General features: G+C 44.5%; 116 protein-coding genes and 1 pseudogene (1 of these 117 running past the window's edge). 23 read left to right on the top strand and 94 right to left on the bottom strand.

Annotation, left to right across the window (positions count from 1 at the left end; all coding sequences use genetic code 11):
• The 7 genes from BK127_RS03245 to BK127_RS03215 all read right to left on the bottom strand — a co-directional run.
• On the bottom strand, positions 1-342 hold the 5' portion of the coding sequence (locus BK127_RS03245) for a hypothetical protein (protein WP_076228567.1). 162 nt of this gene lie to the left of the window's left edge; 342 of the gene's 504 nt are visible here — the first part of the coding sequence; its start codon is at positions 340-342; its stop codon lies off the left edge, out of view.
• 89 nt (positions 343-431) lie between these two features.
• Positions 432-1,052 (bottom strand): trimeric intracellular cation channel family protein, encoded by a 621-nt coding sequence (locus BK127_RS03240; RefSeq protein WP_076228566.1) that lies wholly within the window; start codon positions 1,050-1,052, stop codon positions 432-434.
• 1 nt (position 1,053) lies between these two features.
• On the bottom strand, positions 1,054-1,707 hold the full coding sequence (locus BK127_RS03235) for a response regulator transcription factor (protein ID WP_076228565.1): 654 nt from the start codon (positions 1,705-1,707) through the stop codon (positions 1,054-1,056).
• Complete coding sequence (locus tag BK127_RS03230; protein ID WP_256711158.1) at positions 1,704-3,086, bottom strand: sensor histidine kinase; 1,383 nt, start codon at positions 3,084-3,086, stop codon at positions 1,704-1,706. The genes BK127_RS03235 and BK127_RS03230 overlap by 4 nt, the downstream gene beginning before the upstream one ends.
• Positions 3,087-3,097: 11 nt before the next feature.
• A complete protein-coding gene (kapB, locus tag BK127_RS03225) occupies positions 3,098-3,481 on the bottom strand; it encodes a sporulation phosphorelay system protein KapB (RefSeq protein WP_076228563.1) in 384 nt (127 codons plus the stop codon).
• Positions 3,482-3,495: 14 nt separating this feature from the next.
• On the bottom strand, positions 3,496-3,828 hold the full coding sequence (locus tag BK127_RS03220) for a thioredoxin family protein (protein WP_179097372.1): 333 nt from the start codon (positions 3,826-3,828) through the stop codon (positions 3,496-3,498).
• Between the two features lie 41 nt (positions 3,829-3,869).
• A complete protein-coding gene (locus tag BK127_RS03215; RefSeq protein ID WP_076228562.1) occupies positions 3,870-4,391 on the bottom strand; it encodes a hypothetical protein in 522 nt (173 codons plus the stop codon).
• Between the two features lie 98 nt (positions 4,392-4,489).
• Between BK127_RS03215 and BK127_RS03210 the strand changes: the two genes are divergently transcribed.
• Entirely contained in the window at positions 4,490-4,699 is a 210-nt protein-coding gene (locus BK127_RS03210; protein WP_076228561.1) for a hypothetical protein, read from the top strand.
• Between the two features lie 50 nt (positions 4,700-4,749).
• Here BK127_RS03210 and BK127_RS03205 read toward each other — a convergent pair whose 3' ends face one another.
• From BK127_RS03205 to BK127_RS03195, 3 genes are all read right to left on the bottom strand, one after another.
• Positions 4,750-6,363: an ABC-F family ATP-binding cassette domain-containing protein gene (locus tag BK127_RS03205; protein WP_076228560.1), complete on the bottom strand. Its 1,614-nt coding sequence runs from the start codon at positions 6,361-6,363 to the stop codon at positions 4,750-4,752.
• Positions 6,364-6,450: 87 nt separating this feature from the next.
• Positions 6,451-8,391 carry an ABC-F family ATP-binding cassette domain-containing protein gene (locus BK127_RS03200; RefSeq protein ID WP_076228559.1) on the bottom strand — a complete coding sequence of 647 codons (1,941 nt, stop codon included), beginning with the start codon at positions 8,389-8,391 and terminating at the stop codon, positions 6,451-6,453.
• 21 nt (positions 8,392-8,412) lie between these two features.
• Positions 8,413-9,462, bottom strand: coding sequence for a M42 family metallopeptidase (locus tag BK127_RS03195; RefSeq protein WP_076228558.1), 1,050 nt, complete (start codon positions 9,460-9,462; stop codon positions 8,413-8,415).
• Positions 9,463-9,559: 97 nt separating this feature from the next.
• Between BK127_RS03195 and BK127_RS03190 the strand changes: the two genes are divergently transcribed.
• Positions 9,560-9,889 carry an ASCH domain-containing protein gene (locus BK127_RS03190; RefSeq protein ID WP_076228557.1) on the top strand — a complete coding sequence of 110 codons (330 nt, stop codon included), beginning with the start codon at positions 9,560-9,562 and terminating at the stop codon, positions 9,887-9,889.
• 84 nt (positions 9,890-9,973) lie between these two features.
• Positions 9,974-10,408, top strand: coding sequence for a DUF2269 family protein (locus tag BK127_RS03185; protein ID WP_076228878.1), 435 nt, complete (start codon positions 9,974-9,976; stop codon positions 10,406-10,408).
• 28 nt (positions 10,409-10,436) lie between these two features.
• On the opposite strand, the gene BK127_RS03180 is transcribed toward BK127_RS03185, so the two are convergent.
• The 22 genes from BK127_RS03180 to BK127_RS03075 all read right to left on the bottom strand — a co-directional run bounded on the left by BK127_RS03180 (position 10,437) and on the right by BK127_RS03075 (position 32,984).
• Positions 10,437-10,727 carry a Dabb family protein gene (locus BK127_RS03180; protein ID WP_076228556.1) on the bottom strand — a complete coding sequence of 97 codons (291 nt, stop codon included), beginning with the start codon at positions 10,725-10,727 and terminating at the stop codon, positions 10,437-10,439.
• Positions 10,728-11,061: 334 nt separating this feature from the next.
• Positions 11,062-12,621, bottom strand: a complete 1,560-nt coding sequence (locus tag BK127_RS03175) for an ABC-F family ATP-binding cassette domain-containing protein (protein ID WP_076228555.1) — start codon at positions 12,619-12,621, stop codon at positions 11,062-11,064.
• A 52-nt stretch (positions 12,622-12,673) separates the two neighbouring features.
• Positions 12,674-13,546: a PP2C family protein-serine/threonine phosphatase gene (locus BK127_RS03170; protein WP_076228554.1), complete on the bottom strand. Its 873-nt coding sequence runs from the start codon at positions 13,544-13,546 to the stop codon at positions 12,674-12,676.
• A 3-nt stretch (positions 13,547-13,549) separates the two neighbouring features.
• Positions 13,550-15,244 (bottom strand): DUF6382 domain-containing protein, encoded by a 1,695-nt coding sequence (locus BK127_RS03165; protein WP_076228553.1) that lies wholly within the window; start codon positions 15,242-15,244, stop codon positions 13,550-13,552.
• Positions 15,245-15,263: 19 nt separating this feature from the next.
• Positions 15,264-15,776, bottom strand: coding sequence for an A24 family peptidase (locus BK127_RS03160; protein WP_083689025.1), 513 nt, complete (start codon positions 15,774-15,776; stop codon positions 15,264-15,266).
• Complete coding sequence (locus BK127_RS03155; RefSeq protein ID WP_076228552.1) at positions 15,776-16,447, bottom strand: hypothetical protein; 672 nt, start codon at positions 16,445-16,447, stop codon at positions 15,776-15,778. Before BK127_RS03155 ends, BK127_RS03160 begins: the two co-directional genes overlap by 1 nt.
• 55 nt (positions 16,448-16,502) lie before the next feature.
• Complete coding sequence (locus tag BK127_RS03150) at positions 16,503-18,785, bottom strand: hypothetical protein (protein WP_256711157.1); 2,283 nt, start codon at positions 18,783-18,785, stop codon at positions 16,503-16,505.
• A gap of 16 nt (positions 18,786-18,801) precedes the next feature.
• A complete protein-coding gene (locus BK127_RS03145) occupies positions 18,802-19,779 on the bottom strand; it encodes a hypothetical protein (RefSeq protein WP_256711156.1) in 978 nt (325 codons plus the stop codon).
• 75 nt (positions 19,780-19,854) lie between these two features.
• The gene (locus tag BK127_RS03140; protein WP_256711155.1) at positions 19,855-20,085 is read right to left on the bottom strand and encodes a Flp1 family type IVb pilin; all 231 of its coding nucleotides are present in this window, start codon (positions 20,083-20,085) and stop codon (positions 19,855-19,857) included.
• Positions 20,086-20,142: 57 nt separating this feature from the next.
• Entirely contained in the window at positions 20,143-20,958 is an 816-nt protein-coding gene (locus tag BK127_RS03135; RefSeq protein ID WP_256711154.1) for a type II secretion system protein, read from the bottom strand.
• Between the two features lie 63 nt (positions 20,959-21,021).
• On the bottom strand, positions 21,022-21,867 hold the full coding sequence (locus tag BK127_RS03130) for a type II secretion system F family protein (RefSeq protein ID WP_256711153.1): 846 nt from the start codon (positions 21,865-21,867) through the stop codon (positions 21,022-21,024).
• A 51-nt stretch (positions 21,868-21,918) separates the two neighbouring features.
• Positions 21,919-23,142 carry a TadA family conjugal transfer-associated ATPase gene (locus BK127_RS03125; protein WP_083689024.1) on the bottom strand — a complete coding sequence of 408 codons (1,224 nt, stop codon included), beginning with the start codon at positions 23,140-23,142 and terminating at the stop codon, positions 21,919-21,921.
• Complete coding sequence (locus BK127_RS03120; protein ID WP_076228549.1) at positions 23,129-24,265, bottom strand: AAA family ATPase; 1,137 nt, start codon at positions 24,263-24,265, stop codon at positions 23,129-23,131. The genes BK127_RS03125 and BK127_RS03120 overlap by 14 nt, the downstream gene beginning before the upstream one ends.
• A gap of 283 nt (positions 24,266-24,548) precedes the next feature.
• Entirely contained in the window at positions 24,549-24,950 is a 402-nt protein-coding gene (locus tag BK127_RS03115; protein WP_076228548.1) for a hypothetical protein, read from the bottom strand.
• Positions 24,951-24,998: 48 nt separating this feature from the next.
• Positions 24,999-25,373, bottom strand: coding sequence for a DUF1304 domain-containing protein (locus BK127_RS03110; protein ID WP_076228547.1), 375 nt, complete (start codon positions 25,371-25,373; stop codon positions 24,999-25,001).
• A gap of 44 nt (positions 25,374-25,417) precedes the next feature.
• A complete protein-coding gene (gene coaD / locus BK127_RS03105) occupies positions 25,418-25,924 on the bottom strand; it encodes a pantetheine-phosphate adenylyltransferase (protein ID WP_076228546.1) in 507 nt (168 codons plus the stop codon).
• 271 nt (positions 25,925-26,195) lie between these two features.
• Positions 26,196-26,846, bottom strand: coding sequence for a class I SAM-dependent methyltransferase (locus BK127_RS03100; protein WP_076228545.1), 651 nt, complete (start codon positions 26,844-26,846; stop codon positions 26,196-26,198).
• Between the two features lie 60 nt (positions 26,847-26,906).
• Entirely contained in the window at positions 26,907-27,980 is a 1,074-nt protein-coding gene (locus tag BK127_RS03095) for an SAM-dependent methyltransferase (protein ID WP_256711152.1), read from the bottom strand.
• Positions 27,938-28,717 carry an ABC transporter ATP-binding protein gene (locus BK127_RS03090; protein WP_076228543.1) on the bottom strand — a complete coding sequence of 260 codons (780 nt, stop codon included), beginning with the start codon at positions 28,715-28,717 and terminating at the stop codon, positions 27,938-27,940. Before BK127_RS03090 ends, BK127_RS03095 begins: the two co-directional genes overlap by 43 nt.
• A 9-nt stretch (positions 28,718-28,726) precedes the next feature.
• Positions 28,727-29,110 (bottom strand): cyclic-phosphate processing receiver domain-containing protein, encoded by a 384-nt coding sequence (locus BK127_RS03085; protein WP_256711151.1) that lies wholly within the window; start codon positions 29,108-29,110, stop codon positions 28,727-28,729.
• A gap of 158 nt (positions 29,111-29,268) precedes the next feature.
• Positions 29,269-30,702: a ribonuclease H-like domain-containing protein gene (locus BK127_RS03080; RefSeq protein ID WP_076228542.1), complete on the bottom strand. Its 1,434-nt coding sequence runs from the start codon at positions 30,700-30,702 to the stop codon at positions 29,269-29,271.
• Positions 30,699-32,984, bottom strand: coding sequence for a DEAD/DEAH box helicase (locus BK127_RS03075; protein WP_076228541.1), 2,286 nt, complete (start codon positions 32,982-32,984; stop codon positions 30,699-30,701). Before BK127_RS03075 ends, BK127_RS03080 begins: the two co-directional genes overlap by 4 nt.
• A 768-nt stretch (positions 32,985-33,752) precedes the next feature.
• On the opposite strand from BK127_RS03075, the gene BK127_RS03070 reads away from it, so the two are divergent.
• Positions 33,753-34,658, top strand: a complete 906-nt coding sequence (locus BK127_RS03070) for a tyrosine-type recombinase/integrase (RefSeq protein WP_076228540.1) — start codon at positions 33,753-33,755, stop codon at positions 34,656-34,658.
• 146 nt (positions 34,659-34,804) lie between these two features.
• On the opposite strand, the gene BK127_RS03065 is transcribed toward BK127_RS03070, so the two are convergent.
• The 8 genes from BK127_RS03065 to metH form a co-directional block, all read right to left on the bottom strand.
• On the bottom strand, positions 34,805-35,176 hold the full coding sequence (locus BK127_RS03065; RefSeq protein WP_076228539.1) for a hypothetical protein: 372 nt from the start codon (positions 35,174-35,176) through the stop codon (positions 34,805-34,807).
• Between the two features lie 531 nt (positions 35,177-35,707).
• Positions 35,708-35,923 (bottom strand): hypothetical protein, encoded by a 216-nt coding sequence (locus tag BK127_RS03060; protein ID WP_076228538.1) that lies wholly within the window; start codon positions 35,921-35,923, stop codon positions 35,708-35,710.
• Between the two features lie 72 nt (positions 35,924-35,995).
• On the bottom strand, positions 35,996-36,952 hold the full coding sequence (locus tag BK127_RS03055; protein WP_076228537.1) for a lysophospholipid acyltransferase family protein: 957 nt from the start codon (positions 36,950-36,952) through the stop codon (positions 35,996-35,998).
• A 26-nt stretch (positions 36,953-36,978) separates the two neighbouring features.
• Positions 36,979-37,749, bottom strand: a complete 771-nt coding sequence (locus BK127_RS03050; protein WP_144026351.1) for a GNAT family N-acetyltransferase — start codon at positions 37,747-37,749, stop codon at positions 36,979-36,981.
• A gap of 148 nt (positions 37,750-37,897) precedes the next feature.
• Positions 37,898-38,590: an LrgB family protein gene (locus BK127_RS03045; RefSeq protein WP_076228536.1), complete on the bottom strand. Its 693-nt coding sequence runs from the start codon at positions 38,588-38,590 to the stop codon at positions 37,898-37,900.
• Positions 38,577-38,930 carry a CidA/LrgA family protein gene (locus BK127_RS03040; RefSeq protein ID WP_076228535.1) on the bottom strand — a complete coding sequence of 118 codons (354 nt, stop codon included), beginning with the start codon at positions 38,928-38,930 and terminating at the stop codon, positions 38,577-38,579. The genes BK127_RS03045 and BK127_RS03040 overlap by 14 nt, the downstream gene beginning before the upstream one ends.
• A 73-nt stretch (positions 38,931-39,003) precedes the next feature.
• The gene (rnz, locus tag BK127_RS03035; RefSeq protein WP_076228870.1) at positions 39,004-39,951 is read right to left on the bottom strand and encodes a ribonuclease Z; all 948 of its coding nucleotides are present in this window, start codon (positions 39,949-39,951) and stop codon (positions 39,004-39,006) included.
• Positions 39,952-40,044: 93 nt separating this feature from the next.
• Positions 40,045-43,488, bottom strand: coding sequence for a methionine synthase (gene metH, locus BK127_RS03030; RefSeq protein ID WP_076228534.1), 3,444 nt, complete (start codon positions 43,486-43,488; stop codon positions 40,045-40,047).
• Positions 43,489-43,721: 233 nt separating this feature from the next.
• On the opposite strand from metH, the gene BK127_RS03025 reads away from it, so the two are divergent.
• Complete coding sequence (locus tag BK127_RS03025; RefSeq protein ID WP_076228533.1) at positions 43,722-44,264, top strand: 1,2-dihydroxy-3-keto-5-methylthiopentene dioxygenase; 543 nt, start codon at positions 43,722-43,724, stop codon at positions 44,262-44,264.
• Positions 44,265-44,357: 93 nt separating this feature from the next.
• On the opposite strand, the gene BK127_RS03020 is transcribed toward BK127_RS03025, so the two are convergent.
• The 5 genes from BK127_RS03020 to BK127_RS42900 all read right to left on the bottom strand — a co-directional run bounded on the left by BK127_RS03020 (position 44,358) and on the right by BK127_RS42900 (position 47,464).
• The gene (locus tag BK127_RS03020) at positions 44,358-45,155 is read right to left on the bottom strand and encodes an HAD-IA family hydrolase (RefSeq protein ID WP_076228532.1); all 798 of its coding nucleotides are present in this window, start codon (positions 45,153-45,155) and stop codon (positions 44,358-44,360) included.
• Between the two features lie 15 nt (positions 45,156-45,170).
• Entirely contained in the window at positions 45,171-45,683 is a 513-nt protein-coding gene (locus BK127_RS03015; protein ID WP_083689023.1) for a hypothetical protein, read from the bottom strand.
• A gap of 24 nt (positions 45,684-45,707) precedes the next feature.
• Positions 45,708-46,697 (bottom strand): aldo/keto reductase, encoded by a 990-nt coding sequence (locus tag BK127_RS03010; RefSeq protein ID WP_076228531.1) that lies wholly within the window; start codon positions 46,695-46,697, stop codon positions 45,708-45,710.
• Positions 46,698-46,715: 18 nt separating this feature from the next.
• Complete coding sequence (locus BK127_RS03005; RefSeq protein WP_076228530.1) at positions 46,716-46,928, bottom strand: DUF896 domain-containing protein; 213 nt, start codon at positions 46,926-46,928, stop codon at positions 46,716-46,718.
• Between the two features lie 155 nt (positions 46,929-47,083).
• Complete coding sequence (locus tag BK127_RS42900; protein WP_256711150.1) at positions 47,084-47,464, bottom strand: LysM peptidoglycan-binding domain-containing protein; 381 nt, start codon at positions 47,462-47,464, stop codon at positions 47,084-47,086.
• 146 nt (positions 47,465-47,610) lie between these two features.
• On the opposite strand from BK127_RS42900, the gene lexA reads away from it, so the two are divergent.
• The gene (gene lexA, locus BK127_RS02995; protein WP_076228529.1) at positions 47,611-48,234 is read left to right on the top strand and encodes a transcriptional repressor LexA; all 624 of its coding nucleotides are present in this window, start codon (positions 47,611-47,613) and stop codon (positions 48,232-48,234) included.
• Between the two features lie 185 nt (positions 48,235-48,419).
• Here the strand turns inward: lexA and glnA are convergent, their stop codons facing one another.
• The 6 genes from glnA to BK127_RS43560 all read right to left on the bottom strand — a co-directional run bounded on the left by glnA (position 48,420) and on the right by BK127_RS43560 (position 54,948).
• Complete coding sequence (gene glnA, locus BK127_RS02990) at positions 48,420-49,757, bottom strand: type I glutamate--ammonia ligase (protein ID WP_076228528.1); 1,338 nt, start codon at positions 49,755-49,757, stop codon at positions 48,420-48,422.
• Positions 49,758-49,834: 77 nt separating this feature from the next.
• The gene (locus BK127_RS02985) at positions 49,835-50,248 is read right to left on the bottom strand and encodes a MerR family transcriptional regulator (protein ID WP_076228527.1); all 414 of its coding nucleotides are present in this window, start codon (positions 50,246-50,248) and stop codon (positions 49,835-49,837) included.
• Between the two features lie 95 nt (positions 50,249-50,343).
• Positions 50,344-51,594: a methionine gamma-lyase family protein gene (locus BK127_RS02980; protein ID WP_076228526.1), complete on the bottom strand. Its 1,251-nt coding sequence runs from the start codon at positions 51,592-51,594 to the stop codon at positions 50,344-50,346.
• Complete coding sequence (gene hflX, locus BK127_RS02975; RefSeq protein ID WP_076228525.1) at positions 51,587-52,909, bottom strand: GTPase HflX; 1,323 nt, start codon at positions 52,907-52,909, stop codon at positions 51,587-51,589. The genes BK127_RS02980 and hflX overlap by 8 nt, the downstream gene beginning before the upstream one ends.
• Positions 52,906-53,901, bottom strand: coding sequence for an AAA family ATPase (locus tag BK127_RS02970; RefSeq protein ID WP_076228524.1), 996 nt, complete (start codon positions 53,899-53,901; stop codon positions 52,906-52,908). The genes hflX and BK127_RS02970 overlap by 4 nt, the downstream gene beginning before the upstream one ends.
• 120 nt (positions 53,902-54,021) lie before the next feature.
• Positions 54,022-54,948 carry a histidine phosphatase family protein gene (locus BK127_RS43560; protein WP_179097370.1) on the bottom strand — a complete coding sequence of 309 codons (927 nt, stop codon included), beginning with the start codon at positions 54,946-54,948 and terminating at the stop codon, positions 54,022-54,024.
• A gap of 226 nt (positions 54,949-55,174) precedes the next feature.
• Between BK127_RS43560 and BK127_RS02955 the strand changes: the two genes are divergently transcribed.
• A complete protein-coding gene (locus BK127_RS02955) occupies positions 55,175-55,963 on the top strand; it encodes a GNAT family N-acetyltransferase (protein WP_076228523.1) in 789 nt (262 codons plus the stop codon).
• Between the two features lie 108 nt (positions 55,964-56,071).
• On the opposite strand, the gene BK127_RS02950 is transcribed toward BK127_RS02955, so the two are convergent.
• The 12 genes from BK127_RS02950 to BK127_RS02895 all read right to left on the bottom strand — a co-directional run bounded on the left by BK127_RS02950 (position 56,072) and on the right by BK127_RS02895 (position 71,659).
• Positions 56,072-56,590 (bottom strand): YdcF family protein, encoded by a 519-nt coding sequence (locus BK127_RS02950; protein WP_179097369.1) that lies wholly within the window; start codon positions 56,588-56,590, stop codon positions 56,072-56,074.
• Positions 56,591-56,682: 92 nt separating this feature from the next.
• The gene (locus BK127_RS02945; RefSeq protein WP_256711149.1) at positions 56,683-57,342 is read right to left on the bottom strand and encodes an alpha/beta hydrolase; all 660 of its coding nucleotides are present in this window, start codon (positions 57,340-57,342) and stop codon (positions 56,683-56,685) included.
• A 36-nt stretch (positions 57,343-57,378) separates the two neighbouring features.
• Positions 57,379-58,089 (bottom strand): peptidylprolyl isomerase, encoded by a 711-nt coding sequence (locus BK127_RS02940; protein WP_076228521.1) that lies wholly within the window; start codon positions 58,087-58,089, stop codon positions 57,379-57,381.
• Positions 58,090-58,237: 148 nt separating this feature from the next.
• Positions 58,238-61,117, bottom strand: coding sequence for a transglycosylase domain-containing protein (locus BK127_RS02935; protein WP_076228520.1), 2,880 nt, complete (start codon positions 61,115-61,117; stop codon positions 58,238-58,240).
• 129 nt (positions 61,118-61,246) lie between these two features.
• Positions 61,247-61,492 carry an RNA chaperone Hfq gene (hfq, locus tag BK127_RS02930; RefSeq protein ID WP_076228519.1) on the bottom strand — a complete coding sequence of 82 codons (246 nt, stop codon included), beginning with the start codon at positions 61,490-61,492 and terminating at the stop codon, positions 61,247-61,249.
• Positions 61,493-61,511: 19 nt separating this feature from the next.
• Positions 61,512-62,474: a tRNA (adenosine(37)-N6)-dimethylallyltransferase MiaA gene (miaA, locus tag BK127_RS02925; protein WP_076228518.1), complete on the bottom strand. Its 963-nt coding sequence runs from the start codon at positions 62,472-62,474 to the stop codon at positions 61,512-61,514.
• On the bottom strand, positions 62,468-63,265 hold the full coding sequence (locus tag BK127_RS02920; protein WP_076228516.1) for a class I SAM-dependent methyltransferase: 798 nt from the start codon (positions 63,263-63,265) through the stop codon (positions 62,468-62,470). The genes miaA and BK127_RS02920 overlap by 7 nt, the downstream gene beginning before the upstream one ends.
• Entirely contained in the window at positions 63,266-65,206 is a 1,941-nt protein-coding gene (gene mutL / locus BK127_RS02915) for a DNA mismatch repair endonuclease MutL (RefSeq protein ID WP_076228514.1), read from the bottom strand.
• Between the two features lie 18 nt (positions 65,207-65,224).
• Complete coding sequence (locus tag BK127_RS02910; protein WP_076228512.1) at positions 65,225-66,676, bottom strand: S41 family peptidase; 1,452 nt, start codon at positions 66,674-66,676, stop codon at positions 65,225-65,227.
• Between the two features lie 72 nt (positions 66,677-66,748).
• The gene (mutS, locus tag BK127_RS02905) at positions 66,749-69,466 is read right to left on the bottom strand and encodes a DNA mismatch repair protein MutS (RefSeq protein ID WP_076228510.1); all 2,718 of its coding nucleotides are present in this window, start codon (positions 69,464-69,466) and stop codon (positions 66,749-66,751) included.
• Between the two features lie 69 nt (positions 69,467-69,535).
• Positions 69,536-70,972 carry a putative amidoligase domain-containing protein gene (locus BK127_RS02900; protein WP_076228508.1) on the bottom strand — a complete coding sequence of 479 codons (1,437 nt, stop codon included), beginning with the start codon at positions 70,970-70,972 and terminating at the stop codon, positions 69,536-69,538.
• A gap of 120 nt (positions 70,973-71,092) precedes the next feature.
• On the bottom strand, positions 71,093-71,659 hold the full coding sequence (locus BK127_RS02895; protein WP_076228506.1) for an outer spore coat protein CotE: 567 nt from the start codon (positions 71,657-71,659) through the stop codon (positions 71,093-71,095).
• A gap of 463 nt (positions 71,660-72,122) precedes the next feature.
• Here BK127_RS02895 and BK127_RS44455 point away from each other — a divergent pair, with 463 nt between their 5' ends.
• Together BK127_RS44455 and BK127_RS42895 are read left to right on the top strand one after the other, a co-directional pair.
• Positions 72,123-72,239 carry a YjcZ family sporulation protein gene (locus BK127_RS44455; protein WP_218638991.1) on the top strand — a complete coding sequence of 39 codons (117 nt, stop codon included), beginning with the start codon at positions 72,123-72,125 and terminating at the stop codon, positions 72,237-72,239.
• Between the two features lie 171 nt (positions 72,240-72,410).
• Entirely contained in the window at positions 72,411-72,557 is a 147-nt protein-coding gene (locus tag BK127_RS42895) for a lmo0937 family membrane protein (protein ID WP_144026350.1), read from the top strand.
• A 50-nt stretch (positions 72,558-72,607) separates the two neighbouring features.
• On the opposite strand, the gene BK127_RS02890 is transcribed toward BK127_RS42895, so the two are convergent.
• The 4 genes from BK127_RS02890 to BK127_RS02875 all read right to left on the bottom strand — a co-directional run bounded on the left by BK127_RS02890 (position 72,608) and on the right by BK127_RS02875 (position 76,410).
• Positions 72,608-73,564: an aromatic acid exporter family protein gene (locus BK127_RS02890; RefSeq protein WP_076228503.1), complete on the bottom strand. Its 957-nt coding sequence runs from the start codon at positions 73,562-73,564 to the stop codon at positions 72,608-72,610.
• A 170-nt stretch (positions 73,565-73,734) separates the two neighbouring features.
• Entirely contained in the window at positions 73,735-74,586 is an 852-nt protein-coding gene (locus BK127_RS02885; protein WP_076228501.1) for an ABC transporter permease, read from the bottom strand.
• A complete protein-coding gene (locus tag BK127_RS02880; RefSeq protein ID WP_076228499.1) occupies positions 74,576-75,367 on the bottom strand; it encodes an ABC transporter ATP-binding protein in 792 nt (263 codons plus the stop codon). The genes BK127_RS02885 and BK127_RS02880 overlap by 11 nt, the downstream gene beginning before the upstream one ends.
• Before the next feature lie 29 nt (positions 75,368-75,396).
• Complete coding sequence (locus BK127_RS02875; RefSeq protein ID WP_076228497.1) at positions 75,397-76,410, bottom strand: ABC transporter substrate-binding protein; 1,014 nt, start codon at positions 76,408-76,410, stop codon at positions 75,397-75,399.
• Positions 76,411-76,601: 191 nt separating this feature from the next.
• Here BK127_RS02875 and BK127_RS02870 point away from each other — a divergent pair, with 191 nt between their 5' ends.
• The 4 genes from BK127_RS02870 to BK127_RS02855 all read left to right on the top strand — a co-directional run bounded on the left by BK127_RS02870 (position 76,602) and on the right by BK127_RS02855 (position 81,952).
• A complete protein-coding gene (locus BK127_RS02870; RefSeq protein ID WP_076228495.1) occupies positions 76,602-77,663 on the top strand; it encodes an FUSC family protein in 1,062 nt (353 codons plus the stop codon).
• Positions 77,664-77,743: 80 nt separating this feature from the next.
• Entirely contained in the window at positions 77,744-78,223 is a 480-nt protein-coding gene (locus tag BK127_RS02865) for a MarR family winged helix-turn-helix transcriptional regulator (RefSeq protein ID WP_076228493.1), read from the top strand.
• A 77-nt stretch (positions 78,224-78,300) separates the two neighbouring features.
• Complete coding sequence (locus BK127_RS02860; RefSeq protein WP_076228491.1) at positions 78,301-80,067, top strand: ABC transporter ATP-binding protein; 1,767 nt, start codon at positions 78,301-78,303, stop codon at positions 80,065-80,067.
• A 76-nt stretch (positions 80,068-80,143) separates the two neighbouring features.
• Positions 80,144-81,952: an ABC transporter ATP-binding protein gene (locus BK127_RS02855; RefSeq protein WP_076228865.1), complete on the top strand. Its 1,809-nt coding sequence runs from the start codon at positions 80,144-80,146 to the stop codon at positions 81,950-81,952.
• 99 nt (positions 81,953-82,051) lie between these two features.
• On the opposite strand, the gene BK127_RS02850 is transcribed toward BK127_RS02855, so the two are convergent.
• Positions 82,052-83,059, bottom strand: a complete 1,008-nt coding sequence (locus BK127_RS02850; protein ID WP_144026349.1) for an ABC transporter substrate-binding protein — start codon at positions 83,057-83,059, stop codon at positions 82,052-82,054.
• Positions 83,060-83,301: 242 nt separating this feature from the next.
• On the opposite strand from BK127_RS02850, the gene BK127_RS02845 reads away from it, so the two are divergent.
• The 3 genes from BK127_RS02845 to BK127_RS02835 all read left to right on the top strand — a co-directional run bounded on the left by BK127_RS02845 (position 83,302) and on the right by BK127_RS02835 (position 86,249).
• The gene (locus tag BK127_RS02845) at positions 83,302-84,309 is read left to right on the top strand and encodes a FecCD family ABC transporter permease (protein WP_076228863.1); all 1,008 of its coding nucleotides are present in this window, start codon (positions 83,302-83,304) and stop codon (positions 84,307-84,309) included.
• The gene (locus BK127_RS02840) at positions 84,310-85,356 is read left to right on the top strand and encodes a FecCD family ABC transporter permease (RefSeq protein ID WP_076228489.1); all 1,047 of its coding nucleotides are present in this window, start codon (positions 84,310-84,312) and stop codon (positions 85,354-85,356) included.
• Between the two features lie 65 nt (positions 85,357-85,421).
• Entirely contained in the window at positions 85,422-86,249 is an 828-nt protein-coding gene (locus tag BK127_RS02835; protein WP_076228487.1) for an ABC transporter ATP-binding protein, read from the top strand.
• A 132-nt stretch (positions 86,250-86,381) separates the two neighbouring features.
• Here BK127_RS02835 and BK127_RS02830 read toward each other — a convergent pair whose 3' ends face one another.
• A complete protein-coding gene (locus BK127_RS02830; protein WP_076228485.1) occupies positions 86,382-87,902 on the bottom strand; it encodes a carboxypeptidase M32 in 1,521 nt (506 codons plus the stop codon).
• Between the two features lie 155 nt (positions 87,903-88,057).
• Here BK127_RS02830 and BK127_RS02825 point away from each other — a divergent pair, with 155 nt between their 5' ends.
• Positions 88,058-88,393: an iron-sulfur cluster biosynthesis family protein gene (locus BK127_RS02825; RefSeq protein WP_076228483.1), complete on the top strand. Its 336-nt coding sequence runs from the start codon at positions 88,058-88,060 to the stop codon at positions 88,391-88,393.
• A 58-nt stretch (positions 88,394-88,451) separates the two neighbouring features.
• The gene (locus BK127_RS02820) at positions 88,452-89,036 is read left to right on the top strand and encodes a beta-class carbonic anhydrase (RefSeq protein WP_076228481.1); all 585 of its coding nucleotides are present in this window, start codon (positions 88,452-88,454) and stop codon (positions 89,034-89,036) included.
• Positions 89,037-89,091: 55 nt separating this feature from the next.
• Here the strand turns inward: BK127_RS02820 and BK127_RS02815 are convergent, their stop codons facing one another.
• Positions 89,092-89,709 carry a hypothetical protein gene (locus tag BK127_RS02815; RefSeq protein ID WP_076228478.1) on the bottom strand — a complete coding sequence of 206 codons (618 nt, stop codon included), beginning with the start codon at positions 89,707-89,709 and terminating at the stop codon, positions 89,092-89,094.
• A gap of 276 nt (positions 89,710-89,985) precedes the next feature.
• On the opposite strand from BK127_RS02815, the gene BK127_RS02810 reads away from it, so the two are divergent.
• A complete protein-coding gene (locus BK127_RS02810) occupies positions 89,986-91,284 on the top strand; it encodes a VWA domain-containing protein (RefSeq protein ID WP_076228476.1) in 1,299 nt (432 codons plus the stop codon).
• Between the two features lie 74 nt (positions 91,285-91,358).
• Here BK127_RS02810 and BK127_RS02805 read toward each other — a convergent pair whose 3' ends face one another.
• Genes BK127_RS02805 through BK127_RS02795 form a run of 3 tightly spaced genes read right to left on the bottom strand, consistent with a single transcriptional unit; the run spans position 91,359 to position 94,073 of the window.
• Positions 91,359-92,804, bottom strand: coding sequence for a sensor histidine kinase (locus BK127_RS02805; protein WP_076228473.1), 1,446 nt, complete (start codon positions 92,802-92,804; stop codon positions 91,359-91,361).
• Positions 92,797-93,537, bottom strand: coding sequence for a response regulator transcription factor (locus tag BK127_RS02800; RefSeq protein WP_076228470.1), 741 nt, complete (start codon positions 93,535-93,537; stop codon positions 92,797-92,799). The genes BK127_RS02805 and BK127_RS02800 overlap by 8 nt, the downstream gene beginning before the upstream one ends.
• Positions 93,534-94,073 (bottom strand): DUF309 domain-containing protein, encoded by a 540-nt coding sequence (locus BK127_RS02795; RefSeq protein WP_083689022.1) that lies wholly within the window; start codon positions 94,071-94,073, stop codon positions 93,534-93,536. The genes BK127_RS02800 and BK127_RS02795 overlap by 4 nt, the downstream gene beginning before the upstream one ends.
• Positions 94,074-94,291: 218 nt before the next feature.
• On the opposite strand from BK127_RS02795, the gene BK127_RS02790 reads away from it, so the two are divergent.
• The gene (locus BK127_RS02790) at positions 94,292-96,205 is read left to right on the top strand and encodes a glycosyl hydrolase family 18 protein (protein WP_076228465.1); all 1,914 of its coding nucleotides are present in this window, start codon (positions 94,292-94,294) and stop codon (positions 96,203-96,205) included.
• Positions 96,206-96,341: 136 nt separating this feature from the next.
• Here the strand turns inward: BK127_RS02790 and BK127_RS02785 are convergent, their stop codons facing one another.
• From BK127_RS02785 to BK127_RS43550, 18 genes and pseudogenes are all read right to left on the bottom strand, one after another.
• Positions 96,342-96,713 (bottom strand): ArsR/SmtB family transcription factor, encoded by a 372-nt coding sequence (locus tag BK127_RS02785; protein WP_076228463.1) that lies wholly within the window; start codon positions 96,711-96,713, stop codon positions 96,342-96,344.
• 78 nt (positions 96,714-96,791) lie between these two features.
• Positions 96,792-98,798 (bottom strand): chemotaxis protein CheA, encoded by a 2,007-nt coding sequence (locus BK127_RS02780; RefSeq protein ID WP_076228461.1) that lies wholly within the window; start codon positions 98,796-98,798, stop codon positions 96,792-96,794.
• A 15-nt stretch (positions 98,799-98,813) separates the two neighbouring features.
• Positions 98,814-99,242, bottom strand: coding sequence for a chemotaxis protein CheW (locus tag BK127_RS02775; protein ID WP_076228459.1), 429 nt, complete (start codon positions 99,240-99,242; stop codon positions 98,814-98,816).
• 19 nt (positions 99,243-99,261) lie between these two features.
• Positions 99,262-100,845 (bottom strand): methyl-accepting chemotaxis protein, encoded by a 1,584-nt coding sequence (locus BK127_RS02770; protein ID WP_076228457.1) that lies wholly within the window; start codon positions 100,843-100,845, stop codon positions 99,262-99,264.
• 339 nt (positions 100,846-101,184) lie between these two features.
• Positions 101,185-103,296 (bottom strand): annotated as a pseudogene (locus BK127_RS02765) (thioredoxin domain-containing protein).
• A 418-nt stretch (positions 103,297-103,714) separates the two neighbouring features.
• Positions 103,715-103,870 (bottom strand): hypothetical protein, encoded by a 156-nt coding sequence (locus tag BK127_RS43555; protein ID WP_179097368.1) that lies wholly within the window; start codon positions 103,868-103,870, stop codon positions 103,715-103,717.
• A 4-nt stretch (positions 103,871-103,874) separates the two neighbouring features.
• Positions 103,875-104,489 carry a hypothetical protein gene (locus BK127_RS02755; RefSeq protein WP_179097367.1) on the bottom strand — a complete coding sequence of 205 codons (615 nt, stop codon included), beginning with the start codon at positions 104,487-104,489 and terminating at the stop codon, positions 103,875-103,877.
• A 278-nt stretch (positions 104,490-104,767) separates the two neighbouring features.
• On the bottom strand, positions 104,768-105,229 hold the full coding sequence (locus BK127_RS02750; protein ID WP_076228448.1) for a hypothetical protein: 462 nt from the start codon (positions 105,227-105,229) through the stop codon (positions 104,768-104,770).
• Positions 105,230-105,438: 209 nt separating this feature from the next.
• On the bottom strand, positions 105,439-105,624 hold the full coding sequence (locus tag BK127_RS45660; RefSeq protein WP_076228446.1) for a helix-turn-helix domain-containing protein: 186 nt from the start codon (positions 105,622-105,624) through the stop codon (positions 105,439-105,441).
• Between the two features lie 146 nt (positions 105,625-105,770).
• A complete protein-coding gene (locus BK127_RS02740; protein ID WP_076228444.1) occupies positions 105,771-106,025 on the bottom strand; it encodes a hypothetical protein in 255 nt (84 codons plus the stop codon).
• A 661-nt stretch (positions 106,026-106,686) separates the two neighbouring features.
• Complete coding sequence (locus tag BK127_RS44660) at positions 106,687-106,821, bottom strand: hypothetical protein (protein ID WP_256711148.1); 135 nt, start codon at positions 106,819-106,821, stop codon at positions 106,687-106,689.
• A 33-nt stretch (positions 106,822-106,854) separates the two neighbouring features.
• A complete protein-coding gene (locus tag BK127_RS02735) occupies positions 106,855-107,217 on the bottom strand; it encodes a hypothetical protein (RefSeq protein WP_076228442.1) in 363 nt (120 codons plus the stop codon).
• 70 nt (positions 107,218-107,287) lie between these two features.
• Positions 107,288-107,656, bottom strand: a complete 369-nt coding sequence (locus BK127_RS02730) for a dATP/dGTP diphosphohydrolase domain-containing protein (RefSeq protein WP_076228440.1) — start codon at positions 107,654-107,656, stop codon at positions 107,288-107,290.
• A complete protein-coding gene (locus BK127_RS02725; protein WP_256711147.1) occupies positions 107,653-107,943 on the bottom strand; it encodes a hypothetical protein in 291 nt (96 codons plus the stop codon). Before BK127_RS02725 ends, BK127_RS02730 begins: the two co-directional genes overlap by 4 nt.
• Before the next feature lie 6 nt (positions 107,944-107,949).
• A complete protein-coding gene (locus tag BK127_RS02720) occupies positions 107,950-108,486 on the bottom strand; it encodes a 3D domain-containing protein (protein ID WP_179097365.1) in 537 nt (178 codons plus the stop codon).
• Between the two features lie 140 nt (positions 108,487-108,626).
• On the bottom strand, positions 108,627-109,415 hold the full coding sequence (locus tag BK127_RS02715; RefSeq protein WP_076228438.1) for an AAA family ATPase: 789 nt from the start codon (positions 109,413-109,415) through the stop codon (positions 108,627-108,629).
• A gap of 72 nt (positions 109,416-109,487) precedes the next feature.
• Positions 109,488-110,468, bottom strand: coding sequence for a hypothetical protein (locus tag BK127_RS02710; protein ID WP_076228436.1), 981 nt, complete (start codon positions 110,466-110,468; stop codon positions 109,488-109,490).
• A 201-nt stretch (positions 110,469-110,669) separates the two neighbouring features.
• A complete protein-coding gene (locus BK127_RS43550) occupies positions 110,670-110,849 on the bottom strand; it encodes a DNA-directed RNA polymerase subunit alpha C-terminal domain-containing protein (RefSeq protein ID WP_076228434.1) in 180 nt (59 codons plus the stop codon).
• Between the two features lie 240 nt (positions 110,850-111,089).
• On the opposite strand from BK127_RS43550, the gene BK127_RS02700 reads away from it, so the two are divergent.
• Positions 111,090-112,223, top strand: a complete 1,134-nt coding sequence (locus BK127_RS02700) for a matrixin family metalloprotease (protein WP_076228432.1) — start codon at positions 111,090-111,092, stop codon at positions 112,221-112,223.
• 60 nt (positions 112,224-112,283) lie between these two features.
• Here BK127_RS02700 and BK127_RS02695 read toward each other — a convergent pair whose 3' ends face one another.
• From BK127_RS02695 to BK127_RS02685, 3 genes are all read right to left on the bottom strand, one after another.
• Complete coding sequence (locus BK127_RS02695; RefSeq protein WP_076228430.1) at positions 112,284-112,607, bottom strand: hypothetical protein; 324 nt, start codon at positions 112,605-112,607, stop codon at positions 112,284-112,286.
• A gap of 131 nt (positions 112,608-112,738) precedes the next feature.
• Positions 112,739-112,966, bottom strand: coding sequence for a DNA-processing protein DprA (locus tag BK127_RS02690; protein WP_076228428.1), 228 nt, complete (start codon positions 112,964-112,966; stop codon positions 112,739-112,741).
• A gap of 144 nt (positions 112,967-113,110) precedes the next feature.
• On the bottom strand, positions 113,111-114,253 hold the full coding sequence (locus BK127_RS02685) for a DUF4238 domain-containing protein (RefSeq protein ID WP_179097364.1): 1,143 nt from the start codon (positions 114,251-114,253) through the stop codon (positions 113,111-113,113).
• A 315-nt stretch (positions 114,254-114,568) separates the two neighbouring features.
• Here BK127_RS02685 and BK127_RS02680 point away from each other — a divergent pair, with 315 nt between their 5' ends.
• Both BK127_RS02680 and BK127_RS02675 read left to right on the top strand, forming a co-directional pair.
• Positions 114,569-115,078 carry a helix-turn-helix domain-containing protein gene (locus tag BK127_RS02680; protein ID WP_076228424.1) on the top strand — a complete coding sequence of 170 codons (510 nt, stop codon included), beginning with the start codon at positions 114,569-114,571 and terminating at the stop codon, positions 115,076-115,078.
• The coding region (locus BK127_RS02675) for a transposase (protein ID WP_179097363.1) at positions 115,078-115,343 on the top strand (266 nt) is incomplete at its 3' end. The genes BK127_RS02680 and BK127_RS02675, both read left to right, overlap by 1 nt.

Here is a 115,343-nt window from a genome sequence, read left to right as displayed (position 1 = left end):
AAACCAGACATAATCGCCTTCAGGACCATTTCGTAAAAACGACCTCTTCCAAGCTGATGGATAAGTAAATTCCTGTTCCCCGAATATGAAAGCGAGCACGTCATCGCTCTCCAAGGGCATAAGCTGATGGAAAGTCTCGATGCCGCTGCTTTCAGGTCCCATGGCTGCTACCTGCTTATGAAGATAAGCATAATGCAAATAATGCTCACCTGTCAGCTTATCCTTGGAAATCTCATACAGCTCCAGATCATCGTTACTTAACTGCTTAACGACCTCCAGACGCTCCTGCAGCAGCTCAGCGGGAATTCTTTTCATGTCTTGCATGGATTGATCCTCGTTCATGGGTAACCCTCCTAAAAGTTTCGCTGTAGCGAAACTCACTTCGTAAGCATCATCCAAGTTTCGTTGTAGCGAAACTCGCATCGTAAGCATCATTTCAACCGCAAGCTGCGCCGCGGCAATCTCCATTTAAAGAATACGGACAGCATCCGCAGAAAAACAATGATACCAAACAACGCCAAAAGGTGATAGGATCCTTGAAACCATCCCAGACCTATAAACAAGCCAGCCATCATGCCCCATACCGCATAGATTTCGTCCTGCAGCACAAGCGGCTTGCGTCCGGCCAATACGTCTCGAATGATACCTCCACCAATCCCGGTCATTACCGCTGCGACGACAACAGCACTGATCGGATGATGCATATTGGTTGCATAAATAGCACCCTGAATCGAGAAAGCGGCAAGTCCGATGGCATCGAACAGCGATTCCCAAGTTTTCCATTTACGTATCCAGCTGCTGGGGACTATAAATACAAGTGCTGCTGCTATCAAAGCAGTTTTCAGATATAAGCTCTGCTCCCATAGAGTCGTTACGGGAATACCAATAAGCAAATTACGCACCACACCGCCACCAAAAGCTGTTACCAACGCTAATACAAACACACCCAATACATCAAAATCCTCTTCCATGGCTACTACGGCCCCACTGACCGCAAAAGCTACTGTACCTATAATACTGAATAATTGTAAATTAATTTCCAATAAGTCCATGTTAAAGTATACCCATATCCTTTGCTTTTTGAGCTGCTTCTTTACTGCTTTTGCCTCCGAGCTTACGCAAAATGTTACCCACATGAACTTTAATCGTTCGTATGGAAACTACAAATTTATCGGCAATTTGCGTTTGTGTATGCCCTTTTTCAATTAAATCCAGAACTTGTACTTCCGTTGGTGTCAGCAGATCACGCAGCTCCTTCACCCTGACCTCATGCTCCATATGCTTCAGGCGGCGAAATTCTTCGCGCATTTTTTCAGCCACACTGGGATGGATGGGACTGCGATTTGCATACGCGTTACGAATAGCCTGCGGGATTTCGGCAAAATTTGATTTGACCATATAATCGACCGCTCCGACCTTGAACGCCTCAAAAATCAGCTCTTTATCCTCCATAGAAGTTAGCATAATGACTTTGGCCCCGGTACACTGCACGATTTCTGCTGCTGCCCATATTCCGTCCGGGCTGTCTGACATCATAATATCCATCAGCACCACATCGGCCTCAACCTGCTCCAACAGCTCGACTCCAGTCTGTCCGGAGGATGCTTGACCAACAAGCTCAAAATCGGCTTCCTTGCCCAAATAACTCATCAAACCGCGAAGCCAATCCGGATCGTCTTCTACAATGACAATTCGTATTTTGCTCAACCTCTCCCGCCCCCTTTCCTGTTAGGGAAAATGATAAAAACTGCCGTTCCGACGCCTGGCTTGCTATGGATGGACATCGTGCCCTTATGTTTATGAATAATGGTGTGGCAGTAAGATAGGCCGAGCCCGAAGTTAAGCTTCTTGCCTCCTTTTGTTGTGTAAAAGGGATCAAAGGCTTGCCTGAGCTGCGATTTATCCATACCTATACCGGTATCCCTTATTTCAACCGTCAGATTGCGCTTCGTTTCGGTCAATTTTACTAGCAGTTTTCCACCTTGCGGCATCGCTTCCACCGCATTCATCAGTACATTGGTCATGACCTCATCCAGTTGTGCAGGGTCACCCCACAAAGCACCTTCATAGCGCAATTCCCTTAGGACCTCTATTCGATGGAGACTCGGTTCCAGCGCCGTTAGACATCTTTCCAAAAGTTCAGCAAGCCGAACCGGCTCTTCGTGCAGAGCTACATCCTGTGTTTGCCCCTGTATACGATAGATCATATCATAAATATGCTGTGAAGCGTTGAGGATGACATCAACATCATTTTCCAATTGCCCCGGATCGGATTGAGCGGATTCAGATTTGATCTTTTCACCGAACAAACGAATTTTTCCAACATCGTTTTTTATGGCATGGTTCAGAATTGAGGTACCTGAAGTAATAGCCCGCAGCGTATAGTCTAGCTGATGATTGCGAATCGATATTTGCAAGCCCATAAACCCATAACGAAAGCTGGAGAAAAAAATGACTGCAAGCGTAAATCCAATCAGCCAGGCATTGTAACGCCACCATTGATTATTACCGTACAGCGTTGGCAAAATATACAGGGTGAACAAAGCACCGAACATAGTGGGAGCGGCAGCCAACGTCGTCAGCATACGCAGCTTGCGAAGGTATGAATTCAATTCCTTAGCCGTTGCATGTATCAATAATAGTATCCCCGTAATAATGTAAGGAACCGTCCAGCACATCACGAATTGATAGGGAATGGGGTCACTAGGCAATGGCTCGAATGCAAAAGATATCAGTGAAGGCAAAAGAAGTACCCATGAAAGCCACCTTTTCCAAAGCCAACCCCCGCTGTTCGGGTGGTACACGATTGTAAACATCAGGAAGGTGTAGGGCAAGCCATAATAGCAAATAATCGAAGAGAATCGTTCCATATAACCCATGAACTGGGAAAGAGATGCTGTCATCCAGCCTTGTCTGGTCAAATAAGGACCCAACTGCTCATTAATAACAGCGGACAAACCGCCAAAACCGCCTGTGAAGGCGATGCTGGCGATCCACCTTGTCGTAGATCTTCTGGGATCTGTAACTACTAGAAGGAGCCCAATCGTCCATAGGCCTATCAGTACAAACAGCATAAAGATCGGCACATCCGTTCCGGTTATAGCGTATAGTCTTTTTTCAACTGCCCCAGCTCTTGCAGAGAACGAGCTACCCATTGCGCCTGCTCTTCCAGCTTCCGAATCTCGGTATATAAGGCACGCTCTAATGAAATACGGTACTCTTGAACCGTTCCGTTAAAGGGTTTAACGGTATACATAGGCATCAAGGCGATTTCTCCGTCAGACAATGCACGACGCTGATGAAAGAAGGGTACATTAGGATCCATAGGATTATGTAAGTCCCCTTGTGTCGGATGCTTGATTACTGCTTTAATTTTAACTGCAGCCTTGCCGGAGCTCGAGATCTCGACAATTTCACCGACATATTCTCCGGTTTTATAAGCGGCTGTGACTATCGTTCCAATTTCAAATTCATTACTCATCTCGGTTATCCTCCTTAAAGTTCTGCGAAGCTAATAGATTTTTGAAACCATTGGAGTAAATCGTCCACTCCCTGCATCCGATACCTTTTGTCCGCAATACCATGCTGCTTCAGATGTACGATACAAGGTACGCTTTCAATCTTCCAGCTTTGCACAAGCTGCGGGCAGAAGTTTACATTACTTTTCACAATGGGAAGATCAGGCATTAAGGTCATAACGACCTGCAGCATCTTTTCGGTCATTTTACAGGTACCGCACCAAGGGGTATACAAATATACGAATTGACTCTCGGATAATAATGACAGCCTTGTTCGCAGCTGCTGCTCTGTCCATTCCGTCATCTCCATGGTGAAACCCCCTTTCCTGCAAGAAAATGAAAATATGTCGCTCATTCGATTATCCGTTCATCCAGACGCTCGAGACAGAGGTGAAAATGCTCTAACAGACTGGGAATATCATCAATATGCCGCTCATCGAGCTTCTTGACAAATTTCACATCCAGCTTCGATTTCATTCTTCTGGGCTGCTCTCCATACTCCATCATGATGCATTGTGACAGTTGCGGCCCGGCCCCCCAGATCTCACCGATCATGGAAGCCGATTCGGAGCAATCCCGTTCGATATCAGTAATCGGAAATACAAAGCTAAGCTCCAGGCTGCAGCCTGGCTGCTGTTTGGAATCGGCAAGCAGCTCTGCTGCCAAATCGGCTACGGATGCGGTCAGCATGAAGCTGCCTTCAGCTACACCATCCTCTTTACGAGCCATAGTCATGGAGAAGCTGCGGGACATTGAAGATAGCTCGATACGATCGGTTCTTCCCATAATAACGACGGAATCATTCAAGTCCATATCATATACAGCGCCCTCAAGCACAACCTTTAAATTATCAAAAATCGTTGGGTCAAACATCATGTACGCTCCTGCTTCAAGATAAACCAGCAACTTGTTGGACAAATCCTTACAAAATCAGTACAATTGAATCATCAAGAACAAGGAAGGTGTACCTCATGTCCGACGAAACACAATCAAACGATTCCGTACAAGAGCCAAAAAAAGTCAGCTTGGCTGACGCCATTAAAAACAAGCTTGCCCAAAAGAAGCAAGAGCAAGCCGATGAAAAGGCGAACGGTCAGCTGCGCGGTGGCAACAGTGCCGTTATGAGAAATCAAAACAACAAAAAACCAAATAATCAACGGCGCCGCACCGGAGGCAGTTAAAGAGAAGGATGAGCTATCCAGACAAGCTCATCCTTTTTCTATGTCCTCATCTAAACATACAATAGCTCACGTTGTTTTTTTATATCTTCGTTTTGCAAATACTCATCATACGTCGTCATTTTGTCAATCAAACCATTTGGTGTAATTTCCATGATTCGATTGGCTACCGTTTGGATAAACTGATGGTCATGCGAAACGAATAACATCGTACCGTCAAAATCAACCATACCGTTATTGAGTGCTGTAATCGACTCCAAATCCAAATGGTTCGTAGGCTCATCCAACAGCAGGACGTTCGCTCCGCTCATCATCATTTTGGACAGCATGCAGCGAACCTTTTCTCCCCCGGACAGCACGCTGGCTTTTTTCAACGCCTCTTCACCAGAGAACAGCATCCGACCCAGGAATCCGCGAAGATATGATTCGTCCTGCTCCTTGGAATATTGGCGAAGCCAGTCAACCAAATTAATGTCAGTATCAAAATACGACGCATTATCCTTTGGAAAATACGCTTGAGTTGTTGTGACACCCCATGTATATTCCCCTGAATCTGCCTCTACTTCACCCATCAGAATTTGAAATAGCAGCGACTTGATATTCCCGTTAGGACCTACAAGCGCAACCTTATCGCCCTTGTTCAAAGTAAAGCTGATATTGTTCAGCAGCATCTCACCATCTACCGATTTGGTCAGTTTGTCAACAGCCAACAGCTGTTTACCAGCCTCACGTTCAGGTGAAAACTTGATAAATGGATATTTACGTGTAGAAGGCTTGATATCTTCAAAGGTCAGCTTCTCCAGCTGTTTCTTACGAGAGGTTGCCTGCTTCGACTTGGATGCATTGGCACTAAAGCGTTGAATGAACGCCTCCAGCTCTTTCTTTTTCTCGTCTGTTTTCTTGTTTGACTCGCGGCTCAATTTCAATGCCAATTGGCTGGATTCATACCAGAAATCATAGTTACCGACATAAAGCTGAAGCTTGCTGAAATCAATATCGGCAATATGCGTACATACTTGATTCAGGAAATGCCGGTCATGAGATACAACAATAACAGTGCCTTCAAATCGGGAAAGGAAATTTTCCAGCCAGTTGATCGATTCGATGTCCAAATGGTTCGTAGGCTCATCAAGCAGCAAAATATTAGGATTCCCAAAAAGAGCCTGCGCCAATAGCACGCGAACCTTCTCGTTACCGCCTAGATCCTTCATTTTTTGATCGTGCAGATCCTTATGAATGCCTAAGCCGATCAACAGCTCAGCCGCATCCGACTCTGCTTGCCAGCCGTCCAGATCCTGAAACTCGCCTTCTAATTCTGCCGCACGCATACCGTCTTCCTCGGAGAAATCGGCTTTACTGTATAATGCATTTTTTTCTTCCGTAATTTGGAACAGTCTTGCATGACCCATAATAACCGTTCTCAGAACCTCGATATCATCGAATTCAAAATGGTCCTGCTTCAGAACTGCCATACGCTCACCTGGAGTAATACTTACCTCACCTTTGTTAGCGTCCAATTCCCCGGATAAAATTTTCAAAAATGTCGATTTGCCTGCTCCATTCGCTCCGATCAATCCGTAGCAATTGCCTGGTGTGAACTTAACGTTAACATCCTCAAACAAAGCCCTTTTACCATATCGTAGTGTTACATTAGAAACCGTAATCATCGTATTCCCTACTCTCTTCAATTTGCGATAAAAATAATACCTTGCCATCAAACATAAATTATACCACAAAAACCCTATGCATTCACGCTATTTACCGTTAGAAATTTGCTCGACCAGCTCGGATAGTTCAGTCCAGCGATCCATAGCCTGCTCCATCTGTGCTGTCAGCTGCTGTTCTTGCTCATAAAGATCCTGAATTTTACCGAAATCACTGCCAGCTTGCTCAATGCTCTGCTTGATCAGAGTAAGTTTTTCTTCAAGCGCAGCAATCTTATCCTCAATCTGATCCCATTCCCGCTGCTCATTGAAGCTCAGCTTACGCGCGCGCGTGCCCTCTTTGCGTTCTGTTCCGGATGTTGTCGATGTATTCGTACTTGCGGCAGGAGCTGCCTTCTGGGATTGCTGCTTACGTTCATTGGCCAGTACCAATTCCTCTTCCTTGACTGATGCCAAATAATCGGAATAATTACCGATAAAGCGATTGATTGCCCCATCCTCAAATATGAATAAATGATCCGCTGTTCGGTCCAAAAAGTATCGATCATGGGAAACCGTAATAACGGCTCCGGGGAAATCCTCTAAATATTCTTCGAGGATGGTAAGTGTTTGAATATCCAGATCATTGGTCGGCTCATCCAACAGCAACACATTAGGCTCACCCATCAACGTTCGCAATAGGTACAACCTTCTGCGTTCGCCACCTGATAGCCTGCCAATTGGCGTCCACTGCAAAGCTCCAGGGAACAGAAACCGCTCCAGCATTTGTGATGCTGTGATCGATTCCCCGCTGGCTGTACGGATAACCTCGGCACCTTCCTTAATGTATTCAATTACCCGCAGCTTCTCATCCATCTCAACACTTTCCTGTGTGTAGTAGGCTAGCTTGACGGTTGTCCCCACTTCAATGGAGCCTTCATCCGGCTGCAATCTGCCTGCCAGCATATTAAGCAGTGTCGACTTCCCGCTACCATTAGGACCGATGATACCAAGCCGGTCGTCCGGCATCACAATATAGCTGAAATCATGAACCAACTTCCGTCCTTCGAACGATTTGGTTACATTGTCCAGCTCCATCACTTTCTTGCCAAGACGGCTGGCTCCAAGTGCCATATCCATTTGTGCAGATGGTCCATCCACCTTACGATCACGTAATTCTACGGTCCGATCGATACGGGCTTTTTGTTTTGTCGTCCGCGCTTTTGCACCTCTACGCAGCCATGCCAGCTCGCGGCGCAGCAAATTTTGTCGCTTATCTTCTTCAGAAGCTTCTCTGTCAAGTCGTTCTGCCTTTTTCTCCAGAAAGGAAGCATAGTTGCCCTCATAGCTGTATAGCTTGCCTTTGTCTAGCTCAATGATTCGATTCGTCACTCGATCAAGGAAATACCGATCATGCGTGACCAACAGCAGCGCGCCCTTCCATTTGGACAAAAACTCCTCCAGCCACTCGACGGTCGAATGGTCAATATGGTTCGTGGGCTCATCGAGAATGAGCAGATCTGCAGGCTGAATCAGAACTCTTGCCATGGCAACGCGCTTACGCTGTCCACCCGAGAGAAGACCGACCTTTTGCGAAAAATTGACAATACCGAGACGTGTTAATACGGTTTTGGCCGTCGTGCTGGCCTCCCACGCATTCAACGTATCCATACGATGCTGAACAGCAAACAATCGTTCCTGCAGCTTTTCATTTTCCGGTTCCACCTGTAAGGCTTCAAGAGCCACCTCATATTCACGAAGTGTCTGCATCAGCGGAGTATCGCCATAAAAGACCTGCTCCAGCACTGTAGACTCCTTATCGAACTGCGGATTTTGCGGTAAATATTCGGCTCGAAAATGATTGGAATGCGACATTTTACCCGAATCAACGGGCTCCAGACCTGCAATTGCTTTTAGCAAGGATGATTTGCCTGTTCCATTGACACCGACTAAACCAATCCGTTGTCTCTCATCAATACCGAAGGTCAGGTCATCAAACAGTACCTTTTCTCCGTAGCTTTTATGAAAATGTTCAATAGATAAAATATTCAATTGTTACAGCTCCTTTGGTTCTTAAATTACGTTGGGTTCCGTGATGTATGCGGCCATCAATGCGATCGTACCGATGATGGCCTCGCGGTGAGTTCGTTCCATCCCATGGGAAGCGTGCACACCAGGTCCGATCAACGCCGCCCTTATATTACTTCCGCCGCGCAGTGCAGCCGTTGCATCCGAGCCATATTGCGGGTATATATCCACAGCATGCTTGATACCGTCACGCTTGGCAAGCTCGATCAGCTTCGAGGTCATCTGGTAATCGTAAGGTCCGGATGAATCCTTCGCACATATCGACACATCGAATTCGGTGCATGTTAGATCCTCACCCATAGCTCCCATATCAACAGCCAGCAGCTCGTCAATATCCGGAGGCAAATAGGCTGCACCGTGCCCCACCTCTTCATAAGTACTGATCAGTAGCTTCAAGGTATACGCAGGTGTGATCTTGTTTCTGTGAAGCAGCTCCAGCAGCCCGAATAGCGCAGCCACTCCAGCTTTATCGTCCAAATGGCGGGATTTAAAGAAGCCATTATCCATCGATTTCACCCGCGGGTCAAAAGAAATAAAATCTCCCGTTCCGATTCCAAGCTTCTGCACATCCTCAGCACTGCTAACCGGTTCGTCCAATCGTATTTCCATCGCAGCCTCATCACGCTTCAGCTCCCGCGCATCCGGATAGACATGAACCGAAGGTTTGGTCGTCAGGATCGTGCCCTCATAGGTTCGCCCATCTCGGGTGTGGATCTGACAGTATTCATTTTCGATAGCGTTCATCATATAGCCGCCAACAGGCGTCAAACGCAGCATGCCGCTCGGCTTAATCGATCGTACCATAGCCCCTAATGTATCGACATGTCCCGACAACCCGATCACGCGATCAGGATTAGCTCCCGGTACTGTGATCAAGCCCGCGCCTTTTTTCGTATAGCTCATCGCAAATCCCAGCTTCTTTGCTTCCTGCTCGACAAAACTCATAATAGTACCACAATATCCGCTTGGACTCGGTATGTTCAGCAACTGCTCCAGCAGCTGAATGACATAGCTCTGGTTTATTTGCGCCTTCATCCTGTTCCCTCCTGTAATTAATAGTCTTAATAAATTTGCGTCAACTACTGTTTTCATGTAAGCTAACAGTTGTATAAATAAAGGAGGAATAACCCCTATGTCCGAAGTACTAGCTCCAAAAACCTGTACGATTGAACGTCTGGTTACTGTTGAAGAAGATGTGAAGAAAGTAATCAGCGGCGAAAAAACCGCTACCCGCAGAAATGGACGTTATGCCGATATCGGTGAAATTATGGAGCTTCAAGGCCATAAATTTGAGGTTCACAAGGTGTACCAACAAAGTTTGGGTGAATTGACCGATGAGGCCGTTCAAACCGAAGGCTTTGAAAACGTGGAAAGCTACAAAAACCACATTCTAGGCATGCACGCTGGAATGCCTTGGTTACCGCATATGAAAGTATGGGTTCACGAGTTCCGCGCCGTATAAAGCTGCGAATACCAAAAACAGTGTAGTACTCATCTAAATGAATGCTACACTGTTTAATTTATCTTTTCAAGTTTGGGAGGCTTCATCTTGTATTTATGGCTCATCTTTATCCATGCCGTTAGTGCTATGGTAGCTATCGGTCCCTTTTTTGTGCTCATTCCTATGCTTTCCAAACTTCGGACTGCTGAGGGTGCCGTTTTGAATTCCTATCTGGATTCATTTCATTTTACTGTCCGATTATCCAAGCATACCGGTCATGTTCTTGTTGCCTCAGGGCTGCTCCTGATGTGGCTTGGCGGTTGGCCCTGGAGCACTCCCTGGATTGCAGGTACGTTTATTGTCTTGTTTGCTTCATTGCTTTTTATGGCTCGTGCTTTTTCACCGACAATTCGCAAGCTGCGTCAGCCGGAGCATGACCGACAATTTCTCGTTAACAAGCTCTCCAGAGCTTTGTATATGTATATGTTTGTCCTGTTTGTTATGTTATGGCTGATGATCATGAAGCCGACTCTGTGGTGATGCGGAATCCACCGGAGTCGGTTTTTTGCTATGATTGATAATCGACGCAAACGCTAGTTCCATCCAGCACTTCTTTCATGTGTTTCTTTACTTCCAGATGCAGAGGATGACCGTCATATGCAGATAAATCTTCCAAGGAATCAAATTTCGTAACCAAGGCGATATCATAAGAACGTTCCTGATGCAAAATGTCCGATCCAACTTCAATATGCTTGAGTACCGGAATTTTACCTTCCATGTTGGTAAGTACCTGTGCGGTTGCTTGAATGGATTCAGGACTGCGGTCCTTTAGTTTGAAAAATACGATGTGAGTGATCATTTAAATTCCTCCTATTACCCTGTTTAGGGTTGAAATTGTTTACCCTCCCAAACCCTCCCTATAGGGAGGGCTCAAAAGGGCTTGGCCCTCTTGACTCCCTAGCTGGATGCGAGACTGATGTGTTCTCGGGGCGCTTTTCGTCCCTACGGGACACGCTTGGGCTTGGGTGGCTATGGGCTGTGTGATGGGTGGTACTTTGGTGTTGTCGGGGCGCTTTCGTCCCTACGGGACACGCTTGGGTTTGGGTGCTGTGAGTGCGGATCGCAAACATTTTTCACTTGTTGGGCTCGCTTTGTCCCGCTGGGACTCGCTTAGCACTTTGTGTTCAGGATTGTTACTGAACTAAAGCTTTACTGGACCATTCTTCGACATCCCAGACTTTGGTTACCCAGTCTTCGTAGAAATCGGGTTCGTGGCAGACTAACAAAACGGTGCCTTTAAAAGCTGTGAGCGCACGTTTCAGTTCATCCTTGGCTGCTACATCCAAATGGTTTGTAGGTTCATCGAATAAGATCCAGTTACTTTCGCGCAGCAGCAGCTTGCATAAACGAACTTTGGCTTGTTCGCCTCCGCTCAGCATGCTCATAGGACGCGTAATATGCTCGTTCTTCAAACCACAACGAGCAAGAGCGCCGCGCACTTCATTTTGATTCATATGGGAAAACTCATTCCACACATCATCAATAGGGGTCATGTTAGGAGCTTTAACTTCCTGTTCAAAATAAGCAGGGAACAGGAAATCACCACGGTAGGTTTTGCCACCAAATGCAGGAACCTTCCCGATGATCGTTTTGAGCAGCGTCGACTTACCAACCCCGTTACAGCCGACAATGGCGATTTTATCACCGCGTTCAATGATCATATTCATTTCAGGCAGCAGTGCTCGATCATAACCGATAACCAGCTTTTCGCCTTCAAATACGACCTTCCCGCTTGATCTGGCATCCTTGAATTGAAATACCGGTTTGGCTGCAGTTTCCGGGCGGTCGATACGATCTACCTTTTGTAACTGCTTCTCGCGGCTCTTGGCTCGACCGGAAGTTGATGCGCGCGCCTTGTTACGTTGAATGAAGTCCTCTTGCTTTTTAATAAATTCTTTTTGCTTTTCATACGCATCGAGATGCTGCTGCTTATTAACATCGGCCATTTGCAAAAACTTCTCATAATTAGCCGTGTAACGGGTCAGCTTGGAAAACTCCAAATGATACACGATGTTAACAACCTTATTCATAAATTCAGTATCATGTGAAATCAACATAAAGGCGTACGGATAATTTTGCAAATAATTCGTTAACCAATCAATATGCTCAACATCCAGATAGTTCGTAGGCTCATCGAGCAGCAGCGCCGTTGGTTGTTCCAGCAGCAGCTTGGCCAACAGAACCTTTGTCCGTTGCCCACCGCTGAGCTGAGATACATCGCGATCCAATCCGATAGCATCCAGGCCCAGACCATTGGCCATTTCTTCAACCTTGGAATCGAGCAAATAAAAACCGCTGTTTTCCAAACGGTCCTGAATTTCCCCCATTTGCTCCAACAAGATCTCCAGCTTATCCGGGTCGGCATCACCCATCTGCTCCGTGATCAGCAGCATTTCTTTTTCCTGCTCATATAACGATAAAAAAGCATCCTTAAGCACATCTCGGATTGTTTTGCCGGGCGTCAGCTTCGTGTGCTGGTCCAAATAGCTGTAATGAACTCGCGGTGTCCATTCCACTTTCCCTTGATCCTTCAGTAATTGTCCGGTCAATATATTCATCAGTGTAGATTTGCCTACACCATTAGCGCCCACAATGCCAACATGCTCTCCTGCAAGTAAACGAAAAGATACTTCTTTAAATAATACCCGATCACCAAAGCTATGGCTTAAATCTTCTACAGTCAACAAACTCATTGCGTTTCGATTGGCTCCTGTCCAGTAATAAAATGTGTGACAGTTTATTATATCACTTTCGCCACTGCACAGGGAATAAAATCTGAAAATTTTTCGTTCTATGCCACAATCTCTGCCAAAAAGTGAAGTTGGCGTTCAATGAACGTAGGAGCACCACGCTAATATTGTCATTAGAACGCTTATCCAATGCCCTGTCGATCAGCATATCACTCATTTGCTGCAGGTCCTGCTGTTCCTTCTCACCTTCACGAAGAAAGCGTTCTATCCGCGTATCTGACAATCGATCGTAAAAGCCATCCGTGCAAAGTAAAAACAAATGCTCCGGAACAAAAAAACCGGTACGTTTAATAAGCTTCAGATTTTTCTGATAGCCAAGACATTGCATAAGCACATGACGTTTGGGATGCTTCCGCGCCTGCTGTCTGGATAGCCTGCCTTTGCGGATCTGCTCGTAGATCCATGACTGGTCCCGTGTCAGCTGTCGAATATGCATTTTGTAGTTGACTTTGTAGATGCGGCAGTCTCCGATATGACAAAGAAAGTAGGTTTCATTCAGCAGAAAAAGCAGGGACAGAGTCGTGCCAATCTGATTCCCTGCATCCTTGCCGATTTGTATGAGCCGATCATTAACCTCATAAAATAACCGCTCGATGGAATTATCCAACTTCCCCCAGATGAGTTTTCGACGCAAAATAGAAGGGAGCTGTTCATCAAGCCAACGACGAACTACCTCCGTTGCTACATCACTGGCTTTCTCCCCATCTCCGCTTCCACCCATGCCATCAGCTATGACGGCAACTGCATAAGGCTCACCACTCTCCGTTGAACCTATGCGGAGCAGCGACCTATCCTCATTAATCATCCGAAACCAACCCGAATGGGTAGCCACTCCATACTGCCAGTTTACGGCAAACGTTGTTTTCAACCCCTACGACCCCATTTTAAATACAAATTCAGTGCTTATGATTCTAACTATATCACCTTCCTGCAAAGAATACATCCGGTATGGCACTAAAATTTCACCATTTATGAGGGTTCCATTGCGTGATCCTAAATCTTTCATCATGTACAAACCATTTTCCAATGTTAATTCGGTATGCAGTCTGGATACACCAGGCTCCTCAAGTCCATAATCAACTCCTGAACCTGATCTCCCCAATACAAAAGGGAATTTCTCAAGCTTGATCACTTTAGTTGTTCCATTAAAGCTCCATTCCAGATAAGGTCGAGCTGCCTTGACGCCAAGCTGTAAGGAGGACGCGCTTAAAAAAACGGTGGCATCCTGCGGAGTTAACAAAGTCGTGTGCTGATCAAGACTTTTATAATAAGAATCTGTTTCATTGCCTACGGATGGCTCCTGCTTCAAGCTTTCGAGCCTCGATTCCAAACGTGATCCCAACAGTCCATCAGCTTCTCGACCTGCGTTATGTACACCGTTATTGTTGTTGTGTGGATAGTCAGCTGGAATGGGATTGAAAAAAGGCTGTAAGCCTGAAGACGCCTGAAGCAGCTGCCGTTCTTGGGATAACTCATTATGAATCGAATCCCATGAAGCAGCTTCAGCCACTCTCGCTCCTGGCATCCAGATTTTCAACACAATAAAAACAAGATCAATAACTAGCACAGACAAACCAACGCATATAAAAAGCCAGCCTTCTGACGGATGATCCAAATATAGCTTCCATACCAGACAAAGAACAAGAAACCCGACCAGCAGCGCAGGAAATTGAAACTTCTTTCTTTTATCATCTGCCTCCTTCTGGTCGTCCTCTTCAAACCAGGATGGTGAAAAGACCGGTGGTGTATACGATGGTAACACAGGATTTGAATCAGCAGTTGAAGCTGTCGAAGGCGCTGCTGAAATCGGTGCTCCAATCGATGGGGTGAACGATAATTTGGCTTGTTGTGCCGCTGTCGAGCCGATACTGCTATTAGAAGTATTTAAGGAATGCGAAATCGTAGCGGGAGCGGTTGGCTGAGCCTGAACAAAATCCCTTTGTTGTGTGCCCTGTATATGCTCCTTAGGTATGGGGGCTTGTCCAAGACGATTTCGATGCTTCAGCAGCAGTTGTTTAAACACGGGTATGTTAAATGACTCCTCCATCAAGTAATTCATGATTTCCTGATAACCGCTGCCCGACAACTCGGATACTTTATGAATTAAGCGTGACGCCAAATGCTGCAGGTCAACAGACACAGCGTTTTTTTCTGCTAATGTGTCCTTCGGAATGTAGGTCAGGTGAACATCGGTCAAATCTTCCCCACAGTAAATGTAATCCTCTTTAAGCACATACCTGCCTTCCTGAAGCATGTAAATATTACTTTCTCCGACGATATCCACAATTGCATATAACAAGGAAAAAAATTGCTTGATACTCATATTGTCCATGCGCAGCCACTGGGTTAACATTTTTTTGCCTGTAATATTGTAATATAGCTTAATCTGCTGATCCCGTTCCTCCACTTGAAGATCAAGTAAGTGTGGGATTTTATTAGCAAGCAGCATATTCACTTGAAAGTCTGAAAGCTGCTCCCGATTCAATCCGTCATCAGCAGACAGCACCATGTAATGTCCATTGCGGGTTACAAAATCGACCTTTAAACCATATAACAGCGCGTTCAATCGATGCTGACCTCCTTCACTAACTAAATTGCCAAAATACCGTTGCGGCTGCTGGCATAACTGCCCACATAAACGGAAACCGGATATGATGAGCTGATTTACGGTACGTATCCAGCGGTTTGAGACGCTTCCAAATCAGAATCCCCATCAACATCGTATAGATAGGGCCTCCTCGCGACTTCCACTCACCACGCCAGAACAATATCAGACAGCCTATCACAGCGGCATATATTAAAGCATACATTAAGCTTTGCAGTACAAATTCTCCACCGCTCAAAGCTCCAATAGCAGCAAAAAGCTTCACATCCCCCGCTCCAACCGCACGAATCATATATAGAATAAGCAGTGGCGCAAATCCTAGTAGTGCACCAAGCAGCGCATAGCCAATTCCCGCACCACCCGAAATAAAAGCATGAAAACCAATCCCCACCATAAAACCCGCAGCGCAAAGCATATTAGGAATCTTTCTTTTTGTTATGTCCGTAATGAAGGCTGCGGTGAGCAGCCCGCCTGTCAGCAGCATTATCCCCATCAGCTTCCCCCTACCCAAGCGTGCTCAAAGGCATGCTTGCGAATCACAATTGCTTTTCTGAAAAAAGGGACCGTCAGCGGCACCTCATATTGGGCTTCAATCCCGATAAATGCCTCCTCTTTGTTGTTCAGATCGGGCATGATGACTTTCGTTACCTGCAGCCTTTCGGGCTTTAAGCGGGATTTATTAGCATACGTAACAACCAGTGGCGTCACTGCGCTATTCAGCAGAGGCTTGTAGATAGCTTCGATTTTTTGTTTGGCCTCTTCGGTCCCTGCTTGACTCAATGCTTCGAGCTGTTCTCGCTGAGTTTTCTCCCATTGCATAAGCTTGACGACAGGCTCCGGAATCCATCTTTCGTATTCATCAACAAATTCCTCACCTTGCACAGCCTTCGATTTAACCATATCGATTTTATCCAGCGTTGTATCCATCAGACCCTTGGCTGAGCTTTGGTCCCACTTGGATTTAGCCTCCTGATAGATTAGATCGATTGGATACATATTGGTTGCAACTACCTTGGTCGTATCGGATACAGCCGATTGTAATGCCATTTCTGCCAGGGATACTTGAATGAATGCAATTAATAACAATATAAAACCTAAAAATAGCGGCAGAACGAGCGAAGCCTCTAATACGATACCGCCTTCTTCTCTATGAATGAACTTCACTTTTCACCTCCTCAAAGTTTACTTAGAAAACTTTCGATATAGCTTTATCCCACCGTTAGTAAGAGATTGCACCTGTTCTTATAAGTTGGCACCGATTTCCGGTCACTTCACAAGGGGACAGCTGTGTTGATCCGAGCATTTTCATAATTCCCGGTAAAAACCACAGCCTTATCGAGGTAGCGGCAGTGCCTGACACATACGTTGTACTCAATTGCAAATCTTTCCCTGTGTTTAATTGAATCAATGCCTGCATGCGAGACATCAGCACCTTATCTCTACTATGGAGAAGAAGAAAAATCCGCAAATAATCTTTATAAGTCAGTGTAACGAGACTCCCCAGCTTTTTAGCCAACGGAACAGCATCTCCCTGTACCAGCTTGACCATATCCAGCTGTGCTTTCACAGCACCTTCAGCTACTGCTGCCAGCAGCATCAGCAAAGGGGAACCTGCGTTCATCGCTTGAATATGCGGCTCCAATAAGGCTTCCGCTGTACCCACGGCCAAACGAAATGCAAACATTTCACCATAGGCCATTGAGTAATTACTTAAGCAGGAGTTACCTCCATACAACAAATATTCGACCTCTTGATTCGTCAACGGATGACTGCCCGGCTGAGATGCTTCTTTGGATACCTTGATTGAACCGCTCACATCTTTTTCCAGCCCTAACGTACGGTAATTGAATTTACTTAGTGAATATTCATCTATATAGAACTCATCACGCACATCAGTCAAAATGGATTGGAACGAAGTAATTAAACTCATCGCACTGTTGTTAGCTTTATCCGCATCCTTGAAATCTAAATCAGGTACAGGTTGGGCCATATTGGCTTGCTCATTGGTCATCATATACCCTTGATAATAGCCAACTGAGCCCTTGGACGGATCTCCTTGAAGCCGAATATAGCTCTCTTTATAAGGGTCCGACGTTTGAATCAGACTGCAGCTGCCCATAGCCTTCGTAATCTGATCAAGATAGGGCTGTGCCTTTTTCCTTTGTTCCCGTTTTGAAGTCTTTACACTGTCCCTATTCTTATTCCGTGCCGTTTCCTTGGGACTTTGCTGGGTAAACAAATCATTCGCTTTTTGCCAAAATGATTCATTCGCTCTATCTGCATTCTGGTAGTTTTGTGCATCAAACAACCAGATACTACCGAGCTGTGCCTGCAAACCAGAAAATAGAGCAACACTAGACGCTGCTTGAGCTCCATAATCATCCAGTTCCTGTCTGCTGATCCTATGTATGTTTTGAAACACCTGATCCGCAGGGTAATCGGACGCACCGTTAGAACCGGAATCTATAGTGCTCAGCTCTGTGTTTAACTTATCATTCGCCGTTTTGGCCGCATTCAGCGCTGTTTCGAACTTATCAAGAGAGCTTTTTAATGCAGTTAAATCTGATGTCGAACGAAGCTTAAGTACGGTGAGCAGGCTGGCATATTTAATCGTATCATCCAGAAGCTGCTCCAAATCGCTTACTTTGTAAAAAACCTCGTTCAATTGTTCATTGAGCTTGTTTCTGCTTTCAGAGAGCCCACGAATCGAGTCCGCGGCTCCCGCTCCCGCCTTCGCCAAGGAATCAATACTTTTATCAATGCTTTTGATTTGTTCCTCGAGGTTTTTCAAATGCGTCTTGGCTTCATTTAAAGACTGCCTGACTTCATCTACGTTATGAATACCCACCTTTTCGCTTAATTTGTTTAAATCTGATAATTGAGTTTTATAAAATGGATGCATCGTTTGTGCTTTATGGTATATGCTTTCCCATGCATCCCACGCATCGTCCAGCTTATCATCACGATCCTCGATCCATTTTTCTATCGAAATTGCATTTTTTGAAAATTTTTGCGCTTGAGACATTGTGGTGGCAAGGCCCGTCTTTTTAAATTTATCAGCCAGCTCCAAAGCATAAATCATCGGGGCCCGGTATTTCATCTCCTCCAATACTTGCTTTTTGAACACCTTATGGTTGGCTAGTGTATACATCGAAGTTATACTTGAATCACCTTTATCCAGACGATGGTCAATAAATTGGAAATGTGCCGCCTGGATGGAGCCTGAAAGATTGCCATCAACAGTTTTAAGAAAAAGAGCTTCCGTTTTTTCCTGTTCCTGATCAAGTGCAAACAAACCATAATTGTGCAGCTGCGGGGAAAAGGCAGACAGTACAGAGCGAACTCCCGTTTTGACCGCATTTTCAGCTTCCTTCTCGGCAACCTTAATTCGCGAGAAATCGATTAGTAGTGCACAAAATAAAAACATAGGAACCAATATCAAAATTAAATACAAGGAGACCGCACCCCGCTGTTCCTTTATCAGCCTCCGCAGCCACTTCAAACGACATCCCCCCTTATTACTCATGGATTACTATAACGATGCCTTTGCGCTGAAGCTCTTGTCTAAAGCTGACCGAGAGCGTCACCGTATCCCTGCTGGATTGCTTAAAGAAGTGCCAGACGACTCCTTTGATCTGGGTGCCCTCTTGCAGCAGATCCGCATCCTTAGGCATTTGAACTTGACGAAGCTGGTTTTCATTAAAGGTGTAAAAGGCTTGATGTGCAACCTGATTGGCATCCAAGGCGTCTACTTGACGCTCCGTTGCAGCATTTACCCTGACTGTCTCCGCCTTCCCGTTAACAAGCGTTTGTAAATATTTAACTGCACTCGCATGACTATTGATGACAGCACGAGGTTCAGGTACTGAGGTGGGTTCCGTAAAAGTTTCAACCGCAGCACGTGGTGACAAACGTCCTTTCACTTCACTAATAAATGTTCGTGTCAGATCAATAATACGAATCGATTCTACGGGATCAACCACTTGAGCTTGTGCCGTGGACTGTACTTCATGAAGGAGCAGCTTTTCCGCATATTTAGGCGAATGAAAAGGCTTATTGAGATATACAGACACCTCTCTAAATATGCCGCTGTTGCGATATTGCATCGTCCCATTCCATTCCTTGGAAATCGCTGCGCCTATACGACGCAACTTTCCCTCAGGACTTCGATCTCCACTAGACGCTGCAGTAGGCAGGGTTACCTGTGAAGCCGCATTGGGAATCAAGAACGCAAATAGATCCGAAATGCTGTCACTGTGCAGCCGCCAATATAATCCATCATCCTCACCAACATTATAGGCGCCTGTGATCGTATTCTTCGTACTGTTATCCCATGTAAAAGCGGCACGATCAGCCGCAATCCCTGCAGACTGATGGGCGGATGAGGACTGAAAGACGAATAACGCCAGGAATAAGAGCGACAACGTGCTGAGCAGAATGAGCGGCATCACAAAGCTGGCTTCGATGGTGAAAGTTCCGCGGGTTTCGCGAAGCAATGGCAGCTTGAAAAATCTAAATATTGGGAATATCCTCCGTTTTTTTGTAATCATTCCACAATAAATGTGTCCCACTTATTTGGGATTAAGCGAATCCGAATCAGATTTGATTGTGTTAGATTGATTTGTTACTTCTGTTCCTGTTGCATTAAACAACTCCAATACCCATTTCATGATCCATTTTCTAAAAGCTATTGCTATAATCACAAGCACCGCTACAATCAGCAAAATTTCCAGTGTCCCGAGACCATCCTCATCTTTCCAGAAATTCTGAATCCCTTTATTCATAACACTTATTTTCGTCATACAAACACTCTCCATCCTCATAGTAGTTGAACCATCGTACTTATAATTCATTTGCCTTTATTGCTCCATCATCAATATTGCCGGTGCCGCTACCACAATCATGACGACCAGGAATATGAACACCATCGGAAACACCATTTTGGATGATGCTTCTTCTCCAAGTGTTTTGGCAATGGATTTTCGCTTTTCCCATAAAGTAAAAGACAGCTCCTTCAGTGACATCACCAGCTCATCGCCACCTCTTTTGTAATTGAGCAGCAGTGTAGTTGTGAATAAAGATACCTCCTGAACCCCGCATCGCTTGTTAAAATCTTCCATTGATTTAGTGAAAGAGGCGTTCATACCGATTTCATAAGCAGCTATTGAAAGCTCCGTTAACAACGGACTTTTCTGTACATTGGGATTTCGCTCAATGCAGCGCATCAACGCCTTTTGCACAGTTTCTCCTGCATTTACAAGCAGTACAATTTGATTCACCATTTCCGGCAGATCAAGCAGCATTTGTCTTTTCTTCTTGAGAAGCTGACTTGCCAGATTTTTGTACAGGAGAAACGGTAAAAACAATAAAAGCCCACTTCCATAAGCAAGCATTTCCGCTCCTACATCCGAAGCCCATCCAAGAAAAGTACTTCCAATGACGATCAGAATCGAATACGAAAGAATTCCGACAATAAAACATTTGGTACGAATCATAGCGGTCTTACTTCCATATAAGCCAAACATCATATGGTGTATCTTCGATATACTTTCAGGTAACCGATCGGCTACCCTCAGCTTGTCCATCAGCCACAGCGATACAGGGGCAACAATAGTCGGCTTTAACAACACTTGGTGCTCCTTGACAAATCCCTTATACAGCGGGTTTGCCAGCATTAAAATCACTCCAGCGATTACTAGCTCTACACACAACAAGGCCAGCATGTACACAGTTGATCATCACACCTTAATATTCATAATCATTTTTGTTATGCCAAAGCAGCCAAGAAGTATCAGTAATGCTGCGCTCATGATTAAATAGCCCGTTATACCTTTGTACATCGGTTCCATGTAGTCCGGAGAACTGAAGCTAAGCACGGCAATTACGATGACGGGTGCAAAAGCAAGTACTCTCGATTCAAAACGTTTTTGCGCCATCATGACCGCAATTTCCTGCTGAATATCCAGCTTTTCCTGAATAATGGACGCTGTACGCCGGATGACATGAACCAGGTTGCCTCCCGTTCGCTTGCAGGTTGCAAATACTTCTGTAAATTGCTGAATATCATCAATCTGTGTCCGTTCACTTAAATCCTTCAGGGCCATTTCAATCGTTTCCCCATTTTCAATTCGCCGATTAATCGTCTCTAGCTCCTTCACAATGAGTGCCCGTGGATCCGGATACAGCAATCTTAAATCAACCAATGCTTCCTGGAATGCATTTTCAACCGATTTGCCTGCCCCCAAGGCTGACGACAACGAAGCCAGTGCTTGCTTGAATTGCAATTGAAGCAGCGCCTTGCGTTTACGGATAAGATCTTTTCTACGGATTTTGGGATAGTAGAGTCCGGCCAATGAGATCAATAACGCAGCAATCATATGCTGATAAAACACATAGCCAATCCCACCCAAAATCCCCATAGCTATGACCACCGTAACGATTAATTCTGCCGAAGTCATCTCGTACACATTGTACTGGAGCAGTTGAGGACCCAATGATACCTGTTTGGGTTTATTCGAGCGTCTGGAAGTGAAAAATATCCAAAGGCCACCGCCCAGCAATACTGCCACCACAATAAAATACAAGCCACTGCCTCCTTTCCATTGCAACCTTTTCCTTTGTTGCCTTGACTCGGTTTACAGAGCATAGCCCGACATAGCCAGCTTATCCTGTCTAGTTAGCACATTCCCTGTCAGTATAAGCTCACCAATCACACGCCCTTCCTTGTCATCTCCCCTTTCTACAAATTCGAACAACCGATTCAACTTGACCTCGCCCCCTTCCATGCCAATGATCTCACTGATCTCAGTCACTCTGCGCGAACGGTCACGAAGCCGCTGAAGATGAATCATAATATCAATGGCTGAACAGATCTGTTTGCGCACAACTTCAACGGGCAGCGCTGCACCGCTTAACACCATCGTTTCCAATCGGCTGAGCATATCCGTGCTTGAATTCGCGTGACCCGTTGAAAGAGAGCCATCATGCCCGGTATTCATTGCCTGCAGCATATCCAGGGCCTCCGCACCACGTACTTCTCCAACTATGATTCGATTGGGTCTCATCCGCAGCGAGGAACGGATCAAATCACGTATCGTGATCTCGCCTTTTCCTTCCGTATTGGCATTTCGAGTTTCCATGCGCACTAGATTCGGTACTGTTCGGATTTGCAGCTCGGCTGAATCCTCGATTGTAATAATCCTTTCATCGTCAGGGATATATTGCGACAAAGCATTAAGAAAGGTTGTTTTTCCTGAGCCTGTGCCACCTCCAATGAACAGATTGTATTTGGCTCTCACCAAATTTATCAGAAAATCAGCCGCTTCCTTGGTTAATGTACCTCTGGCTACCAAATTATCCAGTGTCAGAGGAGATTCGGGGAATTTACGGATTGTCATGGCTGGCCCTTCAAGTGCCACAGGCGAGAGCACCACATTGACACGTGAGCCGTCCAACAGTCTGGCGTCCACAATCGGATTAGCCTCATTGACTGCTCGGTTTACTTTGGCAACAATCGCCTGAATGACGTCCTCCAGCTTCTCCTTGCTTTCGAATTTCACATCTGTTAATCGGACACGACCCTCCTGCTCGATAAATATTTGATCGTGACGGTTAATCATGATTTCCGTAACCGCTGGATTATCGACCAAGGGCTGCAAAACATCCAAACCTCGAAATGAGTTAAAAAGTCTCAGTACCAAAGCGTGCTTTTGCCCGGCGGTATTATAGTGGTCAAAGGATAGCGCAAATACCTCCTGCTCCACCATATCCATCAGCTGCTGATCCGTCACCGAATAAGATAAATCGAGCTTTTCTTTGATCGTTTGTTTTAAGCCAACGAAATCTTCATCCGACAGCATAGGTGTGTGCCTCCGCCCGGAATGAGGATAGTAAGGACAACTTGGAGAGCCCTTCACTGAAACCCCCCCTTACCTGCAAGGCTTCAACAGCAGCATGTGCTTTCCATTCCGGAATATAGGGCAAATACCCAGCAATCGCAGCAGGCAAGGCTGAGCGGTCATTCAATAAATTTCCATTGAATTTATTCACGACTACATAAAGCTTACGTCCCCAATCCGCCTCATGATCATCTAGACTTGAACGCAGCAGATTCATTAATACTTGTGTTTTGTCCCAATGAACTCGATCATCAAGCACTAACCATAGGACCTGGTCACTAATCCGCAAAGCAGCTTTGGTTCTGGGTTGAAGCGCTGAATCCAAATCAAGGATTATGTAATCGTAGGCTCCTGTTGCAAGCACCGATCTTATCAACGATTGTGTATCCTTATCAGTAATTTCCTCCATTTCTGCAGGCTCGCACATACCCGGAAAATAATCAAAACCCATAACCGGATGCCGTCTCTTATACAGCTCTACTTTTGCCGTCTGCAATTGTTCACTCGTTTTCCCATAGTACAAAATGCGCGATAAATTGTTTTCTTCCTGTTTCAAGCCGGCCTCCAGCCATGATAAAGAGGGCAGCTGTTCCAGGTTCAAATAAAATACCCGCTTCCCCTGATAGACCAGCTCTCGTGCCAAATGAGTCGCTGTGACCGTTTTACCGCTGCCGCCAACTGTGGAGTACACGGAAATGATCTCTGCCGAATGATTGCCTCTTAATCTTGGGCTCGACGTATACTCATTAAAGTGTGAAATAATATGAGAAACAAACTGATTCAGCGGCTGGTATTTGCACAAGATTGGATATTCCATCACATCCGCAGCCACAGGAAGATCGCTTAGAATGATCAAACAACCATGCTGTTGTTGAAAAACCTTTTCTGGAAGTGGCATAAAGCTTTCATGCACCAATAAAATATAGGGTTCTTTAGACCGCTCGATATAATCAAAGCCTTGTTCCTTGTTCGAAAACGTCGTAAACTTAAACTTCTCCGCATGCTCAGAGGTACGAATATAGGAAGAACACATATCGACGAAATAATGATCTTCCTCCAACAAAACGAGTCTCATCTTTCCCATCCCTACATCTCCCCCTTTACTTGCATGATTCCACTGGCCACGAGGATAACCGCTACAATCGCCAGCACGATGGCAGCCTTCACCTTATTGTTAATGTGCGCCCCTCCTTATCCAAATACGAACGCAAAAAAAAGCACTCGCTAAACAAGAAACTTCTTGTTCAGCGGTGCTTCCGCATTTGTTTTTCATATTTACGTTGATTATAGCACAATAAATGGTTTTTTCAACCCTTATATTGTAAATTTCATTTTTTACATAATAGAGTCCAAGACCAAAAAATCCATCATTCAATAATTTGAATCAGCATTCCAAATAAATACACCAACTCCTGGATCGAGATATCGAGAGCTTCGGCTTGCTGAGAAAAGCTCAGATTAGGACTTTCCTTGAACAATTTTAACAAATCTATTAAACAATTTAAAGAAGGGTTCTCTGCTTCAGAGCTCTTTCTTCTGTAAGCTTTATGAGAACCGACCTGCTCAATAATTCCAAAGTCGATAAGTTTATCGATCCATTTAACAATGTCCGTGTTCGTTACATCAAGAAAATTAGCCATCACCTTATGAGGAAGCGTACAACTGCCATCCTCCAGGCTTTTGAGGTCTATGAGTTTAAGCAGCCTATTGTAATTTTCAATACGTACAATAAGAGGATCTACAATATCTGCAGTAAATAAAGTATGCATACATTCTCCATGATTTCGTAATTAATGACCTTTTTGAGCTCCTGCAGTTCATGTTAGCCAAACAAAAAGCAGTGCCACAAGAGCTGGAAGTCCCTGAACAAGCAGAATCGACTTTTTGGCAGTCATTCCGCCGAAGATCGCTGCTACAATAACACATAACAGAAAAAAGATTTGAAGTTCTTTTGCTACCTCTGCATGAGGGTGGAATAAGCTCCAAATCAAACCTGCTGCCAAAAAACCATTATACAGTCCTTGATTAGCCGCAAGTGACTTGGAAGCTTCCGCTACTGCCGGTGTCATGCCAAAAGCTTTTAAGCCCTTTGGTTTGGTCCACATAAACATTTCCAAATATAAAATATACAGATGCTCTATTGCGACTAATGCTACTAAAATTTTAGCAAAAATGATGACAGTCACCCCCATTCCCACTTTGTTAACCAGATAAGTCGTTTATCGGACCCGGAATCTTATTTGAACGGAGGTTGATTCGTTTCCTGCATGTAGCATATCGCTTGATCGTAAGCATCAGGAGTCATATAGTTAAGGGCGAGCGTATACTTATTGGATTGGAAAAACATCCGAACTAATGAACTGCTAGTTTGCATGTAAGGTGTGTACGGCGATAAATAAATCGTATCGGCTTCTGTTGAATTACGAACAAATTGCTCCAATTGGAGCTCATAGTCCAAATCAGTCGCATTGCGAATTCCCCGTATCACAACATCAATCTTGTGCTCATTAATATAATTGGCCACGATGCCTTCAAAAGGTACAATATGCGCTCGTGTATTATATTCCGCAGGAATCGAGAGTCTGACTAATTCCGTTCTTTGCTGTAGTGTAAAATAATGCGACTTGGCCCGATTGTTGGCAATAATAATATGTACTTCGTCAAATAAATTAAAAGCACGTTCAATAACAGACACATGTCCAAGGGTAATGGGGTCGAAGCTTCCTGCATAGACAGCTTTCATGAGTAGTCACTCCTTAGCACCTACAAATCTTTATTCTTTGTTTTAGCCCGAAGTCATCCGTCCTATTTTCCCATCTCTAATAAGGCAATGCCAAGCGCGTATGTAGTATCCATTTCTGTTTGTCAGGTCTGCGGCACGAATAAGAGGGCAAGTATGGAGATCGCCAATAAAATCGCGAAGGGCACGAGCAGTCTTGTTAACAAAAAATTTCCCATTATTCGCTCCTTACTTATAACTCCTCAAGACTTTCTTATCAAAAGTGAAGATGTACTTATTTCATATTTGTCACAGCCAGCTCCCATAGAAACTTAGGTTTACCATAACGATGCAGGACAGCTTCTTCTATGTAGGTGAGTTTCCATTGTTGAAACAGTTGTTCGAGTCGATCCTTATCAAAAAAACGTTTGCGGTGTCCCTCATGCTCATAGTAACCAGCTTCGATTTCCTTCCCCGTACCAGCACCAAAATTGACGTCTTTTATAGAATTCACTCTGCAAAGTAAATAACCATCTGATTGCAAAACACGCTGCAGTTCATTGATAATAGCTATCGTCGCTTCCCATGAGAAATAGTGCAGACTCAAATCGGCGATAATCACAATGGCGCTATTATCAGCAAATGGCAGCGGCTCCAGCAAATTCACCGCCCGTGTATCCGCAAGCGGAACATGCTGCCGCACTCGCAGCAACGCTTCCTCCGACCAATCACAGGAAATGACGTCAAATCCACGTTCAGATAGAAACAAGCTGTCACACCCATTTCCACAGCCAAGGTCAAGAACATCCGTCTGTCGGGAGGCTTCCAGCAAATCCATATGCTTCACAAGCCAATCGTCATATACTGGAGGCTTATCTTCATCTTTGATGTTATAAATAGAGTTCCAGTTCGATAATTCGCCACTTCCTGCATACTCGTTTGCCATTCCGGGCCTGGCCCCCTTTATCCATTTCGATAATCGTGCTCCAAGCTTTTCATAAACCTGCTAAGCTTTGATAAAAAACAAAGTGAGCTCCTCACGGTTATGAAATAATTGCTTGGCCTTTTGCACAGTGAGATCCGGGGATAAATCGCCTACAAGCTCCCGAACCGTTTGAAAAGCTTTTTTGTGCATCAATTTTACCGTAATGATCGCCGTTCCACCTGTAATCAGCGCAGGTAGAAGACCTTTAATAAGCTTGCCCATTTGTCTTGGACTCCAGCTCATATCACAAACAATCAACTCAAAGGAAGCATCCTGCAGCTTAACATCGGCAGCATTTTTTTGATGGAAGGTCAGATTCTTGTTTTTTAGCAAATCCTTATCCAGCTTGGCAGGATCGATTGCTGTCACCTTGATTCCGCGTTCCAGCAGCAGCGATGTCCAGCCACCAGGGGCAGCTCCGACGTCCAGTGCCGTCTTGTACTGTGTTAAATCGAGACCGAATACCTGCTCTGCCTCCAGCAGCTTGAACTTTGCACGTGATAGCTGACCCTCTTCTTTGCGATAGCGTATAGCACCGCCTGACCAATCAGACAAGTTGTGTTCAGGCTTGGAGACACCAATATAGGCAATGCCCGGAACCAAATAGAGAGACACAATAAATTCCGATCCTTTGGCAACAGGAACTGTTGCGTAGGTTTCCGTCAATATATGGTCAAGTGCCTGCTTATATTCACCTTGTGAAATGCCCGTCGTAAGCTCCTCGGTTTTACGAACCTGCACCGCAACCTTGCTCTGTGCGTCTAACTGAACAGAACGGATAGCCCACGACTGCAGCGAAGCCAATTCACCATCCCAATCAAGCTCCGCGTCCACAGGCTGAATATGGCGAAGAAACATCGGCTCTTGCGTTGTCAACTTGAGAATAACTTCAGATTTGCTCACTGGAAGCTGGAAAAGAAAGATTTCGTTAGGAACGAGATGCGTAAACTTGATAGGCGATCCAAATAACCTCAGAATTTCCTCCTGTGCCTGCTGTCCATAGCCGCGATTGGCTGTACCGATAAAAGCGCTGCTTTGCAGCTCATCCACACTCATTCCCCAAGCACCTTGATCCAGGGACGGCCCTGAAACCATTCAAGAGTAACCGGAACCTGAAATGCGCTCAATAAATTCTCTTCATTCAATACGTCTTCCTTACGGCCAGAAGCCACGAGCTTGCCATCATCAATCAAGGCAACATGCGTGAACATCGGCATAATTTCCTCGATATGATGCGTGACGTACAATACGGTAATATTTTGCTTGCCAAGCTGATTAACGGTTTCAAGCAACCGCTCACGCTCAAACAAATCCAATCCCGAGCAAGGCTCGTCCATGATCAGAATGGAGGGGCTTGTCATTAATGCCCGGGCTAGCATCACCTTTTTGCGTTCCCCTTGAGAAAGTGTGCCCAGTGGCTGTTCAGCTAGATGTGAAAGACGAATCTCATCCAGCATCCCTAGTGCCTTCGTACGTACTTCAGGCGATATTTCCTGATAAAAACGCAAAAAAGCATACTCGCCAGTAGCAATGACCTCCCATACGGGATCAGCTGGATTCAGCTTCTCATATAGAGATTGACTGATGTATCCGATTTGTTTACGTACTTCTCTTACATCACATTGTCCATAAAGCTGATCCAGAACCTGGACCTGCCCAATGCTTGGGAATTGATATCCATTAATCATCTCCAGAATCGTCGTTTTGCCCGATCCATTTTTCCCGAGAATGACCCAATGTTCACCTGCATGTACCTGAAGCTCAATATTCGATAAAATCGCCCGCTCCTCGCGGATAAAATGTACATTACTTAATGATATTACGTGCTGCATAATACAAGATCACAACCTATTCTTTGCTGTATTGGCAATGGTTTGAAGCGTATCGTGAGGCATCGGTCCGTTGACCAGCTTAACGCTTTCCGGCTTGCTCCGGTATAAAAGCTGATGCATCGCCTGTTTACCGCTCCAACTGGAGGTATGTAAATAAATTTCACGTGGAAACCGCTGAGAAGAAGCCAGAAAACTGGCTACCTGCAGTCCGGTTGGTTGGCCCCATCCCAGATCAAAATCAAGAGACAGGACGCCAACCTCACATTCCTGGAGCAGCAATATACATTCCTCTGCATTGTGGGCAGCTACAAAACCGGTAGGGCACAGACGTACGTCGTCCAAAAAAACATGAATGATAGCAATCACCCTCCATAGAATCTCTATGATCAGCATGGTATGGCATGACCGTGTTCCTCCGAAACTACCTCATGCAAACATTGTATAATATTTTCGCAGCCTTGTAACGCTCCCAGGTGAAAATACACGAAATCCGTAGTCTATATATTTCCAAATAAAGTCTATGTTATGCCAAGAATAGAGCTTATCCTCGTTTAAATCAAATTATCCATCGTCAGATCAAGATTTGATTCTGATACAACCTGACTTCGGATAATTGTCCTTTTCTTATCCTTTGTCAACTGATTGTTAGCTCTGGCGGACTTTTGTCGTAATCGTTGGATGCGCTTCTCCAAATCTGCGATACCACTTTCTTGCCCATGTTCGAGTGATTTTGTTGATTGACGTTTTCCAGTTGACCTAGCACCTCCGCCCCCATAGGAACGCTTCAAAGAATGCTGCCGCCATGCTTTGTCTAGTGCTTGCTCGGCGTAGGACAGAGCCAGCTCATACTGCTTCTCTCGATGCTCATAATACATGGACAATTCGACATAAGCATCCAATGAAGCGGTCGTACGTTCTTTTCTGCGCTCCACATACAATTCCCACAAATCTCGTGCTGCTGTATAACGGTGTTGCTGCTTATACACCTGGGCTAGCGGCAGTAAATAATCGTCAGCTCCTTGCTCTACTACAGTTTCTGAGACTGTAATCCGCTCGGCCAGACACTCCAGTGCTTGCTCTGACATCCATTGCTGGTTCAGCTTGTCCAGCCATACACCCAGCCGATACAGCTCTTCCAAGCCCATATCCTTAAAATTGCTTTTCCCGCTCAAAATCCTTGCAAAATGAATCGATAAACCCGCCAACGATAAAATATCGAGTTCATTATGAATAAATACGCCCTCGACAATAGAAACCTTTCGTTCTGCCAAATATTGAAAATACAGCACAGGAGCGAGGGCGCCTGACACATCATCCTTACGCACAACGCCAAGCCGTTCCTCCTCTACCTTACCCAACCGACATGATGGCAGTGTATGCTTCCACAAACTGCGCGATGGATATAAAAAGTCAAAGTGTCCAGCAATCGGGGTATCAAGCTGCATACGGTTCAATATATAACGATTCTTAATGATCGGCCAATCAAAAGTTTTGCCGTTATACGTTACCAAATAAGGATGCTTGGCTATTTTCTCATGCAGATGATGGAGCATACCCAGTTCCTCACCCGGATCACGAATAAACATCTGCTCTACAACAAACTGCTCTTCCTCATAAAAACCGATACCGATCATAAAAGCCACGTTCCCCGTACCAATCCCAAGACCGGTTGTCTCCGTATCGAGATAAAGCAGTTTTTCATGAGTAAGGCCATCCTGCTCCTCTGAAGTCTCTGACTCAGCTCCCAGCAGATGTAGCAGCTTATCGGACTGTCCCAACAGCTCGCTCAACGCGTAACGCCCATGTTTGGCCTGCTGGTCATAGCGACGCCGTCTCATCACAAACGAGCCCCATTCATTGTGTTCCATATGAGCGTCAATTACCGACCATTCCGATGTCGGGGCAGAAGCATCCGATGCAGCAGCGGGCTTCGCTTGGCTTCCCGATGATTTGTGGCGCAGCAGTCTGTCACGAAGTCCACTCATTGGGTTACCTCCAACCGCCGCAGCAAGCTGAGTGAAAGCTGCTTACCCATCAATCCAACCTCTTCAATGGGTCCGACACAGGCAGGACAGCCGCTAAGACATTGGCAGTTTGAAATAAGCCTCTTCGCTTCAGCTATTAATTCACCATGGACGTCATATAGTCGTTCACTCAAGCCCACACCCCCAGGATAACTATCATAGAAAAATATCGTTGGCAGCTTATTGTGAATAGCACGTACCTGCGGCACTACGCGAATATCCCGTGGATCACACATCAAATAAAGCGGTGCGATATGCACCAGTACATTGGATAAGCCGAGCAGCGCAAACTGCATATCATTAACCGAGGTTTCCGCTGAGGCTTGTTCCGAAAAGGTAAACCAATATGAGCTGGTGTGCAACTCCTCCTCGGGCAAATGAATCGGTCCTGAGCCAATATTCTCGTGTGTCCGCAATCTGATTTTTTTGAAAATAGTTGGTTTCGCATTCAAAGTCACTTCGCCATAATTACGATGCAGTCCAAGCTCCTCCACTTCGCGGTGTACATGAAGCACCTTTAGCTGGACGGCCATACTTGCGTCTGTAAAATAATCTACATTAACCTGGCGTACGAACGCTTTTTTCTCTTCATAGTCGAGCTTTTCTACCTGGAACTGAATGCCCTCATGGATATATATAGCTTCTTCATGAATCATAGTCGGTGCACTGAATCGATCCACTTCTCCAATAACCCGCGTACCATTAGTCATGTCTACAATGACAAAGTTTTCCTGAGCTGCGGAGCGTAATGAAATATCGTGCGCGGGAAACGACTGATCCATCCAATACCAACGATTTTTCACGAGATGCAGGATATGCTCCTCTGTCAAAAATTCCAAAACATCCTTTAAAGATTCGCCGCCAAATTGCTCTCCTTCTTCAAAAGGAAGCTCATACGCCGCACATTTGACATGGTCAACCAAAATGATCAAGTTATCGGGATGTATTCGCGCCTGCTCTGGTGGACGTTCAATAAAGTATCGCGGATTCTGGATCATATATTGATCGAGGGGATTACTGCTTGCGACCAGAAACGTGATGGAGCTTTCCTGCCTCCTGCCTGCTCGACCGGATTGCTGCCAGGTGCTGGCAATCGTCCCAGGATATCCGTTAAGCACGCATGCCTGCAGCTGTCCGATATCGATGCCCAGTTCCAGCGCATTCGTACTGACAACTCCGCGAATCTCCCCACTACGCAATCCGCGCTCGATCTCTCGTCGCAGCTGTGGCAAATAACCGCCGCGATAACCGCGAATCGACTTGGCACCCAGCTCATGCTTGATCAGGTCCTGCAGGTAGGTAAGCAGAAGCTCTACGCGTACACGACTTCGGGCAAATACGATCGTTTGTACACCTTGCTTGAGCAGCATGCCTGCTATTTTACGAGTTTCCAATACGCTGCTCTTCCTTATACCCAACTGTTGATTTACTACAGGCGGATTATAAAAAACAAAATGCTTTTCACCAGCCGGAGCTCCGTTGCGGTTCACCAATGAAACGGGTTCACCAATCAGACGCTCGGCATGCTCCCGCGGATTATCAATGGTTGCCGATGCACATATAAATTGTGGCGAAGATCCATAGAATCGACAAATTCGCTTCAGCCTTCGAATCACATTGGCTACATGACTGCCGAATACGCCCCGATACGAATGTATTTCATCGATTACGATATATTTAATATTTTCGAATAGCTTAACCCACTTGGTATGGTGAGGAAGAATGGCGGAATGGAGCATATCCGGGTTCGTCACAACAATATGACCCGCATTCCGAATAGCCTGCCTCACCGTCGGAGGCGTATCACCATCGTAGGTGTGTGTCTTGATATCTGCTCCCATCCGGTTTACGGTTTCCTGAAGCTCCGATACCTGGTCTTGAGCCAATGCTTTGGTCGGAAACAAATAAAGCGCACGTGCGCTATCATTATTCAGTATTTCCTTTAAAACCGGCAGGTTATAGCAAAGGGTTTTACCGGATGCAGTTGGAGTTACGGTAACAACGTGATGGCCTGCTGCTGCCTCACGAAACGATTCCGCCTGGTGCGTATACAATCCTTCAATCCCTTTGACCTTCAGCGCAGCTAACAAAATCGGATGAAGCTCAGGCGGAAATGCATCATACATCGGATCACGAGGTGGAATCGTATGCCAGTATGTAACCTGAGACATCAGCTCTGGAGTATTTTTCACTAATTGGATCATTTCATCTATGGAATCAACCTTGCCGGTTAATGGGTTCATGGGATTCAAGCTCCTCATATAAAAGCCGGATTGTAGTAGCTTATATTATAGCGAATGTACGTTCTTATATCAATTATTTGTTTAATATTTATTTATCCCAATGCGCACATATAAAATAGCCCTGAACGGATTATCGTTCCGCCAGGGCCAGAAATTGAGCTTTTCAACAGTCAGAGTCCATTTGTCGTCTGTGTCTCTACGACCTATATTCACGCTAATTGTGATTTCATAGCAATCTTCTTTTCTTGTAAACCACTCGCAGCAATGAATTTCCCGAACTTACCAAGCGGTTTCTGACCTTTCGATTCGAAAAGGCAATATATAGGAGGCAGCCAAGTAAAAGACATCCCCCCCAAACAGTGAAGATAAATGAAGTAAAAACGCAGGAAATCATTAACAACCACGAACTCTTCTTAATTGTCCTTATAGGTCGGTTGATTAGAATCATTTCTCCAATTATGATAAACCATCCCTTTCCTTGTTTGTGTGATTCTCTAAATGGCTCAGATCGTCCACCTTGCTCGGCAAACTCTGTTTGTTGGAATAAAAATTAATAATGTCATCAATGGTCGAAAATACGACACTAACATTCGAATCGTGTGTATTTATTTTGATAAAAACCGCTTTTCTGATGTGGTCACATCTTTATTTAATATTAACATTTGATTTGGTGGATTTTGCTTACTCGTACTTGATGTCCGCTAATGTATCGGTTAAGATAAGAATATCATGTCCGCTAATGTAAGTCAAGATTTGGAGGCTTTGCTAATGATTAAGACGACCACCATTTCGGAACAAGGGGAGCAGACGATTCAAGATTTCATACACACTCTCACCATCCACGAGGATTTGAATCCCAAAACACTAAAGGAATACGCAAGTGACTTGAAACATTTTATTGGTTGGTTTGAGAACACCGAACACCAAGAGAAAGTAGTTGTATTTCACATTGAAGATGTCGCTACTCCAACATTGACACGATACCAGGAAGCCGCTCAAAAAGTAATGGAATTAAAACCGGCGACCATTAATCGGCGGCTTATAACACTGAAACGTTTTTTTGAGTGGGCTGCGTCGGAATCCAGGATTCGCCGTGATCCTTCAAAACCGGTCAAATTGATTCCGGAAGAAAAAGTAAGCCCTCGTCAGATGACAGACAAAGAAGAAGCTGCATTGATAGCTGCGGCTGAGCATGGTGGTTCTCTTCGGGATCAGACGATTCTTATCGTGATGTTTCATACCGGTTTACGAACAATGGAAGTGTGCGACCTGGCTCTTGGAGATATTCAAATCGGAAAACGCAGCGGCCAGCTCACGGTCCGATCCGGAAAACGGAATAAACAGCGGGAAGTACCTTTGAACGCTGCTTGCAAAGCTGCTTTAGAAAAATATTTGGCAGAACTCCCTCCGGACAGTCCTTATCTGTTTCCATCGGAGAAAACTGGCGATCGATTAACAGAACGTGCTTTGCGTCATTTGATTCAAAAATATATGAAAACAGCTAGACTCGAAGGATTGAGCTCCCACGATCTTCGGCACCGGTTCGGGTACGTGATGGCAGAGAACACGCCATTGCAACGCTTGGCGCAAATTATGGGACATGGTAGTTTGGGTACAACGATGATTTACGTCAAGGCAAATCGTGCAGATTTGCAATCTGAAGTCAAAAAATAGTATGGCAATGAGGGGATGAGAATGATATATCCGAGAGTAAGGGAACTGTTAGCTCCGAAGGAACGGCTGCAAGCTTAGAATATAAAAAAACGCCCTCGATTCCGATAAAGGATGAGGGCTGTTCTCAATATATTGGCAAATATGCATCATTCTATAAGTTCAAGTTCATCAAGAGCAATAGTAAGTTTTAACGCGGCTTCTTTGCATTCTAAGAATGCCTTTGTGACTCTTTCATCTGCTTTATTTGCCTTTAAAACGGCACAGGCTGCTGTTTCTGTACAATCAATAGTTTTACGCATTGCCTCTCTGCTAGTCGCTGCAATTTTAGCCAAAAGCGCCGGGTCCTTACACTCATTTAAAAAATCAGCAGTGAGTGCTGCCATTTCGGCCGCGGCTGTGGCTTGAAATTGCTTTTTTATAGATTCTTGCCTTAATTCATATGCAATTCTATTTGCTTCGTCAGCCTCTTTTCTAGCTCTGTTCATTAAAGTTATCAGTTCATTAAACTCTTCATACATCTTTAGTTTATGTCCCCCCAATTCTTCGCATCACACCGGGTCGTCGTTCATATTTTAATATAAAAATAAGCAAAAATAAAGCCCTCGATCCCTAAGATCCATGGCCGCGATACCAATTCATATATAGCTCAAAACCGTACATATATTCGTAAAATGATGAGTGAAGACTAATGAAGGAATTATTTCGTAAAAGAGTAGAGGCCCATAAAGCGCGGAAAAATATTATACGCATGGAAAATCGCGTTAAGTATTACGAAGAAGATTCCGTATTTGCTAACGAAGGTAAATACTTAGGCTATCCAAACACTCAAAAAAGTATTGGATACTGAATGAGGAGAATTCTAAAGCTTGCTAAACTGAATACAAACCTTACTCCCCATTCTTTTAGGCCACCCCTACAAGCTAACTCGCTGAAGCTGGCGTGAGCTTAGAAGCAATCATGGAATGTCTTGGTCACCAAAACGACAGTACTACCAGATCCATTTCTTCACAAAAGTTCGCAGCACTCATGGATTCAATAATATCAACCGATTACAGCAAGTCAGAAGAATCATCATAATCGTAGCGCAGTCCATCATGCTCTGCCTTTTGCAAATAAGTACCGCCACTGAAGGCCGCAGCTGAATTGCTTTGCAGCTTGACTAACACCTCACGAAACTGCTGCGCTTTTGAATCGTTACCTCCCATGCTCATGGCCAGATGCAAGGCTTGTTCGATTACTGCAATATCGTGACTTGTAAAATCCATGCTGCAGCCCCTCCTGAGAGTAGTTTTTCACCTGAACTAGTATATCCCAAATCATGATCAATATGCTTAATTTCATGATGAAACGCGAAGTATTTTTTCATGCTCCAGCTTCTGTTCAACTTCTTCCGTGAAATCGATTTTAAAACGTTCTTCTACATTGAACCAGTAAAACCACTGCTCAGGGTGTTTGCGTATAACCGATTCCAAATAAAGATTGAGTAGTTGAGTAGCTTCAGACCGCTGAGAGCCCAGATAACAGGCATATAAATGCAGCGGCTGCTCGAATGTAAGACAGTGCTTGAATCCCTGATCTCTCCGTCCATAAAAGGGAATGATCGGTACACGTTGATCTATAGACAATAAGGCTGCACCCTCAGGTGTACGACTTTTTCGTCCAAAAAATTGAGATTGTGGAAAGGTAGGCCGCCAAAAATCTCCCAGAATGAACACAACCCCATTGCTCTTCAGATGCTTTTTTAGCTTACGAAGCAGCAGTAAAGGCGGGGTACGATCATAATCCAGGCCTTCACAGCCCATCAATTGAAACTGTTCATATAGGGACCGCAGTTCAGGGCTTTCGGCAGTAGCTATCGTGAGACAGTTATACTTTTGACTGAGGTACCAGTAGTAATAAAAAAAGTTCCCCTCATGTGGAGCGTAGATGATAGCACCTCGGCCAAGCTGGAGTGCCTCTTTAAGATGGTCTTCACCCTCAACCCGAAACCGCCAGGATTCACTGCCCTCCAGATGTTTGGACTCCACTATGATTTCGTAAAGTGTGATGACCAAATTCCGAAAAAACTGATGGCGGATACGTGTTAACTCTTCTGCACTTCGATCCTTCAGCAATGTACTCAGGTTGGCCTCTACCTTAATACCCATTCCCTTGCTGAAAACTGACAGCTGCAAAATAACCGCTGCGCATCCGAGCAGCATTAGCATACAAGATTTAGGTACCCATCTGCTCCATGCAGCCATTTTTTGTATCAATAGATGATTTTCCGTAATTTTACCAATCCAGTCATACATATAGAGGATGCCTCCCGGTTTACGATTTATTGATTAAGAAAATGCTTTTTATATTTACGAGCCAAGCGATCCTTTTCCAAAACAATGAAAAAATCTACCGTCTCAAAAAACTTGTCGTAAGCTGGATCGCCTCCTATCTCTGCACCCAAGTATTGATAGCCCTTCATAAGCGGAGGCAGCTTACGGAATATTTCTTTTTCATTGAGTTCGCTTTGTATCTGCTGCAGACCTTGAATACGATGAGATTCCAGTGGTTGGATTCCGTAACGGTCAGTAATAACCTGCTTGAAGCGCAGCATGCTGTAGATGGCATTGAGATCCTCCAGAGAGTTCACATGCATACTGGCACAGCCGATTAAATACTGATAATGATGCTCGGCAATATATTTGGCTATTCCTTCCCACAGCAGGTGAATCGCTTTACCACTTCGATAGGCAGGGGCAATGCAGCTGCGTCCCAACTCGAGCGTATGCGCTTTGTGCTCCTGAAACGATCTTAAGTCGAACTCTGTTTCCGAATAAAAGCCAACACCCGCCAATGCGCGTAAACCAGGCAAAAGCCTGTACGTCCCCACAATTTGTTCCCGTTCCAAATCCGTTATAATCAAATGATCACAATACATATCATACGCATCCTGTTCCAAGCCACTTTCATTCAACATCTGCATATTCTTTTCCTCTTCTACAAACACCTGATACCTTAAACGCATGGCTTGCTCGATCTCCCATGAATTGGAAGCTACTTTCACAGACAAATTAGTTAGGGAAACAGGATTAGTTACAACTGGAATCATCATCAACACGCCCTTCTTCAAGAAAGTTGGTTTAGTGATATCCATAGCGTAGCAGAGAATTATTAAGTTGACGTTTGCGTGTTATGAATAATTTGTAAGGTTTTCGGACAAATAAAAAAACCTCAAATCAATGAGGTTCTTCAGATAAATGCTAATGCAGCCAACTATATAGAGGAATAAATAATAGCGAAGTTATGATGGCAGCTGCTCCCATTGAAAATCCACTAATACTGCCTTGAAGCTCGGAGTCTCTTATAACCCTGGCAGTTCCGATTCCGTGGGACGAGGTACCCATGGCCACCCCTATGGATATGTCGTCACGAACACCAACCATTCGCAGCAGACTTCGTCCAAACATACTGCCGAACAGTCCGGTCAGTACCGTCAGTACAGCCGTTAGCTCGGGAATACCTCCCGCCTTACGCGAGATTTCGAGTGCTATCGGTGACGTTACTGACTTCGGCATCATGGTCACCATAAGCTCTGCCGTACCTCCAAGACTCCATACCAGAACACCTGACAGCAGTAGAGCAGCAATGGAACCTATTGTGATTCCACTCATGATGGCAACAAGACTGGAACGGATGCGTCTAGCATTTTTATAGATCGGAATACCCAAAGCAACCGTTGCAGGTCCAAGCAGCAAAACCAGGAAATCACCACCAAGACGGTACGATTCATATGGAATATGTGCACACAGCATGAATCCTATAATAAGGCCTGAGCTGATAAACAGCGGGTGAAGCCATTTCCATTGTTGATTTAATCGGAGAGCTATCGCATAAGCAATAACTGATAGTGCTAATCCGAACATAGGCTGCTGCGGAAAGTCATGGAGACTCATTGCTTTTCTCCTTTCCCTTCAGGAGCTTGACACTCCAGCCTGTAATCATAAGAACTCCAATCGTGCTTACAAATAAACTTACAAGCAATTGAACCGCATTGGCTCCGATATATGGAAAGAAAACCATCGTTCCAACAACAAAAGGTATAAAAAATAAGAGCATATGCTTGATTAAAAATTCCCCTGCTTCTTCCACCCATTCAAGCTTGATGATCTTAAAAAAAAGGCTCATTGTAAACAATATGAGCCCTATCACATTAGCCGGGATGGGAACCTGTAATCCGGTTTGAATCACCCATCCCAGTACATAATATCCAATTAATATAGAAAACCCTAACAATTAGCATCCCTCCGAAAGGCAGCTATAGCATATTGGAAACCAACAAACAGTTTACTTTACAATTTATCAAAAGCTAATTCTGTCTTCGTTTAACCCGCGGCACCTCATAGCTCCAATGGTCACGCGCCAAATAAACTTCGTCAAATATTTGTTGGGCTTCCCCACTCAAAAGGGCAGCCTCTTCCTTCTGATAACGTGAGCTAATGTGCGTTAAAATCAAAGCATGTGCGCCAGCATCTCGCGCTGTGCGAGCGGCATCCACAGCTGTCGAATGATCGTAGGCAACAGCCAGATGCTTCTTACTCTCCGCAAAGGTTGCCTCGTGAACCAGTATATCCGCATCACGAGCAAGCTCCAATGAGTATTGGCAGGGCTGTGTGTCACCCAGAATGGTCACGATTCTTCCCTGAACATCAGGTCCGATATAATCCTTTGCCCTAAGTATTGTCCCATTCTCCAAGGTTATATCCATTCCCTGCTTGATTTTACCGAACAAGGGTCCTGAAGTGATTCCAAGCTCCTTCAGCTTATCCGCTTGCAGGCTGCCTTTTTGTGGTTTCTCTACGATCCGGTAGCCATAGCTCTGAACCCGATGGACAAGTGGAGCGATGTACACCTCAAATTGCTTATCTTCAAACAACAGTTGCTGATCCACGGGTCCGAACTCAACAATCTTAAGCTCGTAGGTTAAATGAGCCTGACTTACAGCCAAAGCAGTGCGGATAAATAACTCCGTGCCCTCAGGACCGTAAACAGTAAGCGTGTCATCGCCACCTTGATAAGAACGGCTCGTCAGAAGTCCTGGCAGCCCATATAAATGATCGCCATGCAAATGAGTTATGAACAGCTTCTCCAGCTTGCTCGTCCGAATGGGTGAACGCAGAATCTGCTGCTGCGTCCCTTCTCCGCAATCGAACATCCAATAGCTGTTGTTTTCCGCCAACAGATTCAGAATGATCGAAGACACATTTCGTTCCTTCGAAGGCATACCTGCTCCTGTACCGAGAAAGTATATTTCCAAGCTCATCTTCTCCATTTCCTATGTCGTGCTGTATCTCTCTATATATAGTGAAGGAGTCGAGCCCCTATGACCCCACTCCTTCACTAGTATATCCTAGACCTTATCCACGTTAAAATAGCGTGCTTCCGGATGTGAGAATACAATGGCTGATACCGAAGCTTCCGGCTCCATCATACTGCCTTCGGTCAACTCAATACCGATATCCTCCGGCTTTAACAATGCGAACAGCTGCTCCTGATCATCCAGATTCGGGCAGGCGGGATAACCGAAGGAGAAGCGTTGGCCGCGATACTTGGCACCAAACATCTCACCCATTGTCATGCCAGCCGGATCCGGGAATCCCCAAACATCGCGCATCATTTGGTGCACACGTTCAGCCAGCGCCTCCGCAGTTTCAAGTGCAGTGGATTGAAGAGCATGCGATCGCAAGTAGTCGCCTTTTTCTCTCCACTCTTGTGCCTTCTCACTTATGCCGTGACCAGCTGTAACGACCATAAAGCCAATATAGTCCATTTCGCCGCTGTCTGTCGATTTCAGGTAATCAGCAAGACAGAAAAAAGGTTCCGTCTGCTGTCTTGGGAAGGAGAACTTTTGCAGTACCTTGGTTAGATCATCCTTGTCATAAATGAAAATATCGTCACCCGATGACTGTGCCGGGAAAAACTGATACATACCATGAGCACGGATAATGCCTTCTTTTTGAGCTTCCGCCAAAATCCCGTCTACGGTTTCCTTGAGTTGAACCGCCTTCGGATCTTTATCAGCTAGAAGCTTATCGACTTTTCCTTTCAAGCCGAGATGATGTCCGAGCAGCATCTGCATATTAATATAAGGCATCACGTGACTCATAGGATAATCACGAATAACGCGTCTCTCCAGACTTGGAGGTACCTGCACCGGCAAAGTACGATCAATCGTAGATTTCAACACACGAGTCAAGACTGGCATTGCTTCTGTTTTCTTACCGGACTCCTTAACATCGGATTCCATCGCTTCACGTAATTCATCAATTAATTGCTGCTTCTGGAGTGGGTCGCTCAGCTTGTTCGCAATGTCCAGACCATCCATAGCATCTTTTGCATATAGAACAACACCTTCATATTCCGGTGCGATACGTGTTTTCGTGAATTTTCTTGTCAATGCGGCACCACCTACCAGAATAGGCACATCGATACCTGCATTTTTCAAATCCTGAGCGGTTATAACCATCTGCTGTGCAGATTTAACAAGTAGACCTGACAAACCAATAGCATCAGGCTTTTCTCTGCGGAATGCTTCAATAATTTGATCTGGTGGAACCTTAATACCCAGGTTAATAATTTTGTAGCCGTTGTTGGATAAAATGATTTCGACCAAGTTTTTACCGATATCGTGAACATCGCCTTTAACTGTCGCCAGCATGATCGTTCCTTTAACGGCACTGTCCGCTTTTTCCATAAACGGCTCGAGATGGGATACGGATGCTTTCATGACTTCCGCGCTTTGCAGCACCTCGGCAACAATCAGCTCATTGTTATTAAACAATCTGCCTACCTCTGCCATTCCCGTCATTAAAGGTCCATTAATAATATCCAGCGGCGCATACGTATTCATGGCTTCGTTCAAATCGGCTGCAAGGCCTTCTTTCGTACCTTCAACCACATAGGACGCCAATCGTTCTTCAAGCGTTAGATTAGAGATTTTCTCTTTCTTATCGACTTTTTTCTCACGGAAGTGAGCAACAAATTGTGCAAGTGTATCATCATTAGTCTCAAAGATCAGCTTCTCAGCAAGCTCTTTCTCATGATCACCTATGGATGCGTAACGCTCCAGGTTTTCTGTATTGACGATGGCAAAGTCCAGTCCGGCCTTGGTACAGTGATACAAGTACACCGAATTCAGAACCTCCCGCCCAGCAGGCGGAAGACCAAAGGAAATGTTACTAAGACCGAGAATGGTTTTACATTCAGGATATTTTTCTTTGATCATCCGAATACCTTCGATGGTCTCAACAGCAGATCCAATATACTGCGGATCGCCTGAGCCTACCGGGAACATATTCGGATCAAAAATAATATCTTCCGGATTCATCCCATACTTTTTGGTTAACAGCTCATAGGAGCGTTCAGCAACTTCCATTTTGGCTTGCCGTGATACAGCTTGTCCGCGCTCATCGATGAGAATCATAACAACAGCTGCTCCATATCGATGGATTAACGGCAAAATAGCTTCAAACTTGCTCTCGCCATCTTCCAGGTTAATGGAGTTAATAATCGCCTTGCCTTGTGAATATTTCAAACCGAGCTCAATAATATGATCATAAGTCGAGTCGATCATCAAAGGAACTTTAACCTTTTTGACAACCTCTTTCAAAAAGTTTTCCATCGCATACACTTCATCAATATCGGTATCCTGTACGTTGATATCAATGACATAAGCACCATTCTTCACTTGTGCACGCGCTATTTCTGCGCCTTCTTCAAACTTTCCTTCTTTCATCAATCGTTTGAACTTACGGGACCCTGAAATATTTGTACGTTCCCCAACCATGTAAGGACGGTTAGCATCTTCAATATAGACGGTTTCGATACCCGAAACTGCGGATAAGTGAGAAGCTGCATGCTCCCGAGGCTTATACTGGGATAAAGTCTCAGCCATCGCACGAATATGATCAGGAGTCGTTCCACAGCAGCCACCAGCAATATTAAGCCAGCCCTGTTCGGCAAAGCCAGCCATTTTTTTGGCAAGGGATTCAGGAGACTCATGATATTGCCCATTCTCGTCCGGCAATCCGGCATTCGGATAACAGCTGACAGCCGTAGTAGCCAGCTCAGACAAGGAACGAATATGGTCTCGCATAAATTCCGGACCCGTTGCACAGTTAAGACCAATAGAAATCGGATTTAAGTGCTCCAGGGAAATATAAAAGGATTCAATATTTTGACCCGCTAGCGTTGTGCCCATTGGCTCAATCGTTCCGGAAATCATTAATGGGAGTGTAATGCCAGTGGTCTCAAAAGCACGACGAATGCCAATACTGCCGGCTTTAACATTCAACGTATCCTGAGAGGTCTCAAGAAGCATTGCGTCTACGCCAGCTTCGATCAGTGCTACCGATTGCTCGTAGTAGCTGTCAACGAGTTCGTCAAAGGTGACGCCTCCGGTTACGGAAAGTGTTTTGGTTGTTGGCCCCAAAGCACCTGCAACATAACGCGGCCACTCCGGTGTACTGAATTTATTCGCTGCCTCAACTGCTAACCTGGCTGCTATCAGATTCAACTCTCTAGCTCGATCTTGTAAATCATATTCAGCAAGAACGACACTTGTCGATCCAAAAGTATTCGTTTCGATAATATCTGCGCCCGCTGCAAAATAAGCTTCATGTATTTTTGAAATGACATCAGGACGTGTAACTACCAAAATTTCATTACATCCATCCAGGTCTTCACTACCAAAATCGTCCTCGGTTAAGTTTTCCTGTTGGATCATTGTGCCCATTGCACCGTCCAAAATCATAATTTTCTTCTTAAGCTGTTCTTGCAAAGGTATTTTGCCCATGCTAATCTTCCTTTCAACGGCAACCGTCCAATTGTAACCTTTAGTGTACCAGAAACCTGTCATCATGAAAAGATAATGCGGACACAATTCGACAGAGATCAAATAAAGTTCAAACAATGCACATTTTCTTATTATTCATATCGGAATTATCGACGAAACAGATCGACAGCAGACCGGAATTCTATTATAATATACGTTAGAAACTTATTAAGTGTATAGAAAGAGGGATGACCGTGGCTGAAATCCGTATTCGCAGTACTAATGAACGCATCTCTGGAGAAAGTAACGTTCAGGCATTTTTGGAAAAACAAGAGGTACTTTATGAGCATTGGAATGCTGGCAAGCTTCCTGCTGATTTACAAGAGAAATTCACTTTGACCGATGAGAATAAAGCGCAAATTCTGTCGACATTCGACGAAGAAATTCAGGAAATTGCGGCTAGACGCGGTTATAAAACATGGGATGTTATTGCTTTGTCCGAGGCTACACCTAATATCGAAGAACTTCTTACTAAATTTGAGCAGGTTCACACCCACACCGAAGATGAAGTAAGAGCTATTGTTTCAGGAAAAGGTATTTTTATTATAAAAGGCACTGAGGATGTTGGGTATTTTGATGTTGAATTGGAAGCAGGCGATGTTATTTCTGTTCCCGAGCACAAGGCACACTTCTTCACTTTGATGGACAATCGCCAAATTGTTGCTATTCGTTTGTTTATTGAAACCGATGGCTGGATCGCCCACCCTTATGCAGACGAATCCTTTCAGAAAGCATAAAACGGTATTATCCATATACACAATATGAACAAAACCCGTCAGCCTGTTACTCAGCGCTGTCGGGTTTTATTGCATTCAATAGTTTTTTTACACTTATGAACTTATGGAATCAATTACACCTTGAATATCTCGCAAACTTACAATCTCATAGGCAGGTATGATTTCATCGTCCCTTTGCAGCGCATGTCGATTAATCCACATGTTACGCATATTGATCCGGTTAGATCCCAAAATATCGGTTGTGAGCTTATCGCCAATCATTACTGCTTCATCAGCTGTAACCTGAAGCAGGTCAAGTGCATGATTGAATATTGAGGTTGCAGGCTTGCCCTCTCCGTGATTCCCTGATATGACAATATGGTCAAAATAAGGAGCAAGCTCAGGAACACCAGCCAGCTTTTCCTTCTGTAAATCCGGAGAACCATTGGTTAAGAGCAGCAGCTTATAGCTGCCTTTTAATTGATCCAGAACCTCGAACGTTTCCTCATATACAATAGGACGACTGCGACGTTCCATCGGGAATCTCTCCCCAAGCTCATAGCCAAGCTTTGCATCGTCTATACCTAAAGCTTTAAGACCAAGGGTCCATGATTCAGTACGATATTGAGGTGCAAGCTGCTCCAGTTTACGGAAATTCTCATTATCACCTTCTGTAAAGTTAGCCCACAACCCTTCAAAAGGGTTGATTCCAATCATTTTGGTAAAAGCAAACGTATCGTATGACTCATATAGCTTCCGCGCCTCTTGTCTTACCGCCTGCTCGAGTTCGATAGGGTCAACATCGACTTGCTCCGCTGCCGCTAAACATGTTGCCTGAAAGGCTTCTTTTACACTACGATCATCCCATAATAACGTATCATCCAAATCAAATAAAACTGCCTTAATAGCCATTGAGCCTCTCCCTTTCTACTCCACCTTCAAAGGTACTGCATGATTAGCGGCGAATTCCTTCAATCGCTCGGACATCGCCGAAATATCCATTCTATGATAAAAACGTGTAAACGACCATCTGATTTTGCTGCTCTTCAATGAAATGATGACAGCATCCGAAGATAATGCGATTTCTTTAATATCCGAAGCGGGTACTCTCTTGTCTCCCGTAAATCGACGGCTTCCCAAAAAGTCTTTGCCAATTTTAAGCTGCGGGCGTCTGACACCAAACATGAATAAGCTCAGTAGCATATAACTTCCGCCTGTTAGCCAGTACAAGTATTCATCCTGATTTGTGTTCTGAAAAGCTATAAAACAAAAAATACCTACACAAAATAAAAATAACGATAACGTCCAATTACGCCCTTTAATAGTAACCGAATCGTCTGATGATACGGTTTGGCTGATCGTTGGCTTGCCATGCTTGGCCCTACTTTTGTTAACTACTTTCGTATTCTTCTTGACCATTCGTTCCCACTTGCGAGACATAGGCAATCTCCTTTAATATACCGGCTACACTTCTCTTTTAAATTTTTCTATAAATCGGTATGGATAGTCATCCTCAAGCGCACTCACAGTATCCAAGCGGTTCCAATGATCTGTGGAGAGCTTCCAGCCAACTGCTCCCATATTCTCATGGTACTGCTCCAATGTCCTTGCACCAAATATAGGGGCGGTAATCCCCTTTTTATGTATAAGCCAATTCAAAGCCACCTGAACAGGTGTTTGATCAATTTCAGAGGAAACAGCAAGAACTTCTTCAAGTATACGGAAGTTTTTCTCTGAGTTGCGTAACATCCAGCTGCTTTCACCCGCTTTAGACGAGAGCCTACCTTCTGTCGGTGCTTCACCACGAGGGTATTTACCGCTTAGGAAACCGCCACCAATAGGTCCCCATGGAATAACACCTACATTTTCTTCGATACATAAAGGTAGCACTTCCCTGTCCATCTGACGAGACACGAGACTATACTGCGGTTGATTGGAAATAAATCGGGCATATCGATTATGATCACTGATCCCAAGGGATTTCATAATTTGATACGCCAAAAAGTTGGAGCACCCGATGTATCTGACTTTTCCAGATGTCACCAAATCATCCAACGTACGTAATGTTTCTTCAATCGGTGTAATTTGATCCCAGACATGCATTTGATACAAATCGATGTAGTCAGTATTCAAACGCCGTAAGCTGGCTTCTACCCCGTCTAAAATATGTTTGCGTGATAAGCCGACATGATTAACATTATTTGCTGTCGCAAAACGTACTTTAGTGGCCAGAATCACATCTGAGCGTCGACCGCTGATCGCTTTGCCAACGACTTCCTCAGAACGTCCTGATACATACACATCCGCAGTATCAAGAAAATTCCCACCTTGATCCAAAAAATCGTGAATCATGGTCGTTGAGACTTCCTCGCTGGTTGTATTGCCAAAGGTCATGGTCCCCAAACAAAGCTCAGAAACCACAACCCCGCTTTTGCCCAATACTCGATACTGCACGCAATGATTCACCCCTAATTATTTGTGCTGGTTCGTGTCACTATCCTCTTGTTCCTCATCAACAAATTTAATTGTCTCCAACTGACTGCGAAGATTGCCTTTAAAAGCTTCTATATAGCGTTTACGAAGCTCATTGCGTTCTTCCAGCTCATCGTCTGTCAGACCTACTGTTTTGGCTTTACGGGCCAATTCATTGATTCGTTGAATATATGGCTCTGTTCCATTATCCATGTAAAATCCTCCCGATCTTCTACAAAAATGCTTGATAAATGCATCAAAGTATACTTTGACATTATGGCCTACCATTGTCAAGAGTCAAGGAGGTGTTTCTATGTATTGTGTGCGTGAGAGTGTTAATTCCGACATACAAAGTTAAGTCTATCTTTTTAAGGAAGTCTAAGTGTTTGCCCTTCTTGAAGTATGCTAGACTTTAATCCATTCACTTTCTTGAGGTTATAAATATATTCACGGACATCCTGTCCTTTATGTACATGTTTGCTGGCAATGGACCATAATGTATCGCCATTAACGATCTCTACCGAATATTCAATAGGTGTGTGATCCGATGAAGCATAAGCATCCAGATCTCCGCCAAGCAACGAAACAGACAAGCTGATTAAAATAATGATTGACGCTGCTGCGAACAAGCCTGCATATCTCAAGAGCTTTTTTCGATAAGGAATAATGGAAGCTAGAAGCAGCGGAAAGGCAGAAGCATCCCTGGAAACAGACTCTCTCTTCGATAACAATTGTTCATTCATATACATAACAGCGCCCCCCAAACATTTGTTCTGTTTTCAAAATAACACGAACAAATGTTTGTGTCAATTGAAAAATTAGAACTTATGTTTGTACGAACTCCGGTTCTATGTTATACTCTCACTAGTTATTACCAAGCATTGGAGTGATCCTAATGAGTAAGCTATCCATTCGACAATTGGCAATCCTGGATTTTATTAAGAATGAAGTGAAAGATAAAGGGTATCCACCTTCCGTTCGTGAAATTGGTGAAGCAGTTGGCCTCGCCTCCAGTTCTACTGTGCACGGACATCTGGAACGTTTGGAGAAAAAGGGACTCATTCGGCGTGATCCTACCAAGCCAAGAGCTATTGAAATTACGGACGGTACCCTGACAGAGGGCAGCAACTTTGCCTTATCCGTTGTTCGTGTTCCATTGATTGGACGCGTTACTGCTGGTATTCCGATTACTGCTACGGAAAATATCGAGGATTACTTCCCACTTCCGAGTCATTATGTTGGCGATTACAATGTGTTCATGTTGAGTATCGAGGGCAACAGTATGATTGATGCCGGTATCAATGATGGGGATTATGTTATCGTCAGACAGCAGCAAACCGCCAATAACGGTGATATTGTTGTTGCAATGACCGAAGATGACGAAGCTACAGTCAAGCGGTTCTACAAGGAAAAAGATCATATACGTCTACAGCCTGAGAACTCTACTATGGAACCGATTCGTTTAAAGACTGTTACTATTTTAGGAAGAGTCGTAGGGTTGTTCCGAGACATCGTGTAATCATTATAGTCAAGCACTTATTGAAGTCGACGTCAGGGCTACTTGACAGTCGGCTTTTTGCTATGAGCTACAATCGCGTCCTCACATACAAAAAGAAGCTTTCCCGCAGTAAAATTTCTACATGGGGAGAGCTTCTTTTTGTCTATTCAAAGAAAAAAGAAATAATTCATATGGTGAACTAATTTTTAGTAAAGCGTCAAATACTGTTCGCGTTCCCATGCATGAACCTGAGTGCGATAGATATCCCATTCGATTTCTTTAAGCTCAATGAAGTGAGCCAGAGCGTGATCACCGAGCGCATCACAAATGACATCATCGCGCAGCATCTCTTCCAACGCAACCTTAAGGTTAACCGGCAGACTTGGAATTCCTTGATCCTCACGCTCTTCCTCGGTCATTACATAAATGTTACGATCCGTTGGCGGAGGCAGCTGCATTTTGTTCTTGATTCCGTCAAGACCAGCCTTCAGCATAACAGCTAACGCCAGATATGGATTAGCAGCTGGATCCGGATTACGAACCTCAACACGGGTGCTCAGTCCTCTGGATGCAGGAATACGAATCATTGGACTCCGATTGCTGGCAGACCAAGCAACATAACAAGGAGCTTCATAGCCTGGAACCAGACGCTTGTATGAGTTAACGGTTGGGTTGGTAATTGCTGCAAACGCACGGGCATGACGCAAAATGCCAGCCATATAATATCTTGCAGTTGCACTTAGACCCAGCTTGTCACTTTCATCATAGAACGTGTTCGTGGAACCATTAAATAACGATTGGTGAGCGTGCATACCAGATCCGTTCACACCAAACAATGGCTTTGGCATAAAAGTTGCGTGCAGGCCATGCTGTCTCGCTACAGTTTTAACAACCAGCTTGAACGTTTGAATTTGGTCAGCCGCTTTGATTGCATCTGCATATTTAAAATCAATCTCATGCTGACCCGGCGCTACTTCATGGTGGGAAGCTTCGATTTCAAAGCCCATTTCCTCCAAAGTCAATACGATCTCACGACGGCAGTTCTCTCCAAGATCCATAGGAGCCAAGTCAAAATATCCGCCTTGATCATTCAATTCCATAGAAGGATTGCCATTTTCATCGGTTTTGAACAGGAAAAATTCAGGCTCAGGTCCAACATTCATTGCTGTAAAGCCCATATCTTCGGCTTCCTTCAAAGCATTCTTCAGGATACCACGCGGGTCTCCAGGGAAGGGTCTGCCATCTGGCAAGTAAATATCACAGATTAAACGTGCAATGCGATCCTCAACCACCCATGGGAAAATAACCCAAGTGCTAAGATCAGGATACAAATACATATCAGACTCTTCAATACGAACGTAACCTTCAATCGAAGAACCATCAAACATCATTTTGTTGTCTAATGCTTTTTCCAGCTGGCTAATAGGAATTTCCACATTTTTGATCGTTCCAAGCAAGTCAGTAAATTGCAAGCGAATAAATCTTACATTTTGTTCCTTGGCAATCTTGATGATGTCCTCTTTTTTATAATTCTTTTCAGTCACTGTACATGTTCCTCCTTAAGTTGCGCAGTTTTATCAGTCTTTTTTGATAAGTCCGCATTTGAATCATTGGAAAGCGCTTATTTTTTGAAAAATCTGGATAGCTCGCCTTGGATCAGAGATACCTGCCCCAAACGTTTGCCTCCACCAAGCAGCTGCTGCTTTAACATGCGGTGAAGCTGTGAATCCGTCATTTCTCTGCGTTTAACTTCCGATTGCTCATTAAGAACAGTTGCGTCCTCTGAATCCTTGGACATAGGCAGCAGCACCTGTTTAATTCCGGCGATATTCACGCCTTTCTCAATCAAGTCTTTAATTTCCAGCAACCGCTCTACATCATTAAAAGAATAGAGACGCTGGTTCCCGCCTGTCCGGGCCGGTATGATCAACTCATGTTGTTCATAATACCGGATTTGCCTAGCTGTTAAATCTGTCAACTTCATTACGATACCAATGGGGAATAACGCCATATTACGACGTATATCATCAGCCACGATTCATCACCTCTGTGTACTTAAAACCTACCCCCATTCTACTCTTCCTACATAAACGTGTCAAGTTATGTTAGGTTCATGCAAAGTATAAGTCATTATTTTAATAAACCTTGTTCCATCATGCTACTCAGAGCTGTTAATACACCTAATTTACAATGGGAATAAGTTAATCCACCTTGCATATAAGCAATATACGGTTCACGGATCGGAGCATCTGCGGATAACTCCAGGCTCCCGCCTTGAATGAAAGTACCTGCAGCCATGATGACCGGATGCTCATAACCAGGCATAGCCCAAGGCTCAGGTACCACATGTGCATCTATCGCTGAAGCTTGCTGAATACCTTGAACAAAGGCAATCAAATGCTCGGCACTGGTGAACTTAATCGCCTGTATTAAGTCCGTACGTTTGTCGTTCCAATGCGGATGTGTCACAAATCCATGCTGTTCAAATACGGCGGCTGCAAATATAGAACCCTTGACCGCTTGTCCCACCAAATGTGGCGCCAGAAACAGACCTTGATAAATGCCGCGGGTAGTATCCAGCATGGCTCCAACTTCTCCGCCGATACCAGGCGCGGTCAAGCGAAAGGAAGCCAGTTCCACATACTTGTGCTTTCCTACGATATATCCTCCCGTCGCAGCCAAACCGCCCCCAGGGTTTTTAATTAAAGAACCTGCCATCAGATCTACGCCAACCTCTGTCGGCTCCTGAAGCTCCGTAAACTCTCCATAACAATTATCGACAAAAACAATAACATCAGATTTGAGTTCTTTTACAAAACGGGACATCTCTTCAATTTGCGAGACGTTGAACGAAGAACGCCAGGAATAGCCGCGTGATCGCTGAATACCGATAACCTTGGTACGTGGTGTAATACTGCTGCGAATCGTTTCATAATCCGGGCTGCCATCCTCCAATAGAGCAACCTCGTTATAGATGATTCCCCAATCCTGTAAAGAGCCTTTGCCATCCTGAGGTTGTCCAATTACTTTGTGCAGCGTATCATAGGGACGCCCCGTGATCATCAGCAGCTCGTCACCCGGACGCAGCACACCGAATAAAGCCGTGCTGATCGTGTGGGTTCCAGACACAAAATGAGGCCGCACCAGGGCAGCCTCCGCTCCAAACACATCTGCATACACCAGATCCAGCACCTCGCGGCCTCGATCATTATAGCCATAACCTGTAGAGCCAGCGAAGTGGTAATCACTGACCTTATGCTTTTGAAAGGCACGAATCACCTTCCACTGATTCTGATCAATGATCCGTTCCACTTCTTTAAACTTACCTTCAATCCGCTGTTCGGCAAGCTCCATCCATGCCGTTATGCGTTCATTAAACATACAACTCATTCTCTCCCTTATCCAGTGACTGATCTGTTGCATAAGAGGTTAACAAATGACTGATCTTTTCGTATTCCTGTTTATCTATGCGGACTTGAAACACCATATCATTGCCTTCCACTTCATTCTCCAGAACTTCGCCAATCCTGTACATTAATGAAATCATATCGCCTTTCTCCACAGGAATCCGAAACTTTTTGCTGTCTCCCATTAAGCGAGCTTCAATAAGTTCGCACACCAGTGCAAGATCGCTTTCATTATAAGCCGACATCCGCAAGAAGTCACCCTCGGTAGAGAGCATTTGGATTTGTTCGGGTGTACACTGATCGATTTTGTTAAATAATGTAATCTGATCCTTTCCATGTGCGTTGAGCTCAGTAAGTACCTGTTTAACAACATGCATCTGGGTTTCCAGCATGTCAGCCGAGCTATCCACGACATGTAAAATAAGGTCAGCTTCACAAACCTCTTCCAAAGTAGCACGGAAAGCGGCAACCAAATCATGCGGCAAATTCTGAATAAATCCTACTGTATCCGTTAGTACAATTTCCTTGCCACCAGGCAGCTTCAGCATCCTTGATGTTGGGTCAAGCGTAGCGAACAGCTGGTTCTCGACGTAAACATCAGCGTCCGTCATTTGTCGGAGCAGTGTCGACTTCCCGGCATTCGTATACCCGACAATAGCAACCTGGAACACACCTGTTTTTTTGCGGCGTTCTCTGTGTAGATTACGATGCTTGACGAATTCAGACAACTGCTGCTTGAGCTCATCAATCCGATCACGAATGTGTCTACGATCAGTTTCCAGCTTGCTTTCCCCTGGTCCTCTTGTTCCGATGCCACCACCCAAACGTGACAGGTTCTTGCCTTGACCGGATAACCTTGGCAGCAAATAGCTAAGCTGGGCCAACTCTACCTGTATAATCCCTTCACGGGTTTTGGCTCTTTGAGCAAAAATATCCAAAATCAATTGAGTTCGATCGATAATTTTCACATCCAGAAATTCTTCCAGATTCCGCACCTGGGCTCCGGACAATTCCTGATCAAATATAGCTGTATTGGCTCCATGCTCCTCAATAAGCTCCTTGAGCTCGGCGGCTTTGCCTTTGCCTACAAACCATTTGGAGTCAATCTTTTCCTTGTTCTGCGATAAAGTCGTCAACACCTCAACACCTGCGGTCTCAGCCAAGCTGACAAGCTCTGCCAAGGAATATTCGGCAGAATACGACTGCTCTCTTTTTTGCTGCGGGGTAACAAGGCTCATAAGAACAGCCCGTTCCAATTCGTGATCAATACTATGTGTGGTTGTTTTCATAAATATTTGTGGGTCTCCTTTGATTGTTTTCGTTCCAGCTTTACATCTTCGGCTCGAAGTGTCATTAAATCCTGTTTGCTAGGCTGCTGGACATGGCTGTTCAACAAACGTACGGCATGGTTTCGCATCGCTTTTTCAATTAAATTTCGCACAAAACGTGCGTTACTGAAAGAAGCCTCGGAATCATTCTGCTGCTTTTCGCTGATGATTTGCTGACGTATTTTGCTCTCAGCTTGTGCATTCAATACGTATTCCCGTTCCTTGATCATCATTTCAGTAATTTGCATGAGCTGTTCGACTGTGTAGTCAGGAAACTCCAGATGGATCGGAAACCGGGAAGGGAGTCCGGGATTGGTCTGCAAAAACTGATCCATTTCTTCAGAATACCCTGCCAAAATCAGAATAAAATGATTTTTGTGATCCTCCATTGCTTTGACCAGTGTATCAATGGCTTCCTTGCCAAAATCCTTTTCACCGCCGCGCGCCAGACTATAGGCTTCATCAATAAAAAGCACACCACCAAGAGCTTTTTTTACCATTTCCCGCGTTTTCAGTGCCGTATGCCCTATGTACTCACCTACCATGTCAGCGCGTTCCACCTCAATAAGATGGCCTTTACTCAACACCCCCATCGTTTGCAACAGTTTCGCTATAATACGAGCTACAGTCGTCTTCCCCGTACCTGGATTTCCTTTAAAAACCATATGGTACACCTGCGAATTCGCCGTTAATCCGGCATCAGCCCTATAGCTGGCAACTCGCAGCAGCGCATAAATTTCAAATACAAGCTCCTTGATGGATTCCAAACCGACCATCCGGTCAAGCTCTTTCATGATTTCCCCAAAGTGACCTTGTTGGGACAATGGCTTACCGTGAAATTGAGGCTCGGAAGTAGGTGCAGTTATAGGCTCCGAGTTGCGTAAAATCACATTGATTTGATGAGCATTTTGTGTAATTTGGATCTGATCTGTTGGCAGGACACGTCCACTCATGCATATCACCTCTTTACTTGGTGTTAGCAGTATACGCAGAAGCCCAGATGAATGTGCTCATTTTCTTCCTCTATTGTATAGTGAAACGTTAAAATTTCAAAACTAGCCCTTAGTCAACTGCTAAAAATGCTTGTCAGCATCCCAGATTCGTTCCATGGAGAGCAGACTGCTTCGAGAAAAAGTCAGACGGTATACATCCGGATTCGTCAACCGACTCCAGGCTTCAAAACCAAACTGCTCATCATAATGGCCTAGCAGGAGAGCCATGGCATTGCCATGAGTAGCTATAGCAAATGTATGTCCATCAGACGCAAGCAGTTCGTCCACAACGGCTATCATGCGCTGAGATGCCGAATAACTGGACTCGCCACCAGGAAAGCACAGAAGATTGTCATTGAAGGTCCTCTCCAATTGAATACGCCAATCCATCATTGATTCACTGCTCAATATACGTTCGGACAAACGATGATCCATATGAATCTTTTGACCTGTTCGCAGGGCGGTGGGCTCCAGAGTTTGCTGTGCTCGCTTCATAGGACTTGCTCTGAACTCATCAATTTGAAGAAGATACAACAATCGGTCCAGCAGTTCTGACTGCTTCATGCCCAGAGGCGTCAGAATGGCTTCTGCCGCTTGCCCTTCAGCCTGGGCATGCCGAATTACGTATATGGTCTTTAAGGCATCTGCAAGCTTATTGTAAGCCTCCCAGATCGGCCGTGTTACCTGATCCCATCTGTTCTCGTCCGATAGCGGCACCCATTCCAGAGAAACAATCGTTTGATTATCTGGATGCTCCACATCGACAGCCAGTTGACCACCAACAATATCCACAAGATACGTATATTTAGATTCAGTGCGATGCAATAGATGCGTAATTTTCACATCATAGCCGGTTTCTTCCTTCACTTCACGAATACATGCCTGCTCAGGCGACTCTCCCAGCTCAATCCCGCCACCAGGAAAGTTCCATACCAAATCACCACGCTGGACATATTCGTGAAGCATCAGCACTGACCCATCTTTTATAAGCAAAGCTTGTGCAAGCATAGGGCACTCCACCTTTTGGATCAATCTGACAAACCTGTACTCAGTATCGTACAATGATCAGACAGAAGATGATAGAGATTTTTTATGTATTAGCCATTATTTCTTACAATAATTCGAATATAACTTAAGTTTATTGATTTTTCATAAATTAATATTGAATTTTTATTCACTAAATAGTATATTTATACAATTATTATTAATTCATAAATAGGAAGGATAGTGCGAGATGAACACTTCAGGCTCCTCCACTGATCATTCTCAGCTTCAGCTTTTCCAGCAAATTGAACAATATGCTTTTAACACTTGGCCCGCTGCTACGAATACCAAACAAGGGAACTGGATTATGCGTGCGACAGACGGCATTACCAAGAGAGCCAACAGCATCTGGACAGGCGCTGGCGACTCCCTTCCCAAGGGAGATTGGCTGCGGGAAGCACGGCAATTTTACGACACACACGGGCTTCCAGTACGGTATCATATCAGCGATGCTTCTCCAAAGGGGCTCGACACCTTATTGGACCAGACAGGCTTTCTCAAAGAAATCCCTTGTTCCGTGCTAATTGCAGATACAGAGAAGGTCATACACCACACTTCCTCTGAATCCAGTAAGCTGAGTGTGAACATACTGAGCGTTCATAATGAACAATGGTTGGCTGATTTCATCGATATGGAAGGCTTTGACAAGAGCAAGCTGCCTTTTTACGATTCCCTGTTTACACGCATTACCCAAACCAAATGCTTCTGTTCCCTTCAATGGAACGGCCAAAGTGCAGCAGTCGGAACCGCTGTTGTCGAGGGGGAATGGGCCGGACTTACCAATATCGTTGTCAACTCGGAGCTCAGAGGGCAAGGAATTGGCAAATTTCTGTTGAACGAGCTGGCTTCATGGAGTCTGAGCAATGGCGCTCAGCGAATTTACCTGCAAGTCGTTAATGATAATGTGGCGGCGCACCGTCTGTATCAAAAAGCGGGGTTTACTTCCTTGTTCCAATTCCATTATCGTGTACAACCCTGAGAAAGCCAAATGAATGGCAATAGCCTTCTTTCTCTCGCGTGGATTACAGCAAGGGAAAAAAGGCTTGTATTGTTGAAGTCAATCCGATTGTATAAGCGTATCCATAAGTTAGCTACCTAATGCCATACGAAGTTTATCCAGCTTCCATTTAACATGAGCCAGCGTTTCACGAATCAGATTCCAGCTATTATTCACTGCTTTGGAATCTACCGGATAAGCCTCTACCTGCCTGTAATTTAAAAATTCTGCCATCTCCATTGCCCTGAGCATATGGTAACGGTGTGTAATAAGTACCGCTGAGTTCCATTTTTGCTGCAGCATGAACCGCTGACTGAACAATAAATTTTCATAAGTGCTGGTTGCTTCCTGTTCCATCATGATCACGTTATCCGCTATACCATGCTCCAACAAATAATTTCTCATTCCTTCAGCTTCGGTTAACTGGAACTCCGTACGATCCAAACCGCCAGATACAATAATATGCTTGATCTTCCCGTCTTTAAAAAGCTTAATCCCTCCATCCAGACGTTCCTGAAGTGAAGGAGTGGCTACGTTGTTTTTCAAGGAAGATCCTAGTATAATGCCTACTTCTCCGGCTGCTGAAGCATTGTCTGGAACATTCGCCATTCGGTACTGCAGTATGGACACCCACAATAAGCCTACGACAACACACAACCAAACGAATCTTCGTGTCCTTTTCCACGATGGCCGCTGTTTCTTCATTTAGTCAAGAAACGTTCGACAGAATGAAATACAGCCTGCGCTCCAGGCTCCAGACAAATCATATGACGAGCTTCGGGAAAAAACTCGATTTCCTTTTCCCCCTGAAGCTGATTAAATAAATAATGGGCACTCTTCGGATGAATAATGCCATCCTGCTCACCTTGTGCGATGAGTGTCGGCACTTTGATCATGGGCAGTTCGGGCCGCATCTGTTTATTCAGCATGATAAATTGCCTCGTAGCCTTCAACGGGGTCCTTCTTACCTTCCCCCAATTCGACCAGTCATCCATTTGAATTCTACGCACCAGTTCCCTCATAAATCGGTATGGACTAAAATAAAAAACAGCCGCGTTCAACAAAACAAGCCTGCGAATTGGATAACGATTCGCTATGTATGCTGAGATCAGTCCACCCATCGAAAAACCGATCAGATCGATCTCGCCATACTGCGCAGTTAAGCTGGAAGCCTCCAGAGCGGCAGCCTCCAGCCAATCATGCCAGTTTGTTTGTCCCAACGTCCTCAGCTCGGGGTCATGCCCGGGTAAAGTCGGCACATGGCATACAGTACCCTGCTCGGTTAAATACGCTGCCAAAGGAGTCAGTTCATACGGTCCACCGGTAAAGCCGTGGAGCATAAGGCAATGTCTTTTTTCCAAGGCTGCACCTCTTTTACTTACAAAATAGGTCCTTTATTACTTTTCAGTAATGGCAACGGATTGGATGACAACTTTTTCAGTTGGAGAGCTCTTCTCACCTGAAGCGCCACCTGCAACTGGAGTTGCTGCGATTTTTTTGACAACATCCATGCCTTCAGTCACTTTACCAAAAATCGTATAGTTCGGTGATTTGTTCAAGTTCTTGCTGTCTTCGCCTGTGCATATAAAAAACTGGCTGCCGTTGGTGTTAGGTCCAGCGTTAGCCATAGCGACTATTCCCGGCTCATATTTATAGGGGGACTTCAGCTCGTCTTGAAAGCTGTAGCCAGGTCCGCCGCTGCCAACTCCAAGCGGATCGCCAGTTTGAATCATAAACGATTCGATAATGCGGTGGAACACAATATCATTATAAAAGCCTTCTTTGGCTAGAAACACAAAATTGTTGACCGTTATCGGTGCATCTTTGGCATAAAGATCGATTTTGAAGCTGCCTTTGGAGGTCGCAATCGTTGCCTGATATGTTTTCTTCACATCAATCGTCATGGCTGGTGGAGCCGTCCAGCTCTTCTTAGCCGCTGGCTTGGCAGTATCGGCTGGCTGCTGTGTATTGGCTGCTGGCTGACCGCCCTGTGTAGTTGTCTTTCCTGCATTCTCCGCTGGCTTGGTGCCGCATGCCGACAGCATAAGCGCGCAAACCACTGCGATAGCTGCCCATTTGGTCATCTTGGTTGTAGATATTGCTTTCATCTCTAAATTCCTCCAGATCATCATCTCTTATTGGGTAAGCCCCTAAAGTATTATACTACGACACGGTAAAAATTAACAAAGTCTCCTGATGATGAACCCATCGGAGACTTTGTTACCTTGCGTGCTAAGCAGCTTCTCCATTCATTAATTAACGCACAACAGTTCCAGCACCAGGAGCTGCTCCCGTTCCCGTACCTGGTGTTGTTCCCGTTCCCGCACCTGGCGTCGTTCCGGTTCCGGCTCCTGGCGTTGTTCCCGTTCCCGTACCTGGTGTTGTTCCCGTTCCCGTACCTGGTGTTGTTCCCGTTCCTGCACCTGGTGTTGTTCCCGTTCCTGCACCTGGTGTTGTTCCCGTTCCCGCACCTGGCGTTGTTCCCGTTCCCGTACCTGGCGTCGTTCCCGTTCCCGTACCTGGCGTCGTTCCCGTTCCCGCACCTGGTATTGTTCCCGTTCCTGCACCTGGTGTTGTTCCCGTTCCACCACCTGGCGTTGTTCCCGTTCCCGCCCCTGGCGTCGTTCCCGTTCCGGCTCCTGGTGTCGTTCCCGTTCCACCACCTGGCGTCGTTCCGGTTCCCGCCCCTGGCGTTGTTCCGGTTCCCGCCCCTGGCGTTGTTCCCGTTCCCGCTCCTGGCGTCGTTCCGGTTCCCGCTCCTGGTGTTGTTCCCGTACCTGTACCCGGCTTCGTTCCGGTACCTGGTGTTGTTCCAGCACCCGGTGTTGTTCCTGGTCCCTGACCTGGTACTTGCCCTGGTGGCAATGCACCATCGGCAGGGATAACCACAGTTACGGATGGTGATTGCGTTCCTGTCTTTTCAGTCTTCGGATCGTATGCTACAACCGAATACTGATAGGTTTCACCCGATTTTACTGTAATGTCCTTGACTTCTATTTGCGTTGTTGTCAGCATCGGCTCAGATGAAAATTCCTTATCCTTATCCGTTTTACGCAATAAGCGGTAGGTTACATTATCACCAAGCGATGGCCAGCTTAGCACGACGGATGGTCCCCCATTGCTCTTGACGTACTCGGCCTTGAGTTCACCCATATCCTTCACTGGAGGAGGCAGCTCTGGCTTAACCAAATCTGGGACTCCATCCGGTTTAACAAACTTCGTCATTGGGCGATTAGCCAGCGCCTTCTGCATCACTTCCTTGAATATTACCGCTGCACTGCCGCTGCTCATCGTAACATAATGCTTCGCATCGGACTTGTCAAAGCCGATCCACACTGCTGCGCTCCACTCTGGTGTAAATCCGGTAAACCAGAGATCGCGGTTATATTTCTCCAGCCCTTTTATAACCGTTTGCGTGGAGCCGGTTTTGCCTGATACCGGACGCTCAAATTTGGCTGCTGTTCCTGTACCTCCTGGCTCAACAACGCTTTGCATGAGCAATGTCATGTAATAAGCTGTTTTCGCGCTCATTGCCGGAGTTACACGCTCCTGCTTGAACTCTTTGACCAAGGCGCCTTGGTCGTCAACAATTTTGATAATGGAGTGGGTCGTGTTCAAATATCCATTATTCGCGATTGCGCCATAAGCTGCAGCCATTTGTAATGGTGACGCTCCTTTGGTCATACCGCCAAGGGCAATTGCGAGATTTCGATCCTTTTGCGGTTCAAATGGAATTCCCAACTTGGAGGCAAAATCCATCCCGGTTTTCACACCGATCTCATTGAACAACCATACAGCAGGCGCGTTAATGGATTTACGCACCGCTTCAAACATATCGACTTGTCCCCTATAAACACCATCATAATTTCGAGGCGCATAGCCATTGTAGTTAGCTTCCTTATCCTCCAGCATGCTGTAAGGATTGTACTTGCCACTTTCTAATGCAGGTGCATAAATCAATAACGGCTTGATCGAGGAGCCCGGCTGCTGCGGAACTACCGCACGATCCAATCCGGTTTGCACATAATCCCGTCCACCAATAATGCCAACTACCCCGCCATCCTTGTGATTGATGATAGCCATAGCTCCCTGCATCTTTTGCTCAGGACCGTTCTTTTGGAAAAATTTATCATTGGCAAACGTTTGCTCCATAATTTTCTGTGCATTGGAATCCATTGTCGTATAGATTTTGTAGCCATTGCTCAGCAATTCGGCCTCGGGGATACCATACACTTTCTCGGCTTCATTAATCGCGTAGTCGATAAAGGTCAGGTAATCCTTGTTTCCTGTAGCCGGAGGGGCTTCATAATCGACTGCAGCCGCTTCAGCACGCTCAGCTTCTGTAATATACCCCTGATCCTGCATAAGTTTCAGGACAACAGCACGTCGCTCCTTCGACTTATCCGGATTGGCAATCGGATTGTATACGCTCGGTGCCTTAGGAATTGCCGCTAGCGTAGCCATTTGCCATATTTTCAAATCCTTCAATTCACTTACATTAAAATATTTCTTTGCTGCAGCCTTAACTCCAAACACCCGGTTTCCAAAAAAGATCCGGTTTACATACAAGGCCAAAATTTCGTCTTTCGTTTTACGGTCTTCCAGAGCAACTGCTATGGACATTTCAGTAGCTTTACGGAAAAAGGTTTTATTATTATTCAAAAACATGTTTTTGGCGACCTGCTGCGTGATGGTACTGCCACCTTCAACTGCACTTCGAGCCACGACATCCTTCACAAGGGCACGTCCTATACCCAGAAAATCTATACCGGTATGCTGCTCGAATCTGCGATCCTCTGTTGCTATAAAAGCTTGTTGGAGCTTTGTAGGAATCTCTTCAGGCTTAACAATTTCCCGATTATCATGTTCGCCATGAAGGACAGCTACTTCGGTTCCATTCACATCAAACAAATGCGAGGCTTCGTCCATATCGAGCTTATCAATATTTGCATCCAATATCTTGTTACCGTTGATAATGATAAAAATGTAGACGCCCAAGGCGCATATAATTCCAAGAACAGCCGTTACAAAAGCAAACATTAAAGCTTTACCAAAGCTGAACTTCTTTTTTTTCTTTTTAGCTGGTGTTTTTTTTGCAGGTGGTTTTGCTGCCGTTGTTTTTTTGTCAGTTGCCATCCTCTGCCTCCCCTAATTCTCTCTTTACAATAAAAGAACAACCCTAGCGGAACGGGTTGCTCTCATGGTTCCTATTCATTATACGAATGCTCGACTCAAAAAGTTGCCAAGTTGCAGTAACTAAGCTGTTTAATTGTCAGAGCTGCTGTCCGGTTGCTGCATTAAAGAAACCGAACGCTGTGGTGTGAAGGTAGAAATAGCATGCTTGTATACCATTTGCTGACGGCCTTCACTATCAATGATAATCGTAAAATTATCGAACGCCCGAATGACCCCACGGATCTGAAACCCATTGGTCAGGTATACCGTAACGGGAATATTTTCCTTGCGCAGCTGGTTTAAAAATGTATCCTGAATATTGATCGATTTATTCATCATGGGCCCCCTTGTGAGTTTAACGTTCGAATTTTAACTTATCTGCTATTATAGCATGAACTTCATTAAATTGCGTAGTAGAATTTGTCAATTCAGTCATATCCACCCAATTAATGTCCTTCATATGACGAAACCAGGAAAGCTGTCTTTTGGCAAATCTGCGGGTATCCCGCTTCAACAGATACACAGTCTCTTCCCAGGAACTTCTACCATCCAAAAAATCGATGATTTCCTTGTAGCCCAAACCCTGCATCGATATGTACTGCTTGCCATAGCCTTGATCCATCAGATGCTTAACCTCATCCACAAGACCTTCCTGCAGCATTAAATCAATTCGCTCTTCTATACGTTTATATAGCAAAGCTCTATCCATTGTCAACCCGACGATACATAGTTCGTATGGAGACTGTTTTTTCTGTTCCTTTAACCGCTCAGACAACCGTTCACCCGTTAAATGGAACATTTCCATTGCACGAATTATACGCCGTTGGTCATTGGGGTGCAGCCGCTCTGCACTTGCAGGATCGATTTCCCGCAGCTTCTCCCACAACGCTTCGGGACCAAAAGTGTCCGCATAAGCCTGCTGCTCTTCACGGTATGCTTCATCAGAACCGGATTCACTAAACTGAAAATCATAGCAAACCGACTCCACGTAAAGTCCGGTTCCGCCCACAATGAACGGCAGCTTGCCGCGACTGGCAATGTCAAGGATCAATTTACGAGCGGTATCCTGAAATTCAGCTACAGAAAACGGGTGATCCGGTTCATGGATGTCAATCATATGGTGTGGAACCTGCTGCCGCTCCCAGGCGGTAGCCTTTGCTGTGCCAATGTCCATTCCCCGATAAACCTGCATCGAATCTCCGGAAATAATTTCCGCACTAAATTCTGCGGCTAATTTAAGGCTTAATCCTGTTTTCCCTACTGCCGTCGGTCCTACCAACACAAGCAGCTTGGGTTTGGGTGGTGCCTTTGTCACAATCGTATCACTCCGTAAGCTATTTTCGTGGTGGAACGTCTTACTTCCTCAAAGCCCAGACGATTAAATTCATCACTGCTTCTGTGCTCCTTCATAATCACGGCCCTACGCGCTACACGTAGCGCTTCCTTAATGGTCTGTTCGCTTACAGGTCTGGAATTTGCCAATGTACGAATCGCACTGATGGAGCTGGACTCATGGATCGGTTGTCGAAACATCGGATCCACATAAACGACGTCAAAGGCATTATCAGGCTGTCGCTGCAAATATTCACTATGATCCATCTGGATAACCTGTATACGGCGCATAGCCTCGTTCATACCAGGAATGTCGGAATCGTAAGTCATCAGACCTTGCTGAAGAATCAAATAAGGAATGGGCTCGCTCTCCAGAGCTACCACTTCTCCATTACCCTGCACTACATAAGAATAAACAAGCGCATCAGAGCCAAGACCTGCTGTGCAGTCCAACACACGATCACCGGGCTGTATGGATGAAAGCTCAATAAGCGGATCATGCTCACCATTCACAAGCCTTTTGACTCGAATCGCTGCCGTGCTGGGATGGAAAAATAAAGCAGGCTGATCTTCATGATAATACTCTATCCGCTCCTTTGAAACAAGCAGGATGTCCGAATCGTCATACAACGTCCGCAGTCGGGCTAACGAATGCCGCTTTCTTGGGACAAGTCGTACCGGATTATCTATCCCCTGGAGCTGCTTGATCGACCTGGCAAGCTGGGCTGCAGCTTCCAGGTGTTCAGCTTGAGGGTCGTAAGAGGTCGTTATGAGCACTTACATCACCCTTTTAAATAATTTTTCAAGTTCATAGGTAGAAAAGCTGATGACAATGGGACGACCATGCGGACATGTGTAAGGATTGCGGCATGATGCCAACCGATCCAATAGAGTTTCCATTTCATTCACCCGCATGCTTTGATTCGCTTTTATGGAGGCCTTGCATGAGCACATAATCGCTGCTTTTTCCCGCAATCGACTCACATCTACACTTTTGCGCTCAGCTAACAGCCATTCCGTCATCTCATCGATCAGTGCTTTCTCATCGCCATCCGGAAACCAATGGGGATAGGCTCTTACCAGGAAAGAGTTGCCGCCGAAGGGCTCGACATACACGCCAGCCTGCTCCAGCAGTGGCAGCTTGTCTTGGATTCGCACAGCATCCGATGAGGTGAATTCCAAGGTGATCGGTACGAGCAGCTCCTGGCTGGCCTCCGCTGGATTACCGAATTTTTCAAAATAATACTCATAATTAATACGCTCATGAGCAGCATGCTGATCAATCAGGAACAAGCCTTCCTCATTCTGGGCAATGATATAAGTCCCATGCATTTGCCCGATGGGAGATAGCTTTGGAAACGATGGGAGTACAGGGGCAGCCGTATGCTCGTCAGCAGCCATGGTACGCAGAAGCACCTCATTAGCTGCTGCCTGCTCCTTGAAGGACTGTACAGGCTCATTACGCAGCTGCTTGTCCTTCTGTTCGGTATCACGGGCATTAGAACTGAACGTATTGACCGTACGTTTCACATCCAATTCCCTTTCAGATCGGAGATCTGCCTGCGACCAGCGATTCAAGGCCTCAACGTCCTGCTTGCGATCATATGCCTTATCGATATTACCGTTGTTTGACAACGATGCAGGCGGAGCAGAACGATACAGCTCCAGTTGCTCCTGAATATGATTAATCGGTTTGGACTTGGAAGGAGCTGTCCCTGTTGGAATTAGAACCTGTTGATTAAGCACATGGCGCACCTGCTCTTCAACAAATTGAATAAGCTCCTGCTCCTTGCTGAATCGCACCTCCAGCTTAGCCGGATGGACATTGACATCCACCAACGTCGGGTCCATTTCAATATGAATCGCAGCAACAGGAAACCGGTTAATCGGCAAAAAGGTATGGTAGCCCTGCAGAAGCGCATGAATTAAAGTGAAATTGCGGACGTAGCGCCCATTGATAAAAGTAGAAATCCCATTGCGATTAGCCCGTGTTGTCTCCGGCTTACCGATAAACCCGCGAATCGAATAGTCCAGCTGCTCACCCTCAATAGGAAGCATGGTTTTGGCCACAGTGGTTCCATAAATGGCAGCAATTACGCCGCGCATATCCTCATTTCCGAGTGTCTGGATCATCACGCTGCCGTTGTGCTTCAACGTGAAAGCTATTTCGGGATGGGCTAATGCAAGGCGATAAATAAAATCGGATACATGCCCTAGCTCGGTTTGTACGGTTTTCATATATTTCAAGCGTGCAGGTGTATTATAAAATAACTCACGCACCTGAATATCCGTTCCACGCGGAGCTGCCGTTTCCTCAGAAACCTTAACGGTTCCACCTTCAATAACAAGCTGATGACCAAGCCCGCTTGAATTCGTTGAAGTTAGGCAAGTAACCTTGGAAACAGCTGCGATACTCGGTAGTGCTTCGCCCCGAAATCCAAGTGTCCGAATGGAAAACAAGTCCTGACTGCTGACAATTTTGCTCGTTGCATGGCGAAAGAAGGCTGCTTCACAATCGTCGGACTGCATTCCTGAGCCATTGTCGCTTACACGAATCAGCGCAAGACCGCCTTCCTCGATCGTAACATCGATCCGGCTGCTCCCGGCATCGACTGCATTTTCCACAAGCTCCTTTACGACTGAGGAAGGGCGCTCAACGACCTCACCTGCGGCGATCTGATTGGCAATATGTTCATCAAGTACTCTGATTATTCCCATAGCCTATGCTCCTAACTCTTACTTCGTGGCGGTCAGGGTGAGCTGCTCACCATCATCCGACCAGCTTAATTGCGGAAAGCTTTCTGCAAATTGATTGACACTTACATAGCCGAAGCCATTCTTGAGTAACAATTCACCCGTTGTTGAAGGATAAGACTTGGTAACGCCAAATGCGGATACATCGATAGATTTTAAAGTATCGTTCCACGAGATGGTTCCCCCAAGCAATGAACTAAGCACTCTGGAAGGTACATAGACGTTGCCATTCTCACGAATGACATTAAAGCTATCCACCACAGATGTATCGTTCACCGTAACCCCTTTTTTGTTCAGACCAACTTTGATTTGGGAGATACCGGCTTCATGCAGTGCTGTAATCAGCTGTGGAACCTCACCATCAACCTCAATGTCAGGGCTTATGCCAATCTTGTTGACCTTGCGCAGCTTGGGTGTTAAATATTCTTCGATCGTAATTTTCATTGCCCCGCCGCTTGCCATCGGAAAGATCGTCTGCACGCTTCCCTTTCCATAAGTTTTCATCCCGATTACCTTGGTCGCCACATTATAGTCCTGAAGAGCTCCTGTCAGTACCTCGGAGGCGCTGGCACTGTATTCATTGACCAAAATATACAGTGGAAAAGGTTGTGTTGTGCCATTACTGAATTTTATGGGTTCATCCACATTGTTTTTATCCTTCGTGTGAATCATAATGCCTTCCTTAACGAACAGCTTGACCATGTTTAACGCCGTATCCAGCAAGCCGCCGGGATTGTCGCGCAGGTCAAGGATCAGGCTGTTAATACCCTGTGCTTTTAACTCCGCTAACTGTGCCGTTGTCTCTTCATCCGCATCGCCAGAAAATCCGGTTACACTCAAGTAGCCCACACCTGGATCAAATCTTTTGTGTGTTACAGAAGGCAACTGGATCGTTTGACGCGTCAGCGACAACGGTATGCTTTGCTCACCCCGTTCAACGGTAACCGATACCTTGGAATTCTCGGGACCTGTAATTTTCTTTATAATATCATCGACATTAATTCCTTTTACCGATTCTCCATTAACCGCAGCAATACGGTCTCCCGACTTCATCCCCGCTTTGGAAGCAGGCCCTTCAAATACTTCCGTCACAAACACACCTTCTGGAAGCTCAGTAACACGGATACCAATGCCCACATAGTTGTTTTGCACGGCATTCTCAAAGCTTTTTAATTCTTCCGGTGTAAAATAAACCGTATACGGATCATTAAGAGAGCTTATCATCTCTTTAATAGGCTTGTCTGCTAGATTCTTTTTGATAGGAGCGCTAACGTGATATTTTTCCAAAAGCTCCATAACTTCTTTAGTTCTGGCAGCCTCCACGTCTGCTTGTCCCGCTCCCCAGGCAGCTGAAGCAGTAGGAAGAAGAAGGGATAGCGCGATTGCGATGGATGTTGTGTGCCGCCAAAAGGCGCGATTGCTGTTATTTTTCATGTAATAAGGCCATCCTCTCATCTAAATAAAGGTTATAAATCTATGAATTCCAAACCTGTGAACAAATAAATACTATAATTGCTTTTTCAAATCAAATAAAAAGTTCATTGCCATCATAGGTGTCATATTCATTAAATCCGCCGTCTTTAGCTGCTCGATAAGCTGCTCAGTTCGGGCATCCGTCTTTTTCTTCGAACGATTGGAGGCTGAAGCATCTTCCTGGAACAAGCTTAGCTGAACGGCCGCAGCGGTTTCATGAATTTGTTCTGACAATATTGGAGCAGCAGCTGCAGATATGGAATAAGTCTGCTTAACTGAAGGTACAGCCTGTACAGGTGTAGCAGCAGTAGAAGCAGAAACAACAGGCGAGGTCTGATCCGCAAGAAGTTCCGCCCTCTGTTCAAAGGCATGAAGCAGCTCGTAAGAGCGATCGATGATGCCGCCCGGCAGACCGGCAATTTGCGCACAATAAATACCGTAGCTCGTACTCGCCGCACCAGGGACCAGCTTGCGAAGAAAGGTGACTTGTCTGCCGCTTTCCTTGACAGCCATGCAGTAGTTGCGCAGCGACTGCAGCGATTCTTCCAGATGAGCCAATTCGTGAAAATGGGTGGACACGAGCGTTTTGCAGCCGATTTGATCATGCAAGTGCTCAATCACCGCTTGAGCAATAGCCATCCCTTCACCGGTCGAAGTTCCACGCCCCAGCTCATCAATAATAACGAGGCTTTTGGAGGTCGCTTTATCGGTCATCACCTGAATGTCCATCATCTCCACCATAAACGTGCTCTGACCGCCAATTAAATCATCGGCTGCGCCAATCCTCGTGAATATCCGGTCAATGATAGGCACGGTTGCGGCTTTCGCTGGCACGAAGCAGCCAATCTGCGCCATCAGGCAAATAATAGCGACTTGGCGCATATAAGTGCTTTTCCCCGCCATATTCGGTCCAGTGATCAACAGCATGCTGCCATCATTCGTGTTCAACACCGTGTCGTTCGCGACAAAAAAACCATCCTGCATCACAGCTTCCACTACAGGGTGCCGACCTTCTTCGATATGCAGCTCATAGAACTCGCCAATTTCCGGTCTTGAGTAACGATTAGCCGCACTTACCGCTGCCATCGATTGATACACATCAACAGCCGCAATCTGCTCGGCAAGCTTCTGCAATCTGGATATATGTACGGATAGCTTGTCCCGCAGCTGCATGAACAGCTCGTATTCCAGATCAACCATCTTTTCCTGCGCTTCGAGAATCAAGCCTTCCTTTTCCTTCAATTCCGGGGTAATAAATCGTTCCGCATTGGCAAGTGTCTGTTTCCGTTCATAACGGCTTGCTTCCAGTGTAGACAGATTCGATTTACTAACCTCGATATAATAGCCAAACACTTTGTTATAGCCAATTTTCAAAGATTTAACGCCAGTTCGTTCACGTTCCTGCTTCTCCAGCGCCGCTATCCACTGCTTGCCATTCGTGCTAGCTTCACGCAGTTGATCCAAATAAGCATGGTAACCCGGCTTAATCATACCGCCATCACGAATCGATATCGGGGGTTCATCGCTAATCGCTTCTTCAATCCAGTTCATCACATCCGCGCAAGGATCCATCTGTGCAGCCAGCTTGGCGAGTGTCGTGGAGCCTGACGATTCGCACTCCTGCTTCAAGAGCGGTACCTGCTGCAAAGTCACCTTTAAGGAGCATAAGTCTCTTGCATTGGCGTTTCCGTAAGCAATACGGGCAACGAGCCGCTCCAGATCATACACTTCCTTTAACGATTGCTTAAGTCCATCACGAACGATCAGTTGGTGATACAATCGGTCTACAGCTTCCAGACGCTCATGTATGGCCGCGGAGCTCGTCAGTGGCTTCTCTATCCAACGGCGCAGCAGTCTGCCGCCCATTGCCGTCACCGTCTTGTCGAGCAGCCACAAAAGTGTGCCCTTCTTTGCACGATCACGTACAGTCTCGATCAATTCGAGGTTACGTCGGGTAAAAGGGTCCATGATCATATATTGATTCTGTTCATAGACACGAATATGCTTAATATGTCCGAGCGAACGCTTCTGGGTCTCTATGAGATACGCCATCAGCTGTCGAACAACAGCTTCCCCGCCATTCGGTAAGGGGGCTAGCTCAGATTCCGCAAAAAAGGCGCTCAGCGCCAGATTTTCTTGCCCTTGCAGAGGCTCACGCGGCGTTAATACCGTCGAACCCGCCCAAGTATTGCCTTGCTCTCCCAACTGTTCCAGCAGGCCAGGAGTCGCCAGCAGCTCCGAGGGGTGATACACATTCATTTCGTCCAGAACCAGGGCCAATGTGCCCTCTAACCGGGTCACGAACAGTTCACCCGTGGATATATCGCAAGCCGCAAAACCAAAGCTTCCCTCATCCGTTTCTATGACCGACACGATGTAATTATTGGTCTCACTCAGAGACCTTGCATCCATCACCGTACCCGGTGTTACAATGCGGACGACCTCGCGGCGTACTACCCCTTTGGCTTGTGACGGATCCTCAACCTGTTCACAAATCGCAACCTTGTAGCCCTTTTCGATTAATCGGGCGATATAGTTATCTGCCGCATGATGAGGGATTCCGCACATCGGTATGCGTTCCTCGGCTCCCCCTTCCCTGCCGGTCAGCGTTATTTCCAACTCTCTGGAAGCCAGAATCGCATCCTCAAAAAACATTTCATAGAAATCACCTAAACGAAAAAACAAAAAAGCATCCAATACCTCCGCCTTGATGGCCAGATATTGCTCGATCATCGGCGTGTATGTCGCCATGCTGCAACCTCCATGCACGTGTGCATTCATAATGTAGTCTCTATTTTTCCCTATACCTTTCCCATTATATCATGAATGCACGGACGATTCTTCTTTTCTGTGATAAGGACCGATTTGCCATTTCCTGCGAATATCCTGCTGTTCATCCCATGCATCCATTTTCAGCAGCATAGCTTTAAGTGGTACAAGCCAGCGTTCATACTTCCGATAAGTAGGAAGACGTACCAGATCGTTCCACAATGCAGGCAGTAAAGGGCGAATCGCCAGCTTATCACCTGTATAATAGGCTTCCTGAACCGATACATCCTGAAGAGGGCGCGACGGCAGCAGGCGATAATGATCGGCTATCAGTTTGGCTAGCGCGAACACACCCTTGGTAACCTTCGGGGAGATGAGCCAGCTTGGGAGTACCCGGTATTCGAAGCCTCCGTGACGCTGCTTGCGATAATCACCCAGAAAGCCGTATTTGGGCTTTCTTCTGCCTGTTGTAGGGGCTTCAATCAAGGTGAGCGGCAAAGCCAGATAGTTATCCAATGTACGCAGCAGCTCAACGTTTAACCAGACGCCGCTAAAATGGAGATGCCCCCCTAAAGGAAACCCTTGCACCGGCATCCCGCCTGCCACCCATTCGAGCGTATCGTCCGATATTTTTCTTGATGCCATTTGCATCGTACGGTACAGCTGGTTAGCCAATTGATCGACCTCGACGCTCGGTTCCGGCCGCAGCTCCGCCAGCGGATAAATTTTGCGGAAGCTCGGCAGTACAATAGCATCACAACCAACCGGTCCGTCTTTAGTCAAAAACTTGGAAGCAAAGGTAACCTTGCCTCTCATATCGCGCAGTAAAAATTCCGGGTCGGCTCCCAATAAAGCTACCTCTTTGCCTATGTAGGAAGCGTCTAATTCTTCTGCAAACTGGTGGATCGCATCCGCGAACAGCTCCGCAAGGCGCTCCGTCAGTTGAGGGGCAGCCTGTATCTCCAGCACGACAAGCTCCCCTCCGGGACGCACCCCGATATGAACGACACCATAGTCGAGACCAAGCGCATAGAGTGCCTTCACAGCCTCACGCTTTGAGCGAACCGCATGGTAAGAAAGAGTTTCAATAGACAATTCCTCAAAGCCCCCCTCCTCTGATTTTGGCAGTGATGGGGGCAGCTGCGTTCCATAAAAAACCGCGGATTGCTTTTGGAAAACACTTAGAGCCTGCAGATGAAACACGGGAATCCTGTATTCATAAGAAAAACGCTGTCCCTCGGACTTCCAATTACTCTGAATACCATGAAGCTTTAGCAAGGCAGAGGCCTTCTCAGGCTTCGCAGCACGAAGCTGGCTTTTTACCGGTTGCAGAGTCAGTTGCTCCTGTCTTTGTGGCTGAAAGCAGCCCCAATGGATAATACAGGTTGATTCGAGCTGAACCGGCAAACGTGTACCGTTAGGCACCTGCAGCCGATCTAATAGTAGCGGTAGCGTCGGTTCGTTCGAGTGCAAGAGCCATACACGCATGTTAATTCCCCCCAAGCACAAAATTTCTGAAATTAAATAAAATTCTGAAATTATAACAAAAAGAGGGCTGACGCCCTCTGCCGAAATGAACCTAAGTGTCATATAATAAAAGCAGGAGCATCAGTTCAAATCGTCATCCAGCAGATCCGGATCCAAATCCTCATAATCATCGCTGCCTGTATCATCAAATTCCACATGCTTGTCGTCAAAATCATTGCAGCCGTTCGCGGACACCACTACGCAAACTTTTGTTTCAGCGATCATTTCCACCTTGAATTCACGTTCTACCCGGACAATCACACTGTCTCCACGAGAAGAGACACTGGCTTCCACACAATTGGGTTCCTGAGTAGCTACAGCCGATACTTCAGCGGTTATCGGCTTGTGGCGCTTATCCAGGAAAGAGAGCCCTACTACCTCCACGTACGAAATCGTTTCTTTGGCAACATCCGTCTTGGTATTTTTATTGTAGGAGTACCAAATATTGATATCGTAAGTACCCACCACCTCGACGTTTTCGCCAGATTTCACCGCCTCATACTGGTTGTTGATAATCCATGCACCCAGTATACTTGTCGGAGCATGAGGCGGAGTGACCGTATTGGTGACTTGCGAAAATTTGCGTCCTTTTCCGCAGACAGCTTTGGTATAGATCTCTCTGGTTTGCAAATCTTTATCTATTGACATCTGTTCTACCTCCTCCATTCAATCATTCATTACATTTGTATGCAGGACATGGGCGAATGTTGATAAAATAAGCATAGATAAATCTAGATAGTTATTAAAATTCATATGCTATGCGGATTAAATTTATATTAGGGTCCAACGAATATAGTTGAGAGTTGCCCATTTTCGCTCCAGAATCGATCAAAATCGGCTTTGTGAGCAAAGAATTATAACTTTATAATTGAAGTCGGACTGCTTCTGCTAGCCGGTTTTTTTGATACTGGACAACCTTCAATACACTCTGGCAATTGTTCCATGCAAATAGATTCGTCAGCATCGCCTCATCAAACAAAAAACAGACGGTGTACGAAGGCTCCGTCTGTTCATTTAGAATCGGGGAGAACCACCCATTTTATGAACCGTCCAATCACAAAGACATTGGCATACATAACATACTAAAGGTAAGGCGAAAGGAGGGGTCAATATGGGTGTAGTAGCCGGAGTTGGTGGAAGTTGTGGCGGTTATGGTTTGGGCACTACGACAGGTGTCATACTTGTACTCTTCATTTTATTGGTTATCATTAGCCGCACATTTATCTAAACAAATGGTCGAATCGCCTTCCAGTTAACTGGAAGGCGATTTTTCTTTGACTGTATTTCATTCGCCTTAATTTTCAATAGTCATTCATCTATATGATTTAATCATGGCTAATATGGTTAAGAAAGAACATGAAGTTGCAAACATCCTGAAATACTGAGAGGAAGTGTCGATATGCTCTGGACTATTTTTGTAGTGATACTTGTTCTATGGGGCCTTGGCTTTGCATTTGATGTAGCAGGTAACTTAATACATATTTTACTTGTTATTGCCGCCATTTCACTTGTGTTCAATCTGATCAGCGGCAGAAAAACCCGTTAGCCAAAAGCATCATCCATTAAGGAATTTATCCTTGTATGATCGGCAGCTGCTCATTGAGCGGCTGCTTTTTGTTTTTTCTCCCGCTTCGCAACGGCCAGGAAAGCGTCCAGTTCTACGGCCAGCTGCAGCAGAGCCGCCCGCACTTCAAATTCAACACGGGTTACAGGCAGCGGCATTTGCCGAAATTCCCCTTGCAGAAGACGAAGCTTACTCTCTGATCTGCCTGTGTAATACTCGACCTTGACATCCTCGCTCAATTCGTCAAATACGGACGCTAACAGCTCACCGTGAGGTAGCGTCTGGTACACCTGTGCCACGTACTCCAGCATTCTGTCAATCGAATCCAGATGTTGTTTGCGCATATAGAAATATACCATCCACAAAGCGTCCTCTTGCAGTAATGTATTCTCCTGATTGCGCCGTGCCACCAAAAGTGCCTCCTGTACAATATCATGCGCCTCCAAGAGTTCTCTTCCGCTCCAAATGTGCCCGTTATCCCGTAAATGATTGGCTATTTCAGAAAAAATATGAGAAAAACAGGTTTCAAGTCTGACTCGCATGTCTGATAATTGTTTATCTGCCTTGGGCATATACACAATATTGATCAATGTAGCCGCGCCCAGACCCACCAGCAGCAAAGCGATCTCATTAATAATCAGATCTAATCCGTATCTTTGCTCGTTAAAGATATGAAACATAATAACAGAGCTTGTTACAATGCCTTCTTTCAATTTAAGGCGGGAGAGGATCGGATACAGAATAAGAACAAACAGTCCGGCCACCCAAACCTCAAAGCCCAGGAGCCAGAACAAAAATACCGCGACAAAAAGCCCAATGGATGAAGCAATCAACCGTTGGAATGACGTTTGTAGTCCCCTTTTTTTGGTTACATCAATACCGAGGATCGCTAATAAACCTGCCGCGTTGGGCGTATGTAAACCTAACAAATGAGCCAAATAGATAGCTGCTATGACAGCTGCAGCGGTCTTCATTATTCGAATTCCCATTAGATCCTCCGGTAGTATAAGTGTTATGAAGTGTGCTGACATGGATAGTGCTGTAACGACAAAAAAAGATAAGATTATGAATTATCTTATCTTTTATCTGACGATGATTCAACCACCATTCAATCATGCGGCGAAACACTGCATGGGTGCTGCCATCCCACTTCTTTTTTCTACCTTCGCCCCATCAGCTTTCGCTCCAGAAAGGCTACACCTTGATACATAACTGCAGCTGCTATAGCTATCAGGATCACACTCCCGATGACCAACGTAAAATTAAATACTTGAAACCCATAAATAATTAAATAACCAAGTCCTTCTTTGGAAACAAGAAACTCCCCTACGATCACACCGACCCAGGAAAGTCCGACATTGACTTTTAACGTGGAAAGAATAGTTGGATAAGTTGCTGGCAGGATAACCTTCTGGAATATATGTCCGCGTGTCCCCCCGAAGATCTTGACAACCTTGGAGTAGTTCGAATCTACCTCTTTAAAGCTGTTAGACACAACAAGAAGTGTAATGATCACGGTCAAGGATAGAGTTGTTGCAATAATGGCGAGTTGTCCCGCACCGAAAGCAACAATAAACAGCGGTCCTAATGCTACCTTCGGCAGACTATTAAGCACGACAATATAAGGATCAAGTACACGGGACAAAAAAGGCGACCACCAAATTATCGCTGCTGCCGCTGTGCCAAATAATGTCCCCAGAACAAATCCGATGATCGTTTCCCAAATGGTTACCTGCAGATGGATGAATATAGAGCCATCCATTGCCTTGCTGTATATAAGCACTGCTATCCGGCTCGGATAGCTGAACAATAAAGCATCGATCCATTGCAACCTGCCTGCCAATTCCCACCAAATCATGAATACAAACAGAATTGATAATTGCGTGAATCGGGCAATCCAGGTGGTTCGCCTTGCATTCTTCTTGAATCGGCCAAGCTCCTGCTCGGCTAATTGAGCTGTGAAACCTGCTTGTTCAGTTGTACCGAGCTGCTTAACTGCTTCATCCTTCATTTACCGGGTGCACCTCCTTCTCCTCCAGATGCTTCCACAGCTCATGAAACAGCTCATGAAAACCTGATTGCTCACGGGCTGTTAAAGGAAGCGCTTGGCGAATCGCGGTCGGAACTTCAACCTCAGTTCTTATCCGCCCGGGATTTGCCTGCAGCACAACAATCCGATCACTCATAGCGATCGCCTCTGTGATATCATGAGTGACCAAAATTACCGTTTTGTTCAATGCACCCAGTGTACTGGCAACCAAATCCTCCAGCTGCAGCTTTGTCTGATAATCGAGTGCCGAGAACGGTTCATCGAGCAGTAAAATATCGGGCTCGGTCGCCAAGGTTCGTACCAGCGCGACACGCTGACGCATACCTCCAGATAGCTGATGCGGATAGCTGCCGATAGCACGGGATAAACCCATGTCATCCAGCAGCTGATTTACGATTTCCTTATCCGCGGCAGTCTTTCGACCCATCAATTCAAGACCTATGGACGCATTTTCGTAGATCGTACGCCAAGGAAACAAGTAATCCTGCTGCAGCATATAGCCGACTTTGGAGGTAGGCTGGCTTACAGGCTCACCTGCAACATATACCGTACCTGCGGTGGGTTTGATGAGCCCGCTGACGAGCGATAGCAGCGTGGTTTTTCCACATCCACTCGGGCCAATCAAGCTAACAAACTCCCCCTGCGCTACATTCAGGTTCATATGCTCCACAGCAAGAAAGGCGCCGCGATTGTTCACATAAACATGGGAGACATCTTGAAGAACTACTGTATCCTGCCGCATATTCCACCCCTCCAAAGTGTATTTTTGGTTCATTTCACCGATTTTTTGGCTTGCTCAGCGAACTGATTATTGACCAATGTTTTATAATCGGCACGCTGCTTCAATTCCCCTGCTGCTTGCATAACATCCTGCAGGTTATTCCATTCCTGCTCGTCGATCAGTCCATCTGTGGCAAAAGAGCCCTGGTCCTTATATCGTTTAACTACACCTTGAATAATCTCACTTTGGGTATCCGGGAAATAAGAGCTGATCGCTTTGGAAATATCGTCAACACTAGCTGAAGCTACCCAATTTTGCGCTTTCTGAATGGCATTGGCAAACTTCTGGATCGTATCCTTGCTTTTATTGATATAGCTTTGCTTAGCCATAAATGCCGTATAAGGCAGCTTTCCGCTTTCCACTCCAAAGGAGGCAATCACATAACCCTTTCCTTCCTTTTCCAGCATCGTTGCCTGAGGCTCAAATAGCTGAACATAATCCCCCGTACCGGATACAAACGCAGATGGAATATTGGCAAAATCGATATTCTGGATCAGCTTCAAATCCTGCTTAGGGTTAATGCCAAACTTTTTCAAAGTGAATTCACCGGCCATTTGCGGCATGCCACCAACACGCTGCCCCAGAAACACACTGCCCTTTAGCTGACTCCAATCAAACTTACCTTGCAGGGGTTTGCGTGTAACCAGAAAAGTCCCATCTGTCTGGGTGAGCTGAGAGAAATTAATTACCGGGTCTCCACTTCCTTGCTGCTGGACATAGATCGAGGTTTCGGAGCCGACCAAGGCAACATCAATTCCGCCGGAAAGCAGAGCTGTCATCGTTTTGTCTCCACCAGGAGTTGTGGTAAGCTCCACATCCAGTCCCTGTTCTGCAAAGAAACCTTTGGATATGGCTACATATTGAGGAGCATAAAAGATGGATCGAGTGACTTCGCCAATTCTCACCTTCGTTTTCTCTTCCGCTTTTTTCGGTCCGCATGCTGTAATCATCAATGATAGTATCAACGTGACCGCAAGTATGATGCCTAAGCTTTTCTTGTTCATAGGCCAGTCCCTCCATATTCGTGCTTCTTTTAATGCTTTAGCCTATGCGGCAGCCTATAAAAAGGTTAAAGACATATAAGAAGACTTTATTTTTGCAAATCACGGCCCAACCTGTGTATGATAAGAAAATACATAGAGGATGGAGACTTACGAAGTAAGTTTTCTACGAAAATTTTCAGGAGGGGCTAACCATGTCTTTTGGCGCAAGGGTATTAAAAACAGGGATCGCAGTGACGTTGTCCCTCTACATTAGTATTTGGCTGAACTTTTCACTTCCGGTTATTGCCGCAGTAGCCGCGATTTTTGCGATGCAGCCATCTATTTATCGTTCGTGGCGCTATTTTTTGGATCAAATTCAGACCAATACGCTTGGTGCTGCATTGGCCATGCTTGCAGGTACTTTTTTATCGAAGGAACCGATAGCCATTGGACTTGTTTGTATTCTCGTTATTATGATTTGTCTGAAGCTCAAAATGGAAGAAACGATCGGTCTGACTCTGGTCACGGTAATCGCGGTTATGGAGGCGTCTGGTCAGTGGGATTTCGCGCTCAACCGCTTTTTACTCAGCTTGATCGGAATTGGCTCGGCTTTTCTAATCAATATCCTGTTTTTCCCGCCGAATCCGAAGGAACAGATCGTGAAACAAATTCATACCGTATTCGCCAAAATGTCACTGCTGCTGCGGACTGCTGTATCCGATGAAATCAAGGAAAAGGTATTCCGTGATGAGCTGTTGGCGCTGGAGGACTCGTTCAAATCGCTCTCGGCCAAATATAATTTGTTTGAGGAAGAGCTCAAGAAGCTCAAACGCGCCAAATACAGCACTTCACAGCATCTGGTCGTATTCAAACAAATGCTGCTTACGCTGCAAAAGGGCTTGGAAACGCTCGAATCTGTTGAACAGCACTACTTCAGGTCAACGCGGACAGCGGAAACAAATCTATATTTTGATCAACATTTGGAAAAGCTGATTAAATACCACGAGCATGTACTGCTTAAGTTTGAAAATATGCTCAAACCGGAAATTTCCGAAGCCTCCAAAATGGAAGAGGCTAACGACCAGTTCATGGAGACGATGATTGCGAGCTACACCCAAGGTCATAAGGATGTTTTACGACTTTCCATCGTTGCTGCTGGAATGTACGATTACTGTATACAAATCGCCCGACTCGACAAGCTGATCGAACAGTTCAATCGCGGACAAGATGAAAAAGAGCCGCTCGGCGCACTGTTTTTTTGGATGAAAAAATAACAAACTCACTTTCACCTATTGACGCCGCCACGAAATCGTGGCAATAATATAGTTAGCCGACTAAATAAAAGGGGTGACCCATGGATATTTATACGTCCGATTCGCTGCATTTCGTGTTTTCCAAGGTTATGCGAACACATTGGCACAAGATGCATGAGCTGCTGCAGGATCAAGAAGTGTACCCCGGTCAACCTCCGCTGCTGTTTGCCTTGAAACGCAAGGACGGACAAAGTCAGAAGGAACTGGCCGAACAACTGCATATACAACCAGCTACCATCACGGTCATGCTAAACCGCATGGTTAAGACCGGACTTGTTGAACGTAGGCAGGATGCGAAGGATCAGCGGGTTTCGAGGGTATATCTCACGGAGAAAGGCAAGCTTGCCCATACGGAAGTTAGAGAAACATTCCGCGCCATGGATGCCCAATGCTTTGGCAACTTTTCCGAGGAGGATAAGGTGCTGCTTCGCAGATTGATGCTGCAGGTGTACGAGAACCTGGCTACTGATCGGGATACGAGTTGTTCGGGGAAACCATCAGCCCCATCCGATGAGACTTGAATGGAATCAAGGAATTGCGAGAGTAAGTTTATTGTCACTACAAGAAGCAGTCTACAATGAATACGAGGAGTTGACACATGCTAAAGCTTTTACCTTATTTAAAACCTTACTGGAAAGCTACCCTGCTTGCCCCGTTGTTCATGCTGCTTGAGGTCTATATGGATCTCCTGCAGCCCAAGTACATGGCCAGTATCGTCGATCAAGGTATCTTGACAGGAGACCTTGCCCATATCCAAAAGACAGGTGCACTCATGTTAGGCGTCGCATTAATTGGACTGATCGGCGGTATCGGATGTACGGTCTTTTCCAGTACCGCGTCACAAAATTTTGGAGCTGACGTACGCAAGGATTTGTTTACCAAGGTTCAATCGTTTTCTTTTGGTGTTCTGGATACATTCAAGGCAGGATCACTTGTCACCCGACTAACGAACGATGTGGTTCAAGTCCAGGGGGTCGTACTGATGACGCTGAGGATGCTGGTACGTGCTCCTCTGCTAGCCGTTGGCAGTATCCTTATGGCGGTTATCATCAGTCCTCGTCTTGCATTGATACTGGCAGTCGTTATTCCATTACTGGTTCTGGTCCTGGTCATCATTATTCGCAAGGGCTTTCCGTTGTTCAGTAAGGTTCAAAAGAAGCTCGACATCGTCAATACCGTTCTGCAGGAAAACTTGACCGGAATTCGTGTCGTCAAAGCTTTTGTTCGTGCTAATTATGAAATTAAGCGCTTCCGTAAATCCAACGATGCTCTGATGGACATATCCATTAAAGCTACGCGGATTGTCATGCTGATCATGCCGATTATGATGCTCATCATGAACGCAAGCATAGCAGCAGTTATTTGGTTCGGAGGCTTGCAAACCTGGCAAGGAACGATTCAGGTAGGCGATCTGGTCGCTTTTATCAATTATGTCACACAGGTTCTTTTCTCCCTGATGATGGTCAGCATGGTACTGATGAATGTTTCACGCGCCAAAGCTTCGGCTGAGCGGATTCATGAAGTAATGGAAACCGAGCCGGAAATTACGAACAAAGCACATGCACAAACCAATGTGATCCGCGCAGGTAAGATCGAATTTGATCATGTATCGTTCGCCTACAACACTTACACCGATGATAAGGACCCGAATGGGCCTACACGGCAGGAAAATGCGCTGACCAACATTAATCTCGTATTTGAACCTGGTCAAACTGTCGCTATTCTGGGTGCAACAGGCTCTGGTAAAAGCTCGCTGGTGAACCTGATCCCAAGGCTCTATGACGCGACCGAAGGAACGGTGCGCATTGACGGTATCGATGTCCGTGATATGGACCTGACCCATTTGCGCAGTGAAATCGGAGTCGTTTTGCAGGAAGCTATTCTCTTTACAGGGACGATCAGTGAAAATATTGCCTTCGGTAAGCCCAATGCCTCACAGGAAGAGATTGAGGAAGCGGCCAAGGCGGCGCAGATCCATGATTATATAGCCAGTCTCCCTGATGGTTATCAAACGATCATTGGTCAACGTGGTGTGAACCTGTCCGGTGGTCAAAAGCAGCGGGTATCGATCTCACGGGCTATCCTTGTCCAGCCCGCCATTCTTATTCTCGACGACAGCACGAGTGCGGTTGATCTTGGTACGGAATCACGAATTCAAAAAGCATTGAAAAATCAAACCAAACGAAGCACGCGAATCATCATTGCACAGCGGATTTCATCCGTGCTGGAGGCAGACACGATCGTAGTGCTGGATGAAGGCAGCGTTGTTGCTCAGGGCACGCATACTGAGCTGATGGAATCAAGTCCTGTTTATCAGGAAATTTATAGATCCCAATTAGGAAAGGAGGCGGTTGTCAGTGGCTAACGATAACAATCGGCAGCGCGGGCACGAAGAAACCACTGTAAGACCTGCAGGTGGACCTCCTGGTGGTTTGTCTCCGATGGGTATGGGCGGAGGTCCGATGGGTGGCGGTCCCGGCCGCGGCATGATGATGCAGAAGGCACGTGCCAAGAATACCAAGGGAACACTGCAGCGGCTATGGAATTATTTGCGGCGTCAACGGCTCGGTTTGATTGCCATCGTTGTGCTTACGCTTTGCAGTACGTGCCTGACGCTGGCTGGACCTTACCTGATCGGAGTTGCTATCGACCAATATATCATTCCGCGGAATTATAGCGGCCTGCTCTGGCTGTGCCTCTCTCTACTCGGTGTGTATGTGCTCAGCTCAGCTATGTCCTGGATTCAATTGTATGTGATGACCGGCGTGTCGCAGCGTACGGTTTGGGAGCTGCGCAATGATTTGTTCGCGCACTTGCAGCAGCTGCCGCTCCCTTATTTCGATAGCAAGACACATGGCGAGCTCATGAGCCGGACGACCAACGATATCGAGAACGTGAGCAATACTTTGAATCAGACGGTGACACAGCTGCTTTCAAGCTTTTTGACGGTAATTGGTGCCATTGTTTTAATGCTTAGTCTGAACGTATGGCTGACGCTCGTTAGTCTTGTGGTCATACCGATGGCGATGCTGCTAACGAGTCAAATTGCTAAACGGACCCGAAAGCATTTTTCCAGTCAGCAAAAAAGTCTCGGTGAATTGAATGGGTTTATTGAAGAAACGGTTTCCGGACAAAAGGTTGTCAAAACCTTTAATCGCGAAGCCAAAGCAACCGAGCAGTTCCATGCCATCAACTCCAAGCTGCGGGATGTCGGAAGTAAGGCGCAGATCTTATCCGGGTTTATCGGTCCTGTGATGAACGTTATTAACAATATCAGCTACGCGTTGGTTGCAACCGTAGGTGGCTGGATGGCATTTAACGGCTTGGTTACTATCGGTGTTATTGTCAGCTTCCTGAATTATTCGAAGCAGCTGGGACGGCCAATCAATGAGCTGGCAAATCAATTTAATATGATCCAGTCGGCCCTGGCCGGTGCGGAAAGAGTGTTCGAGGTCATGGATACACCAACCGAATATGAAAAAACCGATGATCAGGAGAAACAACTGCAAGCGGTCAAGGGCGAGGTTGTTTTCAACGACGTGTCCTTCAGCTATAAAAAAGAAGTTCCCATTCTCAAACACATTTCGTTAACGGCCTTGCCAGGGCAGACGATTGCCCTTGTTGGACCTACCGGAGCCGGCAAAACCACGATCGTTAATTTGCTCACGCGCTTTTATGATATTGATAACGGGATCATTACCATAGATGGAGAGAACCTGCGTAATCTGGAAAAAGACAGTCTGCGCAGTCAGCTCGGAATCGTTCTGCAGGATGCCTACTTGTTCTCGGATACGATACGTGAAAACATTCGATACGGAAGGCTGGATGCAACCGAAGCCGAGGTCGAGAAAGCCGCTCAGATGGCCAATGCTGACAGCTTCATCCGCAAGCTGCCCCAGGGCTATGATACGCTGCTGAGCGCCGAGGGCAGCAATCTCAGTCAAGGACAACGCCAGCTGATTACGATTGCACGAGCCATACTGGCTGATCCTGCTATTTTAATTCTCGATGAAGCTACCAGCTCAGTGGATACAAGAACCGAGATGATCATTCAGGAAGCGATGAACCTGCTGATGAAAGGTCGTACCAGCTTCGTAATTGCGCATCGACTCAGCACGATTCGAGAGGCCGATCTCATACTGGTGATGAACGGCGGGGAAATTATTGAGCGAGGCTCGCACCAGGAGTTACTGGAGGTTAAAGGCTTCTACTACGATTTATATACGAGCCAATTTAATCGGGCTGGTTAGCCCGTTGTCCATCTCTACTCAAACTCAGACAAAAAAGAGCCTTCAGGCCACGATATCGTGGTTACTGAAGGCTTTTTCTTGTCTGAGTTTGTTATCCGATTATGGTTTCACATCGTAAATTTTGTACATATCGTCCAGCATCAGGTTCGCTGCTTTCACGCCCCCGGATGTATTCCACGTTGCATCACTAACCTTGACCAGCTTGTTCTCTTTCACAACCTTAAGGTTTTTCCAAAGCGGGTCGTTCATCCATTCTTCTTCTTGCTTCTTGCCTTTGCCATCCCCAACATCATAGGTGAAATAAAACACCTTATCGGCTGTATCCAGCTCAGTCAAACGCTCCTTCGTAATATCTTCAAACGATTTCTCATCGCTTTTCGGATCGTTCCGAGGAATACCAATTTGCTTGAAAATAACGCCTGTAAACATTTCACCGTAATAATATCTCGTTTTGCCGCCCATGAAGCGAACTACCGCTACTTTTTCCTTCAGCTTGTCGCCAGCTTTTTGTTTGAAATCATCGATACGTTTATCGAATGCGCTGATAACTTTATCGCCCTCAGCCTTTTTGTTCAAAGCGTCCGCATAAACTTGAAAATTACTCTTCCACTCACCACGAAGTGTTTCTGTATATACCGTAGGCGCGATCGCCTTCAATTGCTCGTAAATTTTCTCATGGCGCATTTTGTTGCCGAGGATCAAATCCGGCTTTAATGAAGCAATAAGCTCCAAATTCGGCTGTGATTCGCCACCGATGTTTTTTACACCTTCCATATCGGCTTTAATATGATCGTACCAAGGGTTTCCATAATAGGAATCTACTGCGGCAATCGGCTTGACTCCCAGTGCAAGCAGAGCTTCCGTTCCCTCATTTGTCAGTACGATGACCTTCTTAGGTTGTGCAGGTACTTCTGTCTCACCCATAATATGCTTAATTTTACGAGGACCTTCGGCAGTTGCAGCCGCAGGTGCCGTTCCTTGCTTGGAAGTGTCTGCCGGCTGAGGTGCCGCAGATTGTCCGCAAGCTGCTAATACGATAGATAATACAAAGACGACGGCAATAAGTGCTGCCGATTTGATTTGAAATGAACCATTTCCAGAAAACATGTAATGAACCCCCTATTTTTCTCATCAAAAGATGCACAGTAATTGAATGATAATAATTATCATTAACCACGGTTTATTTTAGGGGAAGCACACGCCGCTTGTCAATCTTTTTTTGATAATGATTCTCAAAGTCATTGACAGGTGATCACTAGCCTCATTACAATATACGTAAGCTAGATCATCTAATTTTATTATTTATCAATAAGCTTAACTCAGACAGGAAGCAGGCAAACGACTGAATGATGCGAAAAGAACTTCTAACATCCCCCTTTAAAATCGCAGGCTTGGTGATTGCCCTTCTCTTATTGGCAGTTGCATTTGTTTGCAGCCTTAAGTTCGGTATTAACACCTATTCGTGGGCCAAGATTGTTGAAGCCTATACAGCATTTAATGGGTCCAACGAGCACATCATTATCCAGACAACCCGCATGCCGCGGGCATTAATCGGAGCACTTGTCGGCGGAAGCCTGGCTGTAGCCGGAGCTCTAATGCAGGCCATTACCCGCAATCCGTTGGCATCTCCCAGTATTTTTGGAGTTAATGCCGGAGCCGCTTTTGCCATTGTGTTGGCTGTCGTGTTTTTTAACGTCACCAATTTGACACAATATACGTGGATCGCTTTTTTCGGAGCAGCGATTAGTGCTGGCGGCGTATATCTATTAGGTTCAATTGGGCGCGATGGCTTGACTCCTATCAAGATTACACTTGCCGGTTCAGCGATGACTGCTTTCTTCGCGTCCTTGACACAAGGAGTACTGCTTTCCAACGGCAAGGCATTTGATCAGGTGCTGGTGTGGCTGGTCGGCTCGGTTGCAGGGCGTACGATGGAGATGTTTGATTCGGTCTTCCTTTATATGCTCGCAGCCTTAATCGGCGCTATTGTACTCGCACCGCACATTAACGTGTTGGCGATGGGAGACGATGTTGCCAAGGGGCTTGGACAAAGCACGATATTTATTAAAGCATCCGCCGCTATAGTCATTGTCATACTTGCCGGGGGCTCCGTTGCTCTCGCAGGTCCGGTTGTATTTATCGGCATCATCATTCCCCATATTGCACGCTTTCTGGTTGGCGGGGATCATCGCTGGCTTATCCCTTATTGTGCCGTTCTGGGGGCGCTGCTGCTGGTTAGTGCTGATGTTGGTTCCCGTTTTATTGCCATGCCGAAGGAAGTACATGTTGGTGTGACAACTGCATTGATTGGTGTTCCTTTCTTTGTATATATTGCTCGCAAAGGGGGGCGCTTCTAAATGACCACATCCAGCAAATATATGACGGTTCGCAGCAAAGCGTATTCGTTTCTCGTCAGTAAAAAAGCAATAATCGTTTCTCTAGCGCTCTTCATAGCCGTAATCGTGATTTTCATTCTGAGTACAGGCATTGGCAGTGTATACATATCGCCTATCCAGGTTATTCGCTCCATTTTCGGTTCGGGTGAAGACTCCAATATGATGATTGTTCGTTCTCTGCGGCTTCCACGTATTGTTGTTGCTGTTTTGGTCGGTGCTGCTCTGGCGGTTGCCGGCGCACTGCTGCAAGGGGTTATACGTAATCCATTAGCCTCTCCTGATACCGTAGGAATTACTGGAGGAGCTACACTCGGAGCGGTCTCATTCTTTTATTTCTTTTCTGACAAAATCAGTATTCATCTGCTGCCGGTTTTTGCTGTAGCTGGAGCTTTTGCGGCTGCTTTGATTGTATATGTATTGTCCTGGAAGCAAGGTGTGACACCGCTGCGACTGGTTCTGATCGGTATCGGCTTCTCGGCGGCTATGAGCGCTCTGTCGTATATGATGATGATTTCAGGACCTATTATTCTTGCCAATCAGTCCATGACCTTCATGACTGGCAGTGTGTATGGTGTGTCCTGGGCCAAGTCTGTCATCCCTCTGCTGCCTTGGATTGTCGTGTTGCTCCCTCTGATGTTCGTATATTCACGACATATTAACATTCAGGAATTCGGAGAAGACATTGCCCGCAGTGTGGGCAGCCATGTTCAACGTCAAAGATTCCTGTTATTAATTTTCAGTGTAGCTCTCGCAGGTGCGGCTGTGGCCTTCGGTGGGGCTATCGGATTCATCGGACTGATGGGCCCGCATATTGCCCGCAAGCTTGTAGGTCCAAGCTTCGGTGCTCTGCTGCCGGTATCCGCGCTGATGGGAGCCATTGTGCTGCTGGTAGCTGATTTGATCGGCAGAACGATATTTACGCCGCTCGATATACCTGCTGGAGTGTTTACAGCTTGTATTGGCGCTCCATTTTTTGTTTATCTGCTCTATCGTACTCGCAATCGGTAGTTAACAGTGTGCTGCGGCATAACTAAACCTTTTAACCATACTGCTTTATATAAGGAGATCTGAACATGACGGCTATTCAATCCAAGGATTTGAGTTTATTTTACGGGGATACATGCATTTTCAAAGATCTAGATATAGCCATTCCAAAAGGAAAAATCACCGTATTTATCGGTAGCAACGGCTGCGGCAAGTCTACACTGCTCCGCTCACTTGCAAGACTGCTCAAACCGAAGAGTGGACAGGTCGTGCTGGCTGGCAGCGATATTGCCACACTCTCCACCAAAGAGGTTGCCCGCCGTATGTCCATTTTGCCACAGGGGCCATCTGCTCCTGAAGGATTAACCGTGCTGCAGCTGGTGAAGCAAGGCAGATATCCGTATCAAAATTGGCTGCAGCAATGGTCGGTTGAGGATGAAAAAGAAGTCCGCCGCGCATTGGAATTGACCCATATGGATTCATTATCTGAGCGTACCGTGGATTCGTTATCCGGGGGACAGCGGCAGCGGGCCTGGATTGCGATGACATTAGCCCAAGGCACACCGACAATCTTGCTGGATGAGCCTACAACTTATCTGGATCTGGCTCATCAGATTGAAGTACTTGACCTCCTCTACGATTTGAACCAAAAGGAGCAGAGAACTATCGTAATGGTACTGCATGATATTAACCTTGCCTGCCGTTATGCCCATCACGTGGTCGCGATCAAGGACCGCAAGGTGTATGCCGAAGGACGCCCGGAGCAAGTGATCAACGAAAAGCTCATCCTGGATGTGTTCGATCTGCCTTGCCAAATCATTCAGGACCCTTTGTTCCAAACCCCATTAGTTGTCCCTTATGGCAAAGGCGTTAAACCGGCCCAACAGCAGCCGTTAGAGCCTGTAAGTGTCCATTAAATAGAACCGAAAGAAATTGCAAAAGCCGATCAAAGCGACTTATGTCCCTTTTGACCGGCTTTTATCATTGAATTCAATCCTGTTGAACTCAATCTTATTTAAATCTTATCCCAGCTTTATCTCAATCTGATCTCACAGCTTGTAAATATCCCCGTACTTCTCCTGGAAATAGTCAACCAAATAATCGGGATTCAGCTCTTCCCCTGTCACTTCAGTAATAATTTCAGTTGGCGTGAGCAGCTTGCCATGACGATATACCTTCTCAGACAGCCACTCCTTGATTGGAATCAGATTCCCTGCCTCCAGCAAGCCATCAAAATCCGGCAGCTCCTTGCGGATCGTCCTCATCATTTGAGCCGCGTACATATTCCCCAGTGCATAGGAAGGGAAATAACCGAAGGCTCCACCAGACCAATGAACGTCCTGCAGCACGCCTTCTCCATTAGTAGTAGGTGCAATACCCAAATAATCCCGATACTTCTCGTTCCATACCTCAGGCAGATCCGCCACCCGAACCGATTCGCTAAACAGTTCTTTTTCAATTTCATAACGGACCATAATATGTAAATTATAAGTCAGCTCATCCGCTTCAATTCGGATCAGAGAAGGCTTAACTTCGTTCGTAGCCCGATAAAAATCCTCAACACGTACAGAGTCAAATTGTCCAGGATAATGCTTCTGCACATCCTGATAATATCGATTCCAGAATGGGCGGCTGCGTCCGATCATATTTTCCCAAAAACGCGACTGCGATTCATGAATTCCCATCGAAGTGCCGGTGCACAGCGGTGTTCCGATCAAATCAGGCGAAATATTTTGCTCATACAAGGCATGACCGCCCTCATGGATCGTACCGAATAAAGCGCTGTTCACATCATCCAGTAAATATCTGGTCGTGATTCGCACATCTCCCGGATTTAAGCCTGTTGCAAATGGGTGCACGGTCTCATCAAGTCTTCCCGCGTCAAAGTCATAGCCCATTTGTCCCAAAATGAATAGACTGAATTTCTTTTGCTGCTCTTTATCAAAGGTCTGCTTTAAAAATCCGGTTTCCGGCTTATGCTTAGAGGCTTGAATGGCACTAAGCAATGGGACTACCTTCTCACGCAGTGCGCCGAATACTTGATCCAGCTTGGCTACGGTCATACCCGGCTCGTACATGTCCAGCAGCGTGTTATATTTGTGCCCCTGATATCCCCACAAATCAATAAATTCGAGATTGGTTGCCACGATTTTCTCCAAATAAGGCTGAAAAATCGCATAGTCGGAATTGTGCTTGGCCTCTTCCCAGACTGACTCAGACTGTGAGGTCAACACCACATAATCCTGGTATTTTTGCGGGGGAATGCGTTTGCTGCGATCGTAATCCTTTTTACATTCGGCAACAATCTTGCGCTCGACGCGGTTTAACCTGGCATCCTGCTCCGGCTCTGAAAAGTAATCCAGCCATTCTCCCATTTCGTTCGCAACCGACATTTTGAAATGCTCACCTGACAGTACTCCGACGACTTCGGAACGGGTAGCTATTCCTTTCTTGGGAGCACCGGTTCGCATATCCCAATAAATCAGGCCAATGGCTTCCTCATAGCTTTTCATTTTTTGGAGATACTGCTTGAATTCATGCAATTTGTGCTCAAACTGATTGGTTGTCATTGAACTTCCCCCTTTATTCAAGTTACTATTGATCATACTTCTTAACTAAAAGAGAAGCAAACCCTTTAAGATTGTGGTAAAATATAAGGATGTAACCTGATGTCACATCGTATCCGTTCAGTTATGCTACACACAACACTTATGGAGGAAACCATATGCATATTACATTTACGGACGAAGCCGTTCAACAAATTACTCATCAATTGCCTGCTGGATCGGGTGAGCTCAAGCTCGTATTTGATTCTGAAGGCTGTGGCTGTTCAGCCAATGGTGTGCCTTCCTTGTGGATCGTCGACAAACCCGAAGAGAATGACCTTAGAGCAGGCGGTTCTCCCTTTGAATTGTGGTATGAAAAGAAACAAGAGGTATATTTCGAGGACAACATGACATTGGACTACCGCAGCGCCAATAGAAGCTATATCTTAAAGAGCAATGGGCAAATTTACAACAGTCTCATGCAGCTGATAGATAAAAGAGAACAAGCAAACTGATTTCAGATAGAATAAGCAGCATAAGGTTATACTGCACACCAATAATCGGAGGGGTACCATGGACTCGTTAATGTCTACCATTATTAATCACAATCAGCAGTTTGTTGACAATAAAGATTATGAACAATATCTTACAACCAGATTTCCCGATAAAAAGATGGTTATCGTTACGTGTATGGATACACGACTGACTGAGCTGCTGCCGCGGGCCATGAATTTGCGTAACGGCGATGCCAAAATTATTAAAAATGCAGGGGCCGTCGTTACCCATCCGTTCGGAAGTATTATGCGGAGTATTATCGTGGCCGTATATGAGCTTCAAGCCAAGGAAATTTTCGTTGTTGGCCACCATCAATGCGGCATGATCGGCCTGAACGCACCTGAGGTTCTGGAGAAAGCCAAGGAGCGTGGAGTAACCCAGGAAATGATCGAAACCCTTCATCATGCAGGCATTGATTTAGCTCGATTCCTGAGAGGCTTCGATGATGTTCAGGACAGCGTGCTCAGCAGTGTGAAGCTGATTCGCAACCATCCCTTGTTACCCAAAAATCTGCCGGTTCACGGATTAATTATCCACCCTGAAACCGGTAAGCTGGACCTCGTTGATAACGGATATGACTGGGGAACTACAACTACCGTCTAAACCCATAGATTTACATACACAAAGGACTGTCGGCGTTATAGCCAGACAGTCCTTTTTAACGTTCGGGTATTGGTTCCTTCTTGATCTTAGCTTGAAGTAAATCGATAAGCTGCTGCTCGACATTTTTACCGCTCCCGAGTCCACCAGACGAAGAAGGCGGGTGCGACGGGTTTTCCCGAGTGCCCTCCGATGCTGGAGACATCGGCTTTTTGTCGAATTCAGCATCCCGTTCACGCCGCCGCAGTTCAAACTCATGGATCATGGCTTCACGTTCCTCGACACTGGAAGGATCCTTTTTCTTGAACTCCTTCATGTTTTGCGCCTTGCTACGAATCCGTTCCTGGAACTCATTAACAAATCCCTTCTGCTCGGCTGAAAGCAGCCCGATAATCAGTAGTTGATCCGCTTGTTCCAGCTCTCCGACACGACTATTGCGTTCAACCATCGGCAGCAGCTCTTTGGCTTGCTTGATGCTTAATCCCAAATTTTCACGACGATCCATCTGAATCAGGCTTTGAAATAATATGACCATTTGCCGTTCGAACGTATTCTGGATTTCGTCTCTTTGAACTACAGCTTCCGGGAGCTGGAGGCTGACTGGTGCTGGATGGATACACCCGTTTAACAGCATGATAAAGCTGATGCCAATCCATCGCAACCGCCAATTCCCCATGGGATCGCCTCCTAAAATTATCGCAGTAAATCAACTGCATAAGCAGATACATGCCTTGTTCATTCAATCACACGTTCCATCTGTTATCAACAGCATATAGCGCAATTTCGATGAAACTATGAGAGATTTGTGAATATTATGTAAAATCTTTTTCCAGGTTTCTATTAAAGTGACTTGCATTAAATATGGTGCTAGATTCCTATTTTTGATATAGTTGGAAGTGATACAACATACCCATAACCTCAGTCCATGAGGAATCATTAGGAGGAACGCAACATGCTGCTGCAAAAAGGACAGAAAATCGATGTCACCAAAAATCGAAATCATAAAAATGTACAGGTTCATATTGGTTGGAAAACGGCTGGTACTCAGATTGAGGTGGACGCTTCCGCATTTTTATTATCCAGCTCTGGTATATGTGCGCAGGATGAAGATTTCATTTTTTATGGAAATCCTGTAAGCTCTGATCATTCTGTGTCGTATACGGCAGGCAGCAACGCCCAAAGTGGACAATTCACAATGGACTGGAGCCGATTATCCTCCTCGATCCATAAAATTGCGCTTACGCTAACGATCCATGAAGGCAAGAAATTAAACCAGTATTTTAATCAAGTATCCAATACCTATCTGGAGATTGTTGACCCGGGCGGTAAAGAAACGACGATCAAATTTGAGTTCGGCAAGGATCTTACTAAAGAAACAGCGATTGTTGTTGGAGAGTTTTATTTACATAACGGGGAATGGAAGTTCAGCGCGATCGGAAGTGGTTTTTTCGGAGGATTAGATGACTTATGCAAACATTACGGACTTGAGGTTATAGACAACCAAGACGATGCAGGTCATGACGCTGTTGTAGCTGAATCTGCCGCTGCTGCCGCGCCCCCTGTAGAAACGAAAATTAATCTCAACAAAATAGACCTGCTGAAAAAGAAAGTAGAAATCTCTCTTGCCAAAAATAAAATTGCAAATGAAAAGGCCCGTGTTGCCGTTGTCTTTGACGCTTCTGGTTCCATGTTCAACCTTTATCTAAATGGCACTGTTCAGCGTGCCTTCGAAAAAGTGTTAGCTATCGCCTCCAGCATGGATGATGACGGACAACTGGATGTATGGTTTTTTGCAGATAGTAGCATGCGTACCGGTAGTGTTACTGCCACTGATTATGAAAACTATGTAAAACGCACCTACACCTTAGGTGCTGCTGGAGGCGGCAACAATGAGCCGGAAGTTATGCGTGACGTGATAAAAAAATATAGTAAAGAGGAGCCCAATGATCGCCTGCCCGTTTATGTTATCTTTTTCAGTGACGGTGGCATCTATGAAACTGAGGGAATATCGAAGATTTTGATTGAGAGCTCAAAGCTCGGGATCTTTTGGCAATTTGTCGGCTTGGGACAATCTTACTATGGTGTATTGGAAGAACTGGACGACCTGCCAGGTAGATTCATTGATAATGCCGACTTTTTTGCCCTTGATGATATTGATACCGTCAGTGACAGTGAACTGTATGACAGATTGTTTAATGAATACCCGCAATGGCTTGTACAAGCGAGACAAAAACGAATTCTCAAATCGTAGCAGCTACCAGACTGTGGAAGTTCAGAGAAACAGATTGGGCATGGCTCATAACAAAAGACAAGCGAGTATGAAGACTAAGCTCCTTCATGCTCGCTGAGTGGAAATGACAGCTTAAACTCGGTTCCTACGCCTACCTCACTCGCAACCTCGATCGTACCTTTCATTCCGTTAACCAGGTGCTTCACAATAGTAAGCCCAAGCCCCGTACCCTCAGATCGGGAAATCCGTGAATGCTCGGCTTTATAGAAACGCTCCCAGATCCGCTGCAGCTCATCGCCCGATATGCCTATACCCGTGTCAAGAATATAGATCGTTCCGTTTCCGTCCTCCTCACATACACGAACTGTAATCGTCCCTCCCGATGGAGTGAACTGGATCGCATTGTGCAAAAGATTTTGTAAGATTTGTGCAAAACGGTCATCGTCCAGATCGGACACGATCGGATTATACGTTTCTTCCGGAAGCTGCTCCAGCAGGGTGATTTTTTTGTCAGCCAGAGTCGGCTTGATCAGATCCAGCACTTCACGGGTTTTGCCTACGATGTCCATCGGATAGGTCAGAAAAACATCCATACCATTCTGAATTCTTGCCAGATCCAGCAAATCATTAACAAGACGCTGCAGGCGCTGTACCTCGTAATCACATATTTTTAAATAATGGCCGTATTTATCCTCGGGAATAATCTTGTCATTCATTGCGATGATGAGCCCTCTCAGTGAGGTTAGAGGTGAACGCAGCTCATGGGATACATTAGCCAAAAACTCCTGCCTCGCATCCTCCCAATTCACCAGCTGATCCACCATGAAGTTAAAGCTGCTGGCCAGCTCACCTATTTCATCCTTGGAGGTCACGGGCACTCTTACTGTAAAATCTCCACCTGCAAGCTCAAGCGCAGCCCGGTTCATCTGCTGCAACGGCCCTGCCAGCTTACGGGAGATCACGTACAAGATCAAACCTACCGTCAATAATGAAAATAACAATGGGACCGAAATATTCCAGCGTACAGCAGCTAGCGCTTCACTTACCTCAATTGCAGGCACATTCAGGAAAATCACAATCGGCTTCCCGTTCAGCTGCGATGGTGCATAATAAGTCAAGGTGCCCCCTCGCGCCCGCTCATCCAGCTTGTATTCGCCTGCCACGAAGCCTGCCTGTCCCTTCAGGCCATCGATAAACAACGTATCCACAACCTTCGGAATTAGCGTCCCTTCACGCTCTGACGAACCATTAAGAATCATACCCGAGCTATCGACAAGCCACACCTGACCATTAATGCTTCGGGCAATAATCCGTACACCAAATCGCATTTCACGTGTTGAAATCGTTCCCTCCTGAATAGATGGCAGCAGCTTGGCGACTTCACCAAAACGGGAGGAGAGCATTTCTTTTTTATCCTTATAAAATAAATCGGTAAAGTAATAATTCCAGAACACGGCCAATCCGACAAAGAACAAAATACACGTGACCAGGAACGTTAAGAAAATTTTGATATAAAAGCTGCTAAACCAAGGTTTACGCATGCTGCATGACCTCGAATGAATAGCCGATCCCCCAGAGGGTTTGAATCGCCCAATCAGTGCTGGCACCCAGCTTTTTGCGTAAATTTTTGACATGAGCGTCTACCGTACGTGTGCCTCCGCTAAAATCGAAGTTCCACACATAACCAAGCAAGTCCTCACGCGAGTATACCCTCCCCGGATTTGAGGCCAGAAAATAAAGCAGCTCGATCTCCTTAGGGGTTAAATCGACCCGTTTGCCATCCAAGGTGACCTTGTATTGGCCTGGATCGATCATCAGAGCACCCATTCGCAGCAGCTTCTCCCGATCCTGCTCGGAACCCGTATTTGCAGTCGTATTCTGCAATTGTGTCCGACGTAATACGGCTTTAATTCGGGCAATCAGCTCATTGGGATCAAACGGTTTTACAATATAATCGTCGATACCCAGATTGAAGGCCCTTAGCTTGTCTATCGACTCGCCTTTGGCGGTGAGGAAAATAATAGGTGTATGCGCAAGAGCTCCCGATTCACTTCGAATACGGCTGCACAGCTCAAAGCCGGAATGATCCGGAAGCATCACATCCAGAAGCACCAGATCAGGCTGCTGAATCCGTACGGTTTGCAGTACCTCACCACCCCGGTAAGCAATGATTGGCTCGTAGCCTGCATGCTCCAGATACAACCGGATGACTTCAACAATGTTCGGTTCATCATCAACGATCATAATTTTACCGTGCTTATACTCTTTACTCATCCTTTGTCCCTCTTTGCTAACAATTTCATCTGCCTGCTGCGCTCCCGCTCCAGTATAACGGGTGCACGGTCTCGCAGGGTATGCTTATGGATAAGTTGTGTGTTGCTTAGATCACTGGGGCGCCGCCATGTCAGCTCACTTTCACTACAATGCTCCAGGCAAAGTGCCTCCAGCTGCGGGTCTGCAAGCGGGATATCCAAATCCTCGTACTGCCTATCTTCAGGATTGTCCAGTATTTCCAAACGCCGCGAAAGTGTTGTACGAAATACGTCAGCCTCTATGCCCAACTGTACCAAATCTGTATCCTTCAACTGGGTTAGCGCGCTGCGCAGCATCTTCTCAGCTCCTGCGTAATTATGCCTGCGCCAGTGATATAACGAAACGGCAACCTGAATCAGTCCCACATAAGTGGAGGCCCATAGATCGCCGGGATGTTCCTTCCAGTACTCTTCCAATACTTCATGACATTCAAAATAATCTCTTTCCGCATGAAAATGTATCAGATAATTGATATAAGCCTGTGGATATTTCTGCATACCGATAACCGCCTTTTCCATACATCCGACATAGCAGTAGCTACGGGTATTCTTATTGTATCAAGAAGGCTGGAAAACGGAAACAACTGATTCACATTCGTCCACAGATTTGTTACTTTTACCCGGAATAATTTTCCTTTCTATTATTTTCCTCGCAACTTCTGCGTGCTATATTACGTTTAATAGATTAGTAACTAGTAGAAAGAGGCTGATGCAACTTGAAGCGCAACACCGTTCTGGTCCTATCCATATTGGCGCTGCTCCTCACTTCATCCGGTACGGCTCTGGCCGCAGACAAGACGTCCAAATATCGGGTTTATCAGGATGACCGAATTTTAGTAGAAACCTCCGATTATAGCTCTGCCGAGAATTACGCCAAGCAGTATACAAGCACGCATGTCGAGGAAATTAGCACACGTAAATGGCTATGGAACAACTATCCTCGTTATAAAATGTACCAGAATGGAATAAGCAGCTCCGCTTGGGAATTTGCCACGCTGGATCAAGCCATTCGTGAAGCCTCCAATTGGGGTCATGCCAGCATTCGGGATCTACGTTCCGATGGATGGGTCTGGAATAACTATCCTCAGTACCGCTTATATCAAGGTGAACTCACACTGGATTCATGGGAATTCACTACATTGGCCCAAGCTAAAGCTGAGGGCGCCAAATGGGGCAATGTACATATCATCGATCTTCGCGACCACCAATGGATTTGGGACAACATTCCGGAATCCAGCAAAGGCGAGCTTCGTGCAGGACCCAAGGTGTACCAGGTATATCAAGGCAAGTCCACGCAGGATAGCTGGTCCTTCGCTTATTTGGAGGATGCCGTTCGTGAGGCTGCAGCGTGGGGAAATTCCAGTGTAGTCAGATCAGACAAGAACAACCAGACCATTTTATCCAATGAAAAAATATATAAGGTATATCAATATTCGTCACTGCTGAATGCCTTTCTTAGCCTTGATGACGCCATAGCCTACGCAAAGTCTTTTGACCATACCCGTATTACTAAAAATGATTCACCGAAAGACATTTGGACTAATTATCCCTACTACCAGGTATTCCAAAATGATAAGTGGATCTCCGACTCATCCATTTTGCCGGATGCTGTTAATTACGCGCTGAGCTTCAGCAATGCCTCCATCCGCTTGTTGGATGATAGCTTTAAGGTATGGGACAACTTCCGGATGCTGCAATTCTGGGGATGGAACGGAAGCTCCAACAATGATACGATTCGCGCGCATGTGAACAATACGGTAGGGCTGGACGTGGTATCACCAACGTATTTTACGCTTGCTGATGCATCAGGCACTCTGACGGATACGTCCAATAAGGACACCGTTGCTTGGCTGAAAGCGCAAAACGTTCGTGTCTATCCATTAATTAACAATCAATTTGACGCCGCGTTAACGACCAAATTTTTAGCTAATGCTGATGCACAAAAAAAGTTTATCCAAGCGCTGGTAAGTAAAGGTGCCCAATTGGGTGTCGAAGGCTTGAACATCGATTTTGAAAGTGTTGCCGGTAAGGACCGCGCTCCATACACAGCCTTTGTCAAAAATTTGACGGCTGCCGCGCATGCTGAAGGTCTTAAGATTTCTATCGATTTGCCGCGTGGCAGTGTGAAATGGAATGCACAGACAGCCTATGATCATGAGAAGCTGGGAGAAACCGTTGATTACATCATCACGATGACGTATGATCAGCACTGGAGATCCGGACCTGAAGCTGGCTCGGTAGCCGGGCTGCAGTGGGTCGAGGAAGGTGTTCAAGAGTTCCTGTCATACGGTATCCCGAGAGACAAGCTTATTATGGGGATTCCTTTCTACGTGCGTGAATGGCAGATCGATGAAAGCGGTCAGCTCGTTGATAATCGTGCTCTGCTGATGAAGGATTTACCTGCTTTGATCAAAAGTAAAAAAGCTACACAAACCTGGGATGACAAATTCGGCCAATATCGGGTCGAGTATGAGCAGGATGGGAACAAACGAGTATTCTGGCTGGAGGATGAAGCCACCGTCAAAGCCCGTATCGATATCGCCAAAAAATATGATCTCGGCGGCGTCGCAGCCTGGAGACTCGGGTACGATTCAGCCGATCTGTGGAAAATGATGATTCAGCAAAAATAGCTTTTCATAATTTAATGAATCCTGAGCGTTACTCTAAACGTAACCACAAAGCCCGCAAGTAACGGTATTGACCGTGTACTTGCGGGCTTTGTCATAAGCAAGACCATACCCATGAAGGTGCAGGGCTGGTTAACGATTAACCATGCTTCGTATGCTGCAGGGTCTGCACAAAAATCTCTTCAATATGTGAATCATCCAGTGAGTAAAAGACGGTTTTGCCGGCTTTACGACGCTTCACGATTCTCATATTGCGAAGATAACGCAGCTGATGGGATACTGCAGATTGTCCCATATCCAGTAGTACGGATAGGTCGTGAACACAGAGCTCCTTTTGAAGCAGTGCACCAATTAATTTTACGCGGGTCGGGTCGCTAAATGCTTTAAACCAATCGGCAAGCTGAACGGCCGACTCCTCATCAATCATCTTTTCCCTAACTTGATTGAGATCTGCTTCCGAGCCAAAACACGATGATTCACAATCCTCGACTGTACCAAGGGACGGTTCCATATGATCACACCTTCCAATCCAGACAACTATCCCTGTATTATAGCAAATTAATCAAGCGAACGGAATCATTCATATTGGTTACATGATATGTACCGGCTGCCCGACGGTATGCTTATTCATCATTTGTATCAAATACGCTATTTCCAGAATAAGCGCTACTCTACCGTTGCCCAGGATGGTCGCTCCCGTAATAAACGGGATTTTGCCTAAAAAAGTACCGAGCGTTTTGATCACGATTTCTTGATTGCCTAACAATTCATCCACTGCGAGAGCAAGCTTCTTCTCGGCAGACCCGACCACTACGATTGGAATGAACTTACCCTGCACCTTGCTTTTGTCCAATTGCAGCGCGCCATGCAGCCAGATGAGAGGAATCACCTTATCGCGGATAACAATAACATTTTCCCCATGAACGGTCTGAATATGCTCCATCGGTATGCGGACGATTTCAATGACGTTATTCATCGGAATGACATAATCACGGCCGCTAACCTTTACCATAAGTCCTGTAATAATGGCCAGAGTCAACGGGATTCGCACTGTAAAGCAAGTTCCCTGACCTGCTTTAGAGTCGATATCGATTAATCCATTCAACCGCTCAATCTGGTTGCGGACAATATCCATTCCAACGCCGCGCCCCGATACCTCGCTAACCGCCGCAGCCGTGGAAAATCCTGGTCTGAAGATCAGGCATATCGCATGATAGTCCGAAAGGCGTTCCGCCTCTTCTTCGGTAATAATCCCTTTACGCAGCGCGGAAGCTTTCATCTTGTCAGGCAGGATGCCTGCCCCATCATCCTCTACCGTAATGACAACCTGATTATCCTCATGAAACGAATTTAAACGGACGCGCCCTTTTACTCTTTTTCCTTGGCTCGCACGCACATCAGCCGCTTCAATACCGTGGTCCACTGCGTTGCGTATGAGATGGATCAAGGGATCCCCGATTTCTTCGATCAGCGTACGGTCGAGCTCCGTTTCCATTCCTTCCAGCACCAGCTCAATATCTTTGCCCAGCTTCTGTGACAAATCTCTAACCATCCTTGGGAAACGGTTAAATAAATGCTCAATGGGCAGCATACGAGCTTTCATCACACTTTCTTGCAGCTCTTCCACGATGCTTGACATATGATCACTGATGTCGCTAAGTCTTTCCACAAATTCCTCGTTCGCAAAGCGGCTCGATACCGACTGCTTCAGCTGGGAAAGCGATGTCTGGTCAATCAGCAGCTCTCCTACAAGATTCATCAGATGCTCCAGACGTTCCACACTGACGCGTATAGTTTGTGGTCCCTGCTTGCTCTTATCCTCCTGCACCTGTACTTTGGGAACAGGCACTGTGCTGCTCGGCTTACTTGACGGCTTGTAGCTTTCTACCTTAACCAGCCTGACGTCGGTCAGTGTGGATAACTGCTCCTGAACGTCCTTCATATCGAGAGAGGTGCTTATGAGAAAAATAGATTCTGAATATATGCTATCCTCGGTCTCATGGTAATCCACAGTAGACGGATCGGAACAAATAACCGTACCGTAGCTTGCAGTTATTTCCTGAGTCGTGAGCTGAAACCGGGCAGCCATCATCGGACAATCTTCACTCAGGTTGATCTGGACTTTCAACAGCTGCAGCCCTGATTCCGCAGCTTCCTCCACCTGCAGCGATTGCTCCAGAGTTAGCTCAGGCAAGCTTTTGAATGGAGTCGGTTTTGAGGGAGCTTTCGTGAAATTCTGAAGATCATACACCAATTTTGAAATATCGGAATACGATAGTCCTCGCATATACTCGTCCCGTAATGCTTTCAAAACATCCAATGCGCTGAACAGCAAATTAATAAGCGACCCATCGACCTCAAGCTTCTTTCCCCTGATCATATCCAGCAAATGCTCGACTTCATGTGTCACTGACTTCATTTCATCAAAGCCCATCGCAGCCGAGGAGCCTTTAATCGTGTGTGCGGCACGGAAAATAGATTGGACGGTTTCTTCCGCTGCCTCCTTTTCCATCGAAAGCAGTTCTTGCTCCATTCGGTCAAGCTGATCCACCAATTCTTCAATAAAGGCTTCCCGATAGGCTGACAAATCGTTCATGCGTAACAGCCTCCCCTAGTCGCGCAGCAGCACTTCATCCAGTTTTAAAATCCCAACCAGCTTGTTTTCACGAAGTCCGATTCCTAAGAAGTAAGCCCCGCTCACACCTCCAACATGATCCGGCGGCGGCTGAATATCAGGAAATGTGGTTACTTTGTTCACTTGATCAACTATGATTCCAACCGATTCTTCCCGATGCTTCACAACCACAATTCGTGTTGTTTTCGTATCCTGCTGTTCAGGCAAGCCGAACAAATTTCTGAAGCTGACAACAGGGACAACCTTGCCTCTTAAATTGATGACACCCTTCACATAAGGCTTACAATGAGGAATTTCCGTTATCGTCTGCATTTTAATAATTTCATGAATTTCTTCAATTCTGACGGCATATGCCTCAAGTCCGACAGTCATCTCAATATATTGGTCCTGCTGTACTGTTGCCATAAGAATCACATCCGTATGCTTAAATTTTGAAAATCGAGACGGAGGTATTCAACTCATCCGCAAGCTGCGCAAGCGATTGACACGTTGCTGCTGTTTCTTCGGAGGCTGCTGCCGATTCCTGGCTGGAGGCGGCTATAGACTCAACCGAATGCATAACTTCAGATGCCTGGGCAGCTTCTTCCTCGCAGGCCGCGGCGATCTCGTTCACTTTCTGTGAAGAATCGTTGACCATATGAATAATATTTTGGAAGGCTTCGCCGGTTTGAGACGATTGCGCCACACTGTCCAGCACTGCATTCACACTTTGCTTCGTATTCGCCTGCATGACTTTAATAATGGAAGATATTTGCTTGGTCGCTTCACTGCTTCGTTCAGCGAGCTTACGAACCTCATCAGCTACTACGGCAAAGCCTCTGCCTTGATCACCTGCTCGTGCCGCCTCGATTGCTGCATTCAACGCCAACAAATTGGTTTGATCGGCAATATCATCAATAACTTCAATAATGTCGCCTATTTTCAAGGAATCTTCTTCTAACCGTGTCATCGTCTGGTTCACGGCTTGCATTCCCACTATAGAAGCCTGTATCACTTTATCGCCTTCACTAGCGGTTTTGACCGTTATGTTGGATAACTCTGCAGCTTGCTCTGCACTTTCGGCAACAGAGTTAATGGCTACACTCAATTCTTTGAACAGTTCTGTGATGGATTGCGCGGACTGCGCCTGACTGATGCTGCTGCCAGCAATTTCTTCTGTGCTTGCCGAGATTTCCTCAGATGCAGCAGCGACACTTTGCGAGGATTGGATGATGCCACTAATCAGATTTTGCAGACTGCTGATCATTTGATTCATGGAAGCCGCCAATTGGCCGACTTCATCCTTCGTGTCAATATCGGCCTTCTCCCGCAAATCGCCGTGTGCCACCTTGGTAACCAAACTTACGATCCGGTGCAGTGGGCGAGCGATCGATTGTGCGATTCCGTAACCCATTGTAAGACTAAGGATAAAAGCAATGACAACAATAATAATCGTTGTCGTGCGTGCAGACGTATAGGCTTCTTCTGATTTGGTATTCGTCCCTTCCGCCAGTTTCACGTTGGTATCGATCAGCTTGTTTAAGCTTTCCCTGACCTTCGATCCAGCAGGAGTCAACTCGCTATTTAAAAACTTGCTATATTCGGTCTTATCCTCTTTTTCCGCCAGTTTCATTGCCGCAGCAAGTGTCTTCGTATAGGCCGCAACAGCAGTGTCATATGCTTTAAGCTGCTCTTTCTCAACAGGGGTAATGGGTGTACCGCGGTAAACGTCAATCTGGTCCTGTAATTCCTTCACGTAGCCATCAATATCCGTCTGCAATTTATTCGCGGCCAAAGTGTCACTCTGGCTCATATCGCGTATGGCTACACGTATATTTTGATAGCTGTTGAGTCCGGCTGACAATCTTTGAATAGATGTGAGATTATTGTTGTACATTTCATTAATATTGCCGTTCATCATGCTCAGATTAGATATAGCGTACAATCCAACAACCGCTACGATTACTGCAACAATACCAAATGCGGAAATTAATTTCACCGATGTTTTCAAATTCATAAACCATTTCATAGTCTCACCCTCTGTAAGTTAGTTTGTGTTCCCTGGTGCTTGTTCCATTAGATTTGACTTCATCATCTATGTAAATGTCATCTCGAGATAAGAGGATTTTACAAAAAATTCCGCAAATATAATATGGTTCTTTGTACCTATATTCGACTTTATTCTACATCGTTCTACAAGATTATATGAATTTTACTATGACTAATAGTCATTCTCTTCCTAATATTAATTTTGTATGTTTTATCGTATATCTGTTATGTACATATGAATCGTATAGGACAATTGTCATCTTTACAGACATAGCAAAAAACGTGAGAATCACAAGGATCCTCACGCTCGTAGTCCGAACTATTCAATTTCATCCAGCTCATCCAAATCGGTAACAGGAGCATGGCAGGCAAAATTTTCACAAATGTAGGCAGTTGCCCTACCGCCTAACACAACTTTATCCCTCAAGAGCGGTATTAGATTCCTTGCAGCCTCCCTCTGCTCTGTGCTTGGATGCAGCATGTAAATCGCATGAGGCATAAATCTGCGCTGCAGCTTCTCCTTCATTGCCTGCAAATCCGGCTTATTCGGATCACCAGCTAGAACAATCTCCGAAGGCGCACTTATAACATAATCCAACGCAATCAGGAACAAGGCATGACCTGATGGGTATTTCTGTACAGAACCCGCAAACGCCTGAAGCTGCTCGTCCGTCTTTTGAGATAAACTCGCATCATACGTGTATCTGGCAAGCTTGGCCATATTGAGTGCAGCAGCGGAATTACCCGATGGCATCGCGCCATCATAGATTTCCTTCGGACGTGTGAACAGCTGCTCGCCATCATGGCCATAAAAGAATAATCCACCCTGCTCCGTGTCCCAAAACAACGTCAGCATGTCTGCATTCAGCTCCACGGCCAGCTGCAACAGCTCGATGTCAAATGTCGCCTCATACAGCTCAATAAGCCCCCAGACATAGAACGCATAATCGTCCACATACCCAAGGTAAGCGGCCTCCCCATCACGATAACGAGCAAGTAGTCGTCCATCCTCACGGCGAAGCTCCCGAGCTATGAAATCCGAAGCACGACGCGCTGCCTCCGCATACTCCGGCTTGTTAAGCGCCTTGGCCGCTTTGGCTAGAGCCATGATCATCAGCCCGTTCCAAGAGGTGAGTATCTTATCATCCTTATGAGGGTGAATTCGCTTCTCCCGATGGTCGAACAGCTTGTGCCGCGAAGCTTCCAGTCTTGCTCTCAACTCGTTAAGCGGTACTCCTTGTAATCGGGCAGCATCCTCGATCGTCCATTCGATCAGATTCGGAATGCTATGTCCTTCAAAGTTCCCACTGTCGGTGATATCATATACACTGCAGTACAGCTCGCCCTCTTCTTCACCCAGCAGCTGCCTGATTTCCGCGGGTTTCCATACATAAAACTTTCCTTCCTCACCTTCTGAATCCGCATCCTCCGCACAATAAAAGGCACCGTGTTCATCCGTCATATCCCGCAGCACATAAGCAATAATCTGCTCAGCTACCTCAGCATATTGCTGTTTACCGGTTACCTGATAGGCCTCGATGTAGGTCATCGTCAGTAGCGCATTATCATAAAGCATCTTCTCAAAATGCGGCACTAACCATCGTTCATCCGTTGAATACCGCGCAAATCCCCATCCGATATGATCGTACATTCCACCACGATACATGTTGTCCAGCGTCTTCTCCACCATCGCCAACGCCCGCTCATTGCCAGTCCTTGTATAGTAGCGAAGCAAATATGACAAGTTATGCGAGGTCGGAAACTTGGGCGCATCACCGAAGCCGCCATACTGCGGGTCAAACAGCTTTTCGTACATTTGAAAAGCCTGCTCCAGCGATTCCCCCGAAATATCCCCCTGCAGATTGGCTATCAGACGACTCTGCGTTTCCGCAATAATCTGATCACCCATCTGCGATATTTGGGCGCTGTCTTCATCCCACTTGCCCGCAATCTGCGGCAGGATGTCCATCAAACCTTTACGGCCGTACTTGCGGCCTTTGGGGAAATACGTTCCCGCGAAGAAGGGCTTCTTCTCCGGTGTCATCATGATCGTCAGCGGCCATCCACCCTGCCCGGTTAGCGCCTGGCAGACCGACATGTACAGGTGATCAACATCCGGACGTTCCTCACGGTCTACTTTGATCGATATGTAATCTTTATTTAAGAGAGCTGCGACTTCCTCGTCTTCGAAGGATTCATGATTCATGACGTGACACCAATGGCAGGTAAAACTAATCACACTATATAGCCGAAGCTAGGAATAACCTATGGACAAGAATACTGGTTTGCATTCTCTTGCTGCCATGGAGAATGCCTCTTCTCCCCATACAAACCAATCTACTGGATTATATGCGTGTTGTAACAGATAAGGGGATTTCTCGTTTATAAGACGATTTGATTTACGATCCTTTTTATCAACAAATTCTTTCATTGATAACACTCTCCCTTATAGTAGATAAGTTATTAAGACGAGTATATCCAATATTCCATTTAAACACAAAATCAGACAACCTTCCTATTAACAATATTAGGATTGGTTGTCTGTTCATTTTCAAATAAATTTATGTATTATTTTATTGATTCCTTTATTGAAACTCTCTATAGCTCTCTTGGAAGGTTCGTTCAAATATGTAACATTCACATTTATATTTTCATATGTATAATTTCGATTATCAACTTTTACTGATTTAGATTCTTGTATTTCCTGCATCTATTCACTCATATTTAGATTATAAACATTCATTCCTCTAAATTCCTCTCATATGTATATTTCACTTTCTTATTCATTCCTAAAATAACTATCCGTTATATTAGAATCTCCTGTTCACCTTATTAGCCATATCAGACTTTCACTTTCTAAGCTTATCAACCAACCTCAGAAACGGTTTCTTCCGCTCCACACTCACCACATTACCCCATCCATCCTGCTTCACACTAACCGCCTCTATAGGTGTCTTTGTAATCTCCTGAAGCGCACTAAACATATCTAATCCTGCATCTTTCATTTTCTCATATAATATTGTTAAGCAATGCACAATTCCATGACATCCATTTGAAGAACTCTTGTCCATCTATAATCTCCGGCAATTTGTCTATCGCCTTATTTGTTCCTACATAATTTGTCCTGCATCCATCGTCTTTTACTTTGTCTCGATTGAACGAGTAAATGCCCAGCAAATCATCCTTTATAATCGGTGCAAGGTTTAGTAAATGGTAATACCCATCAACATCAGGACACAATAAGTTATATGTATGTTCTTTTTCTTTGTTAATATCTGCTAACTTAACTCTCAAATCTTCGAATCTGTTTTTCAACCTGTTTGAACAATCCTCAATATTTTTGCTGATGTAAGAACCGACTTCCTTAACCTTATGTAATTTACCACTGAATTTCATATCATAATCCGTTACCTTTTCAGCAATCATATTCGTGTATACAATTCCTTTGATTGTTAATTGCTTGCTGATTTCCCCTTGTTTCTTTATTGCTTCTGCTAGTTGGTTAATGATTCTTTCATGTGCGGAAACAATAACCTTCAGCTTATGATTATGAACAAACTCTTTATTCATCGATACTAATTGAGAAATACCTTCTTCAAACTCATTCGACTTTTGATTGATCATTAGATTATTATGCATTGGCTACTCCCTCCCTCAAATCCCATAACCGTTCATACTCAACCTCTACTTGTTCCCACTCTAGATCGGCTACACTAAGTTGGACAGAAAGAATAAGGGCTTGTAGAATAAACCTATCATGCTAAGGAGCGGATTTCTACAATGCCTAAAAAACAACGACGCACGTTTACATGCGAATTCAAAAAGCAAATGGTGCAGCTTTATGAAAATGTATTTTTATAGCTAAGTTAAACCTGAGAGCTCTCTCTTTAATAACTCACATTTTAGACGGATGTTTCGATTATAGTCTCTCGTTCCCTTACACGAAGGAAAGTATGGACACCCCAAAAAACACCATTCTTTCCACTCTTTTGTTCCATAATTGTCATACATTTTGGGTATTTGGGGGTTGTCAACTTTTCTTCATCAGCAATTAATTGTTTTAACTCATTGCGTCTTTTTATTTTTTCTAAAAAATCAGGCGTATCTTTAACCCCAAATTTCTGCCTGTGGTCCTCATATTGTTCTTTGCTTATTTCAAACTTCTTTATACTATAATCACTACCACCAAACATTTTCATATGTCTATATACATTTACAAACATATATCTACCATCAATTATGCAAGCCACTTCTTCGTTTGTATGCTCATTCTGAAGTCCAGTTCTTTCCTCGTGCCAATCAGAAGAAATAACCACAACACCTGATGCATTTAATTCTTCGACATAATAAGATGTCCGAATCATTATAAATCACTCACAGTAATATAATTCGCCCAAATAATTTTCACATAAAATTGATTTTTTATTGGCTCTTTTCAGACAAACTTTTAACTAACTCAATAATAAGGGATTGGTTATGTTCGGTCAGTTTGTGAAAGTTGCTTAAAAACTCAGAATTAAGATTGTCTTCAATGGATAGCTCTTCGAATCCAAGTAGTTTTTCAATAGAAACCTTAAAATAATTCACTTAATTGCTTTAAACGCTCTATACTCGGTGTATCATTCTGTGACTCATACCTGCGAATATTGGACTCAGGAATGTCTAAATCTGTGGCCAATTTACTTTGACTTATGCCTCTTGCTTTCCTCAAAGTTCGTAGAGACTCACTAAATTTAGTCTTGGTATAGACCACGTGCATTTTAACAATCGTGATATACGTGTTGATAATCCTGACAGTAATATTTCTACTGTTTTTATTAAACTTAGCAAAGACAAGAAAGAAAAAACTAAAGAAAAATTTATGCGGCTTTAAGCTCCTTTTTCATTTCCAATACAATTGCCATTTTAATTACTAAATTCGTATCCCTCAGTACGATTGTGTCTAGCATAGTCAGACGTAACTTCATCCTCGGTGTCATGTTCAATTTGCTCAAGTACGTCATTGAGTCTCTGTTGCTCTACAACTAAAGCTTCATATCTTGACCTCATAACGTTTAGAGCATGTAGTGTTACATGTGTACTATAACCATCCTGTTTTGCATCCTTAATATAACCATCAAACACAGCAAGTTGAACCTCATGCAACTCTTGAATTTTCATCTATTAAATATTTCCCTTACAAAGTGCAATTTCATTTACTCAATCAAAATTTGGATCTAATACAAACCTGTCGTATTCATTTTCATCATTATATTCTTCACATTGGAATTCATATAGATCCTCTTTGCTAATTCCTCTATTTCTTAATCCTCATTCTGATAAAATATTTAGATTAAACAATATAACCAATCCCTTTCCTAATAAAAAATTGAATTTACCGGCTTTAAAGCCACACTTTAATTAATTTTGATTCATACCACATTTAGTGCGAACAAAAAACCGAACAAATCAATTTACATACTATATATTGTGTTATAAAATAAATCTATCAAGGTCATAAAGGAAAAGAGGTGTATCTGTAAATGGCTAAATCTAGTACTAATAAAGTATCGTCTTCATCCATGTCCACCAAAGCTTCAAAAGCATTAAACAGCAATTCAACAAGCAAATTAACCAAGTCTTTAGCAGGCTCAGTATTGTCTCAATCAAAGGCTAATAAATCTTACACAAAAGGTTGATTAGTACATATTACCCACCAGATACAACATGTATCTGGTTTTTTGTCTGTTTATTTCGGTTGAAAATCCACTTTCATTGTCTACTCAATTCTTGTTTGGTTTGACTCTTGATGTAGTTTTATTGTTTCAACGAAATAATGATTCTATTGCTGCACCAATACCTGAACCATCATTATTAATACATCTTCTTTTGTCATTTGTTTACGCCTATAGAATTGTAAGCATTGATGAATAGTTATTTCACTTAGAGCTAATTTTTCGATTTCTGAAAATCCCATCCACAAACCTCCTTTATATATGAAGGTGTTAATTTATTTATCATATTTTTCTTTTAATTCTTGTAATTGTTTACGTTCTTGTTCTTCTCTCCATTTTTGCACGTTCAAACGATAAGCTTCCTCTGCTTTTTCTTTATTATTAGCAATTTCATTAAACATTTCATTTACGTCCACTTTGTGACACATATCATAATTGACTTCCACAATCTCAGCATTTATATATGGGTTTTTATCTTTTAGATAATATTTCGCAAGCTGATTTAGATGATGTTTCAGATGACCGATATTAGACCAAGATTTCCCTTCTTTAGTCCAGATATTATCTGTGCCACCTTTTGAGAATAGTCCTGTTTCCTTATTTCTAATTTTATAAACCTTATGTAATGTTTGATGCAATATTCGATACCTCCAATTCCATTAAAACTGTAGTTTTATAGGCTATTTCTGTTTAGAAAACCCTTATGTATCAAGGGTTATGAGATTCATCAATTTCTAAAATTCTATTCGGCAAGTCTTGCATATGAGGAATGATCTCTTCAAAATGCATAATCGCAAAAATATTAAAAACTGCTGCTGCTAAATGATCTTCGTCATCCATACCCATTATGTATTGGTTCATATGTCTAATTGCACTATCATAACATCTTGATACTGGCTGTCCCTTTTCCCAATTACGTTCAGAATACTTCTCAAGGCCATCTTCGTATCGTTGAGCCAATCTTCTGAGAGCATAGGGGGAAACTAAATCGTACCTCCCTTTACCTGTACTTGGCTCTCTATTCGATCCTGTAACATAGTCTAATCGGTTTCCTGAGTCTGGTAGTGGTTTACTCATTTATTCAACCTCGCTTCACGAGCATCCTTTAATTTCTGTTTATGCTCATCTGACATAACTCTATTTCCAAATGTTTTTGCCCTAAAGGAGATTTGATTATATGGAATATTCTCATAGAAATACTGATTTCCATTTTCATTTTCAACAATTCGATCTGGTTCAATCCCGACTCTTTTAAGTTTGTTGACAACCTTACTTTGAAGAGTTTCAATTTTCCAAGTTTTTGTTTCATCACATGTACTGATATGTGTTTCTCTTTCTTCAAGTAAATATGCTATAACAATCATCCCTTCTTAATCTATAATTGCAACACTTAGTTTTTGTCTTCCGAAATGTCGAGCTTCCCTCAAATCATTAAAATAAATATCGATATGGCCTTCCTTTATGGCTTCTCCACGATCTTGGCAAGTATAAACATGATCCAACTCTTTAATATAAATTTCAGTTCCAAATGACATGGACTTAGGACAAGCTGCTGTAACCCCTTGTTTTACTGGTTCACCACTCGCTGTAATACCGTACCCCTTCTGACCTTTCTTTTTCTGTGTGCTCTCAAACCCAGACGTAAATGCAGTTACACTCATTGACTTATAATTATATACATCAATGCTAGGTTCCGTTCCTATTGGTTCAATCTCTGGTTGTTGGATCTTCTCAACTGGAAGCTTAACAATTTTAAATTTTATTTCACTCATAACAGACTGAGCAACATTTGATGTTTGATTTAAGGTGTATGTTTTCGCTTCTCCTGCTTGATTTGCACCAGTAAAGATAAATGTGCCACTCAAGATAATGATTGCAAGAGAACGCTTGATAATCTTGTTGGTCATCATGCCTCCATAATTGTTATCCGACTTGTAAGGACAATCCCTAGAATATATTCGTATTCATATTCTAGGGAGAGTGGGTTTAACTATGTATTGGTATTATTTACTTATAATTCCTTTGAAATATTTCTTTAATCTGCTTATTATTTCTTTGGTAATTCTTGAACATATTCCAACATAGCTTGAAGAATATTTACATCTCGTAATTCTTTAAACTTAGTGGTTCTAAATTTCTCCTTGAACCCAACCGCCATTGCTTTTTGTTCATCAACTGTCATAACGTCAATAATTCTTGAGATGTTGCTAATATGTTCGTTTGCCTTATCCCCAATTGCCCCATTAAAATTATCTGCTTCTTTATCAAGAGTCTCATCAAAAGTTTTAATTTCATCTTTGCTTCTAGTTGCACCTTTTTGTGCTCTTTCAATTGCAGCTTTCCAGTGGCTATAGATTGGCTTATCTACAATATCACCAACGTTAAACACCTGAGTTCTATCTTTTTCTACTACTCCGACTGGCTTACCATCCTTAATGTACGTTTTTACAACAACATCAAAGTATTCTTTAGGGGAAAGCCCTTCTCCTTCGATCATTCGAGCATTACTCATTGCTCGAAGCTCTACAACCTTTAAAGCAGCATGTGACATATTCTCAGCAAATCGTGTGATGCTATCAATGTTAATGGATTCAACTTGTTCGAACAATTCTTCATCATTCTCAAACTCATCTAGATCCTCATTCAACTCTTGAAACACCAACGTATTTGATTCTGTTAAGACATTCTCTCCACTATAAAACTTAGTGCCACTATCACTATCAACTAAAAATTGATTTGGAAAAGATAAAGCGGTAGGTGTTTTACCGCTTGCGCTCTCCCCATAAAATAAAAATGTTACACCTTCACGTTTTTTCTCTCGTTTTGCTAATGCCAATTTAGTAATCTCCTCTATGTTTATATTCTTTATTATTATGTATTATATTCATTTACTTTAGTGCGTTAATCCTCAAAGGGACAGGTCATCTTCACTGATATCAATTGGTTTGCCATCATCTCTTTGAAACGGATTGGCAACAATAAAATCTTCTGACCTATAAACTTTCGCCTGATGATTAATTACTTTCGTGATTTGAAACTCAGAAATAGAACCTCCGTTAACCTTACCAACGCCTTCTGGACTTTCTCCACCCCAATCCACTTTCTTAGGAGCATCTACGAGAATAGTTCCATTTACACATTTACCTTGAATGGGAAGAATATCACCTGTCTTAGCTTTTGTTGCGATATTGTTTGCCAACTTATCATATTTCTCAGCATCAACAGTAAACACCATATCGCTAAAAGTTTTATTAAATTGGATGATTCGACCACTCACATACAACTTCTTCTTTTCTTTATTTACATTTGTATTCATGACGACAATATCATGTTCAAATGAGCTTACCTCTACAAATTTCTCATCATCGAAATCAGATGCATTTTTAAGTCCGATTTTTTCAATTGTGTACTTTACAGATGTTTTATCCTCTCCATTACTTTGATATTTTTCAATTTTAAATTGAGCATCTACCCATACTTCAAGATTGTTTTCAACATTATTTTTAATAAGTTCTACAGCATCATAATTAAAATAATTATGTAATTTTGCTTTACCGTCATCTTCTTTGACAAGTGCAATACCAGCTGTTCCAAAACCAAAGCATGTGAATCCTTCTGGAATATCTTTTCTTTCACTGAAATTAATCTCAAGTTGCTGCCTCTCTCCGTTTTTATTGGAGTAAACTTTAACTTTTTTATCTGGTACTTGACCAAAAAGATCTACACTATAGATTACATTATTATTGCTTGTTTTAATATTAAGACTAATGCTTCTGTATGGATTTCCTTTTTCTTTAGTGCTTCCCTCACGGTATGAACCATCTGTGCTAAATCCTACAATTTTACCTTCAATTCGAACGCTACCTTTGGTTTGTTTTAATTCTGTCATTTTTATGTATTCTCCTTATAATTTCATATTTTTTGTTTTCATTAATATGTTGGATTATTCGGAGTAAATCGGGGTGCTCTGGTATCTGAAATACGCTATCACATCCTCTCAGTAACCTTATATAAGATGAAATTAAATCATCTATGTTATCAAGGATTTAACCTTGTTGTTTTACTTCTAACTCACGTTAAAATGATCGGTTTATCGGAATTCGATATTAAGCTTAGATTCAATCTCCTCAACACTTTTGCGATGAATGTTTTTCAATGAAGTAATATCTGCGTAACTCATTTTATGTATGTCTTCAACAAAATTAATTCCAGATCTTTTTAATACATTGTAAGTTTTAATTGTCCATTCATATTCTTCGATTGACTGCATAATTCTCAACTCCTCTCTGCTACTTCTGTATAGTATAATTTTCCAGTTTTTATTGTCAATAACTTTGCATATTTTATTTTTAATCATTTTTTTAGACATTGAAATTCTGTTCTCATTTAACTGAATTTAAATTTAGTTATACCATAACAATCTATTATACTACTATTAATATTTGATATATTTGGTAATATATGGTATGGTGAATTTACTCAAAAATTAAGTTTAAAAGGAGAATGATGTATGAAGAAAAAGTTTCTTGTTATTGCCACATCCTTAGGACTAGCATTAAGTGTCGTAAACGTTGCATATGCCGATACTCCAACTTTCTATTACAAATTTAACAATAGGTATGTTACTTATTACAATGATGGTTCAAACAACGCTTATAAGGGGTTTTGGACTACTGGTGCTTCTCGTTGGACGAATAACAGCGTTATGAGTCTAGTAACAGGTTATACCAATGACTTCAGAGCTGGTAATACTGAAAACTCAGGTGCAACGTGGGACGGAATATGCTACACAGATTATAATTGGATAACTGGTACTATCAATAATACAAGATCATGGTTAAATACCCATTTTACGGCACAATCCAGATATACTACCTCTATCATAAATGGTATAGCTACTCACGAATTAGGCCATTCATTTGGATTGGCTCATAACGATTCTGAAGCGTCAGTTATGTTGAGTTATACATTTTATTCTGATCTTACAACCTTAGCTAGAACATACGACTCCCCCACCCCATCAGATACTATCGCACTCAAGAACAAATACGATGGTGTTCCTCATGGACTTTCATTAACGGAAAAGTTGAATGATTCAGAGCCTAAAACCAATAAAGAGAAACTAAAAGAACTAAACATCAAAAATCCTAATAATAAAGAACACGTTGTTGTCGTAACTCCGTCATGGGCTGTCAAATATACAAGTCTTAAAGATTTAGCTGAAAGTGCGGACTTGGTGGTCAAAGGAACAGTTAGTAAGAATAAAGGCACTAATGTAAAAAAAATAAAAGATTTCGATGCTGTTACCACTAGTACTGATATCGAAATTAAGAGTATTCTAAAAGGTGATAACGAACTTAATAAGAAAAATATCGTTGTTAAACAACTAGGTGGAGAGAATGAATCAACTCTGTACTTCTCTGAGCACACTACTCCGCTCCAAGAAAAACAAGAAGTTATTCTTTTCTTGAAGAAGTCAGACAACAACACTTACATTCTAATTAACGAAAATGATAGTCTATTTGTTAACTTACAGAGTAATCCTGCCGAGAACAGTACAAATAAAGTTGTTGAAGGGCAGTACCAATACATGGCTGATCAATCGATCATTTCTGAAAGTGACATAATTTCAAAAATTAAATAATTTTGTTTAATCGAAACTGAGAACTCAAATTTGATTCTCAGTTTCTTTCTTTAATCATAACTATTTATTTGAGTTAGCTTTAAAGTATTTGTCTCCATCTTCTTGTATGGCTATTGAATCTTTGTAATCCAATCCTACAATAGAGTACACAGCAGTACCGACTGAATAGAAATTTGAACTATAATTTGCATTGAGATCTTTCTCCTTGTCAGACTTTAACTTAATTGTTCCAAGTAATTTATCAGTATTTTTTACTTGTTGATCAGTAACCATATACACACGGTTTTCCCAATTTATCATCTTATTACTTGCAAAACTTTGAACATCACTTCTAACACATCCAGTCAAAGCGACAAGAAAAACCACAGGAAACAAAAATTTCATCAAACTCCCCCTCTCATAATAGATAACGAAATTGAGAAACTATATGTTGCAAATGATCCATAATTTTACTTTATAGTTAAAAACATTTGATTAGTTCTTCAAAAAATATAATGTCTTCAACGGGTTTTATTTCAAAAAGTTCTTTCTCCACCATCAATAATAGCTCCTCTGTGTGCTGCCGCATCCATCCCATCAGCAAGACTAGAAACAACTATATAACCCTTGGACACAAGATTCTTACCAAGATTATGTGTAGCATTTAATTCAGCCTTAGAACCATTTCTGGAGCCAATAACACCAATCCACTTCGAACGATCAGATAAATCTAATTGTTGACTAATTTGAATAATAATTATCAAATTCGTTTTTATATTTTTTATTTACAATAAAATGTACCTTTTATTGTCTATCTTTTGTTATATCTAAGGTAACTAAGTACTGGTCATAACAGTTTATAAAAAGCTCCAGTTTTGCCTGTTAGCCACGCTGAAGCAATTATTTCATTAAATTAATGGAGGTCTTTTCTTGTTTGAATAAAAAGCTCCAATTGGTCTTTCAACCATTCCATTTGGATCAATTAAATACCTCTCATATTGTTCTTGACCAATTTCGTCCATCATCCTTTTTGCACCCTTATATCTATCCATATGACACCTTTTAAATTTCATTTGGCTTCCACACGGACATAGTTCATTTGCTCCAGACTTACTATATTTATAAAGATCGTGCATACCGAAAAAATCCCAAATGCGCTCATCATTTTCATAAAAGAAAATTTCTTTTTTCCTATTGCTGCCCATAACACTACCTGAATCAAAACCAGCATAAGTTGCAGATGGCGACTTAAATTCGAATTGAGGAGACGCTTCTAATAATGCCTCTTTGTATTGTGCAACACATTTAACATATGAATTATTAATAATAACTTTATTAATCTCCCTTACTTCTTCCTTCTTTAAAGAAATAAGTTTATTTGGGCTAATATACAAAGGTCTTTTACCATCAAAGAAAACGATATAGTATTTACTAGAAATTGGAACTAATATCATGACATCTTTTAATCCGATATGCCTATTACTCATGTCAAAAAAGTTGTTTTTTATTCCAAGAGCAGCCGTTGACAAGTACTGGTCACTGAGTAAAAAATGACAATCGTCACTTTTAATGATGCAAATTTGATACTTATTAATAATTGTTTTACCCAGCTCCAAAATATATCTTGAATTCATTATGTTCTCAAGAAGAAGTATAATCCTGTCTTCTTTATTATTTCGTTCATATTCAAACTCATGTAATAATGCTCCACTTCTATAATAAAATACAATTATAGTTGATATATGTGATGCAATTATTTTTTTCACTTCAAGAATATTCCCTGTTCCTTCATCAAATTCCTCTAACAGCTGTAGCAAGTTTACCAGAGCAGGTGCAAACTTATCTTCATAAACAATACTAAAATGATCTTCTAATTCATTAGTCTCCAAGTTTGTGTGCTCATATGTATAATTTTCCGTCATTGCCTGAGTATATTTTGTTAGATAAGGCTCTTTATTAGACTCTACCAATTTTTCGAATATTTGAAGTTTATTATTGGAAAAATTCTTAAGAATGCACCTTGCAACATAATGCTGATTTTTTGTTGTCAATTCAATACCTCCATCTAACATCAGGCTATAAAATGCACGTTTAATAGGCTTTCTATATTTGTTGATTATTATAGATTGATGTTAACCAGTCTGATTCTTCTTTATTTAGTGTACTTATTTCTTTTTGTATGGGCATTCTCTTATCAATTACCTTTAATGGCTTTAGCTGCTTAAGCAGTTCTAATCGCTTTAGTCTATAAGAATTTAGCTTCTCCAACTCTTCCACTGTCATTTGATCTATATAAGTTGAACTAAAGGAATTCATTTCCAACCCGTCGAATTAAAGATATACAACCTGAAAGCGACGGTGAAATCATGGAAACGACCCCAGTATGGATTGAAGTTGAAGCCTTGATGAAAAAAGAGAAAGATCGGCGCATGTTCGAGCGTTACCAAGCCATTTATTTGCAATTGAAAGGCAAGAATGCCCTAGAAATTTCAGAAATCATTGGCAGGACGGAACGAACGGTCTACAAATATATGCGTGCTTTTCGCGAGGCTGGTGTAACCGGACTGCAAATGAATTATTCAACGGGAGCCCCTGAGCGATTAACGAAGGAACAGCAGGAACAACTCAAACAAACCATCGTATCTTCTGTTCCACATGAAGTTGGATTTATGAGCAAATATAGCTGGACGCTGTATCTCATGGGTGAATATATCAAGCGGGAGTTCGGTGTCGCTTACTCGCTGCGAGGCATTTCTAAAATGGCGCATCGACTTGGACTCAGCTACACGAAACCTACGTATACCTTAGCAGCCGCCGATGAAGCCAAGCAACAAGTCTTTACTGAAGCTACGTTTCCGATTTTGAAAAAAGACTAATGGACGAGGAAATCGCTCATTTGCTCTTCGAAGATGAGTCGATGATCCGTGATTACCAAGCGCTTCAGCATACCTGGTTCCTCAAGGGCAAGCAACGCGTCATCCCAACCACAGGGAAGCATCGCGGCGTTAAATTACTTGCTGTATTGAATTACGCGACGGGCCACATTCTTTGGAAAGAAGACGAACAGTACGATGCGGCCACGTTCTTGTCATTCCTTCAAACCGTAATCGAAGCGTATCCGCAAGGAAAGATGGTCATCGT

It is taken from the genome of Paenibacillus sp. FSL H7-0331 (genome assembly GCF_001956045.1).
This window is presented reverse-complemented; position numbering and strand designations above follow the sequence as displayed.

Excerpts from the sequence above, each read along its gene's own strand:
- BK127_RS03240 (WP_076228566.1), bottom strand. The coding sequence starts at position 1,052 with ATGGACTTATTGGAAATTAATTTACAATTATTCAGTATTATAGGTACA.
- kapB (WP_076228563.1), bottom strand. The coding sequence starts at position 3,481 with ATGAGTAATGAATTTGAAATTGGAACGATAGTCACAGCCGCTTATAAA.
- BK127_RS03220 (WP_179097372.1), bottom strand. The coding sequence starts at position 3,828 with ATGGAGATGACGGAATGGACAGAGCAGCAGCTGCGAACAAGGCTGTCA.
- BK127_RS03215 (WP_076228562.1), bottom strand. The coding sequence starts at position 4,391 with ATGTTTGACCCAACGATTTTTGATAATTTAAAGGTTGTGCTTGAGGGC.
- BK127_RS03210 (WP_076228561.1), top strand. The coding sequence starts at position 4,490 with ATGTCCGACGAAACACAATCAAACGATTCCGTACAAGAGCCAAAAAAA.
- BK127_RS03205 (WP_076228560.1), bottom strand. The coding sequence starts at position 6,363 with ATGATTACGGTTTCTAATGTAACACTACGATATGGTAAAAGGGCTTTG.
- BK127_RS03195 (WP_076228558.1), bottom strand. The coding sequence starts at position 9,462 with ATGAAGGCGCAAATAAACCAGAGCTATGTCATTCAGCTGCTGGAGCAG.
- BK127_RS03190 (WP_076228557.1), top strand. The coding sequence starts at position 9,560 with ATGTCCGAAGTACTAGCTCCAAAAACCTGTACGATTGAACGTCTGGTT.
- BK127_RS03180 (WP_076228556.1), bottom strand. The coding sequence starts at position 10,727 with ATGATCACTCACATCGTATTTTTCAAACTAAAGGACCGCAGTCCTGAA.
- BK127_RS03175 (WP_076228555.1), bottom strand. The coding sequence starts at position 12,621 with ATGAGTTTGTTGACTGTAGAAGATTTAAGCCATAGCTTTGGTGATCGG.
- BK127_RS03160 (WP_083689025.1), bottom strand. The coding sequence starts at position 15,776 with ATGGGGATAATGCTGCTGACAGGCGGGCTGCTCACCGCAGCCTTCATT.
- BK127_RS03140 (WP_256711155.1), bottom strand. The coding sequence starts at position 20,085 with ATGACGAAAATAAGTGTTATGAATAAAGGGATTCAGAATTTCTGGAAA.
- BK127_RS03135 (WP_256711154.1), bottom strand. The coding sequence starts at position 20,958 with ATGCTGGCAAACCCGCTGTATAAGGGATTTGTCAAGGAGCACCAAGTG.
- BK127_RS03125 (WP_083689024.1), bottom strand. The coding sequence starts at position 23,142 with ATGCTGTCGGATGAAGATTTCGTTGGCTTAAAACAAACGATCAAAGAA.
- BK127_RS03120 (WP_076228549.1), bottom strand. The coding sequence starts at position 24,265 with ATGGGAAAGATGAGACTCGTTTTGTTGGAGGAAGATCATTATTTCGTC.
- BK127_RS03115 (WP_076228548.1), bottom strand. The coding sequence starts at position 24,950 with ATGCATACTTTATTTACTGCAGATATTGTAGATCCTCTTATTGTACGT.
- BK127_RS03110 (WP_076228547.1), bottom strand. The coding sequence starts at position 25,373 with ATGGGGGTGACTGTCATCATTTTTGCTAAAATTTTAGTAGCATTAGTC.
- coaD (WP_076228546.1), bottom strand. The coding sequence starts at position 25,924 with ATGAAAGCTGTCTATGCAGGAAGCTTCGACCCCATTACCCTTGGACAT.
- BK127_RS03100 (WP_076228545.1), bottom strand. The coding sequence starts at position 26,846 with ATGGCAAACGAGTATGCAGGAAGTGGCGAATTATCGAACTGGAACTCT.
- BK127_RS03095 (WP_256711152.1), bottom strand. The coding sequence starts at position 27,980 with ATGGTTTCAGGGCCGTCCCTGGATCAAGGTGCTTGGGGAATGAGTGTG.
- BK127_RS03090 (WP_076228543.1), bottom strand. The coding sequence starts at position 28,717 with ATGCAGCACGTAATATCATTAAGTAATGTACATTTTATCCGCGAGGAG.
- BK127_RS03085 (WP_256711151.1), bottom strand. The coding sequence starts at position 29,110 with ATGCTGATCATAGAGATTCTATGGAGGGTGATTGCTATCATTCATGTT.
- BK127_RS03080 (WP_076228542.1), bottom strand. The coding sequence starts at position 30,702 with ATGAGTGGACTTCGTGACAGACTGCTGCGCCACAAATCATCGGGAAGC.
- BK127_RS03075 (WP_076228541.1), bottom strand. The coding sequence starts at position 32,984 with ATGAACCCATTAACCGGCAAGGTTGATTCCATAGATGAAATGATCCAA.
- BK127_RS03070 (WP_076228540.1), top strand. The coding sequence starts at position 33,753 with ATGATTAAGACGACCACCATTTCGGAACAAGGGGAGCAGACGATTCAA.
- BK127_RS03065 (WP_076228539.1), bottom strand. The coding sequence starts at position 35,176 with ATGTATGAAGAGTTTAATGAACTGATAACTTTAATGAACAGAGCTAGA.
- BK127_RS03060 (WP_076228538.1), bottom strand. The coding sequence starts at position 35,923 with ATGGATTTTACAAGTCACGATATTGCAGTAATCGAACAAGCCTTGCAT.
- BK127_RS03055 (WP_076228537.1), bottom strand. The coding sequence starts at position 36,952 with ATGTATGACTGGATTGGTAAAATTACGGAAAATCATCTATTGATACAA.
- BK127_RS03050 (WP_144026351.1), bottom strand. The coding sequence starts at position 37,749 with ATGATGATTCCAGTTGTAACTAATCCTGTTTCCCTAACTAATTTGTCT.
- BK127_RS03045 (WP_076228536.1), bottom strand. The coding sequence starts at position 38,590 with ATGAGTCTCCATGACTTTCCGCAGCAGCCTATGTTCGGATTAGCACTA.
- metH (WP_076228534.1), bottom strand. The coding sequence starts at position 43,488 with ATGGGCAAAATACCTTTGCAAGAACAGCTTAAGAAGAAAATTATGATT.
- BK127_RS03020 (WP_076228532.1), bottom strand. The coding sequence starts at position 45,155 with ATGGCTATTAAGGCAGTTTTATTTGATTTGGATGATACGTTATTATGG.
- BK127_RS03015 (WP_083689023.1), bottom strand. The coding sequence starts at position 45,683 with ATGTCTCGCAAGTGGGAACGAATGGTCAAGAAGAATACGAAAGTAGTT.
- BK127_RS03005 (WP_076228530.1), bottom strand. The coding sequence starts at position 46,928 with ATGGATAATGGAACAGAGCCATATATTCAACGAATCAATGAATTGGCC.
- BK127_RS42900 (WP_256711150.1), bottom strand. The coding sequence starts at position 47,464 with ATGTATATGAATGAACAATTGTTATCGAAGAGAGAGTCTGTTTCCAGG.
- lexA (WP_076228529.1), top strand. The coding sequence starts at position 47,611 with ATGAGTAAGCTATCCATTCGACAATTGGCAATCCTGGATTTTATTAAG.
- BK127_RS02980 (WP_076228526.1), bottom strand. The coding sequence starts at position 51,594 with ATGTTTAATGAACGCATAACGGCATGGATGGAGCTTGCCGAACAGCGG.
- hflX (WP_076228525.1), bottom strand. The coding sequence starts at position 52,909 with ATGAAAACAACCACACATAGTATTGATCACGAATTGGAACGGGCTGTT.
- BK127_RS02970 (WP_076228524.1), bottom strand. The coding sequence starts at position 53,901 with ATGAGTGGACGTGTCCTGCCAACAGATCAGATCCAAATTACACAAAAT.
- BK127_RS43560 (WP_179097370.1), bottom strand. The coding sequence starts at position 54,948 with ATGCTTGCACAAGCTTTGCTTATAAAAGATGGGTCAGTGCTGATGCTT.
- BK127_RS02955 (WP_076228523.1), top strand. The coding sequence starts at position 55,175 with ATGAACACTTCAGGCTCCTCCACTGATCATTCTCAGCTTCAGCTTTTC.
- BK127_RS02950 (WP_179097369.1), bottom strand. The coding sequence starts at position 56,590 with ATGGCGAATGTTCCAGACAATGCTTCAGCAGCCGGAGAAGTAGGCATT.
- BK127_RS02940 (WP_076228521.1), bottom strand. The coding sequence starts at position 58,089 with ATGAAAGCAATATCTACAACCAAGATGACCAAATGGGCAGCTATCGCA.
- BK127_RS02935 (WP_076228520.1), bottom strand. The coding sequence starts at position 61,117 with ATGGCAACTGACAAAAAAACAACGGCAGCAAAACCACCTGCAAAAAAA.
- hfq (WP_076228519.1), bottom strand. The coding sequence starts at position 61,492 with ATGAATAAATCGATCAATATTCAGGATACATTTTTAAACCAGCTGCGC.
- mutL (WP_076228514.1), bottom strand. The coding sequence starts at position 65,206 with ATGGGAATAATCAGAGTACTTGATGAACATATTGCCAATCAGATCGCC.
- BK127_RS02910 (WP_076228512.1), bottom strand. The coding sequence starts at position 66,676 with ATGAAAAATAACAGCAATCGCGCCTTTTGGCGGCACACAACATCCATC.
- mutS (WP_076228510.1), bottom strand. The coding sequence starts at position 69,466 with ATGGCGACATACACGCCGATGATCGAGCAATATCTGGCCATCAAGGCG.
- BK127_RS02900 (WP_076228508.1), bottom strand. The coding sequence starts at position 70,972 with ATGCGTGTATGGCTCTTGCACTCGAACGAACCGACGCTACCGCTACTA.
- BK127_RS02895 (WP_076228506.1), bottom strand. The coding sequence starts at position 71,659 with ATGTCAATAGATAAAGATTTGCAAACCAGAGAGATCTATACCAAAGCT.
- BK127_RS44455 (WP_218638991.1), top strand. The coding sequence starts at position 72,123 with ATGGGTGTAGTAGCCGGAGTTGGTGGAAGTTGTGGCGGTTATGGTTTG.
- BK127_RS42895 (WP_144026350.1), top strand. The coding sequence starts at position 72,411 with ATGCTCTGGACTATTTTTGTAGTGATACTTGTTCTATGGGGCCTTGGC.
- BK127_RS02890 (WP_076228503.1), bottom strand. The coding sequence starts at position 73,564 with ATGGGAATTCGAATAATGAAGACCGCTGCAGCTGTCATAGCAGCTATC.
- BK127_RS02885 (WP_076228501.1), bottom strand. The coding sequence starts at position 74,586 with ATGAAGGATGAAGCAGTTAAGCAGCTCGGTACAACTGAACAAGCAGGT.
- BK127_RS02880 (WP_076228499.1), bottom strand. The coding sequence starts at position 75,367 with ATGCGGCAGGATACAGTAGTTCTTCAAGATGTCTCCCATGTTTATGTG.
- BK127_RS02875 (WP_076228497.1), bottom strand. The coding sequence starts at position 76,410 with ATGAACAAGAAAAGCTTAGGCATCATACTTGCGGTCACGTTGATACTA.
- BK127_RS02870 (WP_076228495.1), top strand. The coding sequence starts at position 76,602 with ATGTCTTTTGGCGCAAGGGTATTAAAAACAGGGATCGCAGTGACGTTG.
- BK127_RS02865 (WP_076228493.1), top strand. The coding sequence starts at position 77,744 with ATGGATATTTATACGTCCGATTCGCTGCATTTCGTGTTTTCCAAGGTT.
- BK127_RS02860 (WP_076228491.1), top strand. The coding sequence starts at position 78,301 with ATGCTAAAGCTTTTACCTTATTTAAAACCTTACTGGAAAGCTACCCTG.
- BK127_RS02855 (WP_076228865.1), top strand. The coding sequence starts at position 80,144 with ATGGGTATGGGCGGAGGTCCGATGGGTGGCGGTCCCGGCCGCGGCATG.
- BK127_RS02850 (WP_144026349.1), bottom strand. The coding sequence starts at position 83,059 with ATGTTTTCTGGAAATGGTTCATTTCAAATCAAATCGGCAGCACTTATT.
- BK127_RS02845 (WP_076228863.1), top strand. The coding sequence starts at position 83,302 with ATGCGAAAAGAACTTCTAACATCCCCCTTTAAAATCGCAGGCTTGGTG.
- BK127_RS02840 (WP_076228489.1), top strand. The coding sequence starts at position 84,310 with ATGACCACATCCAGCAAATATATGACGGTTCGCAGCAAAGCGTATTCG.
- BK127_RS02835 (WP_076228487.1), top strand. The coding sequence starts at position 85,422 with ATGACGGCTATTCAATCCAAGGATTTGAGTTTATTTTACGGGGATACA.
- BK127_RS02830 (WP_076228485.1), bottom strand. The coding sequence starts at position 87,902 with ATGACAACCAATCAGTTTGAGCACAAATTGCATGAATTCAAGCAGTAT.
- BK127_RS02825 (WP_076228483.1), top strand. The coding sequence starts at position 88,058 with ATGCATATTACATTTACGGACGAAGCCGTTCAACAAATTACTCATCAA.
- BK127_RS02820 (WP_076228481.1), top strand. The coding sequence starts at position 88,452 with ATGGACTCGTTAATGTCTACCATTATTAATCACAATCAGCAGTTTGTT.
- BK127_RS02815 (WP_076228478.1), bottom strand. The coding sequence starts at position 89,709 with ATGGGGAATTGGCGGTTGCGATGGATTGGCATCAGCTTTATCATGCTG.
- BK127_RS02810 (WP_076228476.1), top strand. The coding sequence starts at position 89,986 with ATGCTGCTGCAAAAAGGACAGAAAATCGATGTCACCAAAAATCGAAAT.
- BK127_RS02805 (WP_076228473.1), bottom strand. The coding sequence starts at position 92,804 with ATGCGTAAACCTTGGTTTAGCAGCTTTTATATCAAAATTTTCTTAACG.
- BK127_RS02800 (WP_076228470.1), bottom strand. The coding sequence starts at position 93,537 with ATGAGTAAAGAGTATAAGCACGGTAAAATTATGATCGTTGATGATGAA.
- BK127_RS02795 (WP_083689022.1), bottom strand. The coding sequence starts at position 94,073 with ATGCAGAAATATCCACAGGCTTATATCAATTATCTGATACATTTTCAT.
- BK127_RS02785 (WP_076228463.1), bottom strand. The coding sequence starts at position 96,713 with ATGGAACCGTCCCTTGGTACAGTCGAGGATTGTGAATCATCGTGTTTT.
- BK127_RS02780 (WP_076228461.1), bottom strand. The coding sequence starts at position 98,798 with ATGAACGATTTGTCAGCCTATCGGGAAGCCTTTATTGAAGAATTGGTG.
- BK127_RS02775 (WP_076228459.1), bottom strand. The coding sequence starts at position 99,242 with ATGGCAACAGTACAGCAGGACCAATATATTGAGATGACTGTCGGACTT.
- BK127_RS02770 (WP_076228457.1), bottom strand. The coding sequence starts at position 100,845 with ATGAAATGGTTTATGAATTTGAAAACATCGGTGAAATTAATTTCCGCA.
- BK127_RS43555 (WP_179097368.1), bottom strand. The coding sequence starts at position 103,870 with ATGAAAGATGCAGGATTAGATATGTTTAGTGCGCTTCAGGAGATTACA.
- BK127_RS02755 (WP_179097367.1), bottom strand. The coding sequence starts at position 104,489 with ATGATCAATCAAAAGTCGAATGAGTTTGAAGAAGGTATTTCTCAATTA.
- BK127_RS02750 (WP_076228448.1), bottom strand. The coding sequence starts at position 105,229 with ATGATTCGGACATCTTATTATGTCGAAGAATTAAATGCATCAGGTGTT.
- BK127_RS45660 (WP_076228446.1), bottom strand. The coding sequence starts at position 105,624 with ATGCACGTGGTCTATACCAAGACTAAATTTAGTGAGTCTCTACGAACT.
- BK127_RS02740 (WP_076228444.1), bottom strand. The coding sequence starts at position 106,025 with ATGAAAATTCAAGAGTTGCATGAGGTTCAACTTGCTGTGTTTGATGGT.
- BK127_RS44660 (WP_256711148.1), bottom strand. The coding sequence starts at position 106,821 with ATGGGATTTTCAGAAATCGAAAAATTAGCTCTAAGTGAAATAACTATT.
- BK127_RS02730 (WP_076228440.1), bottom strand. The coding sequence starts at position 107,656 with ATGAGTAAACCACTACCAGACTCAGGAAACCGATTAGACTATGTTACA.
- BK127_RS02725 (WP_256711147.1), bottom strand. The coding sequence starts at position 107,943 with ATGATTGTTATAGCATATTTACTTGAAGAAAGAGAAACACATATCAGT.
- BK127_RS02720 (WP_179097365.1), bottom strand. The coding sequence starts at position 108,486 with ATGACCAACAAGATTATCAAGCGTTCTCTTGCAATCATTATCTTGAGT.
- BK127_RS02710 (WP_076228436.1), bottom strand. The coding sequence starts at position 110,468 with ATGACAGAATTAAAACAAACCAAAGGTAGCGTTCGAATTGAAGGTAAA.
- BK127_RS43550 (WP_076228434.1), bottom strand. The coding sequence starts at position 110,849 with ATGCAGTCAATCGAAGAATATGAATGGACAATTAAAACTTACAATGTA.
- BK127_RS02700 (WP_076228432.1), top strand. The coding sequence starts at position 111,090 with ATGAAGAAAAAGTTTCTTGTTATTGCCACATCCTTAGGACTAGCATTA.
- BK127_RS02695 (WP_076228430.1), bottom strand. The coding sequence starts at position 112,607 with ATGAAATTTTTGTTTCCTGTGGTTTTTCTTGTCGCTTTGACTGGATGT.
- BK127_RS02680 (WP_076228424.1), top strand. The coding sequence starts at position 114,569 with ATGGAAACGACCCCAGTATGGATTGAAGTTGAAGCCTTGATGAAAAAA.